The following is a 115,343-nucleotide window of genomic DNA, read 5'->3' as shown; positions in this document are numbered from 1 at the left end:
TGGCAGCATATTCCTGGGAAGAACGCAGCATTTGGTAGCCCAACTCAGGATGCCTTTCAACCACACGGCGTTCGTCAGGTGTTAAATCTGCTGTTTTTTTCAGCAGCTCCTGAGGTAGTGCTCCTTTGCCGATGTCATGCATATACCCGGTTTTTTGCAATCTTTCCACTGACTCTGATTCCAGCCCCAGGGCACTTCCCATGGCTTCGCACAATCGGGCCACCTGCCACGCATGGTTCTTTTCCTGCTGATGATTTTCGTAAAAAGTGTTGAGAACCATGTTGATGGTGTCGAGATGAACCTGTTGACTGACCATCAACTTGCGGCGGTACATTTTATCTTCCGCTTCCTTAAAAATGGCAGCAATGGATTCCGGCTCCTCTTCCTTGGTGGCCCACCCAACAGAGGCTGATATCTGTAGTTCCTTTAAGGGCACTTCGCTAATACGCTGCTGAATACGCATCGCCAGTTTTTCAGCATCTTCTTTGCGGGTATTCGGCAGAATGATCACAAACTCATCGCCACCGATACGGGCAATGAGTTCATCATTGCGGCAAGCCTGCTGCATCACCGCTGCCACCCGCTGAACCGCCTGGTCGCCCACCTGGTGGCCAAAAGCATCATTGATAAGTTTAAGGCCGTTCAGATCAAGTATCAGCAGTGACAGGGGCAGGTTGCGATGGGCGTCCAGCCGCTTTAACTCTGTTTCGAAGAAATGTCGGTTATAGACGCCGGTTAGCTGGTCATGGTAGCTTAAATGAAGTATTTTATCCTGTTTTTCTTTTTTCTCTGTGAAATCCCTGAAAACCACCACGACGCCTGTCACATGACCCCCTTCATCTTTAATGGGTGCCACACTGTCTTCAATGGGAATTGTGCGACCATCCCGGGCCACCAGCAAGGTATCCGGTGGCAGGGTATATGCTGCTTTTTTCTTCAGCACCTGTTCCACCGGGCTTTCATGAGCCGTTCCACTTTGTTCATCAATCATACGAAACACCTCATCAAAGGGTTTCCCATGCGCCACTGCCTGAGACCATCCCGTCATTCGCTCTGCCAAGTCATTCATAATAGTGATGTTGCCCTCTCCGTCGGTGGCAATCAATGCGTCTCCCATGGAGAATACAGTAGTTTTTAGAAGTTCCCGCTCATGGCGTAATGACTGCTGAAGTTGTCTGCTTTCAGCAAGCGCTTCCTTTAGTTCAAAGGTTCTTTCATCGACTTGCTTTTGGAGAATATGGTGGTGGTGCTTTTGAAAATCATCTGCTTCTTTTAAAGAATGTGTCATGCGGTTAAAGGTGTCTGTCAGTCTGCCGATTTCATCGAAAGAACTGATAGGCACTTCCACCTGCAGATCACCTTCTTCCACTTTCTGAACACCTTCCAAAAGGGTCATAACCGGCAGTACCACACTATTTCTGAAGAATCTTGGAAACAGTAACAATACCATTATCATTCCCAGCACCATAAACTGCATCACCAGGAACGCCGGTTCATTGAAGTTGTCCTGTTGCTGTAGCGCCAAATATCCAACTTTAATCCTTTGATTGCCATCTTCCAACTGATAAACCACATAGGCCTGCTCTGGCCGTCCTCCAGTATAGGCAAAGCCTTTGGAGTAGTTGCCCTGAAAAAAGCTGTCTTGGTAGAGATTGTTTAGCGACAGCGTCTCATCTCTTTGAAATAGGATGCGGGCCGTCTTATTTTGATCAAGAAGTGAGAAGGTTGTTTTGACGGGAAGCTGCACCTTTTCCTCCGGCTGAAAGACGACAAAGGCCAATGCCGAGCTTGTCTGAAAATGTTGAAGATCTGCATTTTCTTCCACCATTAGTATTTGTTCAATGACTTTCACTTCAGAAAGCCATTCTTCCTTCAGTTCATTTTCCACCCAACTCATGTGAATGAATCCAATGCTGGCAACAACAAAAATCACCATGGCCAATGTCCCCACACTAAGTTTTGTCATAAAGGTTGTCGGTTCTGGTGAATATGCCAGGTATGCTTGAAGAAACAGCACTTGGAACAAGATCAAACCAGCATTTCTGACAAGTAAAAAGTAATGGATGGGGATGATTTGATATAAGCTCATCCAATAGACCGCCGCCATCATGCTTAAAAAGAAGTATAAACATACCGTTCCCAAAAAACCTCTTAAGCCTTTTTCCACCCTGTCCGATGGAGAAAAAAGTGCTTGTTGAATTTTGCGGGGCAACTCCAAAATCCCATGGCGGTAGTGCTTTTTTGAATGAACCCTCCTCTGATCATCTTGATGAACCACTGCTTGTTTCAGCATTACTAATACAACGCCTGAATAACCCAAAATATTCATTCCAAGCAACAGCATCAAAAAAAGATGTTGATGAGAATAGCAGTAGGCAATGCCCCCTCCTATTCCCACTGTCACCAACAGGGCAAAGAATCTTTGAGTGTACTTAATTTCCCTTTTTTGTTGATGCGCCACCCCTGAAAAATGATACGTAAACATCACCAATGTGAAAGTACCCACCAGGTAGAAGATCAGCGTAAGCGCATCAAGGTAGTAAAAGAGTGGAAAAATCATATTTACATCAGCCAGCCATGTGAACAACGTTGCCAATGTGTTTGCAACAAAAAATAACGCCAACATTTTGCTGGTCACCGACTGTTTCCGCCGTTTCCACAAAACAGTCGTGATGACAAGACTCAACAATAGCTGACCAAAAGTAAGTATTGATTCCGGTCGAAAAACCAGCCACTCCAGCACCTTTTCTCCTCCTTGAGCTTTCAAGGTGTTTTACAGTTCCCATTATACTACCCGTTAACTCAAAAATGTAACTCTAATCCTATTTTTTGTTAAGTTTTTCATAAAAAACCCGCCTGATGACCACATATGCACGTCCCTTCAGGCGGGTCTTTCTATGAAATCTGGTAATGGAGCACTCCCTGCCGTTCTTCTTTGGTGACTATTCCTGTAGCAGCCAGGTGCTCCAGGTGAGACATGGCTTCTCCGGCGGCAAACCATTTCTGCGCATGGGGAAAGGCTTCCCAGTTGTCGTACCGCAGCTCCCAATGCATGCGAGCCGCCACTTCCCGTACCGTGGTGTGGCCTTCTTTCAGAATTCCCATGATTTCTGTCAACCGCAGCTGATGATGATGGGCCAGCTCTTGAATGCGCTGCCGGTGATCGGTCACGATTCCCCGGTGGGCGGAAAAAAGATGGTCGATGTCGAAGGCAGCCACTTTTTTCAGGTTTTTCAGATAGACATCCAGAATATCCCATTTAAAATCCCAGAAGGCAATGTTGGGGGTGATCCGGTCGAGGATGTGGTCGCCGCAGAAAAAGAGGCGGTGGGTTCGCTCGTAGAGCCCCAGCTGGCCGGGGGTGTGGCCGGGGATTTCGATGACTTCAAAGGCGTAGTCTCCCAGGGTGAGGGTATCGCCTTCTCGAAGGGTTTGAAAAGAAACGGGTTGGGGACTGCGGTATTTATACCCCGGGTGGTCCTGAAAGGTGACTTGATCCTGTTCCAGATCAAAGAGAACCCGGAAGCTTTCAAATCGCTGCCAGTAGCTGACCTGGCTCATTTCGTTCACGGCATCACCGTCCCACTGGCTGGCATGGACTTTCACCCCCTGCTGGCTGAGGGCCGCCGCCAGACCGCTGTGGTCGGAGTGAAGATGGGTGATGAAAAGATCGGTTTTTTCCAGTTCTGCGCCGGCCTCTGCCATTCCCTGAAGAAGGGTTTCAAGGCAGTCGGGCCGGTTGAAGCCGGTATCAATGAGGAGGTTTCGTTCTGGGGAGGTGATGAGGTAGCTGTGCACCGCTTTCAGGGGATTACCAGGAAGCTGAATTTCATTTTTGTAGATGTGGGGGTATACCTGCTGTAACATGGGAGTTCTTCCTCTCTGTGGTGATGGAAAAAAGTTGCGTTAATTTGATGCAGACCGGTTCCTCTGGCTGCAAGACAACAAAAGTCAGTGCTGAGCTTGTCAGAAAATGTTGAAGATCTGCATTTTCTTCCACTGTGAATGACTGCAATTTACAGGGCCCGCCAGCCTTCGGGGCGAAGGAGGCCCTGTTCTCCGGCTTCCTTTATTTCTGCCAGCAGCCGCTGTTGATCCTGGTTCAGCACCCCTGCCAGGTTCAGGTAATTGGAGGGGTGGTTGCTTCGAAAGGTGCAATCGGTCACTTGAAGGTGCTCCAGAAGCAGCCGGGTTTCTGCCAGTACTTTTTCCGGCGGCAGGAGCTGAAAGCTTCCCTGCTGAATCTGGCGGCGGAGGGGGGTGTTGTCTTCCACCAGCAGGGTGAGAAGCCCCAGGTATTCCGGGTTGATGGCACTGATCACCCGGGCACTTTCAAGGGCGTGTGCCTCCCAGTGGATGGTGCCTCCCAGCCCTGAAATGAGCATGCAGGAGAGGTGGATGCCTGCTTCACGCACCCGTACCCCGGCGGTGATCATTTCTTCTGACGTGACGCCTTTTCGTACCTGTTGCAGCACGGTGTCGCTGCCGCTTTCCACTCCCAGATACACCAGCTGCAGCCCGGCCTGGTGCAGGGATGTCAGTTCTTCAGGGGTTTTTTCCAGCATGTCACCGGGGCCGCCGTAAACGCTCACCCGCTCCAGGGAAGGAAACTCCCGGTAGAGGGTGGCGAGGATTTCCAGCAGCAGCGGGGTTTCCAACCCCAGCACGTTGCCGTCGGCAAGAAAGATGCGCCGGGCACCCGGGTCCATGGCTTTTCCCCAGGCGATGTGTTCCCACATGGCCTCCCGGCTTTTCACCCGGTAGGGTTTGCCTTTGTACATGTAGCAGAAGGTGCACTGGTTATGGGAACAGCCCAGTGTCAGCTGCAGAATTAGGCTGCGGGCTTCGCTGGGTGGTCGGTAGAGGGGGGCTTCGTAGGTCATGGGATGGCCTCGCTTTCCATTTTGTTTCTGGGGCAGGTGCTGATTGGCGGATGCCTGCCATTGGCGTTTCCGATTTATTCCATTGTAGCAGTTTATAGAGGGTGATGCCACTGCCTGAATACAACCGCCTTTGGCGGTACTACAGTGGATCGTTGATAGCTGGTAGTTGGTAGTTGATAGTTGATAGTTGATAGCTGATAAGGAACAGTGAATCAATAAATCAAAACCAAATCCCTTTTCAATATTATAGTTGCAGCTTCTTTACCTCCGTTGCTATCAACACCTTAAAAAACTCCCTCAGCACCTTACCCGGCGATGAGGGAGCGCAGCCTGACGTCTGTCAAGTCTGTTGTTCGATACAATGATACGCATGTTGATGAAACCCATAAAGGGCTGAAAACGGAAGACAGCGGTGTCTTCGGGTTTGAGCTTCTTTCGGATTTAAGCCTCTTTCAGCTTTGCCTGTTTCAGGGCTTCTTCAAGGGCGGGGACGATTTTGTTCACGTCGCCGATAATGCCCAGGTCGGCCACATCGAAAATGGGAGCGGAAGCGTTTTTGTTGATGGCCACGATGTAATCGGATTCTTCCATACCCGCCAGATGCTGGATGGCGCCGGAGATACCGCAGGCCACATAGAGGCCGGGTCGTACGGTTTTGCCTGTTTGGCCCACCTGGCGGTCACGCTCGATCCAGCCGGCATCCACCACGGCACGGGAGCCGGAAACGATGCCTTTCAGCTCTTTGGCCAGGCCGTCAAGAATCACAAAGTTTTCTTTGTTGGAAAGGCCGCGGCCGCCGGATACCAAAACGCTGGCGTCTTCGATGTTGATTTTTTCCTTGGTTTCCTTCACCACTTCGATGATTTCCACATTCATGTCTGCCGGTTCCAGATCAGCAGCACAGGTGATGATTTCTCCCTGACGGCTTTCATCCCGTTCCAGTTTGATCATGACGCCGGGGCGCACGGTGGACATTTGGGGTCGGAAGTCGGGGCAGATGATGGTGGCCATGATGTTGCCGCCGAAGGCGGGGCGGGTTTGCAGCAGGTTCTTGGTTTCTTCGTCGATGTCAAGGGAAGTGCAGTCGGCAGTGAGGCCGGTGTGCACCCGGGCAGATACCCGGGGAGCCAGATCGCGGCCCAGGGCAGTGGCACCAAAAAGAACGATTTCTGGCTTGCGTTCCTTCACCAGTCTTGAAAAGACTTTGGTGTAGGGTTCGGTGCTGTAGAGCTTCAGCATGGCATCTTCTGCCAGCAGCACTTCATCGGCTCCAAAGTAGATAAGCTCTTGCGCCAGGTCTTTCACCTGGTCACCCAAAAGCACAGCGGTGACGCTGACGCCCAGGGTTTCTGCCAATTCACGGCCTTTGCCCAGCAGTTCAAGGGATACTTTTTGAAGTACGCCTTCCCGCTGCTCTGCAAAGACCCATACACCTTTATATGCATTGATATCCATAGGGGAGTCCTCCTTAGAAATGAACGATTGAACTGAACGATTGAAACAAACGATTGAGCTGAACGATCTTTCTTCAAATGGATTTAGATGATGAACTTTTCTTTCAGTTTGTCTACGATGAGGTCTGCGGCTTCTTTTGGTGCCAGTTCGTAGACCTTGCCCGCTGATTTTACCCCTTTGGTGAAGGATTTTTTCACTTTGGTGGGGGAACCCTTCAGGCCGATGTGCTCCAGGTTCACATCAATGTCAGCCAGGGTCATGATTTCCACTTCTTTTTCCCGGTAGGCGTCGAAGATGCCGCCCACTTTCATGTAGCGGGGTTCGTTCATTTCCTGCAGGGTGGTGATGAGGCAGGGGCGCTTCACCTTGATGCGGTGATAGCCGTCTTCAAACATGCGTTTGAAGATGAAGTGCTGACCATCCACTTCCATGCCTTCCACGTAAGAAACCTGGGGAAGGTTCAAATGTTCAGCAATCTGGGGGCCCACCTGAGCGGTGTCGCCGTCGATGGCCTGCCGGCCGGTGATGATCAGGTCGTAGTCCATTTTTTTGATGGCACCCGCCAGAGTGGTGGAGGTGGCCCAGGTATCGGCACCACCGAAGGCTCTGTCGGTGAGAAGAATGGCCCGGTCAACGCCCATGGCCAGGGCTTCCCGAAGGGCAGCATCTGCCTGGGGGGGCCCCATGGAGATGACGGTGACGTGAGCGCCACGCTGGTCTTTCAGGCGCAGAGCAGCTTCCAGCCCGCTTTTGTCGTCGGGGTTAATAATGCTGGGAACGCCATCCCGGATCAGAGTGCCGGTTTTGGGGTCCAGCTTCACTTCATTGGTATCAGGAACCTGTTTAATGCAGACAATTATTTTCATGTCTTTCCCTCCCTATTTCAGCAGATGTGCTGCGATGACCATTTTTTGTACTTCTGAAGTGCCTTCGTAGATTTCGGTGATTTTGGCATCCCGCATCATGCGTTCCACCGGGTACTCACGGGTGTAACCATAACCGCCATGAAGCTGAACGGCCTTGGTGGTCACTTCCATGGCCACTTCGGCGGCGTAAAGCTTTGCCATGGCGGCTTCTTTGGAATAGGGCATTTTGTTCTGTTTGCAAAATGCAGCTTTGTACACCAGCAGCCGGGCGGCTTCCACCTTGGTGTTCATGTCTGCCAGCTGAAACTGGGTGTTCTGGAAGGCGGCAATGGGCTTGCCGAACTGTTTGCGCTCTTTCACATAGTGCACGGTTTCTGCCAGTGCACCGGCGGCGATGCCCAGGGCCTGAGAAGCGATGCCAATACGACCGCCGTCAAGGGTTTGCATGGCAATGCGAAAGCCTTTGCCTTCGGTGCCCAGCAGGTTGTCTTTGGGAATACGGCAGTTTTCAAAAATCAGTTCGCAGGTGGCAGAACCACGAATTCCCATTTTGGCCTCTTTCTTGCCGATGGTGAAGCCGGGGGTGTCTTTTTCCACAATAAAGGCGGAGATGCCTTTGTTGCCCTTGGTTTTGTCGGTCATGGCCATGACAACGTAGGTGTCGGCATAACCGGCATTGGTGATGAAGATTTTGGAACCGTTGAGCACGTATTCGTCGCCTTCAAGGTCAGCCGTGGTCTGCTGGGATGAAGCGTCGGTGCCTGCGTTGGCCTCTGTCAGGCCGAAGGCTCCCAGTTTCTCCCCTTTGGCCAGGGGTACCAGGTATTTTTCTTTTTGAGCGGGGGTGCCAAATTCATAGATGGGGGTGGCGCACAGTGAGGTGTGGGCCGAAACGATGACGCCGGTGGTGGCACACACTTTTGACAGTTCTTCCACTGCCATGGCATAGGCCAGCACATCGCCTCCCTCGCCGCCGTTTTCTTTGGGGAAGGGGATGCCCATGAAGCCGTAGCGAGCCAGCTTTTTCACTGTTTCAACGGGAAACTCCTCTGTTTCATCCACTTCTTCTGCCAGGGGCTTCACTTCGGTTTCAGCGAATTCCTGATACATGCGCTGAAGCATGATGTACTCCTTTGACAAGTTAAAATCCATGTTGACGCCTCCTTAGTCTTGTGTGGTGATGGTGATTTGCCACTTATGGTGATTTACCGCTTAAAGCGGGGAAATCTCTTTTTAGCCGTTTCCGCCAACTGGTCACGGAAATCGGGGTGGGCAATGGCGATGAGCGCCCGGGCCCGGTCTTCCAGGGTTTTGCCTTTCAGCTGGGCAATGCCGTATTCTGTCACCACATAATGCACGTCGTTGCGGGAGGTGGTGACGGCGGCCCCTTCATCAAGCAGGGGAACGATGCGGGACACTTTTCCTTTGGCTGCGGTGGCCGAGAAGGCGATGATGGACTTGCCTCCGGGAGACAGGGATGCTCCCCGCACAAAATCCACCTGGCCGCCGGTGCCGCTGAACTGACGGTAACCCATGGTTTCTGCCACCACCTGGCCCATCAGGTCCACCTGAATGGCAGAGTTGATGCAGACCATTTGGTTGTTTTTCGCCACGGTCATGGGGTGATTCACATAATCGGCGGGGTACAGCTGCACCGCCGGATTCTGATGCACATAGTCATACAGCCGCCGGGTACCCATGAGGAAATTGGCAATGGAGATGCCCTCATGAATCCCTTTTTTCCGATTGTTGATGTTGCCGTTGGCCAGCAGGTCCAGCACACCGTCGGAGAACATTTCGGTGTGGAGGCCCAGGTCGTTTTTATCTTTCAGAAAGGTGGCCACGGCATCTGGCAGGGCACCAATGCCCAGTTGCAGGGTGGCGCCGTCTTCAATGAGACTGGCACAGTGAGCCCCGATCTGATGTTCCACTTCTCCCACCTTTGGCAGGGGAATTTCAACCAGGGGGCGGGAATCTTCCACGATATAATCCATCTGACTCACGTGCACGAAGGTATCGCCATAGGTGACAGGCATCTGGTCGTTTACCTGGGCAATGAGAATCTTGGCGGTGTCGGTGATGCTGCGGGTGTAGTCTACCGAAACCCCCAGGCTGCAATAGCCGTGTTGATCGGGGGGAGAGACCTGAATCAGGGCCACATCCACCGGGAGGGTGCCGCTTTTAAAGAGTTGGGGGATTTCAAAGAAAAAGCTGGGGGTGTAGTCGGCCCGGCCATCGGCCACGGCGTCCCGGGCGGTACCGCCCAAAAACAGGCCGTTGTGCCGAAAATGCGGCTCCATCCCCGGTTCCATGTAACCACAGCCTCCCAGGGGAAACATGTGGATGGTTTCCACGTTTTCGTACTGCCGGAAATTCGCCACCATGGCTTCCACCAGGGTGAGGGGTTCGCCGGCGGCGTGGCCGATGGCCACCCGGCTGTTATTGGGAATGTGCTGTATCACTTCTGCGGCAGTGCCGCATTTTTGTCGGTAGGCTGCCTGCCAATTGCTTTGGGAATGCTCCTGCACACTCATTCTGCCTTCCTCCTGTTCAACATGTCTCTGGCCAGGGCCAGCAGGTCTTCTGAAAGACCTGTTTCCACCCGTATGTGTACCGCTTCTGGAAGGTGCTCCTGCAGCTCTTTCACCACGATGCGGTCGATGGTTTCCTGGGAATGGGGACAGCTGCAGCACTGTCCCCGTAATCGCAGGGTGATTTCTTTGGTGTTTTCGTCCCAGTGCACCAGTTCCACGTCGCCCCCATCTGCCTGGAGGCGGGGGCGCACCTGTTCATTTAAAATGGTTTCGATGGCTTGCCGGTCGGTCACGGTAGGCATCTTCTATGCCTCAATATCGAGAATGGCTTTGGCCAGTTTTTCTTTCATGCCCATATTGGACTGGCGGGCAATCATGATGCGCTGGGCCTGGGGAGAGCCTGCACCGTGCATGGATTCAGACCGGTAGCCCACAGCGGCGGTGCCCAGGGTCAGGTTTTCAATGAGGCGCAGCACTTTCAGCCGGTCGATGAGCGGCACATCGCCAACGCCTTTCAGGTATTTTTCCACGTAATGGCCCACTTCGGGGCTTCTCAGATCAGCCTCAGAGGGCATGGTGACGAACAGGCCGCCGGCGATGTCTTCTGCCAGCCGGGCAATTTCGTAGGGAAACCGGGTGACGTTCTGCTTGCACACGTTGGCCAGCAGCATGTCGATTTCATAGTTCCCCGCCTCGGTGGGATGCCCCTGGGAAGAACAGGCAATGCCACAGGCGTAAAGGGTTTCGTTGAGGTGGGTCATTTCAATGAGCTTGTCTTTTACGTGGGATGCCTTGGCGGCCCCATTGTACTGGGCTGCCAGGGAAGAAGCCCCGATGAGCACGTCTCCCACGCCCACTTTGCAACCGCCGTAGCTTTGGCGGTGATAGCCGGCAAAACGTTCCACCAACATACCGGAGAAGTCCACTTCGCCGCACATGAAGAGGCGGTCGGCGGGAACAAACACATCATCAAAAATGACCAGCACTTCGTGGCCGCCGAACTTGGGGTTGCCTCGATCGAGGGTGCCTTCTTCCAGCTTGCGGGTGTCGCAGGACTGGCGGCCGTAGATCATTTTGATGCCGGGGGCATCGGTGGGCACAGAGAAGGATACGGCGTAGTCTTCATCGCCTTCACGCATGGCAATGGTGGGCATTACCAGCACTTCATGGGAGTTGACCATGCCTGTCTGGTGGGCTTTTGCGCCCCGCACCACCACGCCGTCTTCCCGGCGTTCCACAATGCGGAGAAACAGGTCGGCGTCTTCCTGCTGGGAGGGAGAAAGGCCCCGGTTGCCCTTGGGGTCTGTCATGGCCCCATCCACTGTCAGGTCTTCCCGCTGCACGTATTTCAGGTACTCCACAAAATTCTGGTGGTAGTGGGTGCCGTGCTTGGCGTCCAGCTCGAAGGTGGTGCTGTATACCGCGTTGAAGGCATCCATCCCCACACAGCGCTGGAAACAGGCAGCCGTTTGCTGGCCGAGGAGGCGTTGCATTTTCACCTTGTTGATCAGGTCTTCTGCACTTTGGTGCAAGTGGGTGAACCGGTTAATTTTTTCACCAGTCAGGCTGGAGGTGGTTGTCATGAGGGCTGCATACTGGGGATCTTCTGCCAGCTTGTAGGTCATCATGACAGAGTTCATGGAAGGGCGAATGATGGGATCATCCACCGGGTTCTCCACCCGCTTGCCAAACAGATAAACCTCCAAGTTCAGTTTTCGCAGGCTTTCTTCATATTGCTTTGCTGTTTTCAATGCCATGGATAACGCTCCTTTCAGAATCATTCGATGGGATAATGGCCATCGAAGTGGGAAGTTGAAAAATAGATCTGAGTTGTTGTTGCATTTTTGGTTGATCTGCTGCCTTTATATATAAGCAGGAAGCGTGCCAACTCCATGGGTTTTTGAGATATTTTGATAAATTTTTAACATTTTTATGCCCAGTCATCCCTTGTTCCTTCATTTTGAATGGTTCTGGGCTGATCAGGAAACTGCTGACAGTTTCCCTGCGCCGTTTTGTTGCTTTTCGGATCAGCGGACGATGCCTCCGATTTAGATGAACCTCTGTTATCTGTATGCTGTATTGCATTTTTGCATTATGCTTTTCTTATTTTTGCAATTTCATTTAATAACATTGCATTTTCGCACTATTTCAACATCGTAATGGCTGTGGCTATGATCATTGCTATGGCTGTTTGAAGCCGCCATGCCTTTATGAGCTTTCCTCGCCGGTATCATGAAGTTTTCGGTAAAGGGTGGAAGGATTGATTTCCAACTGTTGAGCTGCTCTCTTCATGGAGCCTTCCTGACTGATCATCCGGCGGATATACCGCTGCTGAAACAGTTTGGTGGCTTCTTTCAGCGGCAGCTGATGATAGAGAGGTTCATCAGGCAAAGCGTCTTCTCCCTGGGTGGTCCCGGTGAGGATGAGCAGGTGTTCCGGGAGGTCCGATGGTCGAATGCGGTCTTCTTCCACCATCACCACCATCCGTTCCACCAGGTTCCGCAGTTCCCGCACATTGCCAGGCCAGGGATACCGCATCAGATATTCCAGTGCTTCTGGGGTGAAGTGGCGCTGGTACTGGTAGCGGCGGTTGAACTCCTCCAAAAACTGGTGGCACAGGGGGACAATGTCTTCTTTCCGTTCTCTGAGGGGAGGCAGGTATAAGGGCACCACATGAAGGCGGTAATAGAGGTCTTCCCGAAAGCGTCCCTGTTTCACCATTTCTCCCAGATCCTGATTGGTGGCGGTGATGATGCGCACATTCACCGGCACTGGCTTCTGGCCGCCCACCCGAAAGACGGTGCCGTCTTCCAACGCTTTCAGCAGTTTTACCTGAAGGTCCAGGGGCATTTCAGAGATTTCATCCAGCACCAGAGTGCCACCGTCGGCCAGTTCGAAAAGGCCCATTTTCCCCTTGGTGAGGGCTCCTGTAAAGGCGCCTTTTTCATAACCGAAAAGCTCCGATTCCATGAGGCTGCCAGGGATGGCACCGCAGTTCACTTCTATGAAACTTTTGGCTGCCCGCTTGCTTCGAGAGTGGATCAGCCGGGTCACACGGCCCTTGCCGCTGCCCGTTTCTCCCTGAATCAGCACGGTGGTGTCGGTTTCAGCCACCTTCAGAACGGTTTCCAGCACCCGCAACATCTGCCGGTCGCGGATGACAAACTCTGGAATATTGAGGATGCGGGTCTTCATGTGCTCCAGTTCAGAGCGGTACCGTTCGCTGAGGGCCCGGGTGTGCTGCAGCTCCTGCTGGAGCCGCACCAGCTCAGAGACATCCCTCACATTGGTGACCACGTACTGGATTACCCCGGCTTCTTCTTTTTCAAATACAGGGGTGCTGGTGACCAGCACTTCTTTGCCGTTATGCAGCACCTGGCGGATGGTGACCTGTTGCTTGAGGCGAATGGCCTCCAGTGAGCTGGATTGATCCACCACCCCCGCTGCCACCAGGTCACTCATGTTGCGCCCCATCACTGCGGTTGCCTGAATGCCGGCAATACGCTCATAGGCCCGGTTCACATAAAGGGTTTTTGCCTGCCCGTCGGTGAGATAGATGCCGTCGTAGGAGGAGTCCATCACCGCCTGCATCTGCTGGTTCAACTCCCGGTGTTTTGTCAGTTCAGCCACCAGGTTCTGATGTTCGCTGTTGGCGCTGGCTGGCTGCTGTTGCCGCTGGCTGTGCTGACGATGCGGCTGGCTCTTTTGGTCAGGTTGGTGCTGTTGATTGTGTTGATCTCGTTGATCCTTCATGGCTTTTCTCCTATCATTCTATCCTGCAAATCGCAAGCTCATGGATGGAACCCGTCGTGAAGAAGACCGCAGGCTCATTCCTGTCATGGAATAATCCGGCGGTCATTACCGGTCGATCACTCTTGCCGGGTGCTTCACATTGCCAAGTGATTACTATTGCCGTGTTTAATATTGATAGAAGCCTTCGCTGGTTTTTCTGCCCAGCCGGTTGCCCCGCACCATTTTGCGCAGCAGGGGATGGGGCCGGTATTTACTGTCGGCAAACTCTTCATAGAGCACTTCCATGATGGCCAGGCACACATCGTTGCCGATGAGATCTGCCAGGGCCAGGGGGCCGATGGGGTGGTTGGCTCCCAGTTTCATGGCTTCGTCGATGGCTTCTTTTGAAGCAACGCCCTCCGCCAGTATGCCCACCGCCTCATTAATCATGGGAATCAGAATTCGGTTCACTACAAAGCCCGGTGCTTCCTGAACGGCCACTGGGGTTTTTCCCACTGCTTTCACAATGGCTTCGGCAGCTTCAAACGTTTCCTTTGATGTGGCAATGCCTTCAATCAGCTCCACCAGCTTCATGACACCCACAGGATTGAAAAAATGAATGCCCATGAACCGGTCTGGCCGCTTGGTGGCTGCTGCCAGTTCTGTGATGCTGAGGGATGAGGTATTGGTGGCCAAAATGGTGCTTTCTCCACAAACAGCGTCCACTCCCTGAAGAATCTTCTTTTTAATATCCATTTGCTCAGTGGCGGCTTCAATCACCAGATCGCAGGCAGCCAGATCTTCTGTTTTCAGGGTGCAGGTGAGACGACCCATGGCGGCCTGCGCTTCCTCTTCTGGCAGTTTTCCCTTGGATGCCAGTTTTTGAAGGCTTTTTTCAATGCCCTGCCGCCCCCGCTCCAACAACGCTTCATTAATATCCTGCATCACTACGTACATTCCCTGCTGGGCAAAAAGCTGGGCAATGCCGCTGCCCATGGTTCCTGCGCCAATGACTCCGATGGTTTTCATTTTTTTCGCTCCTTTCGATTTTCCAAAAAGGCTTTCATGCGGTCACGGTGAGCCCCCAGGGCAAAACAGGCGCTGAAATAGTCGCTTTCCAGCTCCAAAGCTTCCCGGAGCCCCAGGTCATAGCCCTTCACAATGGCTTCCTTGGCGAGGGAAATGGCTTCGGGGCTGTTTTTAATGATACGCCGTGCCACTGCCATGGTTTCAGCCATCAGTTCATCGTGGGGAAATACCCGGTTCACCAGACCGCAGTTCAGCGCCTGATGAGCGGTGATCATTTCCCCTGTATAGATCAGTTCTTTTGTCCGGGACAAACCAAATGCCCTGGCAGCGAACTGGGTGCCGCCAAAACCGGTGATGATTCCCAGGGAGGCTTCAGGAAAACCCAGCTTTGCTTCTTCGGAAGCATATCGAAAGTCACAGGCAAGTGCCAGCTCAAGACCGCCCCCCAGTGTAAACCCATTGAGAGCAGCAATCACAGGCACTTCAAGTGTATGGATTTGAATGAACACCCGATGCCCCAAATTGGAGAAGTCTCTGGCCTCCTGAGGTGACAGGTCTTTCATTTCCCCAATATCCGCACCGGCCACAAAAGCCTTTCCTTCTCCCGTCAGCACAATCACCCGTACCTCCGGCGAGTTTTCCAGCTGTGTCATGGTGGCTTCGATTTCTTTGAGCACTTCTGAATTCAGTGCATTCAGCACCTTCGGCCGGTTCATTTTCACCACCGCCACCTGATCGGTGATTTCCACCAGCAGATTTTCTGTTGTCATGCCAACGCCCCTTTCAACAAACCTTCTCTGTTTCATTTGCTGTTACTTCTTCAATTACCACCTGTTTTCCAAATACCACTATTGTTCCAATTACCTTGTTGTGTTTCTGCCTGAGTGTTTCTTTTTTTATAGTGCTTCACCTTGCATTATTGCACGTTAGTCGCTATTATGCAACCGTCTTCCTCTCTCAAATTGCTAATTTGCAATCTTGTCGATGGATCGTGTTGTTCGCCGCGCCCAACAAATTGTCCTTATTCATCTATCTTCCCATGATTCATGCGATATCGTTAATTATTTGTCATTTAATCTCGAATTTAAGATTCTTGATAATTTTGCTTGCATTCGGCTTTAAAATTGCGTATACTTTGTATAACAAAATGAATCATCCCTTAATTCGTTTTGATTTCTACTATCAGAACGATATTCGCACCTCTGTTGGCACTGGAGGCAATCGATTCATTTTGAGATAAATGAAAGTCTCATTTGACAGTCCGGCATTTTAGTTCATTTCCAAAAAATGGAGGAAAACGTTATGAAAACAAGCTTAAGCGTTATGGAAATGGTGGAAAAATCAAAAATTGCACAAAAAGAATTATCCCGCTTTACACAAGAACAATTAGATGATATTGTTAAATTAATAGCAAAATCAGTGTATGATCATGCAGAATTATTGGCCCGCATGGCGGTGGATGAAACCCGAATGGGTGTTTATGAAGACAAGGTGGCCAAAAACCGGGGCAAGTCCAAAACCATCTGGCATTCGCTGAAAGACAAGAAGTCGGTGGGAATCATCGACCGAAACGAAGCCAAAGGGCTGATGATGGTGGCGAAGCCGGTGGGTGTTGTCGGGGCAGTGACCCCCACCACCAATCCCATTGTCACTCCCATGTGTAATGCCATGTTTGCACTGAAGGGCGGCAACAGCATCATCATTGCACCTCATCCCCGTTCACAGAAGTGCAGCGCCCACACCATTGATCTGATTTTGGAAGCCATTGAAAAAGCGGGGATTCCCTATCCGGAAGGTGCCATTCAGATCATCAGGGAGTCTTCCATTGATAAAACCAACGAGCTGATGAAGCTGGTGGATGTGGTGGTGGCCACCGGCGGTATGGGAGTGGTACAGGCAGCCTACAGCAGCGGTAAACCTGCCTATGGTGTTGGCGCCGGTAACGTTCAGGTGATCATTGACCGGGATGCGGATTTTGCCGATGCCACCGCCAAACTGCTGGCCGGCCGCAAATTCGACAACGGCATCATCTGCTCCGGCGAACAGAGCATCATCGCCCCCCGTGATCAGTACGATGCTGTCATACAGGCAGCAGTGGCCAATGGCGCTTACTATATTGATGACGAAGCCACTGTGGAGAAATTTCGTCAGACGATTTTCCAGGATGGCCACATGCACAAAGATGTGGTGGGCCAGTCACCTGCACGAGTGGCTGAAATGGCAGGTGTTACCATCCCCGAAGGCACTTCGGTGATTCTGCTGAAGGCCAAAGGGGTGAATCAGAACGACTTGCTCTGCAAAGAAAAAATGTGTCCGGTGATGGCAGTTTTCGCCTACGACACTTTTGAAGAAGCCGTTTCCATGGCCCAGGCCAACCTGGAGCTGGAAGGCAAGGGTCATACTGCCGCCATTCATTCCAATAACCAGGCCCATATTGAATATGCCGGGGTGAACCTGACGGTGAGCCGACTGGTGGTCAACGCCCCCTCTTCCACCACTGCCGGCGGGTCTTTCACCAATGGATTCGCTCCCACCACCACGCTGGGCTGCGGCACCTGGGGCAATAACATCATTTCAGAAAATCTGGATTACAAACACCTGATCAACGTTTCCCGCATTGGCCTCACCATCCCGGGAGCAGCTGCTCCCAGTGATGAAAGTATATGGGCGTAACCATTCAACCTTAAAGATCATGAAGGAGGATTAACCGTGGCCATTCTCAAAGTGCAACCGGCACTTCACCGGTTCAACAGTTTCAAGGAATTTGCAGCAACGTTCGAAATCGGCGAGCTGGATTGTATCTTTACCAATGAGTTTATTTACGAACCTTTTATGAAAGATGCAGATTTGAAGTCAGATTTTATCTTTCAGGAAAAATTCGGCACCGGAGAACCCTCCGATGAAATGATCAATGCCATCATGGCAAAGGTGAAGGAAAAAGAGTATAAGCGCATTATTGCCGTGGGCGGCGGTACCATCATTGATATTTCCAAACTGCTGGCCCTGCGGTATGTGAGCGACTGCAAAGACTTTTTCGAAAAAACCGTACCCATTGTGAAGGATAAGAAGCTGGTGATTCTGCCCACCACCTGCGGCACCGGCAGTGAAGTGACCAACATCAGCATTGCCGAAATCAAGTCGAAACGCACTAAAATGGGCTTGGCGGTGGATGAGCTGTACCCGGAAGACGCGGTGCTGATTCCTGAAATGATTCGCACCCTGCCCTTCCCCGTGTTCTGCACCAGCTCGGTGGATGCCCTGATTCATGCCATTGAATCTTTTGTGGCTCCCCGGTCCAACCCTTACACCGAACTGTTCAGCACCCGGGCCATCAAGCTGATTCTGCGGGGCTATAAAGCCATCGCTGAAAAAGGACCGGACCACCGCCATGAACTGGCAGAGGATTTTCTGGTGGCCAGCAACTATGCAGGCATTGCTTTTGGCAACACGGGTGTAGGCGCCGTTCACGCCATGTCTTACCCCCTGGGGGGCGTCTATCATGTGCCCCACGGCGAAGCCAACTATCAGCTTTTTGTGGAAGTGTTTAAAGCGTATCAGCAAAAAAATCCCCATGGATCCATCCAGCGGCTTAATGAGTTGCTGGGCCGGGTGCTGGGAGTTCCCGCTGATGAAGGAGTATATGATGTCCTTGATCAACTGCTCAGCCAGCTGATTCCGCTGAAACAACTGCGGGAATACGGCATGCAGGAACAGGAAGTTGAAGCCTTTGCCGACAGTGTCATCGCTGCCCAGCAGCGGCTGCTGGCCAACAACTATGTGGAACTGAGCCGGGATGAAATCAGGGACATTTACAAGGCCCGATTCTAATCGTATTTTTCTTTTTCCGCGCCATTGGCCCTGTGCCTGACGGCGCGGTTTTTTTCACAGAAAAATAACCGCCTTTGCAGGCGGTTAAGACTGTAATCAACTCACGATGAAGGTAAGGGAGTTGGTGAAGGGCAGCCTTGGAAATGCGGTGAAAAGCAGCCGCTGATGTCTTTTACGCTCTGAACTGCCTCATTTTTTCCTGCAAGTGCTGCGACAACTCTGCCAGCGAGTCACTTGCCTGGGCAATTTCCATCATGGAAGCCGACTGTTCTTCCACCGAAGCCGATACTTCTTCTGTTGAGGCGGAATTTTCTTCTGCAATGGCTGCCAGACTCTGAATCGTATCCAGAATTTCCTGCTTCATTTTTTCCAATTGTTCAGTCGATGCATTCAGTGCCTTCATCTGGTCATGGGAATCCTGGGAAGATTGGGCAATCTGATGAAAAGCCTTTTGGTTGCGGTCAATTTCTGACTGAAGCTGATGCAGCACTTCGAAGCTTTTTTCAATGGTTTGAACAGCTTCTTTTGAGTGTTGCTGCAGTTCTTCCACCACCTGGTCAATGGTTTTGGTGGAGGCGTTGGATTCTTCGGCCAGCTTTCGAATTTCATCTGCCACCACCGCAAAGCCTCTGCCGGCTTCTCCGGCCCGGGCGGCTTCAATGGCAGCATTAAGTGCCAACAGGTTTGTCTGGTCTGCAATGGCGGCGATCATGCCGCTGGCATCGCTGATGCGCCTGGAACTGCTATCTGTATTTTGAATTCCCTGGCGCACAGCTTCCATGGCCTGTACGGTTGTTTCATAGATGTGCGTCAGTTGTTCCATGTTTTTCAGGCTTTCAGCCACCACCCTGGTGGCCTGTTGGTTGGTTTGATTCATGGTTGCTGTCAGTTGTTGATTTTTTTCGATAATGCTTCCCATTGCCAGTGATTTCTGTGCCCCTTCTTCTGTTCTTTCTGCCTGATCCACGGCACCCTGGGCAATTCCTTCCACCGCTTTCGCCACTTCTTCTGTGGTACGGGTATTTTCCAGAGCTGTGTGCTGCAGGGCAGCAGAAGCATCGCTGACCTTCAGGGCTGCTCCAGATATATCTCCTATCATTTCTCTAACGGTGCCCACCATCTGGTTAAAGGAGCATGCCAGCTGTCCAATCTCATCTTTTGTGGTCGCATCACATTCGATGGTAAAATCTCCTTGCTCCACAGCGGCAATGGAAATTTTCATCCGGTTAACGGGCTTAAGAATGGCGCTGTTGAGAAAGAGAAACATGATGAGGGACAGCAGTACTGTCACACCGGCTGTCAGCAAATAGAGCATGCGTGTCATCCCGTTGCTCTGGGCCACAATGGCGCTTCTGTCCAGAATTGCCTTGATATAGCCACCCACATTCCCCTGATAATCCATATAGGGAATTAGCAGCACAGACTGGTTCTCATCTTCGGAAACCTGGCTGACCCATTCGCCGTTCATCACGTGTGTCATCATATCAAGAGACTCCTGCCAGCTGTCGGTTTCCATTGTTCCTGCCAAAAAAGAATTGTCTTCCTGACCTTCCTGCCATGAAACCGACTCATCGGTGAGTGTGTAGATGAAATAGTCACCGCCAAATTGCACTTTCAAATTTTCAAGGAATTGATTGCCAAAATTGCTGCCATATTCAACCGATCCCGTATGTTGTCCCTGATGGTTCATGGGCACCACCACGCGAAAGCCGTAGCCACCTCTGCCTTCTTCCAGCCCCTGCACAATGGTCTTTTTTTCATTGGCTTCATTGACGGTGAACCTGAAATCACGCAGGCTGTCGCCGAAGTTTTCCGGCATGTGAAGTCTTAGAAAAGCGGTTGAATCAGGCAGATGAAACTGTATTTGTGCCACTTCGTTCTGCAGTGTTTCATAAACCGGCATCAGTTGCTCAAGCAACGCCTCTCTGTCTCGTTGCGCAAACAGTTCCTGCACCTGAGCATTGTTGGCAATGGATATCACCGACATTCTGGCACTATCCAGCTGGGCCTGCATTTGGGCGTCCACCGCCTCTGTTAACAGATGGTGGTGCTCCCTTTCTTTCGCCTCAATAAGTCCGGCCACCGAACGGCTCACCAGCAGTGTCAACAGCAGCATCACTGCAATGACGCTGATTCCAATGCCACTCAAAAATTTTTTCCGTAATGACATTTTCCAGTCACTCCTCCCCAATATGATTGTCGGTCTTCCGTCAGCCACACACTGAATCCTCTGAATGCGCTACACATTCAACATCCAAACATCATTTCGTCTCTTTTTGTCATGATGCTTTGGTCAGTATAATGCATAATACCCTTTCATGATTATTCTCACTCATACCGTTCGTTTAATCGAACTAATGATATGAAACGACTGAGCTGCAAGTGTCAAGGCAATCGAAACACTCGACAAACCCAACAAACTCCACTAACGCGAAGCAGGGCAAGTGACTTGAAAAACGTTAAAGGCTTGAAAAACGTTTTGACTTGAAATATGTTAGTGATGCAAGGAAATGAGTTGGCGGATTGACATGATCCTTTGATGCGGTAAAATAGATGTTACACCCCCTTTACCAGGGTGTGAGATTGAAGACAAAGGGCTTTGGCCAGGCCAGCTGATTCCAATCTTGTGTGTTTTTAGTCGAAAGTCTCGAAAACAGCGCCTGAACTCACTGCGCTCAAACAGCAGTCACTGGCGGTTTTCTTTCCTTTTCGAAAAAACATTGACAAGATTTCCAAGGCTGTCCTTTACCAGATCCCTTGTCTTCATCTTATTCTTTCTACAGTCTGTCACCCCCTTTACCGGGGTGTATCACCATGCCACTTCTGCCGGCTTTTATGTTTGTGGTCTGGTTGCATCAACATTCAACGCTGCCGACGGCAGCTTAACCTGGGAGGTATTTTCATGCAGGTATCTTATTATTTTTGTGGCGGTTGTAATCCTCTATATGACAGAAATCAGCTGTATATGGCTCTCAGGGAACAGCTGGGCCCTCTTATGACTGAAAAAAAAGAAACCCCCGAAACGAAGGCTTCTTCACTGGTGGTATTGATTGATGGTTGCCACAGGCAGTGCCTGCGTCTCAGCGGTGAGTACCCGGAGGCCTTGCTGGTGTTTCAGGCCATCAAGAACGATTTCTCTGACCCTGCTGCAGCCATTGTGCGTCTGCTGGAACAGACAGGTGCCATCAAATAGCCTCATCAAGTGCCTTTTGAAGGGTTTCTTCCACTTCCCGGGCAAAGGCGGTGAGCGCCGGGTCTTGAAGGTTTTCCATCATCACCGTGGGGAGCACCATACCAACGGACGTTTCTTCTCCGTCGTCAAAAACCACTACCTTGCAGGGCAGAAAGTAGATCACCTGTAGATTGGCCTCCAGAGCGTTGCGGGCGTGTTCAGGATTGCAGACTTCCAGTATCACTGCTTCCCGCTGATAGTCAACGCCTTTTTCCTGAAGCTTTTCCGGCACATTCAATTGCCACAGGGTTCCAAAACCATTTTGCTGCAGGCTCTTTTTAACCGTTTCCACCGCCTCTGCCACGGGTAGCGCAGTTTTAACGGTATAGGTATACGTGAATGACATTGCTATTCCCCCTCTTCGTGTTTCTGTTCTCCAATTCTCTGCCGCTTGCTGTTCGCCATGTTTCCCTGCCGCCTGACTCGTCATTAGCGACCTGTGATCCCACCTGCCGCATCTTCGCGATCCTCGATTGCATCGATTGACTCAATTGAATGCCTCTATCGCCTATCGTGTATCATACCCCAAATTCTTTCTTGCTCTCATCAACAAGCACTATGCCGATTTCTGGTCAGTTTCTGCCCCGGCAGTTTTTTCTGCTTTGTTTGCAACGGCCGAAGTCTTCTCCATGGAAAGCACCTTCAGCGGGCAGTTAGCCACGCAGGTCTGACACTTGATGCAGTTGGCATCGCTGAACTGGCCGTTTTCGTCAAAGTTTTCATAGGGAGACAGTTGAAACGGACACACTTTTTCACATTTAGCACAGGATACACATTTGTCAATGCTGCAAATGGTGACTTTAGTGTCTGTTTTTTCGGCAATGCCGGTGATTTTTCCCAAGTGATAGACACCCTTTTGCATGGTACCCATGGGACAAAACTGGCACCACACCCGGGGATTCACTGCCAGGGCCACACTGCTGCCCACCACCATCACCACCAGGTAGGTGGCCACGAAAACAAAGCCCAGCCGGTCAAGAAAATCATAGCTGCCCCAGGCCTGCCCGGCCGCGAGAACCCGGCGGCCAAAATTGAACATGAAAAAAGCAAAAAATCCCAATATAAATGCTTTGGAACTGATCCAGCCGGGGAGTTTTTTGTTCTGGCTCAGGGGCATAAGCACCACGTCAAAAAGGCTGCCATGGGGGCACACATTGCCACACCAGTAGCGGCCGTTGAAAAAAGCAGTGACAGAGAGACCAGCCATGATGCCGATGACCAGCAGCCCCAGCTTTGGTTCCCACAGGCCGCCGATGGCCACCAGTACGGTGAAAATCCAGGCGTATTTACGCAGATGAGTGAAGGCCCGGTTGGTTTTCTGGTAGGTTGTTTTGTTTGTCTTGTTTGTTGCCTGAGTGGTTGATTGAGTGGTTGATTGATTGGATGATGCCTTGTCTTTCAAAACCTGATGCTGTACCATGGAAAAACCTCCTGTTGAGACAATGATTTCTGCGGATACCCCTCCCCCTATGGGGGTGGTGCTCACAGGCATTATCTTACAGGAGGTGTTGTGATCTGTCAAGTCTATTTTCAACTTTCGTCCCTTAGATAGTTTTTAATATATCTGGGACCCTACAGCCGAAGCCCTGTTTCGGGATGAAAGTAATGGGCCTGGTTCATATCCACCAACAGGTGCCGGCATTCTCCCGCTTTCACCGTCTGGCGATGGTTCAGACTGACCACCAACCGATGGTCGCCCACCGTCCCGTGAACCAGCATGTTTGCTCCCAAATACTCCACCACTTCCACCTGGAAGGGAAGCCGCTGGTCGCTGCTATGGGAAACGCCTGCTGGCTGAAGTGCCTCAGGGGTCGCGTCAGCGATGGCGTCTGTCAAGCGCATGTTTTCGGGCCGAATGCCCACCATCACCTGCTGCATCCCGCTTTCTGCCAGTCGGATAGCTGCGTTTCCTGTCACTGCCAGCTTTTCACCGATTTCACCGGCACAGATCACCTGCAGCGCATCCCCTTCCCGCTCCACCTGGCCTTTCATGAAATTCATGGGGGGTGATCCAATGAACCCGCCCACAAACACATTAGCCGGGGTTTCGTAAACTTCGGCAGGTGTGCCGATCTGCTGAATGCGCCCGTCTTTCATGATGACGATGCGGTCGGCCATGGTCATGGCTTCCACCTGGTCGTGGGTCACATACACAAAAATGGTCTGCAATCGCTGGTGCAGCTTGCTCAGTTCGGTGCGCATCTGCACCCGCAGCTTGGCATCCAGGTTGGAGAGGGGTTCGTCCATGAGAAACGCCTTGGGCTCCCGCACAATGGCCCGGCCCAGGGCCACCCGTTGCCGCTGGCCGCCGGAGAGTTCTTTGGGCTTTCGTTGCAGCAGGTCATCCAGGTCTAAGATCGCCGCCGCCTCTTTCACCCGCCGCTGGATCTCCTCCCGGGGCACTTTTTTCATTTTTAGTCCAAAAACCATGTTTTCATAGGCGCTCATATGGGGATACAGGGCGTAGTTCTGAAACACCATGGCGATATCCCGCTCTTTGGCAGGCCGGTGGGTCACCTCTTCGCCGTCGATATACAGGTCACCCTGGGTGATGGTTTCCAACCCGGCAATCATGCGCAGGGTGGTGGATTTTCCGCAGCCCGAGGGGCCCACCAGCACCAGAAACTCTTTCTCACCGATGGTAAGGGAAAAGTCTTCCACTGCTGATACCTGGTTGTCGTAGCTTTTGTTTACCTGCTTTAACTCAATGGTTGCCATTACGGGCCTCCTTTACTCCCTGATCTTGTCATTCTTGATCGATTCATTCTTAATTAATTCATTTTTGCTCCTGCAAGCCTTGGTCTTGATCATTCCTTCAGCATCTTTATCTTAGGGATCTTATTAACTTCTTGGTCTTGGAAATCCCCTCTCAAGAAAGCGTCTTTATGCCTGTACTGTTTTTTATCTCTGCATTCCTGAAGTATTAGCAAAACCCGTATACCAGCAATAACCTGTTGATATGTGACTGTTTTCTGTTGATAACCTGATTTTTCCTGTGTGTAAATCGTTAGTCTCTGTGGATAATTTGCTCTTCTCTGTGGGTTATTCGTGTTTATGTGTGGGTATCTTTCTTATCTTTTAAAGCAAATGATGTCTTGTTTGTGGATAAATAATGCCTTCCTTGTGGGTAAATCATCTATTTCTGTGGGTAAATGAGTTGTTCCTGTGGGTAAATTGCTTTTTTCTGTTGATATCATGGCTGCTTTTGTGGAAAACTTTCAAAACACGGTGGATGAAGCGCTATTGCCCCATAAATGACCCCTTGTGGCGGCTCTCATTGTGCGGTTCCCCTTGTGACGGCTCTTTCTCCGGTGGTGCGGCTGTTCGCTATTTTATCCCCGATTGCATAAAGCTGCTGATGAACTGCCGCTGAAAAAAGAAGAAAGCCAGCAGCAGGGGAAAGATCACCAACAGGGTGGCTGCCGACACCTGGGCCCACTGGGCACCGGTTTCAAAGGATTTGGCAAAAATGGACAGCCCCACGGTGAGGGGTCTGACAGCCACTTCTTTGGTCACGATGAGGGGCCAGAGGAAATTGCTCCAGTGGTGGCTTACCGACACCAGCCCAAAGGCGATGTACGTGGGTTTTGCCAGGGGCACATACATGTGCCAGATACGCTGCAGCAAGTTGCATCCGTCCAGCCGGGCGGCTTCTTCCAGTTCATAGGGAACACTCTTAAAGGTCTGGCGCATGAGAAAGATGCCAAAGGCGGTGGCAAAATAGGGAATCATGATCCCCAGCCGGGAATTCAACAGTGACATTTCCCGCAAAATACGGTAGTTGGGGAATATGAGGATGTCGGTGGGAATCATCAGCTGCACCAGCACCAGAATGAACAGCAGGTTTTTGCCTTTGAACTCCAGGCGGGCAAAGGCGTAGGCTGCCAGGGTGGCGGTGACCAGCTGTACGGCCAGAATGCCCAGCACGATGATGAGGGTATTGCGGTAATAAATGGGAAAAGGGGCGAGTTGCCAGGCTTCCGCGAAATTTTGCAGGGTGAGGGGACCTTCGACGCTGATGCGGGTGGCCAGGTGTTTAGGGCGAAAGGCGGTGGCTACCATCCACAGAAGGGGCACTGCCCACAGAAAGGCCACCAGTGTCATGATCAAATGGCTGATTTTTCGCATGTCTTCATGCCTCCTAACTGTAGTGGATTTTTCGGTCTGTGGTGAAAAACTGAATAGCCGCTATGGCGAGCATAATGGTGAGCATCACCACTGTCAGGGCCGATGCGTACCCCTGGTTCCAGTAATTGAAGGCAGTTTCATAAATGTAGTAGAGTAGCAGGTTGCTGGCATTGTTGGGGCCTCCCTGGGTCATGATCACCAGGTGGTCCACCAGCTTGAAGGCATTGGTGAGGGCAATGATGAAAACGAAAAGGTGGGTGGGCATGAGGAGGGGGAAGGTGATGTGGCGAAAGACTGAGATTCCCGGTGCACCGTCCATTTCTGCTGCTTCGTACAGTTCTCGGGGAATGTTCTGAAGCCCTGCCAGGTAAAAGATCATATAAAAACCGGATTCTTTCCACACTGTCATGGCAATCATGGCCCACATGACAGTACCCGGGCTGCCCAGCCAGTTGATGCGACCCACGCCTGCCAGCCCCAGCACCTGATTTAGTAGGCCATACTCAGGGGTGTAGAGAAACATCCAGATGTTGGCGATGGCGATCATAGGAATCACCGTGGGGTAAAACACAAAGGTGCGCAGCCAGCTGCGGCCCACCATGGCCTTATTCAGCGCCAGGGCCATCACCATTCCCAGGCCCATACTGGCGGGGATGGTGCCCGCGGCAAACCACAGATTATTTTTCAGGGTTTTGATAAAAATGGCGTCTTCCAGCAACCTCTGGTAGTTTCCTATTCCGTTGAAAACAGCTGACGGTGTACTCAGGTCAAGGCGAAAGAAACTGAGCCACACCGTGCTGATAATGGGATAGAAGGTAAAGAGGGAGAGGAAGATGAGGGAAGGCAACAGCAGCAACCAGGCATGCAGGTTCACCTGAAAGCTTTGGTGTCGTAGCAATTTGCGCATCTTGTGCCTCCTTTTTTTGATAATAAGTTCTCAGCCGAAATACCGGCTGCATGAAGCCGGCACTTCGACTGAGGGATTTTGCTGCCCTTCGTGTGATTCAGCTCACCCTTGGATGACTTTATCAGCGGGTGAATATCCAGGGAATCAGCAGGCCTGTTTGCAGGCCTGTTTGCGGACAGTTTGCAGCCTTGCCTGTGGATCAATTCACAACTCTGCTTTCAAGGTTGTTTACGCGCTTGCTTGCGGGCTTGTTACTGAAAGGGGGCCAGAATGGCTTCGGCTTCCTGCTGCGCCCGCTTCAACGCTTCTGCCGGTGATAACTGCCCCACAATGGCAGCCTGCAGGTTGTCATTGATGGCTTTGTATACTTCTCCATTGCTGTGAGTGGACAACTCTGCTGCGGCGTATTCCAGCTGGTCTCTTGCCACGGCAGCCTGGGGGAAATCGGCCACATAGGTTTTCATCAGCTCTGTTTCATAGGAGGAAGCCCGGGTGGCTACGTAACCGGTGTCGATGCTCCACTGGGCTGCCCGTTCCGGCTGGGTGACCCATTCGATGAACTGCCAAGCGGCTGCCTGCTTTTCGGGCGATACGTCTTTGAAGATGTAAAAGTTACCGCCGCCGGTGGGGCTTCCAAATTGCTGTTTGGCCGGCATGTAGGCCACTCCGAATTCGAAGTCGGCGTTGTTGCGCACGTTGGTCAGGTTGCCGGTGGTATGATACATCATGGCGCTTTTGCCTTCTGCAAAGGTGCCTGGCACGGTGGCCCAGTCAATGATGTCTTTGGGCATCACTTCGTATTTGTGGGCCAGGTCAATCCATAACTGGAGGGCTTCCACATTGCCGGGGGTGTCAAAGTAAACTTGTTTTCCATCGTCACTCATCAGGTTTTTACCATTCTGAAGGGCAAATCCCTGAAAGAGCCAGTAGGGGAATCCTGAAGTTGGAATTTCAAGGCCCCAGCGTTCCACCTCACCGGCAGCATTTTTCACGGTCAGTTTTTCAGCATATTCGATGAGCTCATCCCAGTTTTGTGGTGGACGCTCTGGATCGAGACCAGCTTCACGAAAGGCTTCTTTGTTGTAGTAAAGCACAATGGTGCTTCTTTGGAAGGGAATGCCCCAGGTGCTGCCCCCGGTTTGAGAGTTTTCCATGAACGCCGGGTAAAAATCGTTAAGGTAGGCATCGCCCCCATGCTGCTGGATCAGGTCATCCAACGGAATGATGGCATCCATGTCCAGCAGGGTGTAGAGTTCGGTGGAAAGAAGCACGGCCAGTTCAGGCGATTCTTTCCCCTGAATGGCAGTTTGGGCAGTGACCATGGTTTCGGCGTAGCTGCCGGTGAAAACGGGATTGACTTTAATGTCGGGGTGCTCTGTCATGAAGTCTGCTGCCATTTTTTCAATGACACTGGTGAGGGGGCCTCCCACAGCGATGGGATAATAGAAGGTGATTTCCACGGGGCTGTCGGCACCTCCGGTACTTTGACCGGCACTGGCACCACAGCCTGTGAGCAGGGTTAACAGCAATAAGAGTACGATCCAGTGCTTGATTTTCTTGATCATATGAATCCCCTTTCGTTCTGGTGTTCCCATGTTGGTGATGCGTGACTCATGGCATGTTGTTGATTCGCAACTCATCTTATATGGTTATGATGCTATTCCTGATACCAGCATTGAAACCCGCTGAGAGAAACTGCGTCGGCACCGGCATCAAAGGCCTGTTGAACTTCTTCCCGGCGCTGAATAAGGCCGCCGACGATTAAGGGCAGGGTGAGGGACTGCCGCAGCTCCCGGATCACCCGGGGAATCACTCCTGGCATTACCTCTACGGCATCGGGCTGGCTGTGGCGCAGGTTTTTGATGCCCGCCTGAAGGCCCCCGGTGTCGATGAGAAACAGCCGCTGCACTGTGATCAGCCCATGTTTTTTTGCCAGCTGTACCACCTGGCTGCGGGTGGTGATGATGCCGTTGGGTTTCAGCCGCTGGGCCACGTACTCCATGCCCTTGGCATCGGTGGCCAGCCCCTGAATAAAATCCGCATGGAGAAAGACCCGACGTCGTGCCTTGTGAATGGTGCCAATGGTATCTGCTAAACTCATGAGATCCCCGTTCATGACAAACAGGGTTTTTACCTGAGAATAGCCCAGTGCCTGGATAAGGCCCTGGTGATCGTGGATGGTGGCAATCACTTCCTGTTGGTGTGTCATCATGCCGGTTCTCCCTTCCTGCTTGCTGTACGATTCATTGACCCTGGAAGCGACACCGGTTCCGGCAGGGGCAGGTGTTCCATGGAAGCGTAGGTGTAGGTGGCTTCCACCTGTAACCGGTCATCCATGAACTCGGTGATGCCGCTGCTCAAAAACAGGGTGTCCATTTCCAGGGCCCGGCCCATGGGCATATCGGTATAGGGGGAATCTCCCACAAAAAGGCACTGGGCCGGCGGTGTCGTTAGTTTTTCTTTGACGGCCTGCTGCATCCATCGAAGCGGTTTTCCCATAAACACTGGTTCCTGAGAGATACAGGCTTCGTATAGCTTGCTGAGGGCCCCGCTGTCAAGAATGCGGCCCTGATCAACCGGGCAGTACACATCGGGATTCATCACCAACAGGCGCGCCCCCCGGTCAAGTTGCTGTAACCCTTTTGCCAGTTGACGGCAGTCCAGCTCCATGTACATGCCCAGTAATACATGAGTGTATTCCCGGCGGTTGCCCGCCGCTGCCACGTGGTCAATGGCCCAGCCTCGTCGGCTGATTTCTTTTGCCACCTCAGAGTGAATCACGCCCAACAGCCTCACCGGCTGTGATTGGGTTTGTTGTTGCCCTGGTTGTGGTTGATCTTGTTGATGTGACTGTGACCGGGCCTTTGATTGGGCCTGTTGTTGCTGTGGTGATGACAGTTGTGAACAGGCCTTAAAATGAAGATACTGGTGGAGAGCATCCACCGGTGTGACGATTTCGCTTTCTGCCGCTTGAATCCCCAGACGATTCAGCTTTGTCGCCAGCATTTTCCCTGTTTGCAGGGGGGTATTGGTGACAAAAATAATCTGTTTTTGACGGTGTCGCAGTCTTTTTAAAAAATGCTCCACTCCATTCAACACCCGATTTTGACGAAGTAGTGTGCCGTCAATATCAAAAAGATACGTGGCGTACTCTTTCACCTTCTTTCCTCCCTCACCGCAGGCTGTTCTGCCGGCGCCTGTTGTTTTCTGAAATGGTTTTTTCACGAATTTGCAAACGCGCCTTCCCTTACGATGCACCACCTGCTTAATGACACTAAAAAAGCAACCAGGGAGATGGTCGTTTGCACCACAACCACCGCTCTGCTCCAGCCTTCCCCTTCTGCCCTTGACGGAAACATCTCCACCAGGGTTTCTGCGGTCTGCTGCTGCAAATCATGGTCACTGCTGCATGACTCCTCTCACAGGTTACTCTGTTTTCTCCGACCCATGATGTTGAGTTTTTGATCGGTTGACTGATCGCTTTTATTGTACCAGCGGCGGGGAGCCGCTGCGTTAAGATCAGGTTAAAAGCCTGTCATCATTTTGTTAAGGCGATACAAGTGTTTGCCCAAATGCCATAACAACCCCTGCCGAAGCTTATGTTACCGGGCTTTGGCAGGGGTTGTCTTCAAATGTTGCTTATGGCTTTCTCTCTGGAACAATGATTATCTGATTCAAGACAACAGCTTTTCAATGTCTTTTCTCATTTTTGCCGGCGCGGTGGTGGGGGCGTAGCGCTTGACCACCTGGCCACTGGAATCAATGAGAAACTTGGCAAAGTTCCATTTAATGTCACTTCCCAGCAGGGATTTTTTCTCCTGCTTCAGGTATTTGAATATCGGATGGGCATTGTCACCATTCACATCAATTTTTTCAAACATGGTAAAGGTAACCCCGTAGTTTAATTGACAAAACTGTTGAATTTCATCGTTGCTGCCCGGGTCTTGGTTGGCGAACTGGTTGGTGGGAAAACCGAGAATTTCGAACCCTTTGTCCCGGTAGTCCTGATACATGGCTTCCAGCTCTTTGAACTGAGGTGTCAGCCCACATTTGCTGGCGGTGTTCACCACCACCACCACTTTTCCCTTATAATCTGCCATGTTCACTGTTTCACCGTCAATATTGGTTGCTGAAAATTCATAGAAACCCATTTTATTCCATCCTCTCTTTTGTCAGCCTGTTGGCTTTCAGTTTCATAAAATATGCAACAGATACTTTGGGGCTTTGGGGCTTTGGGGCTTTGGGGCTTTGGGGCTTTGGGGCTTTGGGGCTTTGGGTGGAGGTCTTGTGGAAGGGTCATTATCCCACGCAATTGCTTTTGATCAATTTAATTGTGTTCAATTTATATTCATAAATTATCACCTTTTCTTCAAAATGTCAACACTTATTCATTCCCTTGACACACTTTTCATTGTTTCAGCTGACACTGATTATCCTTATCTGGCCAGTGCCCTGCCCGCTTTTGTGATTCTTTTATCACTTTTTTCATGATTAAGAGACGCTCTGCCATGTTTCTCAATGACTTTGTTGCCTTGATTGATTTCCCCCTGAATAGCGTCTATAATATGAATATAGTTACCCATACTTTTAAAAATAGTGACAGGTTTTTTCCGTGCAAGCTATATAGTGGGGGAGGAATGTGACCATGGGATTACCCAAAAAGCTGACGCTGGCCCACCTGCCAACACCTATCGAAAAACTGGAACGGCTGTCTGCCACCCTGGGCAAAGAGCTGTATTTAAAGCGGGATGATTTCACCGGCATGGAACTGAGCGGCAACAAGGTGCGCAAGCTGGAGTTTGCCCTGCAAGAGGCTTTGGAGCAGGGGGCGAAGGTGCTCATCACCTGCGGCGGCCTTCAGTCAAACCACGCCCGGGCGACGGCGGTGGCTGCTCGCAAGCTGGGGCTGGACTGCCACCTGGTACTGCGGGGACGCCCCCAGGGGCCAGATCATGGCAACCTGCTGCTGGATCAGCTGCTGGGCTGTACGTTTACATTCATGGAACCGGAAGATTTTAACGATGGCCATCTGCAGGTGATGGCCACCCTGAAGGCGGCCTATGATGAAAAGGGAACTCCGGCATATCTGCTGCCCATGGGCGCTTCCAATGCCATTGGCACCTTCGGCTATGCCGCTGCTTATGAAGAAATACGACTGCAGGAAGACACACTTGAGGCACCCTTTGATACCATTGTCTGTGCCGTTGGTTCCGGCGGCACCCACGCCGGCCTGGTGCTGGGCAATATGCTGGGAGGCAGCCGTCACCGGGTGGTGGGGGTTCCCATCGCCGAAGACAGCCGGCTTTTTCGGCCCATCGTCACCCAACTGACAACGGAATGTCTGGACCGTGTAGCTCCGGGAACACCGCTGCCTTCAGAGAAAATCTCTTTTCTGGATGGTTACGGCGGCCGGGGTTATGCCCTGAACACGCCGGAGGAAATGACTTTTATTCGACGCATCGCCAGGGATGAAGGCGTTTTTCTTGACCCGGTGTACACGGGGAAAGCTTTTCGGGGACTGGTGACGGAGATTGAAGAGAACACCGGGTTCTTTGCTGATTCCCAGCGTATTCTTTTCGTCCACACCGGTGGGCTTTACGGCCTGTTCCCCAAATCACCAGAATTCCTTTTTTAGTGTGCCCTGCCGTCAATGATGCCCCCCATGCTGTCTTTCATACAATATAAAACGCCCCCCTGGCAGGCCTGAAATCTTGTGATTTCAAGTGACTGATCAGTGGGGCGTTGTCATGGGCATTGATAAAGTTTTGCTTCGGGTACTGCCTTAATCCTGGAGCACAATGGTGACGGTTTCTTCCCGGGTGTTGCGCAAATAGGTGACGGTGGTTTCATCACCCGGGCGATATTTGTAAAGCTCACGAATCAGCTCACCCATGGTTTCCACCGGTTGATCCCCCAGGGCAATGACCACATCTCCCGGGCGCAGATCAGCGGCTTCGGCAGCCGATTCAGGCACCACTTCCACAATATACACACCCTTATCAACGCTGAGAGGAACACCGGTGGCATCTTCCACATTTTCGGCATTGAAGCCTCTGATTCCCAGGTAGACCCGGCGGAACTCGCCCCGCTCGATAAACTGGTCGACAATGGGTTTGGACGTGTTGATGGGAATGGAAAAACCAAGGCCTTCCCCGGTTTGGATTTTGGCAGTGTTAATGCCTATCACCTGCCCCCGGGCGTTGAGGAGAGGGCCGCCGCTGTTGCCAGGATTAATGGAAGCATCGGTTTGTATAAGATTATCGATGACTTGGTTCTGACTTACGGCTATGCTGCGGTTCAGCCCGCTGATGACACCCTGGGTGAGGGTGCGTTCAAAGTTAAGCCCCAGAGGGTTGCCAATGGCCACCACTATTTCACCCACAATGAGGTCATCGCTGTTGCCCAGCTCGGCCGGTATCAGATCGACGCCGCCCTCTATTTTGATGACCGCCAGATCCATGGACTGTTCAAACCAGAGGACTTCTGCCGGAAGCTGGCTGCCGTCGTGGAGAAGCACCATGACTTCGTCTGCCTGGCCGTCCCGAATCACGTGGGAGTTGGTAAGAATGTACCCCCGTTCATCAACGATAACACCGGTACCCAACCCCTCGGAACGCTGGGGGCCGGAGAAAAACCCTTGCTGCATCTGCACTGTGGTGATCCCCACCACAGAGGGCATGGCCTTTTGGGCGACAGCGCTGTAAACCGTCAGGTCTTCATGGGGCTGAATTACCACTGACGAGCCCTGATTTCCACTCCCGGTGGCAATTCCCCGTGCCTGGAGAAGGGTTGGCAGCATGGCATAAAAGAGGGCAAAGCTGAGAACCGCCCCCGCCAGCACCGCCGCCAGCAACATGGTGAAGAGGGTGCGCCGGGGCAGCAGTCGGTGACCTTTGGGGATGGGGAGATGTGCCGCTTTGGATGTCAGCGATTCTGTTGAAGAGGCCATTGAAGAAGTTTCTGCAGCTGTTTCTGACACAGCCGTTGTGGCATTGAAGCCTCCAGATACAGCTATTTGAACCCCTGTTATCGGTGCAGCCTGATCATCCAGCTTGCGGGGTTCTCCCAGCAGGTCCACCTCAAAGGTGTCTTCCTGTTCTTCAATGGTTACATCTGATTCCTGCATCTCGTGCGCCACAGGATTTTCAGGATTATCGAATGATACGTCGTTTTGAGAAGGTATGCTGCCTTCTAAAACTTCCGGCTTTTCCTGATTGTCCTGATTTTCTTGATGGTCGGGATTGTCCTGATGATCATGGTATGACACAGGTTCATCAGGTTCATCCATTTCATCTGGTTCATCAGGTTCATCAGGTTCTCGCGCCTTCTTAATCTGTTCAGATTGTTCGGGCTGCTGGTGATTGGATTCCTGCAACGTCTGCAAAGTTTCTTCTTCTCTTTGCTGAACAAACGTTTCTTCCTCTTGCATTTCTTGTTCTGTTCGTTTTTCTTTGTCCATTTTTCAACACCTCTTCCATTATGTACCCGTGGCAAATCGGTACAAACAGCTGACATGCTCGCGGACAGACAAATTCAGTTCCAGATCCCTGCCAGGCACCATGCCGTTTTCTGCCAGTATGCCGGTGACAGTGGAAAGGGCCAAGGCGGGAAAGTTGTTTTCCCGGCTGAGATGCGCCAGCAACACAGATTTCACATTGTTGCGCACCATGTCCACCACAGCCATTCCTGCGGCTTCATTGGACAGATGCCCCAGGTCTGACATAATACGGCGCTTTAAGGGGTAGGGGTAATGCCCCACCTGAAGCATGTCCACATCGTGATTGGATTCCATGATCACCAAATCGGCATTTTCAACGGTTTTCATCAGGGTGGTGGGAATCTGCCCCAGATCAGTGGCGATGCATACCTTCACTTTGCCTGTTTCCATAACGAAGCCCACCGGTTCTGCCGCATCATGAGACAGGTGGTAGGGGATAATGCCCATACCGCCCACGGTAAAGGGTTTTTCTGAATCGAAAATGCGCTGATGCTCCGGCTTGATTTTTCCCAGTTTATGTGCCATGGCCTCCCAGGTGGCGGCGTTGGCATAAATGGGTAAGTCAAAGCGCCGGGATAAAATCCCGGCACCCTGGATATGGTCCTGATGTTCATGGCTGATGAGAATCCCCGTCAGCCGGGCGGGGTCAACGCTGACATCTGTCAGACGCTGCTGAATCTGTTTGCCGCTTAGGCCGGCATCAATGAGCAGGGCTTCTCCGTTGTTGCTGAAAAGGTGACAATTGCCGCTGCTGCCGCTGGCCAGGGTACAGAATAAAGTCTTCATGCTGATGCCTCCCGCGGTTAGTCTTCCACGGTGACCCGGTGCACATCTGCCCCCAGGTTTTGAATTTTTTCCTGAAACAGGTCGTAGCCCCTGTCGAGAAAGTGAATGTTTTCCACTTCGGTGATGCCTTCAGCCATGAGCCCGGCAATCACCAGTGAAGCGGCTGCCCGGAGATCGGTAGCGGTGACGGTGGCTCCCATGAGTTTATCCACGCCTTCAATGACTGCCACCCGGCCTTCCACTTTGATGTTGGCGCCCATTTTTTTCAGCTGATCCACATGTTTAAACCGGCCTTCAAAAATGGTTTCAGTGACGATCCCAATGCCCTTGGCCACCGAAAGAAGAGCGCTCATGGGCTGCTGTAAATCAGTGGGAAACCCGGGGTACACCAGGGTTTTTATGTTCACATTTTTCAGGGGTTTGGTGGCGTTCACCCGCACGCTCAGAGATTCGTCTTCTTCTGTGATTTCAACGCCCATTTCTTTCAGCTTGGCGGTGACCGACTCCAAATGTTTGGGAATGACTTTGTTCACCACCACATCACCACCGGTGGCGGCAGCGGCGATCATATAGGTGCCGGCTTCGATCTGGTCGGGAATCACGGTATGGTGACAGCCACCCAGTTTTTCCACGCCATTGATGCGAATGACATCGGTGCCTGCCCCACGAATTTCAGCGCCCATGCAGTTTAGAAAGTTGGCCACATCAACAATATGAGGTTCTTTGGCTGCGTTTTCAATCACGGTGCGGCCTTCTGCCAGCACTGCTGCCAACATCACGTTGATGGTGGCGCCCACGCTGACCATATCAAGGTATATTTCGGTGCCCACCAGCTTTTCCGCTTCAACGGAAATAATGCCGTGCTCAATGGAGACAGTGGCTCCCAGGGCTTCAAAGCCTTTGATGTGCTGATCGATGGGACGCACACCAATATTGCACCCGCCGGGATAGGCAACGCGTGCTTTTTTAAAGCGGCCCAGGGCAGCTCCCAGAAAATAATAGGATGCCCGCAGGTTTTTAGCCATGTCGTAATCAGCATAGCATTCGGTCATGGTGGTGGTGTCGATGTGAAGGGAATGGGATCCATTCACAGGGTTCAGGCCATTTTCTGTGACAGTGGCTCCCAAATCACGTAGAATTTGTGTCAGTATTTTGATATCGCTGATGCCTGGCAGATTATCGATCACACAGGGCGCACCCGCCAGTACCGTTGCCGGAATCAGTGCCACCGCTGAATTCTTGAATCCGCTGACATCCACCTGGCCTTTCAGTTTAACGCCGCCTTTAATAATCAGTTTTTCCATATGGTACCCGGCAGTTAAGCCGGAGATTCACCACCCTTATCCACTCATAGTCTGTTGCGGTTTTCCTGACAAAAAAACAAGCACCGATGTCTGAGAATGAAATGCCTGTGTGCTTGTCTGCCGAAAAAAACTTTCAAGAAGACTTTATGCTATTTGGGTGGTTTTGTCAAGTTTTTCGTTGTGGCATGGGTATTAGAAGGCTTCCTGATAAAAGGTGGTGCCATTTTTTAAGACGATTTTCCAGGCAGGCACTGCTGTTCCCGAGGCCACGCTTTCCCACTGGGTAAAGGGATCCCGGGTCAGTGCAAAGTAATAGCCTGCTTCCACACGACTGACTACCACAGGGCCTTCACCCCGGTGTACTCGGCCTATCTCATCCAGCTTGCGCAGCAATGCTTCAGGGGCGCTGATCATCACCCGGGGAGTGCCGGTTTGATCTGAAGCAGCCGGATCTTCCAACAGAAGGGCTTCCACTGCCACAACGCCCCGCTGGTTCATGTAGACATGCACATAGCTTTCCCCCACAAACCGTCCCTGATAGGTCTGTTCATAAACCAGTTTATGCAGCGGTTCTGCATCATATTCCGGCACCATGCCTAGGTAAATCTGGCTGAGGGTGAGCCCTCCTGTGGAGAAGTCGTAGTTCTCCAGCAGCGCCTGGCTGACAGTTTCCAGGGTTTCTTCCCTTAGATCAGGGGGGGGTGACAGGGGTTCTGCCGGCTGCCAGGCTAAAAGCTTGTCATTGGTGATGGTGACCTGTCCACTTGTACTCTGGTAGGTATGGGGGGCAATTTGTTCCCAGTCGTCTCCCAGCAGGCGGGTGATCATGCTGTTTTCAAAAAAGCGATAGGTGACGGTAATGGCACTCAGGGAGGGGGTCTGCCGGGGCAATGGGGTTTCCAGCACCACGTTTTCATCCTCAAGAAAAGCCAGTGTTTGCTGCAGGTAGGCTTCACTCACTCCGGCGGCTTGCTGCCGGGTGGGATCTGTCAACAAAGCTGCCCCCAGCAAGAGATTGGTGACCAGAAAGGCAGCGATCAGTATGGATTTGGCTTTGGTCCAGTCCACGATTACAACTCCCTTTCCGTAAGGGTAAAGGTATTGATGCGAACGCCTTCATGCGCATCGTAGTCATACACCCGGTTCTCGATGATCAACCGCCAGACGGGGACCATCAGCTGACGCCGGTGGGTGTCTTCCCTGTCCAGGTAGATGAGTTCAATGGATTCAATGGCCTGTAGAAGTTCATCGCCGCTGAAGCTGGATGTCTCTGGCAATGTCCCGGAATCATGGTCTGATGATGGTGCTGGCATTGCTTCTGAAGATGATTCAGCAGATGGTTGGTAAGATGGTTCCTGTGCATTTGGTTGCACTGTATCGGTTGGATTCAGGGATTCAGTGGAGTCTTTCTGTTCCAACGCCGGCTGCAGCCCTTCTCTTTCAGGTTCTGCTGCATTTTCGGGATCACGTGCTGTTTCGTCGCCGGGAGGAGTGGTGGTGTCAATGCCAGTGGCTGGCTCTGAGAATCCCCTGGCGGCGGCCATCTCTGCCAGCAATTGGTTGAAGTTTTCTTCCACCAGCCGGTGGGGAGATAAAATGCCGCTTTCAGGCAGTACTTCCGGCAGGCTCATGGGGCGGCGAATAAAGGTACGGTAGCTGCGCACACTGTTGCCATACACATCAATTTCCACTGGCTGCTGCTGCCGTGAAAGCGCCACCGGCAGTTCGCGCAGGCGGTAACTGAAGGTGAAGCGATAGCCTCTTTGGTTGTTGTGTTCCAGAAGCTTCACTTCCTGTAGTACCAGATCTGCATTCAGACCGCCATGGCGGGCCATGAAGAGAAGGGCGGTATCCAGCGCTTTGCCCACGCTGGTGCTTGACTGGTTTCCGGTTTCAGCCGTATACTCCAGCCGCCCCCGATTGGTGATGCGTACCTCCTGCTGCCCGTAACCGTACATGTAAATCCGGGTGCCTCCAGTTTCCTGAATGGTTTTCACAAAGTCAAAGTTTTCATTGAAAAATCGGCCGGCCCACAGGTTCATCTGTTGATCACTGCTGACATCCACTTCGCTTTCGGTGAAAAGACGGGGCAGGTTGTTCTGGTGGGTGAGGGGCAATAGCACCTCATTGCCCGCATAGGAAAACAGCGGGTAGTATTTCACGTAGCTGTTCACGGGAATGCTGTCCAGCAGTTCTCCCGGATCAGTGGCTGCAGTCATTTGCTGCTGGGTAATCCGAAATTCGTAGGTGGTTCCGACTTCATCCACCATGTACAGGGTTCCCAGATAGCGGCCGGGAATCAGCACCCGGGAAATCTGGCTGAGAACAGCCGTTACCTGGTTTTCCTGCTGATCATATAAGGTGGCAAGCAGGGCTGCCGGAAACCCTTCTGCAAAGTGAAGTTCAATACTGCGGCTGCCCTTTACCTGCTGATAATCTTCATACGAAACAACCTGGACGGTGGGCTCGGAAATAAAGTGATCTTTCAGGATCACTTGAAGTTCCTGCCAGAACCTGTCCAGGTCTTGGGGTTTGATGAGACTGTAGTGGCTGTTTTCCACGCCGCCGCCAAAGCCGGCAACAATGCTGACGGGCCGAATAATCCTGGCCCTTTCCTGTTCAAGGATTTCAGCTTCTTCCAAATAAGAAGCCTCCGAAGTGATAAGCTGCAGAGGCGAGTGGAACCAGACACGCTGGGTAAGCACCACGCTGGTGACGACAAGAAATGTCAGCAGCAGGCTTTTCAATTTTTCTTTATGCATCATGGGAGTCTCACTCCGTTGGCTGCGGAATCTCAGTGGTATTGGTCAACCGCCGAATCAGATCGGTGGCGGTGGTTTCCCTCACGTTACGGGTCAGTTCTTCCCGCACTTCTTCCAGGTCTTTCACGGTGATGCGACGTTCGATCACCAGTCGGTCTTCATCGGCTTCGACTTCCAGTGCACTGACGGGTGTTTCAGGCAATCCGTTCAGGTAAGTGGTGAGGAAAATGCGGTTCATGCCCTTTTTCAGCTGCAATTCTACCCACCCACGTTCAAGAGCTCCAATTTCAAAAATCATGGGCTCATAAAGGGCAGTGAAATTATCTTCATCTGTTAGACTGGCATTGTGAAACACTTCAACGGTGACGGTGCTTCCCTGGGGAGCACTGAATGAAAGCATGGCAACTTCCCGGCTGGTCACCCGGTCTTTTTGGGGCACCAACACTTCAAAACCCGCGGCAGCGGCTTCCTGTTCATCTGTATTTGCAAATACCGGGCCCACCTGTACACTCAGCATCAAGAGTACCAGCAAACCAGTTATGATCCATTTTTTCATGGGTTTCATCCTCCATCAGTCTCGCACATCTCCACAAGCATCCATCTATTGGCCGTCCGATAGATCGCTGCTGCTCATCATAGAATCATTTTGCTGAACGACTCATCGAAATAATCCACAATAATCCACCGAAAGTAATGACTCTTTTTATATCTTTTTCAGTATCAACAATTTCATTATAGCGGATCGATGTTACAAACAGATTACAGCCGCGTTAAAATAGCGTGACACCCCATGACATTGTAACGAAAGGGCTTTTGTCTGTTTTGGCCTATGTTACGCCCTTGTGCTGATGATGCCATGAATGACAGGGAAATTGATGATGATCCCGATGATCTTCACATTTTAAAGATTCTTGTAAGCGCCTTGCTGAAGATACTTATGAAGGCGCAAATACGCATGATGGCACTTGCTGAGAGGTGCTGCCCCTTTTAACAAAACTGTGGATAGAGGTATGAAGGTGCCTGTAAAGAGACTCTGTGAAGGCTTTCGTGATAGGCTAAAAGGTGTTTAGGATGGTTGAGCGACCGCTTCTTTTTCAGAAGTCTCTTCTCCGGAATACAGGGGCAGGCGCATTACCACCCGGGTGCCTTTGCCCTCTCTGCTGTAAAGATGAATGCTGCCGCCGTGGGCTTCCACAATCTGCCTGGCAATGGAAAGGCCCAGGCCAGTGCCTCCCATTTCCCGGGAACGGGCTTTATCAACGCGATAAAAGCGTTCAAAAACCCGGGGGAGATCTTGACTGGGAATTCCAATGCCATTGTCCTGAATGGTAAGGGAGATGGCGGCCTGTTCTTTTTCCAGGTAGAGGTGTAGGTTCCCTCCGTTGGGGGTGTATTTGATGGCATTGCTGAAAAGGTTCAAAATCACCTGTTCGATGGCATCCTGATCACCAAAGGTAGTTAGCGGCTGATCCGGCGGATCATAGGTTACCCGGTGCTGTTTTTGCTGAAGGGGCTGGTCCAGGTTGCGCAGCACTTTTTCCATGAGGGCCCGCAGATTCACAGGCTGGGGCTCCCATTTCATTTGTTGGTAATCAAGGTTGGAAAGCTGAAGCAATTCTCTGACAAGACGGGTCATCCGGTCGGCTTCGTCATTGATGACTTTTAGAAAACGCTGTTCCATGGCCGGATCGTCTATGCTGCCCTCCAGCATGGTTTCGGTGTAGCTTTTAATGGTGGTGAGCGGTGTTTTCAGCTCGTGGGACACATTGGCCACAAACTCCTTGCGCATTTTTTCCAGTTTTTCATGCTCCGTGATGTCCTGCAGCAACAGTACCATCCCTTCTGCTTCGCCGGCTTCACTGCGGTAAGGTGCATAACTGGCTCGCAACTTGGTGCCGTCGGGCATATCCAATACCTCCACCCCGCTGAAATCCCGGTGTTCTTCCTGCAGCACTTTCAGGGACAGGGGCTGATTAATGGGCTGGAACAGCTGATCGAAGGTTTTGTTTTCTGCTTCTTCCCGTGTAAGGGAAAGCATGGCCAGCGCCCGGGAATTAATGTGAATGAGCGTGCCTTCTATGGTGGTGGCGATAACACCATCGGCCATGTCAGTGAGGATGGTATCCAGCTTCTGCTTTTCGCTGGATACTTCCTGCAGCAGTGTTTTCAGCCGGGCGGTGAGGTAGTTGAACATGCTGGCCAACTGACCAATTTCATCGCTGGACTTCACTTCCACCACCTGGTCAAAATCACCCCGGGCCATTTTGGAGGCTTTCACTGTTACGTCTCGTATGGGACCGGTAATGCTGGAGGCTATCAAGTAGCCCAGCAGGATGGTAATGCCCAGGGCCACCAGCGTGGACCTGAGCATGATGAATTTGGACTGGTCGAGGGTTTGATAAATATCTCCCAGGTCTTTGCGAACGTAAACCACACCATTGATCCGATTGTCTTCATCGTAAAGGGGAAAAGCCATGTTTTTTGAGCTGATGCCCTGGGTGCCTGCCAGCACGTCTTTTTCCATATCATGGCCGTTGAGGGCTCCCAAAATCAGGTCTGGTTCCAGAATGTGGGTGGCGTTTTCATTGAGATAGGTCAGGTTGGTGCTGGCTGCGATGGTGAACCGGCTGCCTCTTTCAATCACATAGATTTCCATCCCCACCCGTTCATAAAGGTTCAGGTTCTCCTGGGTTTCCTGGGGTTGGTTTTGCCAGTCAATGCTTTGCAGGGTGGTGGCCACGCTGCTGGAAATGGAAACGATGTTGTTCCGTTCCACCCCCAGATGGTAGTTTTCAAACTGACGAATCATAAACAGGCCCACAATGACCATCGCCATGAAAATCAGCAGAAAATAGATGGTGATGATCTTAATGCGGATGCTTTTAAACATGCTGGGTCCTCCTGAAATAGTACCCCACACCCCGCTTGGTCATAATATACCGAGGGGTGCTGGGGTTGTCTTCCACTTTTTCCCGCAGTCGGCGTACAGTCACGTCCACTGTGCGAATATCTCCGTAGTATTCGTACCCCCAGACTTCCTTTAACAACTGTTCCCGGGTAAAGACCTGCTCTGGCTGCAGTGCCAGAAAGCGAAGGAGTTCAAACTCACGGATGGTCAGTTCAATGACCGTCTCTTCTTTCTTCACTTCATATTTGCCCAAATCAATGCTGAGGGGACCTGCCACCACTTTTTCCTGAGAATCTCCCTCCGCCGGTCCCACCCGCCGCAGGTTGGCCTTGATACGTGCCAGGAGTTCCCGCATGCCAAAGGGCTTGGTAATGTAATCATCGGCTCCCATTTCCAGCCCCAGCACCTTGTCCACTTCTTCTTCTTTGGCGGTAAGCATGAGTATGGGAAAGTTGTGATGCTCTCTCACTTTGCGGCACACCTGGAAACCATCCATTTTGGGGATCATGAGATCCAACAACATCAGGTCGGGCTGAAAGGTACGCACTTTCACCAAGGCGTCTTCTCCGTCACCGGCCACTTCTGTCTGATAGCCTTCTTTTTCAAGATTAAACTTAATGATATCGGCAATGTTCCGTTCATCTTCCACAATGAGGATGCGGGTTTTCATGACCGTCACCTTCCTTTTCTCCCTGGGGGTGATTTACCGCCGGTGCCTTGTTCTTATGAGCATCATACCAGAAATCAGCCATAAAAAAAAGTAGGCCGACCGCTTTCTCAACCTATCACCTTCAGATGGCTGCCCGACGCATTGTTTTCGCTGATGGCTCTTCCATCATCCTTTTGCACTGCCGTTTCACCACTTCCCCAGTGTCTGCTCCCGGCGTTTCCTGGGAATACAAAAAACCTCGGCTATGGCAGAATGACAGGGAATAGGGAACAGGGAATAAGAAGCTGGAAAATAGTGCAAAGACTTAACCCACAGCTATTCTGCGCATGCTGTTTCCTATGCCAAAAAACCCGGCTATGGCCGGGGTTTTTGGTGTTTGGTTATTTTATCGATGGGTGTCATGCTTTGCATGTGCCATTCTTCGATTGATGGGTATTACCTGGACTGGCTGATCTGATTTAGTAGTTTACAAATCCCAGGGGATTCACAGGAGTGCCGTTTTTACGCACTTCAAAGTGAAGATGCGGGCCAGTGCTGCGGCCGGTGGTGCCGATGGTGCCAATAAGCTGGTCTTTATGAACCCGCGTGCCTGCTGAAACTGACATGCTGTTCAGATGGGCGTAATAGGTCTGATAGCCATTTTCATGGTCAATGATCACCAGCTGTCCATAGGCGCCTCTGGTTCCGGCAAAAGAAACTTTCCCAGCGTCGGCGGCTTTGACAGCTGTTCCCCGGGAATTGGCAATGTCTATTCCGGTATGCCGTGAACCGCCCCGCATGCCAAAGGGAGAGGTGAGACGTCCCCGGGTGGGGTTCATGAACGTGCCGGTAGCCATGGTGGCTGGCCGTGGCAGGGTTCCCACTGCCACCACCCGTGTGGTGGGCTCAGAAATCCGGTTTTCTTCCAAAATTTCCCGTTCAGCTTCACGGCCATTTTCCCTGACAAGATAGGCTTTAATTTCATGAAAGCCTTCTTCACCCTGGGTGGTAATGCGCCGGTCTCCCTGATAAAGACTGTCTGACTCCACTTCTTCGGTTTCAAAGGGAATGGCTTCTGCCAGCTCTGCGTACTCGCGGGTACGCACCGTCAGATAAGGCGTCGGCACGATGAGATTCAGTTCCTGACCGATGCTCAGTCGTTCTGATACCAGCCCCGGGTTGGCGGCTTCGATTTCTTCCACTGTCATCTCATTTTGGTTGGCAATCAGCCAGGTGCTTTCCCCCGGCTGCACTTCATGCACTTTAATCTCATTGGTGCCTGTTTGAAGGTATTGCAGTGCTTCCTCCATGTCCCAGATATCTGATAAATCGGCTGCCAGTTCTGTCAGTTCAATGCTTTCAGAGAATCCGGTTTCCAGGTACTCCACTTCAGGGTCCAGGTAGGGTTCCATAACCTGACCCAGCAGATTTTCAGCCAACTGACGGCTGGGGAGGATCACCAGCGGTTCTCCGTCAACGGTGAGGGCCGTGGCCTTCACCTTGATCCCCAGTTGATTTTTCAGTGCGGTAATCAGCGCTGTCTGCGAGGTGAGTTCCTCGTCGGTTGCTTTCACTTCCAGCCATTCCCGGGTGTCGGGTATGTATGCTTCCATGCCATACAACTGGCGCATTTCACGTTGCAGGGTTTTCACTGCTTCGTCGAAGGCTTCTTCAGCCTCCCGAACAATCCCCAGAGATTTTCCATCCAAAGTCAGTTCGTAGGCAATCAGGCTTTCCTGGTAACTGTTGTAATAGCTGTTTCCGGCAACAAAGGCGATGGCTGCCACAGCGATTCCCGCCAGGGCCAGTTTCACCTGTTTTTTTCGGAAAAGCATGACGGCCATTGCCACCCACGGGTTCTCTTCTTTTACCTGAGCGGCTGTTTGATGTTCGCCTGAATCAATTGATTCGATTGATTCGATTGATTCAGCAGATGCTGCAAGGGTTTCAGGGAGGGCTGTTGCGCCTCCATTTTCTGGTATCTCAAGAGTTTTCGAAGTCTCCAGCGTTGCTGTTCCCAGCATGATTCTCTGAAGGCTTGATGTCATTTTTGATGACAGCTGCTGAAAAGCAGGCTTGACTTGGGATTTCATGTCTGCTGCCTTTTTCAGGGTGCCGGCTTTCGCCTTTTTCAGTGTGATGGCCGCGAGTTCTTTCAGCCCCACCAGATACAGTATAGCTTTTTCCTGTATGGGAACGGTGGTCGCTTTCATCACGGGTTTTCTTTTTTTCCGAAGCTCCTGCAAACGTGCCGCCCCATCTGCCTCAAGCCTTTGTTGAGCCGGTGTCTGGCGCACATTGTTCTGTACAGTTTCCTGTACGCTTTCTTGTATGGTTTCTTGTATGGTTTCTTGTGCAGATTCCTGCAGCATTTCCTGTGAAGCTTCTTGTATGGTATTCCGCAGGACTTCCTGTGCCTCGGTTTCCTGCACATGTTCCTGTACGGCTTTCATTTCTTGATTTGATGAGTCTTGAATCCAGTCATGCTTTTGTTTCTTTCCTGGACGATGACGCTTGGACATGCCGCTATCCCCTCCCGGTTGATACAAATGTCCTGTGCTTCTTTGCCCGGTTGTTTTCACTGGTGATGTGCCCGGTGTCTTGCACCGGTGAAACACGTAATGCAGCCATGTCATTCGTGAAATGGCTGCCACACGAAATCATTATATCCTACCAAAGTCCCGGCAACAATACAGAACATGTGTTTCTTTGCTTGTGTCGTTGTTGTTGCAATGCTTTCAGCTTTAAGCAACCTTCATAAGCCTTCTTTTTTGATGGAAGGATTTCTCCTCCCCTGCCCTGTGATATAATAAAGGAAAGCTGTCTCTATGATTAGATGCGCCGCGAAAACCCCTCATGTGACCATGAGCAGGTTTGAACCTGAAATGATGTTTGTTTAGGAGTGATACTTATGCCTTTTCGACTGGAAAAAACACCGGTGGACCTTCATGATACTCCGGTGGAAAATCTCTTTCTTGATTTGTATATGCCTCCGGCCCCGGGTGACTTTGTCAAAGTATATCTGCTGGGATACCGCTACGCCCTGGAAGCCTCTGAAGGGAAACGCTTCACCTCCCGCACCATCGCCACCAATCTGAACCTTCCCCTGCAGCAGGTGCTGAAGGCCTGGCAGTACTGGGAAGACAAAGGCCTGGTGCGCCTGACTCACCCTGCGGGATCATCGGTGGGCTTTCCCGGAAAACCCCCGACGGAATCACCAAATGATGATGCCGGCGGTGTGCCCGGTGCTCTCCCCAGTGACGGTTCCGGCAGTGCGCCGGAAGATGCCCCGCTGCCGGAGTCTTCTGTGGAGTTTCTTTCCCTGAAAACCCTTCACCTGAAGCATACCCCCCAGGTAACATCGTCAGCCGTTGAATCCGAGACGCCCCCGCCCCACACCACCACTCCGGCTGAATTACTGGAAGCCAATGAACGGGAAAGTTTTCGCCAGTTCTTTGCTGCCATCAACCGGCTGATGCAGCGCCCCCTGGTTCCCAATGAAGAAATGCAGGTGCTTGACTGGCTTCACCATTTCAAAGTGGAAAAGACGGTGGTGCTCATGGCTTTTGAATATGCCGTGCGTCAGAAAGAAGTGCGCAGTGTGCCCTATGTGGCCGGCATTGTGCGCAACTGGGCCGATGAAGGTTTTCTCACCGGAGAGCAGGTGCAGGCTTTTCTTGATCGCATGCAGCTGCGCTACCGGCAATACGACCAGGTATTTAAAGCCCTGGGCTTTCATGGCCGTCTTCCCTCCGATGCAGAAAGCCGCCTGATGGACCAGTGGCTGGACGCCTTCGGCTTTTCCATGGACATGATTATAAAAGCCTGTGGATTCTCCGCCGGCACCGCCAAACCAAGTATTAAGTATATTCATGGCATTCTGGACCGCTGGCAGAAAGAAGGGCTGACAACCCCTGAAGCTGTGGACCGCCACGAAGCCGACCGCCGACAGCAGGCCACTGAAAAAGCAGGCGCAAAAGACGCCGGACGCCGCGTCACAAGCCCTCCCGTTAAAAAAACCGGCTTTCATCTGCCTGAGAGTCGGGGAAAAGACTACTCCAACGATGAGCTGGAAAAAATACTGTTGGGCCGTAAACGCAGACCCCGCAAGGAGGATGATCAATGAGACGGTCCGCCGTGGTACAGGAAATCATGAAGGACTATGAAAAAAAGCGGCGAATGGCTCAGCGGCGCCGGGAAGAAAAGGTGCAGGCCATTTATGAAGTGGTGCCGGAGCTGGAAGCCCTGGAATCTCAAATGACCCGCCAGGGACTGGCCATCAGCCGCGCCCTGCTGTCTGATCCCCAAAACCAGCAAAGGCTGATACATCAGCTGGAGCAGGAGATGAACCGCCTCCAGGAACGGCGCAGTGCTCTCATGGACGCCCATCATCTCACAGAAGCCGACTTTCAGCCCCACTGGTCATGCCCTCACTGCCAGGACCGGGGGATTTTGAAATCAGGAAAGCATTGCAGCTGCTTCAAGCAACAGCTGATTAACCAGGCCTATCAGATGAGTAATCTGGCGGGTATTCTGGCGAAGGAAAACTTCAAAACCTTCTGCATTGATTTATTTTCAGAAAAAGAAATCCCGGAGGAAGGGCTTTCTCCCCGGGATAATATGCTGCAGGTATTGCAGGAATGTGAAGGCTTTGTCTTTAACTTTGATGAACCCAATGAAAAAAACCTGCTTTTTTACGGCCCCACGGGACTGGGAAAAACCTTTATGGCCAACTGCATTGCCAAAGCCCTGCTGGACCGGGAAAAAGTGGTGATTTACCAGACGGCCATCAAGCTGATTCATCTTCTGGAAAACCACCAGTTTGGCCGGGAAGGCACCCCTCAGGATTCCCAGGTGCTCACCCGTCTTTTTGACTGTGACCTGCTGATCATCGACGATCTGGGCACCGAGCTCACCAACACCTTCACCAACGGCCAGCTTTTTCAGATTATCAACACCCGCCATCTGGAAGGAAAGAAAACCCTGATTTCCACCAACCTGCCCCCGGGAGAACTGATGGTGCGTTACGACGACCGCATCTGCTCCCGCCTTTTTGCTTATTACAGCTTTGTGAAGTTTTTCGGCAAAGATATTCGGTGGGAGGGCCGGGGTTCGGTTTAAAACCTAAATCATGGCTTCCCGCACAATGGTCTGACTTCTTTTGGGCCCCACAGAAATCAGCTTGACAGGAACCCCAGTGAAATCTTCAATGGTTTTCACATAGATCTTGGCTTCTGCCGGCAGATCTTCAAAGGCAGTGTTGCCCGTGATGTCGGTTTGCCAGCCTTTCAGGGTCTGGTAAACCGGTTGGCAGCGGTCAAGATCTGCCAGACTGGCAGGAAAATGAGTGATCACCTGGCCGTCCAGTTCATAGCCGGTGCAGAATTTGATTTCATCGAACTGATCCAACACATCCAGCAGCATGAGGGCAATCCCTGTCATGCCGTTGATGCGGGCCGTGTAGCGGAGCATGATGCCGTCCAGCCAGCCGCAGCGGCGGGGGCGTCCTGTGGTGGTGCCGAACTCATTGCCTTTGATGCGAATGGCGTCACCGGTGGCGTTGTCTTCCTCTGTGGGAAAGGGACCTTTCCCCACTCGGGTGGTGTAGGCTTTGACGATGCCCACCACCTCATCGATTTGATTGGGACCGATGCCGGCACCGGTACAGAAACCGCCTGTGGTGGGATGGGAGGATGTGACATAAGGATAAGTGCCCAGGTCAATGTCCAGCAGTGCTCCCTGTGCCCCCTCCAGCAGCACTTTTTTCCCTGAGTCCAGTGCTTCATGAAGCAACCGGTTGGTGTCGGTAATGTAAGGTGCCAGCTTTTCCCCATAGGCCCGGTAGGTTTCAAAAATAGCCTGGGGGTCGAAGCCTTCTGTCTCATAGATTTTTTCCAGAATGGCATTTTTGCGGGCCACCTGTTTGGCAATGAACTTCTGAAGCCGTTCCGGTCGAAGCAGCTCCCCCACCTGAATGCCAGTGCGTTCAATTTTATCCATGTAGCAGGGCCCGATTCCCCGCTTGGTGGTGCCGATGGACTCTTCACCCCGGGCTTCTTCCTGCAGTTCGTCAATGCGCTTATGATAAGGGAAGATCAGATGAGCCCGTTCGTCAATGAACAGGCGGTTGATGGTGACTCCCTGAGATTCCAGTTTTTCGATTTCTTTCAAAAACCCTTCCGGGTCAAAAACGACACCGTTGGCAATGAGGTTCAGGGTGCCGTCATAGAGCACACCAGAGGGCATCAGATGAAAGGTGTATTTGGTATCTTCCACCACCACCGTGTGACCGGCGTTATTGCCTCCCTGGGCACGAACGATGACTTCGGCCTGGCTTGCCAGGTAATCAATTACTTTTCCTTTTCCCTCGTCGCCCCACTGGGCTCCTACGATGGCTGTTGTCGACATGATTCCCACTCCTTTCAATGCATTCTCATCCTATCACAGACAGGCAAAATGGGTCAATATGAATGTGAATGTTTTTTTTAAAAATCAATTTGTTGTTCTGCCGCCACTGATTATTATAGTTGTTTTCATATGGTATTATTCATTTTTTTATCCCGTTGACTGCTGTTTCAATCATTTCATCCTCCAATGTCATTTCCAACGAACTGACTGCGCCCGCATTGATGCTTAACGGGAATCTCCCCCTTCGCACCCTTGAGAACCTGATGGGGCTGGGTGGAAGCCATCTCTGCCCTTTGTTTCACATGAACAGACAAACACCCTTCAAATGAATTCCAACTGTTGTCAGCACAACAATCAGATACCATTTAAAGGGTGTTGGCACCGACTTTCACAAATGTCTTCAGGCACTCACGTTTGATCAGCTTGCTCCGGTCTATCGAAACCTGACGGCGGTTCCATACACAAGGATCTCTGCTGCTCCCTGCATCACAGCCGCAGAGGTGTACCGTACATTGATAACGCCGTCGGCTCCCATGGCCTGGGCTTCTTCAACCATTCTTTTGGTGGCTTTCGCCCGTGCCTCATTCATCATTTCTGAATAGGCCGTCAGCTCTCCGCCCACCAGCCCTTTCAGGCCGCTCATGATGTCTTTGCCCACATGTTTGGCCTGAATCACAGAGCCCTTCACCATTCCCAGGGTTTCCAGTTCTTTTCCAGTGATAAAATCAGTATTGACGATAATCATCATCTTCCTCCTCTTTCAGTTCTTTCAGCCGTTCCACCAGTACCCGCAGGGCCATTCCCATGAAAAGCAGAATGAACAGCAGCCCCACCACTTTGAAAACAGTGACAGGGAAAGTTCCCTGGGGAATCATTAAAATACCAAATCCATAAAACCCCAGCCAGATGAGAATAACACCAATGATCAACAACGGTATCAGATATTTCATCAACCCTCACCACCTCTTTTCACGGTGCGCCTATACCCGCACGTCGCATTCACTGCCTTTATGCCGTATGTTTGCCTGCAGCGGGGCATCGGTTTTTATGTGCAGCTGTTTCCTTAATGCTGCCTTTGATGCTGCCCTCTGTACGGCCTATATCTTACTGCATGTCTTACCGTCTATCTTAACGTAAAAATCAGCAAATTGTTTCTGTCTTTTTTAAAGTGGTCCGCTGACTGATTGCTGGTGTGGACGGGCTTACAAATGCTTATCTGAACCGCTTCTGATCAGTTTTCACTTTGTTTTTCTTTATTTGCTTTTCTTTACTTGTTTTCTTTACTTTTTTTCTTTTACTGAAGAAGGGCTGTGACGATGGTCTTGTTATGAAAGGCCAGATTGTCGCTGCGCAGATTGGCAAATTCTCCCAGTGTCAGGGCTCCCATCACCGTCGCTTCTGTTTTGACAATCTTCAGTTCTTCCTCAAAGTCATGGTTTAAGTACAGCACCCTGGAAATGCAGTCGATGACAAGCATGGCAACGGCTGTTTCAGCCTGCTGACCAGTGACAGCTTCAAAACTGATCGCAGCGTTTTTTCTGGCTGCTGCCGCCCCCTGCAGCAAAGACTCCCGGTCGCCTCTGAGCACGTGGATAATGGCATTCACCGGCACTTCTCCCACGCAGATCAGGTCTTTCTCTGAGTTGGTTGCAATGGGATCACGCACAATCATTTCCAGATTCATGTTCATGATTCCCAGCGGGTAGTTTTTGGCCAGGTGAAAAAAATCATATTCCTGAAAGCTGTTACCAGAAAGACTCTCCACCATTTCCTGATAGACTTCAAACGCTGGCTGCCAGTCAATGGAAATGACTCGGTTGCCCTCAGCGGCGGTGACTTTATGGGGTTCTGATATGGGCTGCCACCCATGGGCAACACCCACACCGCTTTTTTGACGGACAAGGGCCAGCACTGCGGCATTTTCTTTCAACCCTTCTGATGTAAAGATGCAGGGTTTTTGAATGAACTGGAGAGATCCTGCACCACCCCCGATGTAGTTGGGCATGGCACCCAGAGACTGAAACAGACTGTCCCGCAGTGCTTCGATACACCCGCTGAGCCCGTCGGCAAAAATAAACATGGTCTGATCACGCAAGTCTTCTTTTTCGTAAGTTTTTTCTATGATTTGCCTGATGACGGCGGAATCGTTTTTCAGATCGTCAATGGAAAGGGTTTTCAGCGGACAGGTAAAGCCGGCGGCAAGGGTTCCCTTTGATGTTTTTTCAGCCTCATAAATAATTTCCGGGAAAACGCCTCCCCACAGAGGTTTGGTGCATTTTGTCAGCAAGGGGTCTATTGTTTGGGGGGTGAATTCATTGGCGTCACAAGCAAAAATCATAATTCCTGTGATGCTCTCCTCCTGACATAGTACCTTCAACAGGCTTTTCAGGCCTTCAACGGAACCCTCCCTGTCAAACATTATTTTCATCTGTACCGCCTCCTTTCATCATTGAATCTTCTCCTGTGAATCTTAGCCGCTGCTGATTTGTCATCGGAGCTGTCATGTCGAAACCGTCATTCAAGAAGGTTCTTTCAGAGGTGTTGTCATTTTCATCACCAGATGATGCGCTTCAATGACGGCTGAAAAATGAATCTCAACCGTTTCCAGCGCATTTCCCAGAACCAGGTTCAAGTACTCAAGGCAGTCAGGGTCTATCTGGGCGGCCTCTCCTTCTCCCAGGGAAAGCCGCAGCAGGCAATGAAAAATATGATGGCTGGGCTGAGTGGTCTCCAGAAGAATTGGCTGGTTCCGCAGGGTTTGGGGCAACAGGTCCAGGATCATCTTCATTCCTCCGGCCATCAGCCTGCCGTCGGTACTGATTGGTACTGGTCTGTTTTCCACTTTCCCGGTTTTTGTTTCTGCCGGCAGCCTGCCGGTTGTCACTTTTTCTAGTGAAACTGACCTGCTCAGCTCAGTTCTTAACCACGTCTCCAGTTCGTCAGCTGTTTGTTGATCTGCCTGGAGTAAAATGATTTTTTTCAAAGTCTGGAAAAGCACGGGCTGTTGCTCCAGCATGGTCCTGATTCCGGCACTTTCGGTGTGTTGATGACGGTGTGCATATTCAAGCATCTTTTCTGACAAGGCACCCACCAGTTGTACTTGTTTTTGGGCTGTTGCCACCCGTCCTGTCATGGTGGCCAGCATGTTGCGGTATACTTTGTTCCGGTTCTCCAGGTCATGTTTCAGTTGCTCGTGCTCTTTTTTCATACGGTAATAGGTCACTGCCTGTTGAATAATGACTTTAAACTCTTCTTCCATTTTCCACGGTTTCGTGATGAATTTAAAGATATCCACCGTATTGATGGTGGCCAGAATCTGCTGAATCTGGGTGTATCCTGAAAGCACAATCTTAACGGTGTCAGGCGATACTTTGGTCACCTCCTGCAACAGTTTCAGCCCCGTCATTTCTGGCATGCGCATATCGGTGACTATGACGCTGATGGTTTTTTCTGCAAGAATGACCAGCGCTTCTTTCCCGCTGGAGGCAAAGTAGCAGGTATAGGGTTCGTCCATCATTCCCCGTTTAAGGGAACTGAGCACATTGATTTCATCGTCTACAAAAAGAACGGCTTCTCGTTGGTCCATGGGTTAAGCCTCCTCTTCAAGGGAAATGCTTTCCAGGCTTTTTTCAAAATGCGCTTGATTCACGCCCAGGTAATCAAATACGCGGTCGTCATACCCGTCATATTGCGGAAATCCCAGCAGTTGATGGGAATATCGGTTGACCAGATGAACGGCTGCTGTCACTTCTGTGTTGATCACCCGGTGATCAAAGGGGGCATGATGATACAGGGCGGCTTCCACCACCGGGAAAGGGAAGTTCCACCAGCTGAGGAGATACCCGCCAGCTTCCATGTGTGTGTTGCCATAGGCCTGCCGCTCACATTCTTCCAGGGCCTGTTTTTGCTCATCAGCTCGCAGTAACAGGGTTGCGTAATCTTCTCCAAAATGCCCCAGCAAGAACATCACGCCGATGTTGTGAAGGAGCGCTGCCGGTATGTTGTTTTCAGGCATTTTGTGATTTAGATGATGTTGGTAGAGATGATGATAGAGCCGATGGGAAAGGGCCGCCTGCTTCCAAAGACGATGCATGAGTGAGCGTGCCTGATGCCTTCCCTGGAAGAATCCGATAATGGCGGTGGACATCACCAGATGACGGGTATGTTTCAGGCCGATATAGGTTACTGCCTTGTGCAGGGAGCCTGTTCGTGCTCCGTAATAGGCAGAATTGGCCAGTCGAAGCACTTTGCTGGCAATGGCAGAGTCTTTTTCAATATGGGAGGCAATCTTGGAAAGGTCGCTCTCATGATCCATGGCCTGTATGATTTCCCAGTAGGCATCTTCGATGGTGGGCAGAAAAGAGGCATTGTTGATGATTTCCAGCAGATGGGAACTGCTGAGAAGGTCATAGGTTTCAAAAATCTGGCGCAGGGTTTCCAGCAGTTCTTCATTTTTCCAGGGTTTGAAAAGATACACTTTCACCGTATTGTCTTCCAGTGCCTTCAGCACCACATTCTCTTCAGAATACCCGCTGAGCATGATTCGAATCACGTGGGGATACTGCTCTTTGACGATGTTGAGGAACTCATACCCGTCCATGACAGGCATGCGCATATCGCTCATTACCAGATTGATGGTTTCTTTCTCCAGTATCTCCAGCCCCTGCTGTGCATTGAGGGCTGACAAAACCCGATAGTCAGTATCCATTAGCAGCCGTTCCAGAGAACGAACTACTTGCCTTTCATCATCGACCAAAAGAATGGTTCTGTTCATTCCGTTCCCCCGCTTTCCTGATGATCATGGATGGGCAGCAGGATATCGAAGATGGCACCCCTTCCCGTTTCGCTGTGGGCTGCTAACATGCCCCCGTGCTTATTGACAATGATATCGTAAGAAATGCTGAGCCCCAGCCCGGTGCCATCGCCCACTTTTTTACTGGTGAAGAAGGGGTCGAAAATGCGACTCAGGTACTCTTTGGGAATTCCCGGCCCGTTGTCGCTGATGATGATATTAGCTTTATCTTCCGTGCGGCCCAGCCCGATGGTAATCCGTCCCCGCTCCGGCTTTTCCTGACTCCTGATGGCCTGAACGGCATTGTTCAGAATATTTACCAGTACCTGCCCGATTTGTCCCTGATTGCAAAACACCTCGATGTCATCCTGTTCCCGAAAGATCACATCGGCCACGTATTTGGATTCATTTTGAAGCATCATCATGCTTTGGTGTATTAAGTCGTTCAGGTTAACCCATCCCTTTTCGTCGTGGTCACCGCTGCGGGCAAAATTACGCATGGTTTTGACAATGGTCGCTACTCGCTCCACACCCTCCTGGGTGTCTGCCATGAGGCCTTCCAGATCTTCCATAATGATGCCCAGTTTCTGTGTTTCGTAACCGTTGGCCAGTTGAACGGCCAAAGCTTCCGATGGGATGTGTTCACTTTTCTCAAGTGCTTCCTGTACTTCCCGGCACTGGTGGATGTAGCGTGTCATCTTGTGGAGATAATTGTTCAAGGTTTCCAGGTTACTGCTCACATAACCGATGGGATTGTTGATTTCATGGGCCACCCCTGCCGCCAGCTGGCCAATGGCTGCCATTTTTTCAGAGTGAACCAGCGCAGCCTGTGCCATTTGAAGCTCCATGTTGACCCGTCGAAGCTCGTTGTTGTGTTCCTTAATTCCATTGATCAACTGCTTTCTTTGCCGGTGATCCTGAATGCTCTTAATGGCGTGGTTGAGCCGGGAAGTGAGTTCCACCTTGTTGAAAGGTTTCTTCACATAGTCATTGGCTCCCAGCTCGTAGCAGGTCTGAAAAACATCGTCATCATCCAGTGCAGTGAGCATAATGATCTGCAGGTCATCGCTGCTGAGTTTCTCCCGGAGGCTTTTCAGCAGATCCAGGCCGCTGATCTCCGGCATGGTGATATCAAGAAGCAGCACATCGATTTCTTTCTCATTGACCAGCTTCTCCACATGCCTCGGACGCTGGCATTGGTAAATGTCATAATGGGGATAGGTTTGATGCAGGATGCTTGTGACAAAATGAAGATTTAAAGCCGCATCATCCACCACCAATATTCTCATGTTCATCACCCCTCTCCCTGAAACTCTTTCATGACAGTCTTTTCAGTTTCTGTTCATTGTTATTTTCAGCATCCACATCTTGTGCAGTTTCTGCATCTTTTTCAGGTGATGTCTTTGTCTTCAGACCCTTTCCATCTATTTTATTTTCTGCTGAGTGCTTTGTTCCATTTTCATAGGCCTGCTTCAACGGTTGGCTTTTCCCTGCACTTTCTTCATCGCTGTCTATGCAAAACAGGGATTCGTTCATTCATGGTTCATACCCATCTACTATTCTGATGATGCCCGCTAAGTGTGATCCTTTGAACCATCATCATCTTTGAACCATCATCATTGATGAAACGTTTTTGACTCGTTCTCGTCATGTTGATTGAATGCCCTTTTTTCCAGTTTTCTAACACTTTTTACATGCCCCTGGCTTTTTTCCTGTCGGCAAAGTCTGTTTCACATTTTGTTTGAGATGTCTGCTCGTCATTTTCATTTGGAATGATGTGCGTTATTTCTGTTCGTGATATGATTACATTGAAATCATCCGTCTGATAATCTGAATACGAGTTCAATGCCATTAATCTGAGTACGAGTTCAATGCCATTAAAAGGAGTTGACTCTTTTGATCAACATAGAACAGGTGAATGCTGAACAAATGAGAACCTTTCAAAAATCCCTTACCCGGTTTATGATGTACTACCGTTTTGGGCTGGAAGAAGTGAACACCAAAATTAATATTCTGAAACAGGAATTTGAGTATGTGCATGACTATAATCCCATTGAACATGTCAAGTCCCGGCTGAAAACCCCCGAAAGCATCATCAACAAGCTGCAGCGCAAGAATTACCCCTGGTCGGTGGAATCCATTCGTGAAAACATTCGTGACATTGCCGGTATTCGCATCACCTGCTCTTTTGTTCCTGACATCTATCGGGTGGCCGGCATGCTGATGCAGCAGCAGGATATCACGGTGGTGGATTACAAAGACTATATTGAAGAACCCAAACCCAACGGATACCAAAGTTTACATATGATTCTTCAGGTCCCGGTCTTTATGTCAGACCGCATGGAGAAAGTTTTTGTGGAGGTGCAAATTCGAACCATTGCCATGGATTTTTGGGCCAGCCTGGAACACAAAATCTACTATAAGTATGAGCGGGAAGTTCCCCAGCAGCTGAAGGATGACTTAAAAGAAGCTGCTGATACAGTGGCTCAGCTGGACAGGAAAATGGAGCAGATTCATCAGGAAATGCTTCGGCTGAAGGCTTCAGATGATGAACTGCAGCTTCATCAAGAAGCCGCTTCTGATTGTGAAGCGTCGGAAAATGACAATGTTGGAAAGAATGGTTCTGGAGAATCCGGTCATGAAGAAGCGTGTGCCGGAAAAACCTGTCAGGGAAAGGAAGCTGGTGGCAGCATCAACACCGATGCCACTGGCCTTCCCGTGGCACCAGCAAGCACCGCCTCGAATTCTCCGCTCTCCGCCAACAGCTTCACATTGCCGGCAGAGCTCTTCAGCCTGCTTTTCAGCGCTTCTGATCAATCATCATAAAGAACAAAACTGCCTACCACAGTTTTTCGGTGAACAGGTGACAGGGAATTGTGAGTAAAAAGCTTAAAACCATTACGAAAACGTTATCCACTACTTTTTTGCGCATGCTATATTCCACACCAAAACAAACCCGGCGGGTGATTTCCGCCGGGTTTTGTGATGTCTGCCTTTTGTTGGTGGTGTTATGCGTTGTTTTCCAAAAATTGGTTCAGTTCATTGACAAGTCCATCAACATTAATGCCGTGCACCTGACCGGCATCATGAATGCTCTCCATGGTTGCCCCTGGGCATCCCAGGCAATGCAGGCCATGTTTCATAAAAATGGGGGCCACACCCGGATCCAATTTCAGGACTTCCATAATGGTCATTTCATGTGTCACTTTCGCCATGTTATCCCTCCTTCAGGCAGTGTTCCTGCCTGTGTAATCCATACTAAACCAGTCAACATTATTGTAGCACAGAACCCGCCTTCTGACAACAGGTTGCCGCTTCTTAGCCGTCATATCTGGAAAGATCGGCAAACTTCTGGTATTCTCCCATCCAAATCATTTCAATGGAACCGGTTTCGCCGTGACGGTGCTTGGCCAGAATCACTTCGGCAATGTTCTGCTTTTCACTTTCTTCATCGTAGTAGGCATCCCGGTATAAGAACATGACCACATCGGCATCCTGCTCGATGGCACCGGACTCTCTGAGGTCTGAGAGAATGGGTCGGTGATCAGAGCGCAGCTCGGGTGCACGCGACAGCTGTGAAAGTGCAATCACCGGGCAGTCCAGTTCTTTGGCCATGATTTTCAAATTACGTGAAATACTGGAGATTTCCTGCTGCCGGTTTTCGCTGCGGGTTTCTCCCTGCATCAGCTGCAGGTAGTCAATCAGCACCAGGTCAAGGCCCTTTTCCATTTTCAGCCGCCGGGATTTTGACCGCATTTCTGTGACTGAGATGCCTGCTGAATCATCGAAATGGATCTTTGCCTGGGAGAGGGGCACCATGGCCTGGGCGATGCGCTGCCATTCGTCTTCGTTGAGACGGCCACTCTGAATTTTTCCCAGATCCACCATGGATTCAGCCGCCAGTATACGCAGAATCAGCTGTTCCTTTGACATCTCCAGGCTGAAAATGGCGACAGAGGCGTCACCCTTCATGGCTGCGTTTTGCGCCAGGTTCAGGGCAAAAGCAGATTTTCCCATGGCGGGACGGGCTGCCACCAGAATCAGATCTGACGGATGAAAGCCGTTGAGCTTATGATCAAGGTCGTTGAAGCCGGTGGTAAGACCGGTGATGGCTTCTTTGTTTTCGTACCGCCGCTCAATTTCGTCGAAGGTGGTGCCCAGCAGGTCTTTAATGTGGGTGAATCCCTGGCGGTATCGGCTTTGTGTGATATCATAAATATTTTTCTGCGCCTGCTCAATGAGTTCCTGCACTTCCACCTCGGGCCGGTACCCCAGCTGCATGATATCCCGGGAAGAATGGATGAGCCGGCGCACCACTGCCTTCTCTTCCACCAGCTTGGCATAGTGTTCCACATGCACCGTCACCGGTACATTGGAGGTGAGGCTGGACAGGTAGGGGATTCCGCCCACCGCCTCCATGGTTTCACGGGCTCTCAGAGCCTCTGTGAGGGTGAGAAGGTCCACCGGCTCTTCCTTGCCAAAAAGACCAACCATGGCTTCGAAAATCTCCCGGTGGGCTTCTTTATAAAAGTCTTCGGGTTTCAGAATTTCCAGCGCCACATAGACGGCATCCCGGTCCATGAGCATGGCTCCCAGCACCGACTGTTCAGCTTCGACACTGTGAGGCGGTACCTGTGCAAAGTTGGCGAAAGCTTCCATGGCTCGACTCCTTCTTCTTGATCCGTCAACTGATCTTTCAGGTGATTAGTTTTCCGCCTGCACCTTTACCTTCAGCGTCCCGTTGACTCCCGGATACACCTTGACATCCACCAGGGTTTCTCCCAGTTCTTTGATGGAGTCGTTTAATACAATTTTTCGTTTGTCCAGAGCGATATGATGCTGCTTTTCCAGATTTTCGGCGATTTCTTTGTTGGTGATGGAGCCAAAGAGCCGGCCGCCCTCCCCTGACTTGGCCATGAGGGTGACGGTGACCTTCGAAAGCCGCTCTTTCAGTTTTTCAGCTTCGGCCAGTTCATCGGCCTTGCGTTTGGCTTCTGCCTGCTTTTGCTGTTTCACATTATTCAGGTTGCCGGTACTGGCCTCCACCGCCAACCCTTTGGGCAAGAGAAAATTACGGGCATAACCGTCGCTGGCATTCACCACATCGCCAGTCTTTCCCAGACCTTTGACATCTTTTTGCAGAATCACTTTCATGATGTTTCCTCCTTTTCCTCATTCAATGCCTCTGAGATGGCCTGAATCAGTTGTTCTTTAGCTTCTTCAACGGTGATATTTTCCAACTGGGCTCCGGCCACGGTCATGTGGCCGCCGCCCCCCAGTTTTTCCAAAATGACCTGCACGTTGATATCTCCCAGCGACCGACCGCTGATAAACACCTGCCCCTCGGTATTGATGCCCAGTACAAAAGAAGCTTTGGCGCCCCTGATGGCAAGCATTGAGTCGGCGGCCTGGGCGGCCACCAGTTGGGCGTGATTGGAATGATCGTCGCTGATGGCAATGGCGATTTGGTCCATCATCATTTCAGCTTTTTTAATGACCTCTGCCCGGGAAACAATGGACTCCAGATCATCCTGAAACATCTGCCGCACCATGGTGGTGTCAGCACCGGCCCGGCGCAAATATGAAGCCGCCTCGAAGGTGCGAACGCCTGTTTTAAAGGTAAAATTCTTGGTATCCAGGGCAATGCCGGCCATCATGGCTTCTGCCTCCAGGGTTTCCAGGGTCATTTTGTCGTCCATGTAATAGAGAATCTCCGTCACCATTTCGCAGGTGGAGGAGGCGTAGGTTTCGTGGTAGGTGAGCAGGGTGTTTTCAATAAAGTCGGTACTGCGGCGATGATGGTCGATGACCACCACCCGGTCGTTGTTTTCCAGCAGTTCAGGACACTCTGTGTAGGCTGGTCGGTGGGTGTCCACCACCACCACCAGTGTGCGGGCTTTTCCCTTGATCCGCAGTGCCTCAACACAGGTAATGATGGCCTTCTGGTAGACTTCTTTTTCCATCATCATGTCATAGAGCACTTCGATGGAAGGGTTACTGCCGCTCATCACCACATAGGCGTCTTTTTTCCGGTTACGGGCTGCCCGGTAAATTCCAAGCGCAGCGCCCAGGGCATCCAGATCTGGTTGCTTGTGGCCCATCACCAGCACCTGGTCTGCCTGCTCCATCAACTGACGCAGGCCGTAGGCGATGACCCGTGCCTTCACTTTGGTGCGTTTTTCCACAGCCCGGGTTTTCCCGCCGTAAAACTTGATATCATCTTGCCTTTTCACGGCTGTCTGGTCCCCGCCGCGGCCCAGACACAAATCTTTGGCCGTGTTGGCATAGGCCAGGGTTTCCTGAAAGTCCTTTCCCATGGAACCCACACCAATGCTCAGGGTGGCAGGGATATGGTTGCCTGCCTGAATTTCCCGAATGCTGTCCAAAATGTCAAACCGCTTGGCTTCCAGCTGTGCCAGCTGGTGATATTCGAAGATGACAATATACTTATCCTGTTCATATTTGCGAATAACACCTTTTACCTGCCCTGTCCAGCGATGAAGCTGCTGGTCAATTTCGGCAATCACCTTCGACCGGTTGGCTTCATCGGTGCTTTTGATGGCTTCATCGTAGTTGTCCACCTGTACCAGTGCCAGTACCAGTTTTTCACTGTTGTATTTTCGTTTCAAATTTTCATAAGGGGTGGTTTCAAACCAGTAAAGAATCATCAGGTGCTCAGCTGTTGCAGATTTGTCGCGTTTTACCACATTCGCCACCACTTTGAAGCTTCTGTTTCCCACCTTCACCTGAAGCAGCTCTTCGTTTTCTTTTTCCAAAAGTTCCTTCAGATGAAAATCTGGCAGCAAATCATCCAGCTTTTTTTCCAACAGTTCTGTCTGATGGTTTTCTTCCAGTATGTCGGCAAATTTACGGTTGTACCAGGTGATGGTGCCGTCAATGTCCAGCATGGTTAAGGGAATGGGCATGGAAAGAATGGATTCCCTGGTGGCTGTATCCACATCTGCCGACAACCGCTCGATGTAACGCGTCCATTCCTGACGCTTGATGTTGCTCACCCGCAGGTTATACACCAGCAGGTATATCAGCAGAAAAACCCCCACCACGGCAATGGCCTGGTTATACCAGGCAAGAATACCAATGAGCAGGGTAATGATGATCATGTAGATACGGGTATCGGGAACAAAGAACTGTAACAGGCTGCTTTTTTTCATAAAGCCGCTCCTTTAAATGGACTGCTTATGAGGGGACACTGTCTTAAAGCTGACTTTCACTGGTTCATCCTGTGTATGTCTGCTTGTCTGTGGCTTCTTGTCTAGGGCTTCTTGTCTAGGGCTTCTTGTCTGTGGCTGCCTCTGTTGAAAGCCTCTTAATGATCGTTTCTACATCTACTCCAAATTTCCTTATTTGCTGACGGTGAGTTTTCGAAAGTCTGCCAGCACATCCACCAGCCCCAGCAGTGAAATCAGGGTAATCATGGGGCTGAGGATCACCAGGATCACCAGAATCAGCAGCCGCACCCATTTGGGCACCCGGGTGCCTTTGATCCAGTAACTGATGAGGGAAATGCCCTGCATAAAAAAAATCATGACTGCTATCAGAGTGACATTGGCCAACAGGCTCACATGGTTGATCCCGTGAATGAACTGCGAACCCCAGGACAAAGCCATTAGGAGAAAAACTCCGGAGACCACATGCCCCGGAAGCCGGAACCTGCTGAACTCAGGCAGCGGTTCTTCAGAAGGGGTAAACCGGCGGAGAACCGCCATGGTGAGGTAATAGTTCACAAAAGCCCCAAAGAGAGACTGGATGAGAATGAGGCCCGGAAACACCAGCAGCAGATAGTGAACAGCTTCTTCCAGCGCCACCACCTCTAGGTTCATTTGCTGCAGCGCGGCTGCCTGCTGTTCCATGATACCGGTGATCATCTGACTGATTTCCAGGGTCAGCTGGATACCGCTGGCCATGGCAATGAGCTGCATCATCGTAAAAACAGCGGCGGCAGAACCAACCGCACCGATGAAAATCACTTCGTGGGGCTCTTTTCGGTGACGAATCCACCAGCCCATGGCCAGGGCCATTGGGCCAAAGATCACCAGGGCAAACAGACTGTAAATCACCCCTGTCAGAAGTCCGATGATCAGGGTTACCATCACCAGCGCAAAAAAAGCGTAACGACTTCCCCTGCGCACAGCCAGTACCATGAAGGGCATGGGAATCAGCGCCAGGAGAATGGATAGCAGCGGAATATAGAAGGTGCTCACCACAAAAATAGAGGTGAGGGTGGCAATCATGGCTGTCTCTGTGAGGGCTTTTCGGTTTTGATGAAACTCCATGCCTGGCAACTCCTTTGCTTCTGTGTTTCTTGCTGGCTTTCGCCTGTTGACTGGTGCCCTTTGACTGAATCACATGCCACGTGTATCATCAATGCTCCCGGTTGACGGGTTCGTTGATTGATGTGATTGATGTGATTGATGTGATTGATACTTTTGATATGATTCATATGTTTGCATCTTCAAGTGTTCTGTTGAGAAGTGATCATTTCCATTTTGGTAATGATTTCGCCGATATTATACACCATCACCATCAGCTGAATAATTTCTTCGGCTCCCAACTGACGGGAAATCGTCTCGCTTTTCACCCGCCGTTTCAGGCTGGCGATATCTTCCATCAGTTCTTTCAGGGTTTCCCCCCGCTGGCGGCTGCCTTCCCTTAACAGGGTTTCTTCCCGCTTCAGCTTATCATAAAGAGCCAGCAGTTCCGGTTCAACCGGTTTAATGGTATGGGGTGAAAGGCCGTTTTCAAGAAGCCCATAGAGGTTTTTCAGGTGCTGGTACATATCGGTGGTGATGCGTAATACAAGGTTGATTTCTTTGCAGAGTACCTGGCCGTAAACGTTGAGCTTCTCTTCTTTTTCCTGCATTTCTGCCAGTTTTTTGGAAGCATTCAGTTCTTCCAAAATATCGTCAATCTGGGCGTCCACTTCTGGCAGGGGTACCTGTTCCTGCTTAAGAAGTATGCCCAGCATCCGGTTTTGGCAGGTAAGTATTCGGGTCATGTCTTTGCGCATTTCAGACATGGCTCGACGGTCGTATTTGGGGGGTAAAATAAAATAGTTCACCATGAGGGCAATGCCGATCCCCAGAAACGTATCTGTCAGACGACTGATTGCATACGGGAGAATATCATTTTGTGTGTTCATAAAAATACTGATGAAGACCACACAACTGATGGTAATGCCTTCTGGTATTTTTAACTGATTCATGAAGATAATCAGTACCACCACACCCACGCCTGCCAGCAAAAAATTGCCAGGCAAGAGCAGCGCCATAATGAGTCCAAATAAGGTGCCGACAACCGTTCCCAAAATGCGGTTTCCGCCCACCTTCCATGAATCTGAAACCGTGGGCTGCATGCCAATGAGGGCGGCAATCGATACAAAAATAACGCTCTCAAGCTGTAGAATTTGAACCATCATGAGACTCAACGCCACAGCAATACCGGTTTTGACGGTTCTTAAACCGATTTTCATAGCTTTTTACGTCCTTCCATGGCTTTCAGTAACGTTACTTCATCCACGTACTCCAGGTCGCCCCCTACAGGAATTCCGTACCCGATACGGGAGACGGTGATGCCTGCGGGTTTAAAAATCCGGGCCAGGTACATGGCGGTGGCTTCCCCTTCAATGGTGGGGTTGGTGGCAAGTATGATTTCTTCCACCGGTTCCTCGGCCACACGGGCCAGCAGTTCTTTGATTTTGATGTCTTCCGGACCGATGCCCTCCAATGGTGAAATGGCTCCATGGAGCACATGATACAACCCGTGATACTCCCGGGTTTTTTCCAGCGCAGCCACATCCCGTGGGTCTTCCACCACGCAAATGATGCTGTGATCCCGCCGGGTATCCCTGCAAATCGTGCATTGCTCATGGTCGGTGAAATTGCAGCACACCTGGCAGTAGCGAATGTTTTTTTTCGCTTCAATAATCGCCCTGGCCAGTTGTGTCACTTCTCGGCCTTCCATACTGATCACATGAAATGCCAGCCGCTGCGCCGTCTTTCTGCCGATTCCCGGCAGTTTGCTGAAGGCTTCAATCAGGCTGGCGATGGGGGTTGTGAATTCGTGCATGCCTTATCTCCTCACGGAATGGTGCGGTTTCTGTGCCCTCAATGGCACTGAACCGGTTCGAAATGACGGGGTTCACGCCGCCGTCTAAAAACCCGGCAGATTCATGCCGCCGGTGAGTTTCCCCATTTCCCGGGAGACGGTTTCGTCAGCAATGCGCATGGCTTCGTTCACAACTGCCATGATGAGATCCTGCAGCATTTCCACATCATCAGGATCAACCGCTTCGGGCTTAATCTGAATGTCGATGATCTCTTTTTTACCATTGACTTTGACGGTGATGACGCCGCCGCCGGCACTGGCTTCAAATTCTTGCTGTTCCAGCTGTTCCTGCATTTCTGCCATTTGTTTCTGCATTTTTTGTGCCTGTTTCATCATGTTGTTCATATTCGGCATGCCTCCCATGCCGGGAAATCCTTTTTTGCCCACTTTGGTTTCCTCCCTGTCGTGATTTTCATTATCGTTGACGACTATTGTTGTTTTTCACCTGAAAAACGCTGGCGTAAGCCCTCAAAAGAGTGGCTGTTGTGTTATTATACCACAATTTTTCCGGTGATGCAGTGGCAGTACGGTGGTCCTTCAGCAGTGATGCAGGGGTGGTGCGGCGCTCAACGCATTGATGCATGCCGGCATGCTGCCGGGGCTCACATTAGGTCCGGGTCATCCTGGTCATCTTCCACCACTTCCACCAGTTCTTCAGGAACCACCTGTTTCAGCTTTTCAATCACCTGATCTGAAGATGAATGCTGTGGCTCAGCTTCTTTTACTTCCAGCTTCAATCGAAGACGCCGACCGGTTTTTTGCTGAATAAGAGTGGCCAAATAATCCTTAATGTCTTCCCTTCCCAAACGTTCACACAAAATGGTCTGTTCCGGCAAAAATGTCAGTGTTAACTCACAGCCGGAAAGCTGTGTCAATTGAGCTTCTCTTACCATGGCCTGAATGGAAACTTTTTTATCGGTTCTCATCTGATCAAGCACATGAGGCCACATCTGTCTGATCATGTCGAAGGTCAATGGTGCTGCCTCACCGGTGCCGCAACTGGCTGGCGGTTCTCCGTCACCCGTCTCTTCAAATGCTGCGACTGTTTCCCTGACAACTGTTACTTCATTTACTGTGTTGCTGACAGCTGCTGTGTTGGTCGCAGTTGCTTCCGTCACAGGTTTCATTGATGCCTGCTGTTTTTCCGGATTTCTGCCTTCTGCAGGCATTGCTTCTTCTGACGTTGTTCCTGCGGGTGTTTCCACCTGAAGCTCTTGATCTTCCGGAGAATCTGGCTTCTGTTTTTCTGAATTTCTTTGCTCATGACCTGCTTCATCAACGGCCTTCCCGTTTAATCCTGGAGCTGCCTCTGATGAGACGCCTGCTGTCGATGGGTGGTTTGGCTGAGAATACGGTGCTGACGGCGCTGTGCCTGACGTTTTTCGCTGTTTCAGCCGGTTCAGAAAATCTTCAATGCGACCAATCCGTTGATCCAGTTGAGTGATGTTTTTTTGATCCATCGCTTGGGTTGTCTCCTGAAGGTCTCTTGGCTGTCGAGGTGTCTTTCCATTCTCTGAAACTACCCTGGAGGTTTGTGCCAGTGCTCCCGTCTTCATTTGATGACAGAGGGTGATCAGGCTGTTTTCCAACATCAGTTGGGGCTGAGCACTTCTTTTCATGATATATTCTGTTTCAGCCAACTGGCGGATGATAACCGTCAAGTCGCCTGTCTGATAAGAACGGCTTTGCTCCAAATACTGTTCCCGGGTTGCCTCCGGCAGGGTTTCCCAGCCTTCCACCGTGGCATTCAGTGAGGCCATCAGGAGCCACCGGTAGTGCTTCATGGCGTCTGTCACCAGCTGTTGCAGATCTTTGCCTTCCAAATAGAGGGATTGAACCAGCCGGAGTGCTTCCAGTGCTTTTCCCTGACTGACATGTGCTGCCAGCTGAAACAGGAGGTTCTCGTTGATGCTTCCCAGCACTTCCACCACTTGATGATAATGCAGTTCTCCCGGGTGGTAGGCCAGACACTGGTCAAGAATGCTCAGGGAGTCTCGAAGAGCACCCTCTCCGTTCAGTGCAATGGTGGTGACAGCGGCTTCCTCATAATCCACTCCCAGCGAGCGGCAGATGGTGAGCAGCCGCTGCCTGATCTCTTCAAGACTCAAGGGCTTGAAGGTGAACCGCAGGCATCTTGAAAGCACGGTGGCCGGAATTTTATGAAGTTCGGTGGTGGCCAGAATAAACACTACGTAGTCGGGTGGTTCTTCCAGGGTTTTAAGCAGGGCATTGAAAGCGCCGGTGCTGAGCATGTGGACTTCGTCGATGATGTACACTTTATATCGACTTTTCACGGGCGGATATTTCACATTTTCCCTGATTTCTCGAATATGATCTACTCCGTTATTGGAAGCAGCATCAATTTCCAGCACATCCATCATCTGCTCTGACAAAATGCTCCGACAAACCTCACACACATTGCAGGGATCCCCATTTGTCGGGTTAAGGCAGTTAATGGCGCGGGCAAAGATTTTGGCGGTGGAAGTCTTGCCTGTTCCTCTGATTCCTGAAAATAGATAGGCATGGGAGATGCTGTCGGTGGTTATTTGATTTTTCAGGGTTCGAATCACCTGTCGCTGACCAATGACTTCCTCAAAAACTTCTGGCCGCCATTTTCGGTATAGGGCTTTATAGGCCATAAAGTGCCTCCTTTGTTAACGACCTGCCATTCAACAACTTGATGGTTTGACGATTTACGATGCTACTTTCTGCCAGTCTGCCATTTTCTGGTTTTCTGCTTCTATGCTTTTATACTTTTCAGGTTTTCAGGTTTTGACATGGTGATGTTCTGCGATTTTTCTTTGTCGGCGAACTTTGAAGGTGATGAGCAGGTGTTCACACCGGGGGTGCTCCTTGCATCTGGTTGCTTACGGTGTCTGTTTCCATCTTGACCACCGAGATCCAGGGGAACTGTTCCAGTAGTTGTGACTGGCGCAGTCCCTCTGCCAGCATTCCCTGGGGAGAAGCTGCCACCCAGGGGGTGATGAGCAGGGTCATCAGCCAAATAAGGATGACACCCCTCGCCAGACCTGCCAAAAGACCCGTGAGACGATTGAAGGCACTGAGAACCGGCAGTTGAAACAGCCCGTGCAGCAACAATCCCAACAGATACACCCCGTGTTTCACCACCAGAAAAACCAGTACAAAGGCAATGAGCGACACCACCATTTGGGTGATGGCTGTTGCTGTCTGATGCAAAAACCAGGCTTCTGTTTGCTGAACCAAGCCTTCAACGGCTTCCATATCTGTCATGGCATCTGTTTGTTGAAGCCAATCCCGGGCCATCCCTGGAATGGGCAACGTCAGCCATTTTTCAGCCATGGTCTCTTCGGCCAGATGGGTTGCCCGTGTGAAATCACTGCGTTTCTCCAGAAAATCGTACACCCACCGAAACAGCGGGTTGTAAAGACTTGCTGTCGCCTGGAAGTAAGCTGCCACCTGTTCGCTGTATTTCAACGCCGCCAACCATCCGGCCAAATAGCTGACCAAACTTGTGAGGGTGAGTACCAGCCCTCGCTGATAGCCTCTGATCAGGTTAAATCCCATCAAGGCAAGCATGACGCCGTCCACCCAGTTAAATGCCATTCTTTTCGCCTCCCCGCCCGGTGATCGTGATGGGTGGTCCATTAGTCACCGGTTTGCAGCTGATAAAAATGAATCTGACCCCGGCGCAACACGGCAACCCGCTGTCCGGGAAGTAAAAACAATTCTTCCACGTCATCCTGATAAGACTTTTCATCCAGAAGCTCTCCGTCATGGTTCAGCACTGCCAGACGCCGTTGCTGTCCCATTAACAAAAAGCGGTCATTCACTTTTAATTCATGGATGGCGGCGGATTCTTCAAAAAAGGTGACTTTTTCGGCCTCCCAGTCAATGAATGTGATGATGGTTTCTGGCGGATCAGCCTCACTGTTTCCATTGACAGTTTCATTGGCAATGTCTCCCATGATCTCAGCTCTGTGAGCCAGCGCCCAATGGCCTGTTTTATCTCTGGCAGTCAGGTAAAAGGGTTCCACCGGTGTCTGCCACCGCTCTTCCATGGTAAGGGTATACCGGTGCAGGGATTCTGTGGTGAGTACCACCACATCTCCCTCTTCAGTGATCAGATGGTCTGCCACCACTTTTCCCTGCAGGTTTTGTGAAGACTGCAGCACCCCATGTAAATCGTACATTAAGAGAGCTGTTTCAAAGGTGTTTCCTGCACGTCGCAATACGCTGATGAGCACCCGTTCATGCCTTCCAGAAATGCTGGCATGAAGCACCACTCCCTCGGTCAGCAGCATGTTGCCCATCACTCTGCCATCGGAATCAAGTACCGAAAATGGCAGAAGTCGGTTTTCTTCCGGATGCTGCAATAACAAAAATCCGGCATCACAGGCAAAAATACTGTCAGCGTTCCGGTTGGCGGCCTGCTGGTAAAGCATGTGTCCTTGCTCGTTGATTCGCAGCAGGTAACGGGGCGAAGCCTCCATCAGAAAGAGGTGATTTTCATTGTTTCCGGTGACAGGTACCAGGGTTTCGGTGCCAAAGGCCCAGTCTTGGTCCTGTTGTGGGTGAAAATACCTGACTTCTGCATGGCGCACCAGGTACAGCCCTTCACCCCCCGGGTGTACCGCCAGGTTACCGCTGTAAGGAATTGCAACCTCCCGCACAGGCTTTAACAACAAAGCCGGCGATAACCAGGTGCGCTGAATCCAGCGAATTGCCCAGGGGCTGATCATCAAAAGGATCATAAAAATGAGTAAAAGGCCGGATAGGCCTCGGCGTTTTCGCACCTACATCCCTCCTGTTTCTTTGGAAACAGTGGTGGTTGAAATGCCTTCTGACACCGGACAAAGAACTGTCAACCCTTCTGGAATTATCCTTATGGCTGCTTCAATCCCTGGCCAGGTTTCGCCGTCACGGTTCAGCAGGCTTGGTTTTTCTGCTTTAAATGACATGGAAGTTATTTTTTCTATGGTTACTTCCCGAAAAGAAACGTGTGTTCCCTTATACACAGTGGGAAACAGCAGCAATAATTTCCAGCGGGGCATTTCTCTGACCACACATAGCTCCATTATACCGTCTCTGGGATTTGCAGCCGGGTTAATCTGCATGCCGCCACCGTAATGACTGCCGTTACAGATTGCCATGAGCAGAATGGTTTCTTTTCGATGAATGATTTCCCCTGCTGGTGTTGTCAGGGTGTATGACACCCGGGGTGGTTGAAAGGATAAGATGGTTTTCACCAGCGCTGCCGGATATAAAACCCATCCTGGCAGCAGGTGCTTCCAACGGTTCGCCTGTGTAGCAATAGCAGCATCCAGCCCAAAGCTGTAAATGTTGACAAAATGATCGCCCGATGCCCATCCCAAGTCAATCTTGCGGGGAGCTCCCTGAAAGGCGGTTTTCAGAGCTGTTGCTTCATCCTGAATGCCCACGAACCGCGCGGCATCGTTTCCTGTGCCTGCCGGAAACAGAGCCAGTGGCAGGGTTAAGTCCCGCAGCCCTTTCACCGCTTCATTGATGGTGCCGTCGCCACCCACCACCAGCAGCCGGTCATAACCTCCCAAGGGGAATGCCTCGGTGATGCTCGTGGCATCACCGCTTTTTTCTGTCTCGAAATACCGGAACTCAATCCCAGATTCCCTTAATGCCTGCGTGATGCGGGCGGCCATGGCACCGCCCCTTCCGCGTCCAGAAGAAGGGTTCACCAGCACTGCCCAGGGCTTCATCCCTTGTTCCTCTTTAATTGCTGTTCCCGGGCCATTTGGAGGGCATCCATTTCTTCCACCGACAAATGCTGTTCAGAGTGACCATGGTCAATGGCCTTTGCGTAGGTAGTTGATTCATACCGGCCATGAAGTCCGGTTAAAACCACTCCATTCAAATGATCATCCAAAAGAGCAATGGAATAACTGAGACGACTACCCACGTCTTCAAAGGCGTTAAATCGCTTAACTCCCACGTACTGCACACTTTTTCGCTGGTTTTCTTCGATCATTTTCATGGTAACACGGTTTTCTTCTGCCAGTTCCTGATGGGCTTGTACCAATACCACATGTTGTTTCAATAACTCTTCCAGATTTTCTCCAGCGGCACCTTTCATCAGTTGCTTGAACTTCTTTTTAAATGAAAGCAAATTAATCCAAAGAACCAAAACCATCAGCAGCAGCAGGCCTGCAACGCTGAGGCTGATGGTGATGAATAATCCTGTTTGTTGTTCCAGTAAGGCAAACCAATTCGTCATGAAAACGCTCCTTCTATGAAACCCTTGTTTTCAGGGATTCTCAGCAAAATCGGGAACCTGATCAGGTTCAAGGTGTCTTTTCGATTATAGGTGCACCCTGCCACAGGCAGCTTGCAAGGTTGAAGGCTAATTGCGCTGGCCATGGCAGTGGCTTCTCATACTGACAAGTTATCCGCAGCTGCCATTGATCAAATCCCTTATGTTTATCTTGTTCTGTCTGTATTTTTTCAGTGACATTACAGGTGTAGTTGCGCTCAAAGCTTGTGTGTATTTTGTTTTATCTATCGTCATTCAGTGCCACCGCAGGTACTCTTGTGCTCAAACACTTTTCATTTTAAGCGTCCCGTGAGTGGCCTCCACCTTAAGAAAACTGTTTCATCACCTGGGAGACGGCTGTCAGTGCCGCCTCGATGTCATCGGCTGTGGTGTGCCAGCCCGGACTGAACCGCAGAGTGCCCTCAGGAAATGTGCCAATGGTTTGATGTGCCAGTGGCGCACAATGTAACCCGGATCTGGCGGAGATACCATACAAACTGTCCAGGGTATAGTTAAACTGATTCACATCAAGATTTCCCGGACGAAAGGAAACCACGCTTCCCCGCTCTCTATTTTTTGATGAACCATAAAGAGTGATCCCCTTAATCACCGACAATCCTTCCATGAGTCGATTGACCTGTTCTGTTTCATAACGCTGAATTTCTGCCACTCCAGTTTTCAGCAAATAGTCGACGCCGGCCTTCAGTCCTGCCAGGCCATGCATATTTTGTGTGCCGCTTTCGTAGCGATCAGGCGCAACCTCAGGCTGGAGAAGGTCTTCAGACCTGCTTCCCGTACCGCCCTGTTTCAGCGTTTTTATTTTAAGATCTTTGCCAACGTACAAAAAGCCGGTTCCCTGAGGCCCTAAAAGAGCCTTATGGCCAGGGGCTGCCAGAAAGTCTGCCTTCATGGCTTCTACGCTTAGTGGCATACTGCCGCAGGATTGGGAAGCGTCCACTAAAAAAAGAAGGGTATGCTCCTTTGCCATTTTCCCCATTGCTTCAATTGGCAGAAGGGTGCCCGTCACATTGGAACAGTGTGTCGCTATAATCATGCGGGTATTGGGCCTAATGGCTTTTTTGAGGTCCTCCACTTTCACATCGCCGGTTTCATCACCCCAGACAATGGTGTGGGAGATACCTGCTGCTTCAAGCGTCTTAAGAGGGCGAAGCACCGAATTGTGCTCCATGGAGGTGGTGACGACGTGATCACCCGGGTTTAACACGCCATGAATGACCAGGTTCAAAGCTTCCGTCGCATTCAGGGTGAATACAATTTGAAGGGGATCCGGGCAATGAATCAATTCGCTGATAGAACAACGGGTTTCGTAAAGCAAACGACTGGACGCCAGCCCGCCCTGATGGGCAGACCGTCCTGCATTGCCGCCAATTTGCTCCAGCTGATTCACGACAGCCTGAATCACTTCGGGCGGTTTTGGAAAGCTGGTGGCTGCATTATCTAAATAAATCATGGGTGAGTTGTCTCCATTCATTATGTTTCACGTGAAACATTACTGGTTGAAGTCGGTTTGATCAGGTGCTGACACTCTGATGGCATTCTGTTTATGAATTGAGCATGTCCAGAATGCGTTGCAAATCTTGCTGATTGTAGTATTCAATTTCAATTTTGCCTTTTTTGGCGCCATTGGTAATTTTCACTTTGGTATTGAAATAATCCTGAAGCCTGGTTTCCACCGCCACCAGCTCCGGGTCTCTTTTTTTAACCGATGCTTTTTTCTTTTGCTTGGTGCGTTCCTGTCGAACCATTTCTTCGACTTGCCTTACATTGAGTTTACTGTCGATAATTCGCAACGCCAGTTTCAACTGCAACGCGTCATCTTCAATTCCAAGCAGTGCCCGACCCTGGCTTCCGCTGAGACGTCCTTCTTTCACCAGCACCATCACTTCCGGCGACAGTTGCAGTAATCGAATGGTGTTGGCCACATAAGAACGGCTTTTACCCAGGGCATCACCCAGTTCTTCATGGTTAAGCCGATATTCTTCCATCAGATACTGATACGCTGTGGCTTCTTCAATCACTGACAAATTTTCTCTTTGAAGGTTTTCAATGAGTGCCACTTCGTAAAGTTGCCGGTCTGTATACTCCTTAACAATACAGGGGATCTTTTCCATTTCCACCTGCTGGGCCGCTCGCCAGCGACGTTCACCAACAATGATCATGTATCCCTTTTGTTTTTTTGCCACCAGAATTGGCTGAATCATCCCATGCTGTCGGAGAGAAGCTGCCAGTTCTGATAAAGCTTCTGGCTGAAACACTTTTCGCGGCTGATTTTCATTGGGGTACACCTGTTCAATGGGGATCATGCGCACTTGGTCCTGGTCATTTCCTGCAGCTTCCTGTTCCACATCCTGCCAATGGGGTATCAATGCCTCCAGCCCTTTTCCAAGTCCTTTTTTCTTGCCTGCTCCTGTCATCACCAGTCACCTTCTTCCAATTCAATGAATTCCTCAGCCAGTTCCCGGTAAGCCTCAGCCCCTTTGGAACGAGCGTCGTAATAAATGATGGGTTCACCATGACTCGGTGCTTCTGCCAGGCGTATATTTCGGGGAACAATGGTGCGGTACACCTTCCCCCGGAACACCCGTTTCACCTGCTCCACCACTTGGATGGAGAGATTGGTGCGCCCATCAAACATCATCAGCACCACTCCCTGAATGGTAAGTGCCGGGTTAAGGTTGTTTTTCACCATCTGGTAGGTGTTCATTAGATGGCTGACCCCTTCCAATGCGTAATATTCGCATTGAATGGGAATAAGAATGCGGTCAACCGCTGCCAACGAATTGATGGTGAGTAAGCCCAGTGATGGCGGACAGTCCACAAAGATGTAGTCATATTTCTCTTTGATGGTTTCAAGGGCCTTGCGCAACACTCTTTCCCGCTGCTTTTGCGCAGTCAGTTCAATCTCGGCCCCTGCCAGATCAACGCTGGCAGGGATTACATCCAGGTTTTCATACCCTGATGGAATAATCACTTTTTCGATATCAATTTCATTTACCAAAGCATCATAAATGGTGGTGGTCAATTGGGACTTGTCGATACCAAAGCCACTGGTGGCGTTCCCCTGGGGATCAATGTCCAACACGCAGACTTTTTTACCCTGTGCTGCAAGACATGCGCTGAGATTGACCGCCATGGTGGTTTTCCCCACGCCGCCTTTTTGGTTAAATACCGCGATGGATACGCCCATGCTGTGTTCCTCCTTGTATTGCTTCTCAAAGTTGTTCCAGCATTTCCCAGTGGTGGGTTGCGTTGAGCGACGAGTGAGACGTCTGCTTTTTCCATTCTATCATGTTTTATAGGCAGAAGAAAGCTCCTGAGCTTCTTTTTATATGAAAGCCGCCTATTTGTTTCACGTGAAACAAATAGGCGGCTCATTTGTAAATACTGGATCTCAACCGTTTTAGATGTGTTATGGTGCTGCAGTCTGTGATTTGATTTGAAGCAGGCTTTCTTTATAAAGGCTTCTTGGAAGGGATCCCCGGCCGCCGGGGATATTTGAAAGAAGTCGCTCCTGTTTTCTGAAAAACAATGAGGGTATGCTTTAGGTCGGTATACGGAATGTCCACCGTTCGAATTTCTGCCACCACCACGTTGAACTCCTTCATGGCTTTTTCTGCATCATCCAGTTCTTCCCGCCATCGGGGTCCCTTTTGACAGCAAAACCGCCCGCCAACTTTCAGTAAAGGAATCACGTATTCCAGCAATACCGGTAGGGCTGCCACCGCTCTCGAAACTGCCAGTCGGTACTGTTCCCGATGCTGCGTATTACGCCCTGCCTGTTCAGCCCGGGCATGATAGAGCTTTACCTGTGCCAACCCCAGGCGTTTGATCACTGTTTCCAAAAAAGTAACTCGTTTCGCCAGTGAATCCATCAGTACATAGTGCTGCTGGGGAAACATAATTTGAAGGGGTATTCCGGGAAATCCGGCACCGGTGCCCATGTCAAGCACCTGGGTTGCCTCAAAAAAACCAGGGGCCTTGGCACAGGAAATAGAATCGAGAAAGTGGTGGGTAATAATCTTTTCAGGTTCAGTGATGGCTGTTAGATTCATTTTCTCGTTCCATTCCATGAGCAGTTCATAGTAATGATTAAACTGCTGGATCTGTTCTTCAGTCGCATCAAAATTAAGTTCTCTGATGCCTTCGGCCAGCATCTTGATCAGATCAGGTGTCATGGTTTGGCTCATTGCACGTCTTCCCCTTTCTCTTTCATGCGACGTTGTTGCTCCAGGTACACCAGCAGCACTGAGATATCTGCAGGTGAAACACCCGAAATGCGGGAAGCCTGTCCCAGTGAAAGGGGCCTCAGTTGGGAGAGTTTTTGCCGGGCTTCCAGGCGCAGGCCTGCTATAAGATGATAATCCAGCTCGGGTGGCAGCAGCCGGTGTTCCATTTTTCTGAACTGCTCCACGCTTTTCAGCTGTTTATCAATGTATCCCTGATATTTGATCTTCACTTCACACTGGGTAATCACCGCTCTGGAAAGGTGAGCGTTATGCTGAGGATCCACCGAAGCCAGATCATCATAGTCGATTTCTGGTCTTTTCAGGGCATCCAGAAGGGATAATCCGATTTTTACTGTGGATGAACCCTTTTTCTCCAGCAACGGATTCATGCTTTCCGGCGGGAGAATGGTTTTTTGGAGCCGGTTCATTTCATTAGTCACCGCTTCACTTTTGGCTTTCATGGCATCATAGCGTTCCTGTGAGGCAAGGCCCAGATGATAACTTTTTTCAGTAAGACGGGCATCGGCATTATCCTGGCGCAACACCAGCCGATACTCTGCTCTTGACGTCATCATTCGGTAAGGCTCATTGGTGCCTTTGGTGACAAGATCGTCAATCAACACGCCAATATATGCTTCTGAGCGATCCAAAATGAAGGGGGCTTTTCCTTTCAGTTTCAGCACAGCATTGATCCCCGCCATCAGTCCCTGGGCAGCCGCTTCTTCATAACCGGAGGATCCGTTGAACTGACCGGCACAAAACAGATTTTTCCATGCTTTCATTTCCAGTGAAAGGGTTAACTGGGTGGGGTCAATGCAGTCATACTCAATGGCATAACCAGGCCGCATGATTCTCACCTGTTCCAATCCGATCATGGTGCGGTACATGGCCAGCTGCACTTCTTCAGGCATACTGGTGGACATGCCCTGCACATACATTTCGGTGGTGCGACGGCCTTCAGGCTCCAGAAAAAATTGATGGGTGGGTTTATCACTGAATTTCACCACTTTATCTTCAATCGAAGGACAATAACGCACCCCGGTGCTTTTAATCTCGCCGCTGTACATGGCTGACCGGTGAAGATTTGCTTCAATAACCGCTTTTGTTTCAGGGGTGGTACGGCTCAACCAGCAGGGGAGTTGCTGAATTTCCAGGTGTTCATTGGCAAAAGAAAAAGGAACAATCTTCTGGTCGCCGTCCTGCCGTTCCATTTTAGAAAAGTCAACAGTGCGGGCATCTACCCGGGCTGGTGTTCCGGTTTTAAACCTGCGTAGTTCAATGCCCATGGCTCTTAGTTTTTCTGAAAGAAACTGGGCGGGAAAAAGACCGCTGGGCCCTGATTCGTAATGAGTTTCACCCATGAACACTTTACTCTTTAAATATACACCTGTGGCTAAAATGACAGCTTGACTGCGGTAAATGGCTCCGGTGCGGGTTACCACTCCCGCCACCTTTCCTTTTTGAAGATGGCCATGTTCTTTTATTGACTGGTTTTCCGTCTGCCCATTGTCATCAGTTATCGTCACCAAATCCACCACTTCTGCCTGAAGCAGGTCCAGGTTCTCCTGGTTTTCCAGTACCTGTTTCATTGCCTGCTGATACTCCCATTTATCTGCCTGGGCACGCAGGGAATGAACCGCGGGCCCCTTGGCTGTATTCAGCATTTTGCTTTGAACAAAAGTTTTGTCTATGGTGAGGCCCATCTCGCCTCCCAAGGCATCCACTTCTCTCACCAGATGCCCTTTTCCTGTTCCCCCGATGGAAGGATTACACGCCAGTAATGCAACGGCATCAAGGGAAATGGTAATGAGAAGTGTGCTCTTTCCCATTCGTGATGCTGCCAGTGCCGCTTCACATCCGGCATGCCCGGCACCCACCACCACCAAATCATATTGACCTGCTTCATAGTGCATGTGCTTGACTCCTTTACCTGCTGATTTTAACATTTGTTATATATTGGTTCATATCTTATTCGCAAATTCATTATCCTGAACAACTTCTCTGATGCGTTGCCCTTATCTTCTTTCAAACACCTATTTACCGATGCAGAAATGGGAAAAAATGAAATCCACCAGATCTTCCCGAACCGTTTCACCAATGATTTCACCAAGGCTGTCCATGGCAGTTTGATAGTCCACTTGGAGAAAATCAAGGGGCAGCTGATTTTCCAGTGCCTGCAAACCGTCCTGAAGGGCTTTTCGCGCAACTTCCAGTGCCTGTTGATGCCGCAGGTTGGTTACCATTTCTTTTTCCTGTTCCCTGGTTTCTCCCTGAAAAACCAGGGCCATGAGGGCCTCCTCCAACGCTTCCATTCCCGCTTCTTCCAGAAGTGAAATGCGCAACAGCTGGTTTCGATCCACCCAGTCGGGCAGCTCTGTTTCAGAAAACAGGGAGGGAAGATCTGTTTTGTTCACAAGAATCAGTGTTTTCTTGTTTTTGATCATGGAGATAATTTCCTGGTCTTCCCGGCTCAGGTGCGTGGAGGCATCCAACATCATGATCACCAGATCTGCCTTTTCGAAAAGGAGACGGGTGCGTTCCACTCCCAGCTGCTCCACCAGGTCTTCTGTCTCTCTAATTCCTGCGGTATCCATGAGAACCATGGGAATCCCCTTCAGATTAAGCTGTTCTTCAATGGCATCACGGGTGGTGCCGGGAATATCGGTGACAATGGCGCGGCTTTCACGAAGCAGGGCATTGAGCAATGATGACTTTCCCACATTGGGTTTTCCCACAATGATAGTCTTGATCCCTTCTCTTAGGATTTTACCGGTTCTGGCAGAAGCGATCAACCCATCGATTTCTTTGATGAGTTCCCTGCTGGCCTTCATCAGACTATCATAAGTGGCCACCTCCACATCTTCCTCCTCGGAAAAATCGATGGAGACCTCCATTTCTGCCAGCAGCGCCAGCATACGCCCCCGCAGGAAGCGCACTTTTCTGGATAAGAATCCTTCCAGCTGGTCCATGGCAGCCTGATGACTGCGTTCTGTTCGGGCACTGATTAAGTCCATCACTGCCTCCGCCTGGCTCAGATCCAGACGCCCATTGAGGAAAGCCCGCTTGGTAAACTCACCCGGTACCGCGCCACGAATTCCCTGGGAAAGAAGCAGTGCCATGATACGTCTTACCGACTGAGTGCCGCCGTGGCACTGGATTTCAACCACATCTTCCCGTGTGTAGGTGTGGGGCGCTTTCATGTAGACCATCAGTACTTCGTCCACGACTTCGCTGTTTTCAGGGTTTCGAATCTGCCCATACAGCATACGCCGCGGCGGCAGGGATTCCACAGGTCTGCCATAGGCATCATAAAACAGTCTGCGCACTTTTTCGAGGGCTTCACCGCCACTGACGCGAACAATACCAATGCCTGCTTCTCCCGTTGCCGTTGCAATGGCAGCAATGGTTTCCTCCTGCACCATCATGTATCCTCCTTCTTCTTCAGGGTTCTCAAGTAGAAAAAAACCCAGCCTTCACTGGGTTTTCAAGTCTTTCTTATCAGAGTGTTCACATTTACTTTTTCAGGGCAATGGCCACTTTGCGGTAGGGTTCTTCCCCTTCGCTGTAAGTTTGCACCCTTGGGTCTGACTGAAGCGCTGCATGAATGATACGGCGCTCGTAAGGGTTCATTGGTTCCAGCACCATGGTTTTACGGGTCATTTTGACTGTTTTAGCCATTTTATTGGCCAGTCGAATCAGTGTTTGCTCCCGTTTTTCCCGGTAATTCTCAGTATCCAGCATCACTTTAACATATTTATCCCGATGTTTGTTGGCCACCAGGCTGGTGATGTACTGAACTGCATCCAGCGTCTGGCCTCTTTTACCAATCACCATTCCCATATTGGGCCCGGAAAGATCAATACGCATTTGATCGTCATCATAATCGATGTGTATATCCACTTCAAGTTCCATGGCCTGAAACAGATCCTGAAGAAACAGCCGGGTTTCATCTTCAGTTTGATCCATCAAGGAAAGCTGCACTTTGGCATCTTTGCTGCCGATGAGTCCCAACAGTCCTCTGTAGGGCGCTTCCAGAATCTTTACTTCCACATTTTCCCGCGCACATCCCAGTTCTTTGAGCCCGTTGGCAATGGCCTCTTCAACGGTTTTTCCGGTCGCTTCCACCGTCGTCATTTGGCTTCACTCCCTTTATGCGGTAATAAGGATGCCGGCCTGTGAATGGCCAGCTGTTGAACTGTTTGGAACAAGTTGCTCACAACCCAGTACAGGGTTAACCCGGCTGGAAAACTGCGGCCCCACCAGAAAATCATGAGGGGAAAGAAGTAAAGCATCATTTTTTGCATGCTTTCCTGTTGTCCGCCAGCTCCTTTGGCCGATGACATGGTTTTGCTGGACAAGTAAGTGGTGGCCCCTGCCAGTACGGGTAAAATCCACGGGTCCGGTGCTGATAAACTGGGCATCCACAAAAATCCTGCTTCCACAATTTCCTGAGCGATTCCGTAATTTTCAGGTTGTCTCAGAACAGTGAAAAGACCGATAATGATCGGGAACTGAATCAGTAATGGCAGGCATCCCCCAAAGGGATTCACGTTATGTTCCTTGTAAAGCTCCATCACTTTTTCATTCATTTTTTCTTTATCGTTCTGATATTTCTTTTGAATTTCTTTGATTTTCGGTTGGATTTCCTGCATGTTCTTCATGGACTTGGTTTGCTTAATGGTCAACGGAATCATGATCATTTTGACCAGTATCGTAAAAATGATAATGGCGATTCCGTAGTTACCAACAATGCCATAAACCATTAAGAGGAGTCTCCCAAGTGGTTCTGCTATAAATGACACATTCAAAACCTCCAACATTCATATTCAAACCGATTATTGGCATCGGTTTTTTGTCGTTCCCGGTATCAGAAAAGACTCAAGCTTTTTTTACTGTTAATCCCGCCGGCCAGTTCCTGCTGCCTGCGGTTTCCCTGTTTAATGGTTGTTTTGACGACTGTGCCTCTTCGAGCACTTCACACTTCAATAAAAGACGCTCTTGATGAAGTTTTTTACCATCCACGCATTTCGAATGATTTCTTTCTCTCTCAGTCATTCTGTTTTCGCGGTATGCTTAAGCTGTTAATTTTTTCAAAAGGTTAAGATCCTAATGATGAAAATGGTTTTGATGTATACGCTCTTTTAACCTGCTAAAGTTCATTTTCAGTGTGTCGGTTTTCCTTCTCAGGAACATGGTCAACACCACCAGCGTGAAAAGGATGGCACTTGGCAATTCGACGGATCATAAGCCCGGTTCCTTTCCAAAAGCCAAATCTTTCATAAGCGGTTAAACTGTAGGCTGAACAAGTGGGGTGAAACCGGCAGGTTTGACCTTTTAGCGGTGAAATCCAGCGCTGATAAGCCTTGATAAGATAAATCATTCCTTTTGTTCCCATAGTTCCTGCTTCTTTCTGCTCTTAATTCCTAAATCGTCATTCATTTCATTCGTTTATTCATTGTCTGATTCATGATGCTCTTTCCTGTAAGAAATACTGATCATTCAACGGTTCTGATGCTGCCGTTTTAATGATTATTCACCTTGGTTTCATCCATTATTTGATCCATGCTTCCTTTTGAGTCCTCACATGCACCTTTGTCCTTAACCGTCTTCTTCTGAATCGTTGTCAATTGCCGGGCTTTTGTGAATCCCCGCGGTTCTTTGATTGACTGTTGTGAAGCCTTTTCTGGTGAAAGTTTTTTCGCAGCAGGTGTGCCACGGCACTTTTCAGTGTGTGGTAATCTGCTTCACCGCAGCCGGCCCGGGCAATCCATACCAGATCATAGCCCGGAGGCAGCTTCTCTTCCAGCTCCCGAAGGCTCTCTTTGATTCTTCGTTTCACCAGATTGCGCACCACACTCTTACCCACTTTTTTTGAAACAGTGATGCCTACCCGTGTTTCATCCGTTTGATTTTTTAAATAATGTAACACCAGGTTGCGGTTTGCAGTGGATTTGCCCAGCTGGTACACCCGTCTGAACTCTCGGTTCTTTTTCAACGCCTGGGTGCGATTCAACGGCATCCCTCCCCCGCAGCTTGCCTTTCAGACTGAAAAAGGCCACATAATGCGGCCTTATGCTGTCAGTTGCTTTCTTCCTTTGAGTCTTCTTCTTCGCAGGACATTCTGACCCGCTTTTGTACTCATACGCTTTCGAAAGCCGTGTTCTCTGCTTCGCTGGCGTTTTTTAGGCTGATAAGTTCTTTTCATGGTTCCAACACCTCCTCATGATACAGCAATCATGCAGTTCGTTTCTTGTCAGTGCCGTCAAACGGCTTTACGGAAAGAATCAGACAATAATACACATAGATTATAACGACTTTACCTGTTGCTGTCAAGAAAAGGCTTGCAGCGGCTCTGTGGAAAAAATTATTTATTTTATCCACTTGTGGATATTTAAATCTTTTCTGTGAAAAAAAGCAAGAATAAACTGCTGTCATTTAGTATTTTCAACCTCTACAGTTCATTGCGAAATTATCCATTTTATTCATACTTATCCACAGGATGTGGATAAGTATGTGTGTAACTTTTTTCATTTCTCTATAACAAGCCACTTTCCATTATTTTTTTAAAAAAATGAATTGTGGATAACTGGTGATTTGCTATTCCCTTCAACTCTTTATATAATAAAACAGAGTCTAACGGCCAACTGAAAACAAGCAGCCCGGCAGGCATTGAAAAGTTCTCCACATGCTCCCGGTTTTTTCCACAGATTGTTCACAGCTTTACCAACAATCTTTTTTTGTCTCTTAAGCACGGACTTCCTGCGATGAATCACTTATCCATCAAAGATGTTCCTTTGCTTTCAGTTGACTTCATATTGCTTGTTTGAAAAAAACAGAATGGATTCTGATTAGGCCGGAACCAACAGGAGGTTTTTCACCATGAGTCAAGATCGTTACCTGCAGCAAGTATGGACCGAAGCACTTTCATTAATTGAGCCGGAAATGAATGATACCAGTTTTAATACCTGGATCGGTGTCATTGAACCCCTAAGGGTTGTACCCGGCGAAAACAGGATTGTACTTGAAGTACCTTCTTCTTTTATCAAGAACATTCTCAGTGAACGGTACCATATTCTTATTAAAAACACCATTCAGCGGGTAACCTCCCGAGCGTATGAAATTTCTTTCCAATCGCCTGAAGACGTGCCGGAAGAAATGGTTGTATCTCCCCCTGCAGTTGCTGAACGCCATGATGTATCATCACTTCCACTTCAAACCAGTATTGGAAACCTAAACCCAAAGTATGTTTTTGAAACCTTCGTGGTGGGCAACAGCAATCGTTTTGCCCATGCAGCTTCTCTGGCGGTGGCTGAAGCACCGGCAAAAGCCTATAATCCCCTCTTTATTTATGGAGGTGTGGGTCTTGGAAAAACCCATCTGATGCATGCCATCGGTCATTACATACTACAGCATAATCCGGCAATGAAAGTTTTTTACGCTTCTTCTGAAAGTTTTACCAATGAACTGATTAATTCCATCCGTGACGACCGAAACATTGAGTTTCGCAATAAGTACCGAAATGTGGATGTTCTTCTCATTGACGATATTCAGTTTATTGCCAACAAAGAACGTACTCAGGAAGAATTCTTTCATACCTTCAACGCACTTCATCAATACAATAAGCAAATCATTATCTCCAGTGACCGGCCCCCAAAAGAAATTCCCACTCTCGAGGAACGCCTGCGCAGCCGTTTTGAATGGGGCCTAATCGGTGATATTCAACCGCCGGATTATGAAACCCGCATTGCCATTCTTCGTAAAAAGGCTGAAATGGAACAAATACGGGTTCCTGATGACGTTCTCCTTTATATAGCCAAAAGAATTCAGTCAAACATCAGAGAGTTGGAGGGCGCTTTGAACCGCATCGTGGTACAGTGTTCCCTTAATAATAATGAAATCACCCTTGAAGCTGCCGGCGATACCATTAATGATATTTTTTCCACTAAATCCAGGCAAGTGACTGTTTCTTTCATTAAAGAATACGTGTCCGGTCAGTATAACATTAAGCTGGAAGAGATTGATTCAGCAAAAAGAACGCGTTCCATTGCGTTTCCAAGGCAAATAGCCATGTACCTCACCCGGGAACTCACAGATTTATCCCTTCCTAAAATAGGCAGTGAGTTTGGAAACCGTGATCACACCACTGTGATGCACGCCCATGAAAAAATCGTGACAGAAATGCGCAGCGATGATTCCCTTAAGCATCGCATTGAAAAAATGATGGAAGAAATACGCGGCAATGATTAACAATGTCATCCACATCCCCATGTGAATCAGTTGTGGACGAGTTGTGGATAAAGGGAAAAACCCCTCTTTTTCTTTTTTGCTGTGGATTCTGTGGACAAAAATGCCCCTTCATTCACACCTTTAGCCACATTTTTTTCGTTCAAATTTCAACGGTTACATCGGTTTTTAACAAATCCACAGCCCCTACGACTATGACGACTGTCTTTTTTGCTTTTACTGTCTTATTATTTCTCTCATTCACAAAAGGAGGTTATCCACCGTGCGTTTCACCATCCAACAAAAAGAACTCCTCAAAAGTCTCTCTATTGTTCAAAAGGGGGTTTCCAGTAAAACCACCCTCCCTGTTTTGAAAGGGATTTACGTCGAAGCCTTTGACCAGTATTTAAAGCTGGTGGCCACAGACCTGGACATAGGCATTGAGCATTTTAACCTGGCAGAAATAGAAGAAGAAGGGGCTTTTGTTGTCGATGCACGGCTGTTTCTCAACATCGTGCGTAAAATGCCCGACCGGCCCATTCACTTTCAAATGGCTGAACACCGTCAGCTGCTCATTACCTGTGATCATATTTCATACACCCTTCACCTGCTGGAAGTGGAAGAATTTCCAGAACTGCCCATCATTAATGCTGATACTTCTTTTCAACTTCCTCAGGACCTTTTCAAGAGCATGATTCAACAAACCCTTTTTTGTGCCTCTGTGGATGAGTCGAAGCCCTCTTTACTGGGCCTGCGGTGCGAAATGAAAGAAGGGCGACTTGAAATGGTGGGAGTTGACGGTTTTAGACTGGCCCTGCGTCGATGCCGTGTCAATACAACTCAGGAAACAAGTTTTACGGTTCCTGTGAAGACCATGAGTGAACTGGTGCAGATACTGGAAGACAATGAAAAACCACTTCAGGTGTCACTGACCGATAAGCAGGTGGTCTTTTCCATGGAGAAAACCACTCTTAACTCCCGGAGAATTGATAAGCCCTTTGTTCAGTTTAGAGATATACTTCCGAAACAGCACGATACTGTTATTAGAATTCCTAAAAACACCCTTTTTGCAAGTGTTGACAGAGCCAGTCTGATGGTAAAGGAAGGGAAGAGCAGCTTGATCAAATGGGTGATTCGCGACAGCACCCTTTCCCTCACAGCCCGCACAGATCTGGGGCAGGTACATGAAGAAATGCCTGTGTCACAACAGGGTAATAACAAAGAGATTGCTTTCAATGCCCGTTATTTTTTGGAAGCATTGCGGGCCATTGATGAAGAAGAAATTGATATTAAACTGAATCAGATGAACACACCAGGCATCATTGAACCCATTGAGGGTGACGACTGGCTTTATCTGGTATTGCCGGTGCGAATGAACGCATCTGAAGACTTTTAGCGTTGAGAAGAAGGGTGACAATTACTGAAAGAGATGGTCAAAAAATGTAAGAGAGGGTCAAATACTGAATAAGATGAACTTGCAGTGATACAGAAGAACAGAAATAGAATCAGAATCAGTGAAGAAGAAACACTGGAAAAGAAAAAGTGATATGGCAATGTAAAGGGGGATTTATGTCATGATTCAGTTTACACTGGAAGGCGACTACATAAAACTGGACCAGCTGCTGAAAGCGGTCAGCATTGCCGATAGCGGAGGCCAGGCCAAACACCTCATTGTAACAGGAATGGTAAAGGTGAATGGAACAGTGGCCACTGAGAGGGGTAAAAAAATAAGACAGGGTGATCAGGTGATTTGTGAACGTGAGATGATAGAAGTTGTGTGAGATAACAGTATAAAACAGCTCTTGATGAACCAGTTATTCATGAACCGGTTTTTTACCCATGAGAAAGAAGTGAAGTCACCATGATGGTGGAATCAGTCATGCTTTCCCAGTTTCGCAATTATGAATCGCTGCAACTGGCATTTCACCCCGGCATCAATTTAATTCTTGGAGAAAATGCACAGGGCAAAACCAATTTATTGGAGGCCCTTTATCTTTGTGCTGCCCTGCGTTCATTCAGAACAAGACGAGACAGTGAGTTCATCAGATTTGGCGCTTCCCAGGGCTACCTGAAAATGAACCTGGTCACCACCCAGGGAGACGATAAAAACCACCATCAAATGGAAATGATGTTTCGGCCTGACCAGAAAAAAAGAGTCAAAAGAAATGGTATTTCTCAACAGCGAATCAGTGATGTGATGGGCACCTTCAAGGCAGTGCTTTTTTCACCTGAAGACTTAAAAATAGTGAAAGACAGTCCTTCAGAAAGACGCCAGTTCATGGACAGTGAGATGGTGCAGGTGTCTCCCCGTTACTATCACACCCTGCTTCAATATCAGAAAATCATGAAACAACGCAACCAGTTATTAAAAAACAACAACCCAAAAGAAGAAGAAATATCCATATGGGATAACCAGCTGAGCGAGTTTGGTGCTCGGTTAATGAAGCAAAGGCACCAGTTTTTAATGGAAATTGAGAAATGGGCAAAAGAAATACACCATTCCCTCACAGGAAAAAAAGAAGAACTGGCGATTCACTATCAACCGGGACTTCTTCTGCCGCCAGAATGGCCAGAAAAGACTCCTGAAGAACTGACAGAGATCATGGAAAAGCTTTTGGAAAAAAACCGGCGGGCAGATCTGTACCGGCAAACCACGGGAAAAGGACCCCACCGGGATGACCTGGCCTTCACCATTAACCGAATGGATGTGCGCCAGTACGGGTCCCAGGGCCAAAAAAGAACAGTGGTGCTTTCATTGAAACTTGCCGTGATGGAATGGATGAAAGAGATGACAGGCGAATACCCGGTATTGCTGCTGGACGATGTTACCAGCGAGTTGGATGAGGGAAGGCAGCGGGATCTATTGGAGTATCTGAAACCGGTGCAGACCATCATCACGGCTACCCATACCCTGCCGGGAATGGAAGATCCTCACCGGGGGCGCTTGTATTTTGTGGAGAAGGGAATGGTAAAGCTTTCCAAAGAAGTCTAAAAAGGATATAATAAAGAGTGGTGGATTTTAATCCAGAGAAAAAATTTTCTTTCCAGAAGAAATGAAGGAGGGGTTGTCATCCGTGTACTTGCATATAGGAGAAGGCTTGCTGGTCAAAAAATCAGAAGTCATCGCTATTTTGGATGCCCGTCAAATAATGGATGCCGAAAACAGCCAGGTTTTTTTTGACACCTTTTCTGGTGACCATTCCCTTCATGAAAATAATATCAAGTCTTTTGTAATGGTGGATGCCCCAAAGGGACAAACGAAAAGCAACCGGAGGCGGCTTCAAAAAAAAGAACAAAAGAGAGATCATCAAAAAAGCAAACCCCTGATTTTAGTATCGGCCATTGCCAGCACCACCCTGCAAAAACGCTTTCACAGCAAAAATGAAGAAATGATGGATATAGAATTGAGGGAAACCCATGGAAAACAGACAAAACAATTATAATGCGGAACAGATTCAGGTACTTGAAGGGTTGGAACCTGTTCGAAAAAGGCCGGGCATGTACATTGGCAGCACCAGCGCCCGGGGTCTTCACCACCTGGTGTATGAAGTGGTGGATAACAGCATCGACGAAGCCCTGGCCGGTTATTGCACAGAGGTCACCGTTACCATTGATGCTGACAATCAGGTAACAGTCACTGATAACGGACGAGGAATTCCCATCGAAGTGCATTCTCAGACGGGAAAATCCACCCTGGAAACAGTGCTCACCATTCTTCATGCCGGAGGTAAATTTGGAGGAGACGGCTATAAAGTTTCCGGCGGACTCCATGGCGTGGGGGTTTCAGTGGTGAACGCCCTGTCTGAAAAACTGGAAGTGGAAGTGAGAAGGGACGGCTACCGTTACATTCAAAGCTACTCCAAAGGGCTGCCCCTGTGTGAAGTCTGCCGTATGGAAGAAACAGAAGAAACAGGTACCAGCATGACCTTTCAGCCAGATCCCACTATTTTTGAAGAAGTCATTTTCAAGTATGAATCCCTGGAAAACCGCCTGCGGGAACTGGCATTCCTCAACAAGGGCATCCGCATTGTGCTGGAAGACAAGCGGGAAGAGCAGGAGCGTAAAAGCATTTTCCACTACAGCGGCGGGATCAGGGAATTTGTGCGTCATATCAATAAAAACCGGGAAGCCCTCCACGAAACCATCCTCTATTTCGAAAAGGAAAAAGAGGAGTCAGTGGTGGAAATTGCCATGCAATACACCGATTCCTATACCGAAAATATTTTCAGCTTTGCCAATAATATCAATACCCAGGAGGGCGGCACCCACATGAGTGGGTTTAAGGGTGCCATGACCCGGTGCATCAATGACTATGGCCGAAAGAATGGTTATTTGAAAGAAAAAGACACCAATCTGCTGGGGGAAGATATAAGGGAAGGCCTCACCGCCATTATTTCGGTGAAACTTCGAAACCCCCAATATGAAGGTCAAACCAAAACCAAGCTGGGGAACAGTGAAATAAAAGGCATTGTGGAGAGCCTCACCGGTGAATTTCTGGATGGGTTTTTGGAAGAAAATCCGGCGGAAGCCCGCATTATCATGGATAAATGTCTCCGGGCCCAACGAGCCCGTGAAGCCGCCAAAAAAGCCCGGGAGCTGACCCGGCGAAAAGGCGTGCTGGAAAACACCGCCCTGCCGGGAAAACTGGCAGACTGTGCCGAACGGGACGCTTCCCTGTGCGAAATTTACATCGTGGAAGGGGATTCCGCCGGCGGCAGTGCCAAGCAGGGAAGAGACCGGGCCACCCAGGCCATTCTTCCCCTCCGGGGAAAAATTCTCAACGTGGAAAAAGCCCGTTTGGACCGTATGCTGAATTTCTCTGAAATTAGAGCCATGATCACCGCCTTTGGAGCGGGAATCGGGGATGAGTTTGATGAAAGCAAGCTGCGTTATCATAAAATCGTCATCATGACTGACGCCGATGTGGATGGCGCTCATATACGCACCCTATTGCTCACCTTCTTTTTCAGGCATATGAAACCACTGGTGGAGTCCGGCTATATCTACATTGCCCAGCCGCCCCTTTACAAACTCACCAAGGGAAAAGAAATCAGATATGCCTATTCCGATGAACAGATGAAAAGAGAAATGCAAGAGATGAGCCCTGAAAAGGAAGGGCTGGTGGGTATTCAGCGCTACAAAGGGCTGGGAGAAATGAATCCCGACCAGCTGTGGGATACCACCATGGATCCCAAAACCCGAACGCTTTTGAGGGTTACCATCGACGAAGCCGCCGTGGCAGACGAAATTTTCACCACCCTCATGGGTGAAAAAGTGGAACCCCGCCGGGAGTTCATTGAAAATAACGCCCGGTATGTGACCAATCTCGATATCTGATAAGGGGGAGAAAAAAAGTGGATCAGGAATTGCAAAAAATCATCCCCATCGGTATCGAGGATGAAATGAAAAAATCATACATCGATTACGCTATGAGCGTCATCGTTGGCCGTGCCCTCCCAGATGTAAGGGATGGGTTCAAACCTGTTCACCGTCGCATCCTGTATGCCATGAACGATCTGGGGATGGGGCCGGATAAGCCCTACCGAAAATCTGCCAGAATTGTCGGGGACGTTCTGGGTAAGTACCATCCCCATGGCGACAGCGCGGTTTATCTAGCCATGGTGCGGATGGCGCAGGATTTTTCCATTCGGGCACTTTTGGTAGACGGCCACGGCAACTTCGGCTCTGTTGACGGCGACAGCCCGGCAGCCATGCGTTACACCGAAGCAAGGCTGTCAAAAATAGCGGTGGAAATGCTTCGGGATATCGGTAAAGAAACCGTTGATTTTATGCCCAACTTTGATGAAACCCTCCAGGAACCGGTGGTGCTTCCCAGCCGTTTTCCCAACCTGCTGGTGAATGGATCCAGCGGCATTGCCGTGGGCATGGCCACCAACATTCCTCCCCATAACCTGGGAGAAGTGATAGATGGAGCCGTTATGATGCTGGAAGAACCAGATATTTCGCTGGAAAAACTGATGACCACCATTCCCGCCCCTGATTTTCCCACTGGGGGCACTATTTTGGGGCGCAGCGGCATTCTGGCTGCCTATCGCACCGGCCGGGGCCGGGTAAGGGTACGCGCCAAAGCAGAAATTGAACAGCTGAAAAACGGAAAAGCACAGATCATCGTCACCGAACTGCCCTATCAGGTGAACAAGGCCCGCCTCATCGAAAAAATAGCCCACTTGGTGCGGGATAAAAAAATGGATGGCATCACCGATCTGAGAGATGAATCTGACCGGGACGGCATGCGCATTGTCATTGAACTTCGCCGTGATGTCAGCCCCAATGTGGTACTGAACCGGCTTTACAAGCATTCCCAGATGGAAGAAAGTTTTGGGGTCATCATGCTGGCACTGGTGGACGGCCAGCCCAAAGTACTAAATCTGAAAGAAATGCTCCATTACTACCTGGAGCATCAGAAAGAAATCATTGTGCGCCGCACCCGTTATGATTTGGCCAAGGCAGAAGAAAAGGCCCATATTCTGGAAGGTCTTCGAAAGGCTCTGGATCACCTGGACAAGGTAATCGCCCTTATTCGCAGCAGTCGCACCGGGGCAGAAGCCAAAGAAGGCCTCATCACCCAGTTTGATTTCTCAGAGCGTCAGGCTCAGGCCATTCTGGAAATGCGCCTGCAGCGCCTCACCGGTCTTGAGCGGGACAAAATCATTGCCGACTACGAAGAAACCATGAAAGTGATTCAGCAGCTGCGGGCCATTCTGGCCAGTGAACAGCTGGTGAGAGACATTATTCGTGATGAACTTGTGGAAATCAAGGAAAAATACGGCGATCCCCGCCGCACTCTCATCGAAGAAAATATCGAAGAGCTGAACATGGAAGACTTCATCGAAGAAGAAGATGTGGTCATCACCATGACTCATTTCGGCTACTGCAAGCGGGTGCCCGTCAGCGAATATAAAAGCCAAAAACGGGGCGGAAAGGGAATCAGTGCCCTCAGTACCCGGGAAGAAGACTTTGTGGAACGCATTCTTATCACCTCCAGCCACGATTCTCTCCTCTTTTTCACCAACAGAGGGCGGGTGTACAAGCTGAATGTGTATGAAATTCCTGAAGGCAAACGGCAGGCCAAAGGCAGTGCCATTGTGAACCTGATTCAGCTGGAACCAGAAGAAAAGATCACCGCCACCATTCCTGTGAGCAAACAGTGTGATCTTAAATACCTTCTCATGGCCACTGAAAAAGGCGTCATAAAAAAAACCCAGCTCTGCCAGTTTCTCAATACCCGCAAAAGAGGCCTCATTGCCCTCACACTGCGGGAGGGTGACCAGCTTATTAGCGTGCGTCATGCCGATCCGGGACATCATGTGATGCTCACCACTGCCCGGGGCATTGGTATTCGTTTTGAAACCGACAGGCTTCGGGAGACGGGCCGCAGCTCTATGGGTGTCAAAGGCATCACCCTGGCAAAAGATGACCGGGTGGTAACCATGGAAGTCTTTGATCCCCAGCAACCGGAAGACCTGCTGGTGGTGAGTGAAAAAGGCTTTGGAAAACGTACCAGCGTTAATCAATACCGTGTCCAGTCAAGAGGCGGCAAAGGGCTCTATACCTACAATTATACCGCAGATACCGGTGAGCTCATCGGTGCCCGCATCACCAACGATGACGATGAACTGCTGCTCATCAATCAGGATGGCAGTATCATCCGCCTGGCCGTGGCCACCATCTCCCGAGTTGGCCGCCGCACCCGGGGCGTGCGCTTGATGCGTACCGGCGAACAGCACCACATCATCTCCATGGCACTGCTGCCCCGACGGGAAGAAGAACCGGAGAATGCCCTGGAAGAAGAGTTGGAGGCAGAGGTGGAAATGGAAGGTGCCCAGGGAATTGATATGGAAACAGCAGAGGAAGTAGCGGTATCAGAAGGTTTGGAAGAAGGGTCAGAAGAAGAGTCAGACGAAGAAAACGAAAAGTAAACGAAAAGTAAACGAAAAGTAAACGGGAACGAAAACAAACGAAGATAATAAATCAACAGGCACCTTTTGCCGCATCCATTGATGGAAGCCGGCAGGGGTGCTTTTTTTGATAAGAAAAACTGATGGGGCTTCAAAGTGGGCTAAAAAACCTCTCAAATCTGGTCAATCCAGGTCCCTTATGCTATGATTGAAGGCATAGAATGAGGATACCGTAAGCATTAGGAAGGGTCGCCATTTCGCTGGAGAGATATCTATCAGAAGGAAACGCCTGGTGAGAAACGAATAATATCCGTGGAAATACAGCAGCAGACAGAAGTGAGTAGCGTCCCTCTGTTCTGACAATAACATACAAAAGAGGGCAAGTGGGAGACGAAAAAAGTCCACCTGTCACAAAGGAGGCGGCTTATGAAAGTGGCGTCAGCATGGAATACATGGATGGAAACATTTGAAGATGCGTTGCTAACAGGAGAAACGGTTTCAGTGGAAAAAACGCTGGGAGACATGCCGGTGAATGAAATATCCCCAGAGCCGGCAAAACTGTTTCGCGGCCTGCAGGAACAGCCCCGTTCAAGAGAACGGTGGCGGGCCGTGCGCAACTGGTATGAACGGCAATCCGGCAATCGAAAGATCCACTGTGCCTGTGCCTGTCAGTTCTTTATCTGCCGGCTTTCCAATGAACAAAAAGACTGGCGGGAAATGCAACACTTTTGTGTGGAACAGAACATCTGGGTTGAAGCCCACTATGCAGCCCTTCAACCCATGAAAATGAAACACGAGCAAGGTCAGGAAGCAGGATACTGGACTTTTTTCTGCAACAACGCCAACAAGTTGGAAAGCAGCCAACCGATCATTACACTTTTGGACAAGCATGCGCTGGTGGAAGAAGTTCGTGCCCTGGCAAAAAAGGCGGCTTCCTGGCAGAAAGAAATGCAGCGCTACTGGATAGAAGGCATTTTTCACGAGTTTGACGGCAATTTGGAAGAGGCCTTCCAAGCTCATGTGGCCGGGTATCGGTTTCATGGCGATCTGACGAAACTATTAAAATGGGCCAACACCTTTGACCGGCTGGAATGGTGGAGACACTTCTGGCTGACAGAAGAAAAAAATATATCCGGCAGTGATCGAAAGAATTTCAGGTGTATTTACCAGGTGTTGGAACTGGCCAGTTTACAGGATCAAGAGTTAGGTTACAAAATGGTGGAAACAGTGGTGAAATATCCAATTTCACCTTCGTGGAGCAGTTTAAAAGACATGGCGGCAGAGTTGGAAGGGAAAAAACTGGACCAGGAAGCACTTTCACTGATGGAAAAACTCTACCGTCTCTTTCCCCGAGACCAGGCGGCTGGTGATGTGTATGCAGATACGCTGCTGCGCATGGGGCGGGCAAAAGAAGCCTTCCATGTGAGGGAAAAAGTGTTGCAATACGCGGTACCAGCACCTCTAAGAAGGGCAATGGAATACCTGCGGATGTTGGCCACTGCCATGGCAACGGGAGATATTTCTCTGTGTGCGCGTTTGCGGGAGTATTTACAGGAAGAAGGCCGGATCAACCGGCATATGGAGGATAAAGGGGATCATCTGACGGCCTATTTGCTGAAACTGGTGAATCTGTGGGAAAAAGTGGATAAAGAAGAAAGTGAAGAAAAAAAAGCCATGATGAAGACGCTGGCAATGCTGGCACGAGCTCCAGAAGATCCCCAGGATTCCAAGCGGGTGGAAAATCCAGATCGACGAATTGTGGACATTCTCAGCGAAGAAGCGCATCAACCCTTACTGATTTTTCCTGAAACCCTTCAGTTGATGTGCAGCAACTCATTTGAAAAGCATAAACATTTATTGGAACAGTATGTCTGCCGCAGTGAAGCTCCTGGCAGCATCATGAGGTATTTTTTTGTGCTGGCCCAAAAAATAAGCCCCAAAATGGCAGAAAGTCTGAAAGAACTGGAGGCAAACGATGGTGCCTTTATTGCGACGGAGATATGGGACCGGGTTAAAGAGGGAACCATAAGCAAAACCCGCAGCGTCTGTCTTCAATGGGTTCAGAAGATCAATACATCTGACAGAAAAAGGGGAATAAGCCTGTTGATAGCCTTATATGGACCCACAAGTCTGAGAGAGGGGATTGCCTCGTCACCAGGGTTGTCAACCGACGAAAAAGATGCCCTGGGGCTGGCAATGGAGCAGTTGAACAGGGAAAAAGCAGAAAAAGACAGTGCCGACGAGTACAAAAGCAGTTTCCGACAGGGACTGATATATATCCGCATGGGCCGATGGAAAGAAGCCCGGGAAGCCTTTCATTTTCTGGTGGAGGCGCCGGAAAAAGTGGATGATCAAAATAAGTCCACCATCCTTGTCCAGCTGTGTGAAGCGTACATGATGGCAGAAAAAGGAAAGCCGTTTCTTCTGAAAACAGGAGAACTGTTGGGATACCAGGCGGCGGCTGTTCGTTGGATGGTGATGGGAAATTACCCGGAGAAGCTCACTGACCGGGTACATCAACTGTTGCAGGAGCATGACCCGGAAGCAGCGGTGTTCATGGATGCCATGAAAGCAGTCCGTGATCAGCGGGGAACGGAGGCCACCCAGATGATGGAGTCCATTCGTTCCCGCCAAGAACTCTATCTTAAAGGCTGCACAGAACTGCATACAGCCATGAAAGATTCATCAAACAGAAACAATGGAATCCCAGTCAAAAAACAGGAGAACAGATTGGTAAAATCGGATGATATTCCTTTGAAAACAACAGAAGTACCAACTTATGACCTTAATCTAATGATGACATATCCTGATGAAATGGATCTGAATCTTTCCCTTGAGGAAATCCTGGCAACACTCCCCTTTATAAAACAGACTTTGGAAAGCCAGGGGAACAAAGAGACTCCCTTTACAGAAAGAGAGTGGGAATCTCGCCAGGAACGGGTGAAAATGGAGCGAAATCCCATGAATCCCGCCGGAGATCAGCAAAAAGCACGCTTCTTTCTGGCGGCGGCAGCCCGGGTCCAGGAAGAAGGCCTGGAAGATGAGCTGGAAGATTATTTGACAGAATATGCTCAGGCCATGGTTCAGGTATTGGGTAACATGAAAGATAATCTCCGCAGGATTGCCGTTTGCAGCGAGTGGCTGGTGTTGCTGCTCTGGCGGCAGCAAAAGGGAGAACCCGTGCAGCGAATGATCGAAGAAGGAATTCAACAGCTGCTGGAGTCTTTCCGATGGCTGCAGACACCCCAGGACCTGTTAACCATGCTGCCCTATCTGGGAAAGACCCTTGCCCTGTTGCAAAAACATAGTCAGAGCCACAAGTTTTTTGGCCTTAGTGAGAAAAACCGCAGCTATGGGGGGAGTCTGCTTGCCACATTACAAGAGGTGGTGCATCAGGCTGCAGCCTACCAGCGGGAAACCTCTGTAAAAGAAAGAAAGGAAAAACTGGCGGAACTGATGGGAACACTGAACACCCCCATACTCACCCGAGAACTGCAACAAAAAGTGGAAGCTCATTACAAAAATCCCCTCAATGGGGCCCTGAACCAGTGGAAAAATCTGATCAAGCAAGAGCAGGATCTGCAGGAACAAAAGACTGATTTTCAACTGAAACTGTTAAACCTGGAGAATATAGTGGCACAGGGAACATCCCTGGAATTTCTTGTGACAAGCCTTGGAAATGAGCCAGCAGAACAGATCAGGTTAAGAATGGTAGTGACTGCTGATACCATGGACCCCATTTCATGGGAACAGGAATGGCCCCGGTTGGATCCTGGTGAAACCCTGACCATGACAATGCCCCTTTCCGATGCCCAGCCTGGGACCGCCACATTGATGGGAATCAGCCAGGTGGGAAGCCAGATGGCCCACACCTTGCTGGAAACAGAAATTACCATCACTCCGCCGGCACATGAACCAACGGAAAAACTGAGTGACCGGTATCCTCTGGCGGCCATCAAGAAAGACGACATCTTTTTTGGCCGGGACCAGGAGATGAACATCATCCGGAATGGGCTGGCATCCACCGGCAGCAATGTGACCTTTTTGGTATATGGGCTGCGGCGCATTGGAAAAAGCTCACTGTTACACTACGTGTATCGAAATGCACCAAAACCCTACATCCCCGTTTTTTGCGACGTACAGCAACTGACCAGTGTTGAGAACACGGCAGAACTGGTGTATGACCTGTTTGTGATGGACACCGTTCGAACATTGAAACAAAAAGGTATTTCCATGGACATGCCAGATGAAGCTTTTTTTGAAGACAATCCCGTGAGACGGCTGGGGCAGTTTTTCAGGCAGCTGGAAGAGCATCTGGGGGAACACAAACTGCTACTGCTTCTGGACGAGTTTGAAGCTGTTATCGACGGTGTGCAGGAAAAGCGGTTTTCAAACCACCTGTTTCCCCTGCTTCGCAGCCAGATGCAGCATTCTGATAAAATCAGACTAATGATTGCCGGCGGCGGCTATCTGGTGGACCGCATGACAGACGATGCCCTGAAGATTTCTGATACCGCCCAGTTGCTTAAAGTGGGTTTTATGGACCGAAAAGGAACCCACAGCATGATTCAGGTGCCTTATGAAGGAGAGTTGACATATTTGACAGAAACCCTTGACAGGGTATTTCTCATGACCAGCGGCCACCCCTACTACACCTCCATTCTCTGCAAGGCCATGGTGGACCGGATGAACCGGGAAAACCGGCGGGTGGTGTACCCATCAGATGTGGACGATGCAGTGGCAAATACCCTGCAGATGAACGAAAAGCAAAATTATTTCGACCATCTCTGGGAAACCGTCACAGACCCGGCAGAACGGGTGGTGCTGGCCATGACAGCAGAGGCATCTCCCAAAAATGTATCTTGGGTGACAAAACAGACCCTGTTAGATCAGGTGGCAGCCATGAAAAATCGACCCGGGTTACAACAGCTGATATATCGATCAAAACTGGAAGAAGTGGTGGACAGCCTGCAAAGGCTGGGTGTGTTAACAGAATCTCCAGATAATGCGGAAGCGTTTCGGGTGGCAGTGGATCTGTGGCGATTATTTTTACAGCGCAAATGGACCGTGGCAAAAGTGCTTGATGCAGAAGGCTGGCCGGCAAAGGGCGAAGCCAAGGATGAGACAAAGGAGTGACAAAAGTCAATGGGAAAAGGACTATGTTACAAACGATACCCGGTGCGGGAAGCAGAGGACTTTGTGGGCAGGGAGGATCTGATCTGGAAAATTCAGGACAGTGTTTTTGGCACCTACTCCAACAGCATGGCCCTCATTGGAGAAGACGGCACGGGAAAAAGTTCTCTCATGCAGTACCTGGCATTGTGGGAAACCCGTGAAAAATTGCTGGATACAGGGATTCAAAACCTGGTTGTACCCATGAATCACGGAGGCGCCCGGGATTTCCGTGAATTTCTGCTCTTGTTTCATGAAGCCATTTACGAAGCCATCAGAACCTGCCCCATTATGAGTGATGAAGTGAAAACTTACAGTCGTCACATATACGATGAGTTGGCGGAAGATCGGGAACGACGCCTGGCAAGCCAGCTGAAAGACATCTTGCAGCGACTGTATGAGGAAGAAGTGGTGACAGTGATCATGCTGGACGATATTGACCAGCTGACACGCCGGCTGGGAAAAGGAACCGGGGACCAGCAGCGCAGAGAACTGGCAGAGCGCAGCTTTGCTTTTCTCCGTTCCCTGGTGGGAAACACCACCATGGATGTGCGATACCTGACAACCAGCCGAAAAGCCATTGAATCCGTCTCCCGGGAATGTGCAGAATCAGGTTTTTCCGGTGTTTTCATGAGCGAAAGTCTGTCACTGTTCACCAGTGAAGAAGGCAAAACGTACATGGAACGCTGCGGGTTGACACTGAAAGAGAAAGATCAGGAATGGCTGATGCGAGTATCCGGCGGCATTCCAGGGCTGTTGCGGTCAGCCTGCCGCAGCTGGGAAGAACAGGCTCCCACCGATGAAGGTCAGGAAGCGGTGGAGGCCTTCCATCATAAGGTGGCCAAAGACGCCCATGGCATTCTTCGCACCCACTGGGAATCTTCCGACGAAGAAGAAAAAGAGCTGTTCAGAAAACTGGCCGGCGGAGAACTGAAAATCAGCAGGCGGTCCCCTGTGCCAGAGGCGATGGAACCCGCTTTCCGCTTAGCGTTGGAACGAAAACTGCTGCAGGAGGACGGTACCTTTACATCAGAAGTGTTTCGGTGGTTTGTGGAAAAAGAGACACCGTTGCTGGAAAGACAGGAAGGTCACGGGAACCGAACCAGCGAATGGAAGGAAGCCATGGAGCTCTATCGGAAATCAGCCCAGATGCAGCAGGAATCGGCAGAAAAAGTGGAACAGGCCTATCAATTGCTGCTGGAACAGACGCAGATGCTGCTGAACCGGTTTGCCAGTACCGTGGCGGGGGACGAACTCATTCGAAAAACAAACGCCCGGGAGACCCTTACCGACGAAGAAAAGGAAACCTACAACCGGCACGTGGTGAACCTGTTTCGCCAGTACGTGCACATTAATGCGGCAGATCTGGCCATGCCGCCCACTCTTAAAAATCGTGTCAGCCGTGATCTGTGGGAAGGGCTGAATGAATCAGTGCGCCAATCACTGCTGGAAGCGGAGATGCTGCGAACCATTTACACAGAGACAGATAACGATCAGTCTCCTGTCGGAGTGCTGTACGGTACGCTGGCAGAGACCGTGATGAACCAGATCGCTTTTCAGGGGCTGCGTCGCCTGCCCATGATGCAGCGATCAGGCAAAACCCTAGAAAGAGAAGGAAAAGAAAAGCCAGTGGCTCAATGGGAAAGCATCTATCTGGGCAATTTGAAGTATATTTTGGGAATTTGTACCGAAGAAGTGTATAAAAGCGGCGACCGACGGTTGATGAACCAGCTGAAAGCCATTCGAAACAATGACTTCGACGCCCGGCTGGATACAGTGCGCACCATTCGCAACCGATGCAGCCACGAGAAGAAAACGGCGGAAGACCGGGTGAGCCGGGAAGATCTTGACATCATGCGAGATGCATTACTGGGCAATTACGGAGAAGACACCGGACTATTGGCAGATTTAATTCATTTGGGAGAGCTCCGTGCCAGTTAAATGCCTTTTAACCAGCTGTTATCATCACCAAAATAGTCCAATGATGAGACTAACCGTCCAAAACAAAGACAAATCGACGCACTCATATAGTGTTAACAGGCGGAATCTGTTATAATAGACAGACAACACACAATGACGCCTTTTATTCGCAATGAAGGAGGGAGTACAGTGGCACTGAAGATCCAAAAATCCTTTAATGAAGAGGAACAGCTTTGGGTGCTTGTACTGGAGGGGGAAGTGGACCTGCATACTGCCGGCATTCTGAAAAAAGCAGTGAATGAAATGTTGGACGAGAAAAAAGAGTCGATCCGCATCATGGGAGACCAATTGGAATACATTGACAGCACCGGATTAAGCGTTTTCATCGGAACCCTGAAGCAGCTGCAGAAGGAAAATTTGAATATTCTTGTCAGAAATGTGAAGCCCAGCATAAAAAAATTATTAAATATCACGGGATTGGATAAAATACTAGTAGTGGAAAATTAGTTTCCAAATCCAATGAGAAGGTGATCCCTATCGTGAGACCAGTGATGAAGGAGCTCAGCAAAATGAATCAGGAAATCAACCGGGAAATGATCGAGTTGTCCATTCCCCATCGTTCAGAGTATGTGAGTATGATCCGGTTGACAGTCACAGCCATTGCCAGCAGCATGGGCTTCGATATTGAAGACATCGAAGACATCAAGGTGGCTTTGTCCGAGGCCTGCTCCAATGCCATTATGCATGGGGGCTGCGGTGCTGAGGAAAATTTTGTTGTCCAGTTTGTTCGTGAACAGGAACGTCTGACCATCTCTGTTTCTGATTTCGGCAAGGGCTACAGTGTTCAAACTCTCCAGGCTCCCAAGCTGGAAGAACTGAATGAAGGAGGGCTGGGAATCTTTATCATCAGATCGTTGATGGATGACGTGAAAATTAAAACCGGCAGCAGCCAAGGCACATCCATCACCATGATTAAGAATCTAAGGGAGGAAGCCTGATGACGACACCATCCACCGCCAATCACTCTCCGTCAGACCCGGGCCGCCATCTTTCCCTTGACACACTGAATGATAAAGAACTGTTCCTGGTCTACCGGGAAAACCGGGATGTGAAAATCCGAAATGAACTGGTAAGGCGCTACCTGTTTATCGCCGAAATACTCTCCAGAAAGTATATCAACAAAGGCATCGATTACGAAGACATCTACCAGGTGGCTTCCCTCGGCCTGATCTATGCCATCGAGCGCTTTGATGTTGACCGGGGCTATGAGTTTTCCAGTTTTGCCACTCCCACCATCATCGGTGAAATCAAAAAGTACTTTCGTGACAAAGGCTGGTCCATCCGGGTACCCCGGCGCATTCAAGAACTGTCGAAAAAAATCAATACCACCAAAAGTATTCTACAACAACAGTTACAGCGAACCCCCAAAATAAAAGATATCGCCGAGTACCTGAATTGCTCTGAGGAAGAAATCATCGAAGCCATGGAAGCCAACCAGGTATACACCCCCAAGTCTCTTGACCTCACCTACGACAACGAAGGGGAAGACAAAGACATTCAGTTCATGGATCTCATCGGTGAAACCGACAAAATGTTTGACTTCATTGAAAACCGGGATTTCATTCTGCAGGCCATGGAAAAATTGAATCAGGTGGAGCGCAAGGTGCTGAAAGACCGCTTCTTCGAAAACCAGACCCAGATGCAGGTGGCCATGTCTCTGAATGTATCACAGATGACGGTTTCCCGAATGGAAAAGAAAATCATCGAAAAATTCAAGAAAGAATTTAAACGGACCATGCAATAAAGGCACCCGGCAGAAAATGCCCGGTGCCTTTTCTTCAGTCATCACCGGTCATCTTCAGGCATTAATAGATAGCAGCGCTTCAAATCCGGGAGAAATCCGGGAGGATTGAAAGAAAACATTTACGGGAAAAGAACGTCTTGTTTAGCAACACCATTTCATCAACAGTTCATGTTGATGTGATAAAGTGTAAATGATGATGAGAACAAGCGAAATGAATCAATGAAATCGAAAACAGGGGTGACGTTGATCAGAACGATTAGATCAAGGGAGCTCAGTGAGAAATCACTCAGAAAAAGGTGTTCATCCAGTCATTTCAGCGGATGATCAGAGAAGGGAGTTTTTCAAATGAACCGCATTCGAAAAATACTGGGAGGGGTGGCGGCCCTGGTGGTGGTGGTGCTGCTTTTCACCAGCCAGCTGGTCCATTTCATCACCGAATACCAGTGGTTTGCCGATTTGGGATACACCGGCGTGTTTCTCACCCGGCTGCGTACTCAGATGACGTTGGGGATCCCTGTGTTTATTGTGGCAGGCATTCTCTTTTATGCATATTTTCGGGTACTCAAGAAAAGGTACGAGAAACAGACCGGTGCCACCCAAGTAACCCTGTCAGACAAGCAAATCAACCGATGGCTGCTGCTGCCGGCGGTGGTGCTGGGCCTTTATACAGCCATGAACACCGTGGGACGTTTCTGGTGGCAGATTCTGGAGTTTCGCCATCAGGTTCCCTTTGGCGTGGAAGACCCGGTTTTTGGAAAAGACATCGCCTATTATTTCTTCACCTGGCCCCTCTTGATGCAAGGACTGGACACACTGATTTCATTGATTTTCACCGTGGTGGTGGTTACTTTCTTTTTCTATTTGTTCATGCTGGCTGCCCGCCGGCCCACCCTGATTCAGGTGGAAGAAGGGACCAATCCCTGGAAAGACACGATGAAACGGTTTTTGGCTTTTGCCACCCGCCAGATGGTAACCCTGGGTGTGATTTTTTTTGCCATCCTCACCCTTCGGTATCTACTCAGTATTTACCAGCTCCTCTACTCTCCACAGGGGGCCATTTATGGCGCCGGCTATACTGATATGGCCGTGGGTCTGCCCCTGTACCGCATCAAAGCCCTGGTGAGTTTTGCCGGCGGCGTATTGCTGCTGGTGGGATTTTATGGCCGCAAATACAAGCTGATGGTGGCAGGCCCGGTGCTGCTGGTGCTGGTGACAGTGGTGGGAGGCATTGCCTCTGCCGGAGTGGAGCGTTTTGTGGTGGAACCCAATGTGCTGGCCCGGGAGACGCCCTATATTAATCAAAACATCGCATACACCCGCATGGCCTATGGATTAGACAATGTGCGGGAAGAAAAATTTGACATTGACTATAACCTCACCCGGGAAGACCTGGAAGCCAACCCGGAAACAGTGAAAAACATCCGTATCAATGACTACCGGCCAGCCCTCCTCAGCTACAACCAGCTGCAGGCCATTCGCCCCTATTACCAGTTCACAGACGTGGACATTGACCGCTACCACATTGACGGCGAATACCGACAGGTGTTTACTGCCGCCAGGGAACTGAACATGGAACGCATCAGCGAATCCGCCAAAACCTGGCTGAACATGCATCTGAAATACACCCATGGTTATGGCGCAGTGGTGTCACCGGTGAATGCCATCACCCCTCAGGGGCAGCCAGAGCTGTTTATTCGCAACATTCCCCCCGTAAGCACCACTGATCTGGAGATCACCCGGCCGGAGATCTATTTTGGAGAACTTACCAATCATTACATTGTGGTGAACACCGGCGAAATGGAGTTTGACTACCCCATGGGGGAAGACAATGCAGAAACCATGTATGAAGGAACCGCCGGTATTCCCTTGAATGGCTTCAACCGTCTGCTTTACGCCCTGCGGGAACGGAGTGCCCGGCTGTTTGTTTCCGGCAGTATTTCCGGCGAGAGCCGCATCATTTTTGACAGAAACATTGAAGAACGGGTGAGAAAAATTGCCCCCTTCCTGTTGTATGATGAAGACCCTTATCTGGTGATCCATGAGGGACGGTTAGTCTGGATCATCGACGCCTTTACCATTCATGACAAGTATCCCTACGCCACCCCCTACCTGAACCAGGATTACAACAGCCGCCTGCGGGGAGACTACAATTACATGCGTAATTCGGTGAAGGTCATGGTGGATGCCTATGAAGGCGACGTCAACTTCTATATTGCCGATGTGCAAGATCCGGTGATTCAAACCTATGCCAATATTTTTCCCGGCCTGTTCCAGCCTCTGGAAGCCCTGCCGGAAGGCTTACACAAACACATTCGTTATCCTCAGGAGCTCTTTGATCTGCAAACCATCGTTTATGAGCGTTACCACATGGCCAACCCCTCTGTGTTCTATCTGGACGAAGACCTGTGGAACATTGCCCAGGAGCGCTATGCCGGTCAGTCTCAAAATGTGGAGTCTCAGTACATGATTTTCAAAATGCCGGGAGAAAACAGGGAGGAGTTCGTGCTATCCGTTCCCTACACCCCCAACCGGCTGAACAACATGATTGCCCTTCTCATGGCCCGAAACGACGGGGAGCATTATGGTGAACTGGTGCTTTACCAGCTGCCCAAAGACCAAAACATTTACGGACCCATGCAGATAGAGGCCCGTATTGATCAGAATGAAGTTATCTCACAGAGCCTCACCCTGTGGGGAGAAGGTGGCTCTCAGGTGATTCGGGGGAACCTGTTGGTGATTCCCATGAACAACTCCTTCCTCTACATTGAGCCCCTGTACATCCAGGCTTCCAATTCCGACAGCCCGCCAGAGGTGAAGCAGGTCATCGCTGCCTTTGGAGACGACATTGTCATGGAAAGCACTCTTGAAGAAGCCCTGACCCGCCTCTTTGGGGCCGGGACACCCACCATTCCAGAAAGTGGCACGGGAACGCCTTCATCACCAGATGATCAGCCCTCGGCACCGGAAGAAACCCCTGCTGCCCCAGGCGCACCTGGCGACACGCCATCACCGGAAATAACGTTGCCGGCTGATTTGTCAGAAGCTTCTACAGAAATCCTAATTCAAGCTGCCAACAGCACCTTCGAAAACGCCCAGCAGGCCTCCCAGGAGGGAGATTGGGCCGCCTATGGGGAAGCCCTGGCACGATTGGAACAAATTTTAAATGCCCTGGAAGCACAATCACAAGAATAGAAACTTCATGTACCGACCAGCACCAACCTAACCCAATTCTTCGACGATTTTCATTAAAAATCATTAATAGATATCCAGAAAATGGGTATACAGTGAGAATAACCAACGAATAATGAAAATCGAAGGAGGAACCCTTATGAAAAGTCATCTGATTCACCATTTGGTGAAAAGTGAAGATTTGAACCATCACGGCACTCTTTTTGCCGGCAGAATGGCAGAATGGTTTGTGGAAGCATCTTTTGTGGCGGCAGCCAGCCAGTACGGAAAACCAGAAGGCATTGTGTGCCTTAAAGTTCACGGCTTCCGTTTTTTCAAACCGGTGCGTAATGGCAGTATTATTCTCATTGACAGCAAAGTGGTGCTCACCGGTCGTACCAGCATCACCGTCTACGCCAGTGTGGTGGATGAAAAAACCAACGATCTTCTGGTGGATGGGTTCATCACCTTTGTCAGCGTTGATGAAGCGGGAAACAAAGTGCCCCACGGATTGACCACGCCAGAAGTGGTTGACGCAAAAGAAGCTGAAATTGTGGCGCAGGCAAAAGAACTGAAATAGCCAAAACAGTCGAAACAGCCAAATCAACTGAAACAGCCGAAACAGCAAAATCGTGGAACCATCGGCAGGGATGGACCTGCAGAAAAACGAAAGTCGTACAAACGGAAGCCGAACAGGTTGTCAAGTGAAGATAGCTGTGATACAATAACTTGATCAAAGGTACGGCTGAGCATGCTGGTGAATTGAGAAGACAAAAGCAAATGAAGAGCAATGAAAAAAACATATGAAAAAGTGAAGAAGAACCCAGTAGACTGTGAGAAACCTTCAGAGAGCCGTCGGTGGTGGAAGACGGTGGTGCATTCAGTCGAATCCAGTTCGGAACTGTTGCGTGAACAGCCGTAGAAGACACTTGTGTCAATCGATGGCCGCCAAGCGCCGCCGGCCCAGACAGCCGTTATCCCGTCTGTTGAGTGGATTGTTTCATGTGAAACAGTCAATCAGGGTGGCAACGCGGAGTATGAACCTTCGTCCCTTTCACCGGGGATGAAGGTTTTTTTGTACGATAAAAAAAGAAAAAAAGAGAAGAAATGCCGGAGGCAAAAAAGAAAAGAATGAAGTTAGAATGAAAAGAGAAGACAAAAAAGAAAAAGAGCTAAATAAAGATGAGGAGGAATTGAGATGTTGGATCTGAAACGCATTCGCAATGAACTGGAAACCATTAAAGCAGCCATGGAACGTCGGGGAGAAGCAGAGGTGGATCTGGATGCCGTAGTGGCGCTGGATGAAAAACGGCGCAGCCTGCTTCAGGAAGTGGAGCAGATGAAAAGTGAACAAAATGCAGTTTCCCGGGAAATTCCCCGCCTGAAAAAAGAGGGGGAAGACACCACCGAAATCATGGCAAAAATGAAAGACCTTTCTGCCCGTATCAAAGAGCTAGACGGCGACGTGGCCCAGGTGGACAGCGACCTTTATGAGATGATGCTGCGTATTCCCAATGTGCCCCATCCCGATGTTCCTCAGGGAGAGACAGATGACGACAATGTGGAAGTGCGCCGCTGGGGAACGCCTCTCACCTTTGAATATGAAGCCAAAGCCCATTGGGACTTGGGAACAGAGCTTGATCTCTTAGATTTTGAGCGGGCAGCCAAAGTCACCGGAGCCCGTTTTGTGCTCTATAAAGGGCTGGGAGCCAGACTGGAACGGGCTCTCATCAACTTCATGCTGGACCTTCACACCGAACGTCACGGCTACCAGGAGCTGATGCCTCCCTTTATGGTGAATCGCCAGAGCATGACCGGCACCGGCCAGCTGCCCAAATTTGAAGAGGACACCTTCCGGGTGCCTCAAAAAGACTATTTTCTGGTGCCCACGGCAGAAGTGCCGGTGACCAACATCCACCGGGACGAAATCATTCCCGAAGAATCCCTGCCCCTCTGCTACGCCGCCTATACCCCCTGTTTCCGTTCAGAAGCCGGGTCTGCCGGTCGTGACACCCGGGGGCTCATTCGCCAGCATCAGTTCAACAAGGTGGAAATGGTGAAATTCACCACCCCTGAAACCTCTTATGCAGAGCTGGAAAGTCTCACCGCCAATGCGGAGGAAGTGTTGAAACAGCTGGGAATTCCTTATCGGGTGGTGAAAATCTCCACGGGTGACCTGGGCTTCACCGCTGCCTTTAAGTACGATGTGGAAGTGTGGATGCCCAGCTACAATCGGTATGTGGAGATCTCCTCCTGCAGTAACTTTGAAGACTTTCAGGCGCGGCGGGCCAACATTCGCTATCGCCCCAAAGAAGGTGGAAAGGTCACATTTCTTCATACCCTCAATGGTTCTGGCCTGGCAGTGGGCCGCACCCTGGCGGCGATTCTGGAAAACTTCCAGCAGCCTGATGGCAGTGTGGTGATTCCAGAAGTGCTTCGGGGGTACATGGGCGGCGTTGAGCGAATAGCCGTGAAATAGCTGGTCAATCACGCAATCACGGACACATACAATCACGCAGTAAAGGCAACCAGGCATGACACATCATAACGGACAAAAAAGCAGTGACACCGCTTAGAACAGGCGGCAGTCACTGCTTTTTTTGAATCAATCTGACAGGAATGGTGAAAAGACAGGCACCGGATACTATCCCTTTGGTTGACGGCGTTTGTGCTTAACCCGAATGGGGGGCACCTGCTCGCCCACCAGTTTGAATAGCGCCTCAGGGGTTCCCTGCTGCAAATCGCCATGGGGCAGAATAAAGGCCCGGGCTTTGGTCAAATACAAGTAAGACACCTGCTCCAGGTGAAATACCCGGTATACCTGATGCCACTGAAAGGTGGTAATTTCTGTTTCGCTGGTCACCTTCACATCTTTTTGCCCAAGGGTCACCGTATAGGCTACCCGGGGCATTTCCAGGTGGTGAAGGCGAATTTGACGGTTCAGAGATACCCGGTAAAAGATCAGGTACGCCAGAGGAAGCAAAAGGCCGGCGCCGCAGTACGCATAGAAAAAAAGACGGCTGCCGGTACTCAAATGAACCACACCCAGAATGATGAGAAAAACAGGAAAGAAAAGCAGCATCAATCCCCGGTGGTTCATCTGAAAAGCGTTAAAATGGCTAAAATCACGGAAAATCTGGGCATTCACAGTGGTACGTACCACAATGGGCTTTTCCATCGAAAATCCTCCTGTCACATATCCAAAATCAGCCAGCCATGACCAGCGACAAAGTTAAAAGCAGCTTCAGGCATTGCTTGCTGATTTGTAAAATCCATGAGCAAAGTGCTGAGAAGACTTGGAACAAAGGTCATGACGCTTTCACTATACCACAGGGACAACAGGGAGAAAAGAGGTTAAAACGTTTTAGTAAAAGAAGCGTTGAATAGATTAATCATTCATGCAATTCAGTCAAAACCACTGCTGCTATTCTTGCCGAAAGAACAGCGAATACGCAAACATAAAAGCTTAAAAGGATAGAGCGCTTGAAAATACTGGATTCATAGAAGCAAAAGAGAAATAAGTGATCACGAAAAATTCCCACTCTTTAAACATTATTTTGCTTTTCTGAGAAAAAGTGATTGACAGGCGGAAAAAGGCATATTAAAATAAGGCCAGAACGTTAAGAAAACGTTTTAGTAAACGTGAAGCGGTGAAACGAATGGTCAAACGAGTCACCATCAAAGACATTGCAGCAAACATGGGCGTTTCTTCAGGAACCGTACACCGTGCCTTAAACGGCAAGCCGGGCGTAGGGGATGAACTGCGGGAGCGAATACTGGAGACAGCTCGGGAGTTTGGCTATCGCCCCAACTATGTGGCGTCTTCTCTTAAGCGGAAAACCCTGCGAATTGTGGCGGCTTTTCCCGGCTCCACAGAGCAGAACCGGTATTACTACACCTATGTCTGGCAGGGGTTTCGGGACTGTATGGAGGAGCTTCAGGATTATAACCTGCAGGTCATCGAAATACCCTATTACAACACGATGAATGTGCAGGGACATGAACTGACAGCGGTGCTGGAAAGGTATGACCATGAAATTGACGGGCTGATCACCGTGGGCCATGCCCACGATGAACGGGGCGAACAGGCCATACGCCAGTTCATCCAAGAGGGAATTCCAGTCATGCTTACCTGTGACGATCTGTATGACAGCGGTCGATTGGGCTGTGTCCAGGCCAACTATCAGGTGACAGGCCGCATGGTGGCTGAGCTGTTAAGCTCACAGCTTCCAGAAAATAGCAGTGTGCTCATAGGGGCCGGGGATGTGATGGTTCCTTCCCATTATGGCATTATTCAAGGGTTTGATGCATACATGGAGGAAAACGATATCAACCTGAAAACCATCAAAGTTCATGGCTACAAAGACGAAGAAGAGATTTCCCTGCGGATGCGGGAATACCTCAACAGCGATCCAAGCATCCGGGCCATTTACAGTGTCAATGCCCGGGGAAGTGTGATGATTGGTAATCTGGTGCAGGAGATGGGACTGCAAGGTAAGTTGCGGGCCATTGGCAGTGACTTGTTTGATGAAAATGCAGCCAATATGAAAGAGGGCATTCTCGACAACATCATCTACAAAAACCCTTATCAACAGGCCTACCTGGCAACCAGGCGTCTGCTGGATTATCTGATCAAGGGTGAAAAACCCATTGAAGATGTCAAATATGTGCAAAGTGTGGTTCTTTTTAGAAGCAACCTGTCCATGTACCTGTAATCCATTCATGCACCTGTAAGCAGAACAGTGTTCCTGACAAACAGTATCATTGCATTTTTCGGTTATGGGTTGCCAGCGTCAGCTGCTGGTTCCCCCTGACAGCTCCAATAGAAGCAGCCGCATAGAGACACATCAACACAGATAGGTTTCTGGTAACAAGTGACTTAAGAAGTGCAGCTCAAAAGGTGTCATCATTTGTCTGTAACCCGCTTGCCCTTTCCAGGGTACTCGGTTGTCAACAGAGATGGTTCGCCGGCTGGCAGCGTAAATGGCTTCAGCAGCGAAACAGAAGCAAGTCTCCGAAGCATCAGGAAAACGTGTTCCACGCGTGTTCAGGATGCCAGAGAACAATGACAGGCATCAAAACGAAGAAAAGCAGTTTCAGGAAAATCCTGAGCCACTGCAAAAAAGGGGAGGTAACAAAATGAAAAAGAAGGCAGCATTATTGTTGGCAGGTATGATGAGTATTTCACTTTTGGCAGGATGTGGCTCCAATTCATCCGCGCCGGCTCCGGCACCCGCTGAATCCGGCAACGGCAGCGCAGCCGCACCGGCAGACAAGCCCAGCTATTCCCTCAAGTACGCTGAACTGAATCCTGATGGTCATATCATGGACGAAGCGGGAGACAAGTTTGCTGAACTGGTCAGCGAAAAATCCGGCGGCCGGATCACCATCGAAGTGTATCCTGCAGGTCAGCTGGGAGACGAAAAAACCGCTTATCAAACCCTGCAAATGGGTGGCGGCGCCATTGATATCGCCCGTGGCAATACCAACAGCCTGACAGACTTTGGTGTTCAAAAATTGAATCTGTTTGGACTTCCTTTCATTTTCCGTGACAGAGATCATCTGTGGAGCGTGCTGCACAGTGATATCGGTGATGATTTTCTAAGAGAAGCTCAGGAAGTGGGCACTGGCATGGTGGGCCTGTTTTACCTGGATGAAGGTTCCAGAAACTTCTTCACTGTTCCAGGCAAAGAAATTGACTCCATCGAAGATTTCAGAGGCATGAAACTGCGTGTACCCACCACTGACCTGATGAGTGAAACTGTTGCAGCCATGGGCATCCAGTCAACACCCATTTCCTTCTCAGAACTGTATTCCGCCCTGCAGTCAGGAACCGTTGATGGTGCCGAGCAGCCTCATTCCGGCTACTACTCCAACAAGTTCTTTGAAGTGGCTCCCAACTACATTCTTTCCGGCCACACCTACAGCCCCTCCATCGTGCTCATGAGCGAACAGGTATGGGATACGCTGGATGCTGAAGACCAGGCCATTCTGATGGAAGCTGCCAAGGAAACAGAAATCTGGAACCGTGAAAGCATTGAAGTGCTTGACAACCAACTGCTGGAAGATATCAAGGCAGCAGGAGCCAATGTGATCGAAGTACCGGATAAAACCCCTTACATGGAAGCAACTCAAAGTGTTGTGGAAAAATACATTGAAGGACTGGAAGATGAATACCAGGCCATCATCAATAAGTAAAGACAATTCAGAAGATCATTCATTTGCTGCATTGAATCAGTAAACCAGTGAACCAGTGAACAACCAACCATTGGAAGAACCTGCAGCATCTCCTCAAGGGGCAGCGACTTCGCTGCCCCTTTTGATCAACAGGGAGGTACCAACGTGATGACAAAGTTTTTTGATATGATTTACCTATTCTTCATGACATTTTGCAAGCTCTGTTTCATCGGCATGGTGGCCATCACATCCTACGTGGTTTTTGGCCGGTATGTGCTGCGCAGCAGCCCCACCTGGGGAGAGCCGGTGGTACTCATGTGCATGGTGTATATGTCACTCATCAGCGCAGCCCTGGCCATTCGAAAAGATACCCACATACGCATGACCATCATTGATTTCCTGCTGCCTGAAAAGGTGGTCAATGTGATGAAAGCAGCAGCTCAAATCTGTATATTTGCCTTCTCCATTTTCATGATCGTGTACGGCTGGCGCTTTTCCATGCTGGCGGGGCGCAATCTCATGACAGGCGTTGGCATTCGGTCCATGTGGCTTTATCTGTCGGTTCCCATGGCGGGGGCGGCCATGTGCCTCATGGAAATTGAACGGCTGCTGAACTTCATTCAGCGACACCGCAACAAAGATTTTCCAGGAAGCCCAGCGGATCACAACGATCATCCACAGCAATCAGCTGTCATTCAGGGAAAGGAGGAAACAGCCTGATGGATCAGAGCACCATTGCAGTTCTCATACTTGTCGGCACTTTTTTTGTGATGATTATCAGTCGTTTCCCCATTGCTTTTGCCATTGGAATTTCCAGCATTCTCACCACCCTTTACCTGGGGCTGCCCCTCATGCAGGTGGCTCAGCTTATGGTGAAAGGCGTGAATGTGTTCAGTCTTATGGCAGTCCCCTTCTTTATAATTGCCGGCGAGCTCATGGGAGCCGGCGGCATTTCCAAGCGGCTCATTGCCCTTTCCGATGCCCTGGTGGGGTGGATTCGCGGCGGGTTGGCCATGGTGAACATTGTGGCTTCCATGTTTTTCGGCGGCATCTCCGGTTCATCCACCGCCGATACGGCATCGCTGGGAACCATTCTCATTCCGATGATGAAAGACCAGGGCTACGACGAAGAATTTGCCACCAATATCACCATGACCAGTTCGGTGCAGGGACTGCTAATTCCCCCCAGCCATAACATGGTGATGTACGCCATGGTGGCAGGTACTGTTTCTGTGGGGCGCCTGTTTCTGGCGGGCCTGATTCCCGGCATCGTGCTGGGCATTGCCCTCATGATCTACAGCTACATTCTGGCAGTGAAACGCAACTACCCCAAAGGGGATCCCTTCCACCTCATCAATGTGCTAAAAACCCTGGTGGATTCCATTTGGGGATTGCTCACCGTGGTCATCGTGGTGCTGGGGGTTGTTTCCGGCATTTTCACCGCCACCGAATCGGCGGCCATTGCTGTTGTATGGGCCATGCTGGTGAGTTTCCTCATATACCGGGAATTAAGCCTGAAAGAAATGTGGAAGGTGATGGAGCGCTCTTTGGGAACTCTGGCCATTGTGCTGATCCTCATTTCCACCTCCACGGTTTTCGGGTGGCTGCTCACGTATCTGCGCATGCCCCAAATGGTTTCCAACGCCATCTTTGGCATCACAGAAAACAAATACCTGATTATGCTGATGCTGAATGTACTCATGCTGGTTCTGGGAACCATCATGGACATGTCTGCCATTATACTGGTGGCCACACCCATTTTGCTGCCCATCGCCACCAGTATCGGCATTGACCCGGTGCACTTCGGCGCCATTATGATTCTGAACCTGGGCATCGGCCTCATCACACCGCCGGTGGGAGGCACCCTTTTTGTGGGCAGTGCCGTCTCTGGCGTACCCATCGAGCGGTTGGTGAAAACCCTCCTTCCCTTCCTGGGAGTCATGGTGGCAGTGTTGTTGCTCATCACCTTTGTTCCGGGGCTGGTAATGTGGCTGCCCAACCTGATGATGCCTGTGCTGGGCAGTTAGCTCTGTCGGGTGTGGATCAACACATAAAAAATGGCTGCAAGACATAGCGGTCAAAAAAAGCTATCATAAAAAGCGACAGCAAGAAGAAAGATTGAAAGAGATAACTGAAAAAATGATCGGAAGAATGATCGAATAAATTGACTGGAAGAACCAACACGACAATTGAGTGAGCGCTGCAACCGGCCGGAAGACAGCAATGCTGGCTTCCGGCTGTCATCAATCAATGCGGGAACAGTGGCACGTTAAGCCACTGCCACAGACAGGAAAAGAGGTTATTTCATGGAAACCACAGCCAATCACAGCATTTTTCATATTCCCCTTGAAAATGAAGGCTGGCTGGACGCTTATCTGCTGGCGGAAGGCACAGCCCGGCAAGCCGTGGTGATCTGTCCCGGCGGCGGGTACCAGATGATTTCAGACCGGGAAGGCAAGCCGGTGGCCGAAGCCTTCAATCAGGCGGGTTTTCATGCCTTTGTGCTCCATTACAAGGTGACACCCGCCCCCTTGGGGTGGCAGCCGCTGCATCAGCTGTCCCAGGCCGTGGCAGAAGCCCGGCGTCAAGTGGCGCTGGTGCAACGCATGCCTGTTTCAGAGGTGCGGGTGGCAGTCTGCGGCTTTTCTGCCGGCGGCCATCTGGCCGGGAGTCTGGGAACCTTGTGGCACCGGGAAGCGTTTTTTTCACCGGCCACCAGCCTCGAACTTCACCGGCCGGACGCCCTGGTGCTGTGCTACCCGGTGATCTCTGCCCGGGAGTGCGCTCATGCCGCCAGCTTTCGACAGCTGGCAGGGCCAGACCCCAAACTGCGGCAGCTGTTTTCCCTGGAAGAGCGGGTGACAGAGCACACTCCGCCCACCTTTCTGTGGCATACCCTGACAGATGAACTGGTGCCTGCAAAAAACAGCCTGCTTTTTCTGGAAGCTCTGCTGGCGGCGCAAGTGCCGGCAGAACTGCATCTTTATCCCCGGGGCGTGCACGGTCTTTCCCTGGCTACCCCGGCGGTGGCGCAGCCGGAGAATAACCGGTGGGCTGACCCCCACGTTGCCACCTGGTTTGCCCTGGCGGTGGAGTGGCTGGCAGAAACCCTGTAAAAGGGTAAACGCTGATCATCAAGATAAGATGGCTGAAAAAGATGGTTGTATCGGGTGATTTCCTGATAAAAGCATTGATAATAGCACTGATAAAGGAGCCTGACAATGAAAATCGTATCCTTTGAAACCTGGTGGGTGAAACGGGAAAAATGTCTTTTTGATGAAAAAAGGCGGGGCGGTGCCGCCATGGATTGGGATGTGGTGGTGCTAAAGCTCACTGCCGACGATGGCACCGAAGGCCTGGCCACCTGTCTGGCCGCCCGCAGCGGCGGCGTCACAGAAAACTACCTTCACGACAATATTGCGCCGGTGGTCATGGGCCGCGACCCCCATGACCGGGAAAAAATCTGGCACGAGCTCTGGAACATCGACCGCCACCTCACCTTTTTCCCTGTGTACCTGCCAGGGCCGGTGGATGTGGCCCTTTGGGACATGTGCGCCAAGAAAGCGGGGCTGCCCCTCTACAAATATCTGGGCGCTTACCGCACCCAGCTGCCTGTTTACGCCAGCGGTCTTTTTCATGAAACTCTGGAGGACTACGTGGCAGAGGCTCTTTATTACAAGAGCAAAGGCATTAACGCTTACAAGGCACACCCTCCCGGCCCCTGGACCCTCGACATGGAGATTCACCAGGCCATTCGCAAGGCGGTGGGAGACGACATGGTGCTCATGAGCGACCCTGTGGCAGAATACACCCTTGATCAGGCCATTGCCGTGGGGCGGCAGCTGGAAAAGCTGAACTACCGGTGGCTGGAAGAGCCCTTCCGTGATTTTGAGCTCTACAAGTACCAGGAGCTGTGCCGCACACTGGATATTCCCATCGCCGCCACAGAAACCACCCGGGGTTGTCACTGGGGAGTGGCCCAGACCATCGCCCAGCGGGCGGCAGATATTGTGCGGGCCGATGTGAGCTGGAAAAACGGCATCACCGGCACCCTGAAAATTGCCCATATGGCAGAAGGCTTTGGATTGAACTGCGAAATTCACACCACCACCATGAATTACATGGACCTGGTGAACCTGCATGTGAGCTGTGCCATTCGTAACTGCGAATACTATGAATACTTTGTGCCGGAAGAATCTTTCCAGTTTCCCATGAAGGGCAGCCTTCCCATCGATGAGCAGGGCATGATCACTGTTCCCGAAGGTCCCGGCGTGGGAGTCGAACTGGACTGGGAGCTCATTGAGCGGCAGTGCCACTCGTACCGGGTGGTAAAGCTGTAAGGCAAAAACCCCACTGAAAAGAGGCCAACCTATGAGTCAGCAAAAAAAACAACAGCCATCCCAACAGCAGTCTCAGCAGCAACCCCTGCAACAACCTCAATTTCCAAACCCCCATACCATCAAAGACCTTTACTTATACCGGGCAGTTTCCCAGATCAGCCGCCCCATTGCCGATGCCACCCACACCATCAGTGAAATTGCCTTTTATGTGGTGGAGGTGGTGACCAACAGCGGCATCACCGGTCAGGGATACCTGCTTTCCTTCCATTACTCTCCCCGGGCCATTGAAGGCGCCCTTCATGACATGAAGAAGCTGGTACTTGAAAAAGGCTACGCCATTAACGAAACCCTGAAGTTGAAAGCAGATTTTGAACGGGAAGCAGAGTATTTCGGCAATGTGGGGCTTCAGCGGTGGGCCCAGGCCACGGTGAATGTGGCCATGTGGGACGCCTGGGGAAAAACCCTGGGGCAGCCCATTCACAAACTGCTGGGATCCAATGGTAAAAAAATCCCCGTCTATGGCAGTGGCGGCTGGCTCAGCTACAGCGACGAAGAGCTGCTGGAAGAAGTGCTGGGCTACAAAGCCCGTGGCTTCACCGCGGTGAAAATCAAGGTGGGCAGCCCTGAACTGGAACGGGATCTTCACCGCATTGCCAAGGTGCGGGAAGCCCTGGGCCCCACGGTGAAGATCATGATGGATGCCAACCAGGGCATGTCGGTGCCCAACGCCATCACCCTCTCCAATGCCGCCCGGGAAATGGGCATTCAGTGGTTTGAAGAGCCGGTGGTGAACACCGATTTCGCCGGTTACGAAATGATACGCAGCAAAACCGGCATCAGCCTGGCCATGGGAGAACGGGAATATGACGTTGTTGCCCTGCGGGAGCTGATTCGCCGCAATGCCCTTGACTTGTGGCAGCCCGATATCATTCGCATTGGCGGCGTGGAGGCCTGGCGTCTCAGTGCCGCCCTGGCAGAGGCCCATCATATTCCCTGCCTGCCTCATTACTACAAAGACTACGATGTGCCGCTGCTGGCCACCATCGGTCATCCCTATGGTGCCGAAAGCTTCGACTGGATCGACGGTATCATCGACAACCCCATGGTCATTGAAAATGGCTACGCCCATCAGCGGGAAGGTGCCGGCTGGGGCTTCCATTTTATGGAAGAACACTTGCAGCGTCTTTAAACAGCAATCGAACAGAACAGAAACGTAGGATCAGGAGGCGACAACATGTTTGAACTGACAGGACGAACAGGTATTGTCACCGGCGCATCCAGCGGCATCGGCTATGCCATTGCCAAAGTGCTGGCAGAAGCCGGTGCCAACGTCTATGCCATCAGCCGCAGCGGCAGTGTGAAAATTGAAGGGGCTGAAGCGCTTCCCGGAGTGGTTCACCTGGCGGGGGATGTCTGCGATTACCCCCGTATGGCTGAACTGGTGAAGACCATTGGTGAAACCGACGGCATCGATTTTCTGGTGAACAACGCAGGCATTACCGTGAAAGGCCGGGCAGAAAGCTTTGCCGATGATGATTTTGAAAAAATTCACCAGGTGAATGTGAACAGCGTGTTCAAGCTCAGCTGCCTTTGCTACCCCTACCTGAAGGCTTCTTCCCATGTGGGGCGTATTGTGAACATCACCAGCATGGCAGCCCACCTGGGCTTCTCAGAAGTGGTGCCCTACTGCTCCAGCAAAGGAGCGGTGCTGGCTATGACCCGGGGACTGGCAGTGGAATGGGCGGCCGACAATGTCACCGTCAACTCCATTGCACCGGGATGGTATCCCAGTGAAATGAACAAGCAGGTGATGACCGATGAGCGGCAGGCGAAGATTCTCAGCCGCATGCCCCTCCACCGCTATGGCGACACCCGTGATTTGGGGGCCATGGCCCAGTTTCTCATCAGCGACGGCGCAGCCTACATCACCGGCCAGGATTTTGCCGTTGACGGCGGGGCCCTGGCTTACGGCTATTAGGTAAAGCTGCTTTCAGGGTTGGGCGCTGTTGCGAGTGTCAGAAAGAATCCATTTTCAAGGGCGAGATTCAGGTTTGTGTATGTTCGAGAAAAGCCTGCTTACGGAGAGGGGTTCAGACCCTTCGTCTTCACCCTCCCCCTTTCCAGGGATTGTGCTTCAATAAATCATTAATCATTAACTCAACTTTCCCACCCAAGGGAAAGCAAAAAAACCTTGAAAATCGCTAATAAACATTCGTGAAAAACATATAGAGAACCCCCTGTAAGTGGTATAATAGAAGTATCCAAGTCCCACTAATACCAAC

General features: G+C 50.3%; 98 protein-coding genes and 1 other annotated feature (1 of these 99 running past the window's edge). Of the genes, 30 read left to right on the top strand and 68 right to left on the bottom strand.

Annotation, left to right across the window (positions count from 1 at the left end):
• The 13 genes from AAIG11_RS06700 to AAIG11_RS06640 form a co-directional block, all read right to left on the bottom strand.
• On the bottom strand, nt 1–2,743 hold the 5' portion of the coding sequence (locus AAIG11_RS06700) for an HD domain-containing phosphohydrolase (RefSeq protein WP_343185465.1). Its footprint begins 263 nt before the window's first position; only the first 2,743 of its 3,006 coding nucleotides appear in the window; its start codon is at nt 2,741–2,743; its stop codon lies beyond the left edge, outside the window.
• A gap of 152 nt (nt 2,744–2,895) precedes the next feature.
• Nucleotides 2,896–3,867 (bottom strand): MBL fold metallo-hydrolase, encoded by a 972-nt coding sequence (locus tag AAIG11_RS06695; protein ID WP_343185464.1) that lies wholly within the window; start codon nt 3,865–3,867, stop codon nt 2,896–2,898.
• Between the two features lie 149 nt (nt 3,868–4,016).
• Nucleotides 4,017–5,099, bottom strand: coding sequence for a radical SAM protein (locus AAIG11_RS06690; protein WP_343185463.1), 1,083 nt, complete (start codon nt 5,097–5,099; stop codon nt 4,017–4,019).
• Nucleotides 5,100–5,324: 225 nt separating this feature from the next.
• Nucleotides 5,325–6,338, bottom strand: coding sequence for an electron transfer flavoprotein subunit alpha/FixB family protein (locus tag AAIG11_RS06685; RefSeq protein WP_343185462.1), 1,014 nt, complete (start codon nt 6,336–6,338; stop codon nt 5,325–5,327).
• Between the two features lie 83 nt (nt 6,339–6,421).
• Complete coding sequence (locus AAIG11_RS06680; protein ID WP_343185461.1) at nt 6,422–7,204, bottom strand: electron transfer flavoprotein subunit beta/FixA family protein; 783 nt, start codon at nt 7,202–7,204, stop codon at nt 6,422–6,424.
• Nucleotides 7,205–7,216: 12 nt separating this feature from the next.
• Nucleotides 7,217–8,356: an acyl-CoA dehydrogenase gene (locus AAIG11_RS06675; RefSeq protein WP_343185460.1), complete on the bottom strand. Its 1,140-nt coding sequence runs from the start codon at nt 8,354–8,356 to the stop codon at nt 7,217–7,219.
• 53 nt (nt 8,357–8,409) lie between these two features.
• Nucleotides 8,410–9,738: an acetyl-CoA hydrolase/transferase family protein gene (locus tag AAIG11_RS06670; protein WP_343185459.1), complete on the bottom strand. Its 1,329-nt coding sequence runs from the start codon at nt 9,736–9,738 to the stop codon at nt 8,410–8,412.
• A complete protein-coding gene (locus tag AAIG11_RS06665; RefSeq protein ID WP_343185458.1) occupies nt 9,735–10,040 on the bottom strand; it encodes a NifU family protein in 306 nt (101 codons plus the stop codon). The genes AAIG11_RS06670 and AAIG11_RS06665 overlap by 4 nt, the downstream gene beginning before the upstream one ends.
• Nucleotides 10,041–10,043: 3 nt before the next feature.
• Nucleotides 10,044–11,495, bottom strand: coding sequence for a 4-hydroxyphenylacetate 3-hydroxylase family protein (locus AAIG11_RS06660; RefSeq protein WP_343185457.1), 1,452 nt, complete (start codon nt 11,493–11,495; stop codon nt 10,044–10,046).
• The gene (locus AAIG11_RS06655; RefSeq protein ID WP_343185456.1) at nt 11,467–11,823 is read right to left on the bottom strand and encodes a hypothetical protein; all 357 of its coding nucleotides are present in this window, start codon (nt 11,821–11,823) and stop codon (nt 11,467–11,469) included. Before AAIG11_RS06655 ends, AAIG11_RS06660 begins: the two co-directional genes overlap by 29 nt.
• Nucleotides 11,824–11,946: 123 nt before the next feature.
• The gene (locus AAIG11_RS06650; protein WP_343185455.1) at nt 11,947–13,491 is read right to left on the bottom strand and encodes a sigma-54 interaction domain-containing protein; all 1,545 of its coding nucleotides are present in this window, start codon (nt 13,489–13,491) and stop codon (nt 11,947–11,949) included.
• A gap of 165 nt (nt 13,492–13,656) precedes the next feature.
• Nucleotides 13,657–14,499, bottom strand: coding sequence for a 3-hydroxybutyryl-CoA dehydrogenase (locus tag AAIG11_RS06645; RefSeq protein ID WP_343185454.1), 843 nt, complete (start codon nt 14,497–14,499; stop codon nt 13,657–13,659).
• Nucleotides 14,496–15,305 (bottom strand): enoyl-CoA hydratase/isomerase family protein, encoded by an 810-nt coding sequence (locus AAIG11_RS06640; protein ID WP_343185453.1) that lies wholly within the window; start codon nt 15,303–15,305, stop codon nt 14,496–14,498. Before AAIG11_RS06640 ends, AAIG11_RS06645 begins: the two co-directional genes overlap by 4 nt.
• A 496-nt stretch (nt 15,306–15,801) precedes the next feature.
• Between AAIG11_RS06640 and AAIG11_RS06635 the strand changes: the two genes are divergently transcribed.
• Together AAIG11_RS06635 and AAIG11_RS06630 are read left to right on the top strand one after the other, a co-directional pair.
• On the top strand, nt 15,802–17,172 hold the full coding sequence (locus AAIG11_RS06635) for an aldehyde dehydrogenase family protein (protein WP_343185452.1): 1,371 nt from the start codon (nt 15,802–15,804) through the stop codon (nt 17,170–17,172).
• A gap of 36 nt (nt 17,173–17,208) precedes the next feature.
• Nucleotides 17,209–18,327: a 4-hydroxybutyrate dehydrogenase gene (locus AAIG11_RS06630; RefSeq protein ID WP_343185451.1), complete on the top strand. Its 1,119-nt coding sequence runs from the start codon at nt 17,209–17,211 to the stop codon at nt 18,325–18,327.
• Nucleotides 18,328–18,499: 172 nt separating this feature from the next.
• Here AAIG11_RS06630 and AAIG11_RS06625 read toward each other — a convergent pair whose 3' ends face one another.
• Entirely contained in the window at nt 18,500–20,497 is a 1,998-nt protein-coding gene (locus tag AAIG11_RS06625; RefSeq protein ID WP_343185450.1) for a methyl-accepting chemotaxis protein, read from the bottom strand.
• Nucleotides 20,498–21,229: 732 nt separating this feature from the next.
• On the opposite strand from AAIG11_RS06625, the gene AAIG11_RS06620 reads away from it, so the two are divergent.
• Nucleotides 21,230–21,520, top strand: a complete 291-nt coding sequence (locus tag AAIG11_RS06620; protein WP_343185449.1) for a hypothetical protein — start codon at nt 21,230–21,232, stop codon at nt 21,518–21,520.
• Here the strand turns inward: AAIG11_RS06620 and AAIG11_RS06615 are convergent.
• From AAIG11_RS06615 to AAIG11_RS06570, 10 genes are all read right to left on the bottom strand, one after another.
• Nucleotides 21,513–21,905, bottom strand: a complete 393-nt coding sequence (locus AAIG11_RS06615) for a DUF302 domain-containing protein (RefSeq protein ID WP_343185448.1) — start codon at nt 21,903–21,905, stop codon at nt 21,513–21,515. The two genes, AAIG11_RS06620 and AAIG11_RS06615, sit on opposite strands and share 8 nt — an antisense overlap.
• A 210-nt stretch (nt 21,906–22,115) precedes the next feature.
• Nucleotides 22,116–22,979, bottom strand: coding sequence for a 4Fe-4S binding protein (locus AAIG11_RS06610; protein WP_343185447.1), 864 nt, complete (start codon nt 22,977–22,979; stop codon nt 22,116–22,118).
• 152 nt (nt 22,980–23,131) lie between these two features.
• Nucleotides 23,132–24,277 (bottom strand): ABC transporter ATP-binding protein, encoded by a 1,146-nt coding sequence (locus AAIG11_RS06605; protein WP_343185446.1) that lies wholly within the window; start codon nt 24,275–24,277, stop codon nt 23,132–23,134.
• A gap of 609 nt (nt 24,278–24,886) precedes the next feature.
• Nucleotides 24,887–25,687 (bottom strand): carbohydrate ABC transporter permease, encoded by an 801-nt coding sequence (locus AAIG11_RS06600; protein ID WP_343185445.1) that lies wholly within the window; start codon nt 25,685–25,687, stop codon nt 24,887–24,889.
• 13 nt (nt 25,688–25,700) lie between these two features.
• Nucleotides 25,701–26,594 (bottom strand): carbohydrate ABC transporter permease, encoded by an 894-nt coding sequence (locus tag AAIG11_RS06595; RefSeq protein ID WP_343185444.1) that lies wholly within the window; start codon nt 26,592–26,594, stop codon nt 25,701–25,703.
• Nucleotides 26,595–26,845: 251 nt separating this feature from the next.
• Complete coding sequence (locus AAIG11_RS06590; RefSeq protein WP_343185443.1) at nt 26,846–28,159, bottom strand: ABC transporter substrate-binding protein; 1,314 nt, start codon at nt 28,157–28,159, stop codon at nt 26,846–26,848.
• A gap of 92 nt (nt 28,160–28,251) precedes the next feature.
• Nucleotides 28,252–28,806 (bottom strand): glycerol-3-phosphate responsive antiterminator, encoded by a 555-nt coding sequence (locus AAIG11_RS06585; RefSeq protein ID WP_343185442.1) that lies wholly within the window; start codon nt 28,804–28,806, stop codon nt 28,252–28,254.
• Nucleotides 28,803–29,819 carry an HAD-IIA family hydrolase gene (locus tag AAIG11_RS06580; protein WP_343185441.1) on the bottom strand — a complete coding sequence of 339 codons (1,017 nt, stop codon included), beginning with the start codon at nt 29,817–29,819 and terminating at the stop codon, nt 28,803–28,805. Before AAIG11_RS06580 ends, AAIG11_RS06585 begins: the two co-directional genes overlap by 4 nt.
• 449 nt (nt 29,820–30,268) lie before the next feature.
• Nucleotides 30,269–30,745 (bottom strand): glutathione peroxidase, encoded by a 477-nt coding sequence (locus tag AAIG11_RS06575; RefSeq protein ID WP_343185440.1) that lies wholly within the window; start codon nt 30,743–30,745, stop codon nt 30,269–30,271.
• A gap of 285 nt (nt 30,746–31,030) precedes the next feature.
• Nucleotides 31,031–31,177 carry a hypothetical protein gene (locus AAIG11_RS06570; RefSeq protein WP_343185439.1) on the bottom strand — a complete coding sequence of 49 codons (147 nt, stop codon included), beginning with the start codon at nt 31,175–31,177 and terminating at the stop codon, nt 31,031–31,033.
• Between the two features lie 62 nt (nt 31,178–31,239).
• Between AAIG11_RS06570 and AAIG11_RS06565 the strand changes: the two genes are divergently transcribed.
• Nucleotides 31,240–32,229 (top strand): D-cysteine desulfhydrase family protein, encoded by a 990-nt coding sequence (locus AAIG11_RS06565; RefSeq protein ID WP_343185438.1) that lies wholly within the window; start codon nt 31,240–31,242, stop codon nt 32,227–32,229.
• A 147-nt stretch (nt 32,230–32,376) separates the two neighbouring features.
• Here the strand turns inward: AAIG11_RS06565 and htrA are convergent, their stop codons facing one another.
• The 9 genes from htrA to AAIG11_RS06520 all read right to left on the bottom strand — a co-directional run bounded on the left by htrA (nt 32,377) and on the right by AAIG11_RS06520 (nt 45,023).
• Nucleotides 32,377–34,053: a serine protease HtrA gene (gene htrA, locus AAIG11_RS06560; protein WP_343185437.1), complete on the bottom strand. Its 1,677-nt coding sequence runs from the start codon at nt 34,051–34,053 to the stop codon at nt 32,377–32,379.
• An 18-nt stretch (nt 34,054–34,071) separates the two neighbouring features.
• Entirely contained in the window at nt 34,072–34,878 is an 807-nt protein-coding gene (locus AAIG11_RS06555) for an MBL fold metallo-hydrolase (RefSeq protein WP_343185436.1), read from the bottom strand.
• Between the two features lie 17 nt (nt 34,879–34,895).
• The gene (locus tag AAIG11_RS06550) at nt 34,896–36,182 is read right to left on the bottom strand and encodes a UDP-N-acetylglucosamine 1-carboxyvinyltransferase (protein ID WP_343185435.1); all 1,287 of its coding nucleotides are present in this window, start codon (nt 36,180–36,182) and stop codon (nt 34,896–34,898) included.
• A 192-nt stretch (nt 36,183–36,374) separates the two neighbouring features.
• Entirely contained in the window at nt 36,375–37,250 is an 876-nt protein-coding gene (yycI, locus tag AAIG11_RS06545; RefSeq protein ID WP_343185434.1) for a two-component system regulatory protein YycI, read from the bottom strand.
• 2 nt (nt 37,251–37,252) lie between these two features.
• Entirely contained in the window at nt 37,253–38,947 is a 1,695-nt protein-coding gene (yycH, locus tag AAIG11_RS06540) for a two-component system activity regulator YycH (protein ID WP_343185433.1), read from the bottom strand.
• Nucleotides 38,948–38,954: 7 nt separating this feature from the next.
• Nucleotides 38,955–39,500 carry a hypothetical protein gene (locus AAIG11_RS06535; RefSeq protein ID WP_343185432.1) on the bottom strand — a complete coding sequence of 182 codons (546 nt, stop codon included), beginning with the start codon at nt 39,498–39,500 and terminating at the stop codon, nt 38,955–38,957.
• Nucleotides 39,501–40,010: 510 nt separating this feature from the next.
• Nucleotides 40,011–41,834, bottom strand: a complete 1,824-nt coding sequence (locus tag AAIG11_RS06530; protein WP_343185431.1) for a sensor histidine kinase — start codon at nt 41,832–41,834, stop codon at nt 40,011–40,013.
• Nucleotides 41,827–42,522, bottom strand: coding sequence for a response regulator (locus tag AAIG11_RS06525; protein ID WP_343185430.1), 696 nt, complete (start codon nt 42,520–42,522; stop codon nt 41,827–41,829). The genes AAIG11_RS06530 and AAIG11_RS06525 overlap by 8 nt, the downstream gene beginning before the upstream one ends.
• Before the next feature lie 458 nt (nt 42,523–42,980).
• Nucleotides 42,981–45,023 (bottom strand): peptidoglycan DD-metalloendopeptidase family protein, encoded by a 2,043-nt coding sequence (locus tag AAIG11_RS06520; protein WP_343185429.1) that lies wholly within the window; start codon nt 45,021–45,023, stop codon nt 42,981–42,983.
• Between the two features lie 389 nt (nt 45,024–45,412).
• Between AAIG11_RS06520 and AAIG11_RS06515 the strand changes: the two genes are divergently transcribed.
• Both AAIG11_RS06515 and AAIG11_RS06510 read left to right on the top strand, forming a co-directional pair.
• A complete protein-coding gene (locus tag AAIG11_RS06515; protein ID WP_343185428.1) occupies nt 45,413–46,627 on the top strand; it encodes a DnaD domain-containing protein in 1,215 nt (404 codons plus the stop codon).
• Nucleotides 46,624–47,622 (top strand): ATP-binding protein, encoded by a 999-nt coding sequence (locus tag AAIG11_RS06510; RefSeq protein WP_343185427.1) that lies wholly within the window; start codon nt 46,624–46,626, stop codon nt 47,620–47,622. Before AAIG11_RS06515 ends, AAIG11_RS06510 begins: the two co-directional genes overlap by 4 nt.
• 3 nt (nt 47,623–47,625) lie before the next feature.
• Here AAIG11_RS06510 and AAIG11_RS06505 read toward each other — a convergent pair whose 3' ends face one another.
• From AAIG11_RS06505 to AAIG11_RS06470, 8 genes are all read right to left on the bottom strand, one after another.
• Complete coding sequence (locus tag AAIG11_RS06505; protein WP_343185426.1) at nt 47,626–48,909, bottom strand: adenylosuccinate synthase; 1,284 nt, start codon at nt 48,907–48,909, stop codon at nt 47,626–47,628.
• A 433-nt stretch (nt 48,910–49,342) separates the two neighbouring features.
• On the bottom strand, nt 49,343–49,654 hold the full coding sequence (locus AAIG11_RS06500) for a YbjQ family protein (RefSeq protein ID WP_343185425.1): 312 nt from the start codon (nt 49,652–49,654) through the stop codon (nt 49,343–49,345).
• Complete coding sequence (locus AAIG11_RS06495; RefSeq protein ID WP_343185424.1) at nt 49,635–49,859, bottom strand: hypothetical protein; 225 nt, start codon at nt 49,857–49,859, stop codon at nt 49,635–49,637. Before AAIG11_RS06495 ends, AAIG11_RS06500 begins: the two co-directional genes overlap by 20 nt.
• A 344-nt stretch (nt 49,860–50,203) precedes the next feature.
• Complete coding sequence (locus AAIG11_RS06490) at nt 50,204–51,337, bottom strand: FIST signal transduction protein (RefSeq protein WP_343185423.1); 1,134 nt, start codon at nt 51,335–51,337, stop codon at nt 50,204–50,206.
• 90 nt (nt 51,338–51,427) lie between these two features.
• Complete coding sequence (locus AAIG11_RS06485; protein WP_343185422.1) at nt 51,428–52,495, bottom strand: response regulator; 1,068 nt, start codon at nt 52,493–52,495, stop codon at nt 51,428–51,430.
• Nucleotides 52,496–52,498: 3 nt separating this feature from the next.
• Nucleotides 52,499–53,683, bottom strand: a complete 1,185-nt coding sequence (locus AAIG11_RS06480) for an HDOD domain-containing protein (RefSeq protein ID WP_343185421.1) — start codon at nt 53,681–53,683, stop codon at nt 52,499–52,501.
• Nucleotides 53,680–54,996 carry a response regulator gene (locus AAIG11_RS06475; protein ID WP_343185420.1) on the bottom strand — a complete coding sequence of 439 codons (1,317 nt, stop codon included), beginning with the start codon at nt 54,994–54,996 and terminating at the stop codon, nt 53,680–53,682. Before AAIG11_RS06475 ends, AAIG11_RS06480 begins: the two co-directional genes overlap by 4 nt.
• A 22-nt stretch (nt 54,997–55,018) precedes the next feature.
• Complete coding sequence (locus AAIG11_RS06470) at nt 55,019–55,177, bottom strand: hypothetical protein (RefSeq protein WP_343185419.1); 159 nt, start codon at nt 55,175–55,177, stop codon at nt 55,019–55,021.
• Nucleotides 55,178–55,597: 420 nt separating this feature from the next.
• Between AAIG11_RS06470 and AAIG11_RS06465 the strand changes: the two genes are divergently transcribed.
• A complete protein-coding gene (locus AAIG11_RS06465; RefSeq protein ID WP_343185418.1) occupies nt 55,598–56,527 on the top strand; it encodes a GTP pyrophosphokinase in 930 nt (309 codons plus the stop codon).
• Nucleotides 56,528–56,709: 182 nt separating this feature from the next.
• On the opposite strand, the gene AAIG11_RS06460 is transcribed toward AAIG11_RS06465, so the two are convergent.
• The 26 genes from AAIG11_RS06460 to rpmH all read right to left on the bottom strand — a co-directional run bounded on the left by AAIG11_RS06460 (nt 56,710) and on the right by rpmH (nt 80,543).
• Entirely contained in the window at nt 56,710–56,916 is a 207-nt protein-coding gene (locus AAIG11_RS06460; RefSeq protein ID WP_343185417.1) for a DUF1858 domain-containing protein, read from the bottom strand.
• A 103-nt stretch (nt 56,917–57,019) separates the two neighbouring features.
• Nucleotides 57,020–58,360: a replicative DNA helicase gene (gene dnaB / locus AAIG11_RS06455; protein WP_343185416.1), complete on the bottom strand. Its 1,341-nt coding sequence runs from the start codon at nt 58,358–58,360 to the stop codon at nt 57,020–57,022.
• Between the two features lie 45 nt (nt 58,361–58,405).
• The gene (gene rplI / locus AAIG11_RS06450) at nt 58,406–58,855 is read right to left on the bottom strand and encodes a 50S ribosomal protein L9 (protein WP_343185415.1); all 450 of its coding nucleotides are present in this window, start codon (nt 58,853–58,855) and stop codon (nt 58,406–58,408) included.
• Entirely contained in the window at nt 58,852–60,873 is a 2,022-nt protein-coding gene (locus AAIG11_RS06445) for a DHH family phosphoesterase (protein WP_343185414.1), read from the bottom strand. The genes rplI and AAIG11_RS06445 overlap by 4 nt, the downstream gene beginning before the upstream one ends.
• A gap of 189 nt (nt 60,874–61,062) precedes the next feature.
• Nucleotides 61,063–61,995: a YybS family protein gene (locus AAIG11_RS06440; RefSeq protein WP_343185413.1), complete on the bottom strand. Its 933-nt coding sequence runs from the start codon at nt 61,993–61,995 to the stop codon at nt 61,063–61,065.
• Nucleotides 61,996–62,174: 179 nt separating this feature from the next.
• Complete coding sequence (locus tag AAIG11_RS06435) at nt 62,175–63,191, bottom strand: FUSC family protein (protein WP_343185412.1); 1,017 nt, start codon at nt 63,189–63,191, stop codon at nt 62,175–62,177.
• Nucleotides 63,188–63,787, bottom strand: coding sequence for a recombination mediator RecR (gene recR, locus AAIG11_RS06430; protein ID WP_343185411.1), 600 nt, complete (start codon nt 63,785–63,787; stop codon nt 63,188–63,190). The genes AAIG11_RS06435 and recR overlap by 4 nt, the downstream gene beginning before the upstream one ends.
• Before the next feature lie 84 nt (nt 63,788–63,871).
• Complete coding sequence (locus AAIG11_RS06425) at nt 63,872–64,213, bottom strand: YbaB/EbfC family nucleoid-associated protein (RefSeq protein WP_283409491.1); 342 nt, start codon at nt 64,211–64,213, stop codon at nt 63,872–63,874.
• A gap of 28 nt (nt 64,214–64,241) precedes the next feature.
• Entirely contained in the window at nt 64,242–64,409 is a 168-nt protein-coding gene (locus tag AAIG11_RS06420; protein ID WP_343185410.1) for a hypothetical protein, read from the bottom strand.
• A 19-nt stretch (nt 64,410–64,428) separates the two neighbouring features.
• Nucleotides 64,429–66,465, bottom strand: coding sequence for a DNA polymerase III subunit gamma/tau (dnaX, locus tag AAIG11_RS06415; RefSeq protein WP_343185409.1), 2,037 nt, complete (start codon nt 66,463–66,465; stop codon nt 64,429–64,431).
• Nucleotides 66,466–66,661: 196 nt separating this feature from the next.
• Nucleotides 66,662–67,411: a CvpA family protein gene (locus tag AAIG11_RS06410; protein ID WP_343185408.1), complete on the bottom strand. Its 750-nt coding sequence runs from the start codon at nt 67,409–67,411 to the stop codon at nt 66,662–66,664.
• 41 nt (nt 67,412–67,452) lie between these two features.
• Nucleotides 67,453–68,601, bottom strand: a complete 1,149-nt coding sequence (locus AAIG11_RS06405; RefSeq protein ID WP_343185407.1) for a hypothetical protein — start codon at nt 68,599–68,601, stop codon at nt 67,453–67,455.
• Nucleotides 68,602–69,540, bottom strand: a complete 939-nt coding sequence (locus AAIG11_RS06400) for a diacylglycerol/lipid kinase family protein (protein WP_343185406.1) — start codon at nt 69,538–69,540, stop codon at nt 68,602–68,604.
• Nucleotides 69,537–70,055, bottom strand: a complete 519-nt coding sequence (locus AAIG11_RS06395; RefSeq protein WP_343185405.1) for a DUF4446 family protein — start codon at nt 70,053–70,055, stop codon at nt 69,537–69,539. The genes AAIG11_RS06400 and AAIG11_RS06395 overlap by 4 nt, the downstream gene beginning before the upstream one ends.
• A gap of 361 nt (nt 70,056–70,416) precedes the next feature.
• Entirely contained in the window at nt 70,417–71,562 is a 1,146-nt protein-coding gene (locus AAIG11_RS06390) for an aminotransferase class V-fold PLP-dependent enzyme (RefSeq protein ID WP_343185404.1), read from the bottom strand.
• A 91-nt stretch (nt 71,563–71,653) separates the two neighbouring features.
• Nucleotides 71,654–72,526: a ParB/RepB/Spo0J family partition protein gene (locus AAIG11_RS06385; RefSeq protein ID WP_343185556.1), complete on the bottom strand. Its 873-nt coding sequence runs from the start codon at nt 72,524–72,526 to the stop codon at nt 71,654–71,656.
• Nucleotides 72,526–73,299, bottom strand: a complete 774-nt coding sequence (locus tag AAIG11_RS06380; protein ID WP_283409404.1) for a ParA family protein — start codon at nt 73,297–73,299, stop codon at nt 72,526–72,528. The genes AAIG11_RS06385 and AAIG11_RS06380 overlap by 1 nt, the downstream gene beginning before the upstream one ends.
• Nucleotides 73,300–73,564: 265 nt before the next feature.
• Nucleotides 73,565–74,299 carry a 16S rRNA (guanine(527)-N(7))-methyltransferase RsmG gene (gene rsmG, locus AAIG11_RS06375; protein WP_343185403.1) on the bottom strand — a complete coding sequence of 245 codons (735 nt, stop codon included), beginning with the start codon at nt 74,297–74,299 and terminating at the stop codon, nt 73,565–73,567.
• Nucleotides 74,296–76,251, bottom strand: coding sequence for a tRNA uridine-5-carboxymethylaminomethyl(34) synthesis enzyme MnmG (gene mnmG / locus AAIG11_RS06370; RefSeq protein ID WP_343185402.1), 1,956 nt, complete (start codon nt 76,249–76,251; stop codon nt 74,296–74,298). Before mnmG ends, rsmG begins: the two co-directional genes overlap by 4 nt.
• 120 nt (nt 76,252–76,371) lie before the next feature.
• The gene (gene mnmE / locus AAIG11_RS06365) at nt 76,372–77,760 is read right to left on the bottom strand and encodes a tRNA uridine-5-carboxymethylaminomethyl(34) synthesis GTPase MnmE (protein WP_343185401.1); all 1,389 of its coding nucleotides are present in this window, start codon (nt 77,758–77,760) and stop codon (nt 76,372–76,374) included.
• A 91-nt stretch (nt 77,761–77,851) separates the two neighbouring features.
• The gene (gene jag, locus AAIG11_RS06360) at nt 77,852–78,472 is read right to left on the bottom strand and encodes an RNA-binding cell elongation regulator Jag/EloR (RefSeq protein ID WP_343185400.1); all 621 of its coding nucleotides are present in this window, start codon (nt 78,470–78,472) and stop codon (nt 77,852–77,854) included.
• On the bottom strand, nt 78,469–79,101 hold the full coding sequence (locus AAIG11_RS06355; protein ID WP_283409400.1) for a YidC/Oxa1 family membrane protein insertase: 633 nt from the start codon (nt 79,099–79,101) through the stop codon (nt 78,469–78,471). The genes jag and AAIG11_RS06355 overlap by 4 nt, the downstream gene beginning before the upstream one ends.
• Nucleotides 79,102–79,216: 115 nt before the next feature.
• The gene (locus tag AAIG11_RS06350) at nt 79,217–79,360 is read right to left on the bottom strand and encodes a hypothetical protein (protein ID WP_343185399.1); all 144 of its coding nucleotides are present in this window, start codon (nt 79,358–79,360) and stop codon (nt 79,217–79,219) included.
• 127 nt (nt 79,361–79,487) lie between these two features.
• Nucleotides 79,488–79,718 carry a membrane protein insertion efficiency factor YidD gene (yidD, locus tag AAIG11_RS06345; RefSeq protein WP_343185555.1) on the bottom strand — a complete coding sequence of 77 codons (231 nt, stop codon included), beginning with the start codon at nt 79,716–79,718 and terminating at the stop codon, nt 79,488–79,490.
• A 243-nt stretch (nt 79,719–79,961) separates the two neighbouring features.
• Complete coding sequence (gene rnpA, locus AAIG11_RS06340) at nt 79,962–80,351, bottom strand: ribonuclease P protein component (RefSeq protein WP_343185398.1); 390 nt, start codon at nt 80,349–80,351, stop codon at nt 79,962–79,964.
• Nucleotides 80,352–80,408: 57 nt separating this feature from the next.
• Nucleotides 80,409–80,543 (bottom strand): 50S ribosomal protein L34, encoded by a 135-nt coding sequence (rpmH, locus tag AAIG11_RS06335; RefSeq protein WP_283409397.1) that lies wholly within the window; start codon nt 80,541–80,543, stop codon nt 80,409–80,411.
• Nucleotides 80,544–81,217: 674 nt separating this feature from the next.
• Between rpmH and dnaA the strand changes: the two genes are divergently transcribed.
• From dnaA to serS, 15 genes are all read left to right on the top strand, one after another.
• Nucleotides 81,218–82,585, top strand: a complete 1,368-nt coding sequence (gene dnaA / locus AAIG11_RS06330) for a chromosomal replication initiator protein DnaA (protein WP_343185397.1) — start codon at nt 81,218–81,220, stop codon at nt 82,583–82,585.
• A 259-nt stretch (nt 82,586–82,844) separates the two neighbouring features.
• Nucleotides 82,845–83,957 carry a DNA polymerase III subunit beta gene (dnaN, locus tag AAIG11_RS06325; RefSeq protein ID WP_343185396.1) on the top strand — a complete coding sequence of 371 codons (1,113 nt, stop codon included), beginning with the start codon at nt 82,845–82,847 and terminating at the stop codon, nt 83,955–83,957.
• Nucleotides 83,958–84,135: 178 nt separating this feature from the next.
• Nucleotides 84,136–84,342, top strand: coding sequence for an RNA-binding S4 domain-containing protein (locus AAIG11_RS06320; protein ID WP_343185395.1), 207 nt, complete (start codon nt 84,136–84,138; stop codon nt 84,340–84,342).
• Between the two features lie 80 nt (nt 84,343–84,422).
• Nucleotides 84,423–85,553 (top strand): DNA replication/repair protein RecF, encoded by a 1,131-nt coding sequence (recF, locus tag AAIG11_RS06315; RefSeq protein ID WP_343185394.1) that lies wholly within the window; start codon nt 84,423–84,425, stop codon nt 85,551–85,553.
• Nucleotides 85,554–85,635: 82 nt separating this feature from the next.
• The gene (locus tag AAIG11_RS06310; protein ID WP_343185393.1) at nt 85,636–86,004 is read left to right on the top strand and encodes a hypothetical protein; all 369 of its coding nucleotides are present in this window, start codon (nt 85,636–85,638) and stop codon (nt 86,002–86,004) included.
• Nucleotides 85,979–87,898 (top strand): DNA topoisomerase (ATP-hydrolyzing) subunit B, encoded by a 1,920-nt coding sequence (gene gyrB, locus AAIG11_RS06305; protein ID WP_343185392.1) that lies wholly within the window; start codon nt 85,979–85,981, stop codon nt 87,896–87,898. Before AAIG11_RS06310 ends, gyrB begins: the two co-directional genes overlap by 26 nt.
• A 17-nt stretch (nt 87,899–87,915) precedes the next feature.
• Entirely contained in the window at nt 87,916–90,501 is a 2,586-nt protein-coding gene (gyrA, locus tag AAIG11_RS06300) for a DNA gyrase subunit A (RefSeq protein ID WP_343185391.1), read from the top strand.
• A gap of 405 nt (nt 90,502–90,906) precedes the next feature.
• Nucleotides 90,907–95,616, top strand: a complete 4,710-nt coding sequence (locus AAIG11_RS06295; protein WP_343185390.1) for an ATP-binding protein — start codon at nt 90,907–90,909, stop codon at nt 95,614–95,616.
• 9 nt (nt 95,617–95,625) lie between these two features.
• Entirely contained in the window at nt 95,626–97,593 is a 1,968-nt protein-coding gene (locus AAIG11_RS06290) for an ATP-binding protein (RefSeq protein ID WP_343185389.1), read from the top strand.
• A 168-nt stretch (nt 97,594–97,761) separates the two neighbouring features.
• Nucleotides 97,762–98,079, top strand: a complete 318-nt coding sequence (locus AAIG11_RS06285) for an STAS domain-containing protein (RefSeq protein ID WP_343185388.1) — start codon at nt 97,762–97,764, stop codon at nt 98,077–98,079.
• Nucleotides 98,080–98,141: 62 nt separating this feature from the next.
• On the top strand, nt 98,142–98,570 hold the full coding sequence (locus tag AAIG11_RS06280) for an ATP-binding protein (RefSeq protein ID WP_343185387.1): 429 nt from the start codon (nt 98,142–98,144) through the stop codon (nt 98,568–98,570).
• A complete protein-coding gene (locus AAIG11_RS06275) occupies nt 98,570–99,376 on the top strand; it encodes a SigB/SigF/SigG family RNA polymerase sigma factor (protein ID WP_343185386.1) in 807 nt (268 codons plus the stop codon). Before AAIG11_RS06280 ends, AAIG11_RS06275 begins: the two co-directional genes overlap by 1 nt.
• 345 nt (nt 99,377–99,721) lie before the next feature.
• Nucleotides 99,722–102,568 (top strand): UPF0182 family membrane protein, encoded by a 2,847-nt coding sequence (locus AAIG11_RS06270; protein WP_343185385.1) that lies wholly within the window; start codon nt 99,722–99,724, stop codon nt 102,566–102,568.
• A gap of 136 nt (nt 102,569–102,704) precedes the next feature.
• A complete protein-coding gene (locus tag AAIG11_RS06265) occupies nt 102,705–103,124 on the top strand; it encodes an acyl-CoA thioesterase (protein WP_343185384.1) in 420 nt (139 codons plus the stop codon).
• A gap of 225 nt (nt 103,125–103,349) precedes the next feature.
• Nucleotides 103,350–103,600, top strand: a binding site (T-box leader).
• 142 nt (nt 103,601–103,742) lie between these two features.
• Nucleotides 103,743–105,023, top strand: coding sequence for a serine--tRNA ligase (gene serS / locus AAIG11_RS06260; RefSeq protein WP_343185383.1), 1,281 nt, complete (start codon nt 103,743–103,745; stop codon nt 105,021–105,023).
• A gap of 165 nt (nt 105,024–105,188) precedes the next feature.
• Here serS and AAIG11_RS06255 read toward each other — a convergent pair whose 3' ends face one another.
• The gene (locus AAIG11_RS06255) at nt 105,189–105,722 is read right to left on the bottom strand and encodes a YcxB family protein (protein ID WP_343185382.1); all 534 of its coding nucleotides are present in this window, start codon (nt 105,720–105,722) and stop codon (nt 105,189–105,191) included.
• 481 nt (nt 105,723–106,203) lie between these two features.
• Here AAIG11_RS06255 and AAIG11_RS06250 point away from each other — a divergent pair, with 481 nt between their 5' ends.
• The 8 genes from AAIG11_RS06250 (at nt 106,204) to AAIG11_RS06215 (ending at nt 115,039) form a co-directional block, all read left to right on the top strand.
• Nucleotides 106,204–107,259 carry a substrate-binding domain-containing protein gene (locus AAIG11_RS06250; RefSeq protein ID WP_343185381.1) on the top strand — a complete coding sequence of 352 codons (1,056 nt, stop codon included), beginning with the start codon at nt 106,204–106,206 and terminating at the stop codon, nt 107,257–107,259.
• A gap of 424 nt (nt 107,260–107,683) precedes the next feature.
• A complete protein-coding gene (locus AAIG11_RS06245) occupies nt 107,684–108,742 on the top strand; it encodes a TRAP transporter substrate-binding protein DctP (RefSeq protein ID WP_343185380.1) in 1,059 nt (352 codons plus the stop codon).
• A gap of 147 nt (nt 108,743–108,889) precedes the next feature.
• Entirely contained in the window at nt 108,890–109,441 is a 552-nt protein-coding gene (locus AAIG11_RS06240) for a TRAP transporter small permease (protein WP_343185554.1), read from the top strand.
• Entirely contained in the window at nt 109,441–110,748 is a 1,308-nt protein-coding gene (locus tag AAIG11_RS06235) for a TRAP transporter large permease (RefSeq protein WP_343185379.1), read from the top strand. The genes AAIG11_RS06240 and AAIG11_RS06235 overlap by 1 nt, the downstream gene beginning before the upstream one ends.
• A 279-nt stretch (nt 110,749–111,027) precedes the next feature.
• Nucleotides 111,028–111,837 carry an alpha/beta hydrolase gene (locus AAIG11_RS06230; RefSeq protein ID WP_343185378.1) on the top strand — a complete coding sequence of 270 codons (810 nt, stop codon included), beginning with the start codon at nt 111,028–111,030 and terminating at the stop codon, nt 111,835–111,837.
• Between the two features lie 105 nt (nt 111,838–111,942).
• Complete coding sequence (locus AAIG11_RS06225) at nt 111,943–113,061, top strand: enolase C-terminal domain-like protein (protein ID WP_343185377.1); 1,119 nt, start codon at nt 111,943–111,945, stop codon at nt 113,059–113,061.
• Between the two features lie 31 nt (nt 113,062–113,092).
• Nucleotides 113,093–114,250, top strand: a complete 1,158-nt coding sequence (locus tag AAIG11_RS06220; RefSeq protein WP_343185376.1) for a mandelate racemase/muconate lactonizing enzyme family protein — start codon at nt 113,093–113,095, stop codon at nt 114,248–114,250.
• A gap of 45 nt (nt 114,251–114,295) precedes the next feature.
• Nucleotides 114,296–115,039, top strand: a complete 744-nt coding sequence (locus AAIG11_RS06215; RefSeq protein WP_343185375.1) for an SDR family NAD(P)-dependent oxidoreductase — start codon at nt 114,296–114,298, stop codon at nt 115,037–115,039.
• Nucleotides 115,040–115,343: the final 304 nt, after the last annotated feature.

The sequence above is a fragment of the Anoxynatronum sibiricum genome (assembly GCF_039414295.1).
Classification (GTDB): Bacteria; Bacillota; Clostridia; order Peptostreptococcales; family Tindalliaceae; genus Anoxynatronum; species Anoxynatronum sibiricum.
This window is presented reverse-complemented; position numbering and strand designations above follow the sequence as displayed.

Bases quoted from the DNA above. Each gene is read 5' to 3' on its own strand.
- AAIG11_RS06695 (WP_343185464.1), bottom strand. From the start codon at position 3,867: ATGTTACAGCAGGTATACCCCCACATCTACAAAAATGAAATTCAGCTT.
- AAIG11_RS06685 (WP_343185462.1), bottom strand. From the start codon at position 6,338: ATGGATATCAATGCATATAAAGGTGTATGGGTCTTTGCAGAGCAGCGG.
- AAIG11_RS06680 (WP_343185461.1), bottom strand. From the start codon at position 7,204: ATGAAAATAATTGTCTGCATTAAACAGGTTCCTGATACCAATGAAGTG.
- AAIG11_RS06675 (WP_343185460.1), bottom strand. From the start codon at position 8,356: ATGGATTTTAACTTGTCAAAGGAGTACATCATGCTTCAGCGCATGTAT.
- AAIG11_RS06670 (WP_343185459.1), bottom strand. From the start codon at position 9,738: ATGAGTGTGCAGGAGCATTCCCAAAGCAATTGGCAGGCAGCCTACCGA.
- AAIG11_RS06665 (WP_343185458.1), bottom strand. From the start codon at position 10,040: ATGCCTACCGTGACCGACCGGCAAGCCATCGAAACCATTTTAAATGAA.
- AAIG11_RS06660 (WP_343185457.1), bottom strand. From the start codon at position 11,495: ATGGCATTGAAAACAGCAAAGCAATATGAAGAAAGCCTGCGAAAACTG.
- AAIG11_RS06655 (WP_343185456.1), bottom strand. From the start codon at position 11,823: ATGCAATACAGCATACAGATAACAGAGGTTCATCTAAATCGGAGGCAT.
- AAIG11_RS06650 (WP_343185455.1), bottom strand. From the start codon at position 13,491: ATGAAGGATCAACGAGATCAACACAATCAACAGCACCAACCTGACCAA.
- AAIG11_RS06645 (WP_343185454.1), bottom strand. From the start codon at position 14,499: ATGAAAACCATCGGAGTCATTGGCGCAGGAACCATGGGCAGCGGCATT.
- AAIG11_RS06640 (WP_343185453.1), bottom strand. From the start codon at position 15,305: ATGAAACAGAGAAGGTTTGTTGAAAGGGGCGTTGGCATGACAACAGAA.
- AAIG11_RS06635 (WP_343185452.1), top strand. From the start codon at position 15,802: ATGAAAACAAGCTTAAGCGTTATGGAAATGGTGGAAAAATCAAAAATT.
- AAIG11_RS06625 (WP_343185450.1), bottom strand. From the start codon at position 20,497: ATGTCATTACGGAAAAAATTTTTGAGTGGCATTGGAATCAGCGTCATT.
- AAIG11_RS06620 (WP_343185449.1), top strand. From the start codon at position 21,230: ATGCAGGTATCTTATTATTTTTGTGGCGGTTGTAATCCTCTATATGAC.
- AAIG11_RS06615 (WP_343185448.1), bottom strand. From the start codon at position 21,905: ATGTCATTCACGTATACCTATACCGTTAAAACTGCGCTACCCGTGGCA.
- AAIG11_RS06610 (WP_343185447.1), bottom strand. From the start codon at position 22,979: ATGGTACAGCATCAGGTTTTGAAAGACAAGGCATCATCCAATCAATCA.
- AAIG11_RS06605 (WP_343185446.1), bottom strand. From the start codon at position 24,277: ATGGCAACCATTGAGTTAAAGCAGGTAAACAAAAGCTACGACAACCAG.
- AAIG11_RS06600 (WP_343185445.1), bottom strand. From the start codon at position 25,687: ATGCGAAAAATCAGCCATTTGATCATGACACTGGTGGCCTTTCTGTGG.
- AAIG11_RS06595 (WP_343185444.1), bottom strand. From the start codon at position 26,594: ATGCGCAAATTGCTACGACACCAAAGCTTTCAGGTGAACCTGCATGCC.
- AAIG11_RS06590 (WP_343185443.1), bottom strand. From the start codon at position 28,159: ATGATCAAGAAAATCAAGCACTGGATCGTACTCTTATTGCTGTTAACC.
- AAIG11_RS06585 (WP_343185442.1), bottom strand. From the start codon at position 28,806: ATGATGACACACCAACAGGAAGTGATTGCCACCATCCACGATCACCAG.
- AAIG11_RS06575 (WP_343185440.1), bottom strand. From the start codon at position 30,745: ATGGGTTTCTATGAATTTTCAGCAACCAATATTGACGGTGAAACAGTG.
- AAIG11_RS06570 (WP_343185439.1), bottom strand. From the start codon at position 31,177: ATGGGTAACTATATTCATATTATAGACGCTATTCAGGGGGAAATCAAT.
- AAIG11_RS06565 (WP_343185438.1), top strand. From the start codon at position 31,240: ATGGGATTACCCAAAAAGCTGACGCTGGCCCACCTGCCAACACCTATC.
- htrA (WP_343185437.1), bottom strand. From the start codon at position 34,053: ATGGACAAAGAAAAACGAACAGAACAAGAAATGCAAGAGGAAGAAACG.
- AAIG11_RS06555 (WP_343185436.1), bottom strand. From the start codon at position 34,878: ATGAAGACTTTATTCTGTACCCTGGCCAGCGGCAGCAGCGGCAATTGT.
- AAIG11_RS06550 (WP_343185435.1), bottom strand. From the start codon at position 36,182: ATGGAAAAACTGATTATTAAAGGCGGCGTTAAACTGAAAGGCCAGGTG.
- yycH (WP_343185433.1), bottom strand. From the start codon at position 38,947: ATGATGCATAAAGAAAAATTGAAAAGCCTGCTGCTGACATTTCTTGTC.
- AAIG11_RS06535 (WP_343185432.1), bottom strand. From the start codon at position 39,500: ATGAAAAAATGGATCATAACTGGTTTGCTGGTACTCTTGATGCTGAGT.
- AAIG11_RS06530 (WP_343185431.1), bottom strand. From the start codon at position 41,834: ATGTTTAAAAGCATCCGCATTAAGATCATCACCATCTATTTTCTGCTG.
- AAIG11_RS06525 (WP_343185430.1), bottom strand. From the start codon at position 42,522: ATGAAAACCCGCATCCTCATTGTGGAAGATGAACGGAACATTGCCGAT.
- AAIG11_RS06520 (WP_343185429.1), bottom strand. From the start codon at position 45,023: ATGTCCAAGCGTCATCGTCCAGGAAAGAAACAAAAGCATGACTGGATT.
- AAIG11_RS06515 (WP_343185428.1), top strand. From the start codon at position 45,413: ATGCCTTTTCGACTGGAAAAAACACCGGTGGACCTTCATGATACTCCG.
- AAIG11_RS06510 (WP_343185427.1), top strand. From the start codon at position 46,624: ATGAGACGGTCCGCCGTGGTACAGGAAATCATGAAGGACTATGAAAAA.
- AAIG11_RS06505 (WP_343185426.1), bottom strand. From the start codon at position 48,909: ATGTCGACAACAGCCATCGTAGGAGCCCAGTGGGGCGACGAGGGAAAA.
- AAIG11_RS06500 (WP_343185425.1), bottom strand. From the start codon at position 49,654: ATGATTATCGTCAATACTGATTTTATCACTGGAAAAGAACTGGAAACC.
- AAIG11_RS06495 (WP_343185424.1), bottom strand. From the start codon at position 49,859: ATGAAATATCTGATACCGTTGTTGATCATTGGTGTTATTCTCATCTGG.
- AAIG11_RS06490 (WP_343185423.1), bottom strand. From the start codon at position 51,337: ATGAAAATAATGTTTGACAGGGAGGGTTCCGTTGAAGGCCTGAAAAGC.
- AAIG11_RS06485 (WP_343185422.1), bottom strand. From the start codon at position 52,495: ATGGACCAACGAGAAGCCGTTCTTTTTGTAGACGATGAAATCAATGTG.
- AAIG11_RS06480 (WP_343185421.1), bottom strand. From the start codon at position 53,683: ATGAACAGAACCATTCTTTTGGTCGATGATGAAAGGCAAGTAGTTCGT.
- AAIG11_RS06475 (WP_343185420.1), bottom strand. From the start codon at position 54,996: ATGAACATGAGAATATTGGTGGTGGATGATGCGGCTTTAAATCTTCAT.
- AAIG11_RS06460 (WP_343185417.1), bottom strand. From the start codon at position 56,916: ATGGCGAAAGTGACACATGAAATGACCATTATGGAAGTCCTGAAATTG.
- dnaB (WP_343185416.1), bottom strand. From the start codon at position 58,360: ATGGAAGCTTTCGCCAACTTTGCACAGGTACCGCCTCACAGTGTCGAA.
- rplI (WP_343185415.1), bottom strand. From the start codon at position 58,855: ATGAAAGTGATTCTGCAAAAAGATGTCAAAGGTCTGGGAAAGACTGGC.
- AAIG11_RS06445 (WP_343185414.1), bottom strand. From the start codon at position 60,873: ATGAAAAAAAGCAGCCTGTTACAGTTCTTTGTTCCCGATACCCGTATC.
- AAIG11_RS06440 (WP_343185413.1), bottom strand. From the start codon at position 61,995: ATGGAGTTTCATCAAAACCGAAAAGCCCTCACAGAGACAGCCATGATT.
- AAIG11_RS06435 (WP_343185412.1), bottom strand. From the start codon at position 63,191: ATGAAAATCGGTTTAAGAACCGTCAAAACCGGTATTGCTGTGGCGTTG.
- recR (WP_343185411.1), bottom strand. From the start codon at position 63,787: ATGCACGAATTCACAACCCCCATCGCCAGCCTGATTGAAGCCTTCAGC.
- AAIG11_RS06420 (WP_343185410.1), bottom strand. From the start codon at position 64,409: ATGCATCAATGCGTTGAGCGCCGCACCACCCCTGCATCACTGCTGAAG.
- dnaX (WP_343185409.1), bottom strand. From the start codon at position 66,465: ATGGCCTATAAAGCCCTATACCGAAAATGGCGGCCAGAAGTTTTTGAG.
- AAIG11_RS06410 (WP_343185408.1), bottom strand. From the start codon at position 67,411: ATGGCATTTAACTGGGTGGACGGCGTCATGCTTGCCTTGATGGGATTT.
- AAIG11_RS06400 (WP_343185406.1), bottom strand. From the start codon at position 69,540: ATGAAGCCCTGGGCAGTGCTGGTGAACCCTTCTTCTGGACGCGGAAGG.
- AAIG11_RS06395 (WP_343185405.1), bottom strand. From the start codon at position 70,055: ATGACGAATTGGTTTGCCTTACTGGAACAACAAACAGGATTATTCATC.
- AAIG11_RS06390 (WP_343185404.1), bottom strand. From the start codon at position 71,562: ATGATTTATTTAGATAATGCAGCCACCAGCTTTCCAAAACCGCCCGAA.
- AAIG11_RS06385 (WP_343185556.1), bottom strand. From the start codon at position 72,526: ATGACAGGAGCAGGCAAGAAAAAAGGACTTGGAAAAGGGCTGGAGGCA.
- AAIG11_RS06380 (WP_283409404.1), bottom strand. From the start codon at position 73,299: ATGGGCGTATCCATCGCGGTATTTAACCAAAAAGGCGGCGTGGGGAAA.
- rsmG (WP_343185403.1), bottom strand. From the start codon at position 74,299: ATGAGCCAAACCATGACACCTGATCTGATCAAGATGCTGGCCGAAGGC.
- mnmG (WP_343185402.1), bottom strand. From the start codon at position 76,251: ATGCACTATGAAGCAGGTCAATATGATTTGGTGGTGGTGGGTGCCGGG.
- mnmE (WP_343185401.1), bottom strand. From the start codon at position 77,760: ATGGTGCAGGAGGAAACCATTGCTGCCATTGCAACGGCAACGGGAGAA.
- jag (WP_343185400.1), bottom strand. From the start codon at position 78,472: ATGACGACGGTGGAAGCGACCGGAAAAACCGTTGAAGAGGCCATTGCC.
- AAIG11_RS06355 (WP_283409400.1), bottom strand. From the start codon at position 79,101: ATGGTTTATGGCATTGTTGGTAACTACGGAATCGCCATTATCATTTTT.
- yidD (WP_343185555.1), bottom strand. From the start codon at position 79,718: ATGATTTATCTTATCAAGGCTTATCAGCGCTGGATTTCACCGCTAAAA.
- rpmH (WP_283409397.1), bottom strand. From the start codon at position 80,543: ATGAAAAGAACTTATCAGCCTAAAAAACGCCAGCGAAGCAGAGAACAC.
- dnaA (WP_343185397.1), top strand. From the start codon at position 81,218: ATGAGTCAAGATCGTTACCTGCAGCAAGTATGGACCGAAGCACTTTCA.
- AAIG11_RS06320 (WP_343185395.1), top strand. From the start codon at position 84,136: ATGATTCAGTTTACACTGGAAGGCGACTACATAAAACTGGACCAGCTG.
- recF (WP_343185394.1), top strand. From the start codon at position 84,423: ATGATGGTGGAATCAGTCATGCTTTCCCAGTTTCGCAATTATGAATCG.
- gyrB (WP_343185392.1), top strand. From the start codon at position 85,979: ATGGAAAACAGACAAAACAATTATAATGCGGAACAGATTCAGGTACTT.
- AAIG11_RS06295 (WP_343185390.1), top strand. From the start codon at position 90,907: ATGAAAGTGGCGTCAGCATGGAATACATGGATGGAAACATTTGAAGAT.
- AAIG11_RS06290 (WP_343185389.1), top strand. From the start codon at position 95,626: ATGGGAAAAGGACTATGTTACAAACGATACCCGGTGCGGGAAGCAGAG.
- AAIG11_RS06280 (WP_343185387.1), top strand. From the start codon at position 98,142: ATGAATCAGGAAATCAACCGGGAAATGATCGAGTTGTCCATTCCCCAT.
- AAIG11_RS06275 (WP_343185386.1), top strand. From the start codon at position 98,570: ATGACGACACCATCCACCGCCAATCACTCTCCGTCAGACCCGGGCCGC.
- AAIG11_RS06270 (WP_343185385.1), top strand. From the start codon at position 99,722: ATGAACCGCATTCGAAAAATACTGGGAGGGGTGGCGGCCCTGGTGGTG.
- AAIG11_RS06265 (WP_343185384.1), top strand. From the start codon at position 102,705: ATGAAAAGTCATCTGATTCACCATTTGGTGAAAAGTGAAGATTTGAAC.
- serS (WP_343185383.1), top strand. From the start codon at position 103,743: ATGTTGGATCTGAAACGCATTCGCAATGAACTGGAAACCATTAAAGCA.
- AAIG11_RS06255 (WP_343185382.1), bottom strand. From the start codon at position 105,722: ATGGAAAAGCCCATTGTGGTACGTACCACTGTGAATGCCCAGATTTTC.
- AAIG11_RS06250 (WP_343185381.1), top strand. From the start codon at position 106,204: ATGGTCAAACGAGTCACCATCAAAGACATTGCAGCAAACATGGGCGTT.
- AAIG11_RS06245 (WP_343185380.1), top strand. From the start codon at position 107,684: ATGAAAAAGAAGGCAGCATTATTGTTGGCAGGTATGATGAGTATTTCA.
- AAIG11_RS06240 (WP_343185554.1), top strand. From the start codon at position 108,890: ATGACAAAGTTTTTTGATATGATTTACCTATTCTTCATGACATTTTGC.
- AAIG11_RS06235 (WP_343185379.1), top strand. From the start codon at position 109,441: ATGGATCAGAGCACCATTGCAGTTCTCATACTTGTCGGCACTTTTTTT.
- AAIG11_RS06230 (WP_343185378.1), top strand. From the start codon at position 111,028: ATGGAAACCACAGCCAATCACAGCATTTTTCATATTCCCCTTGAAAAT.
- AAIG11_RS06225 (WP_343185377.1), top strand. From the start codon at position 111,943: ATGAAAATCGTATCCTTTGAAACCTGGTGGGTGAAACGGGAAAAATGT.
- AAIG11_RS06220 (WP_343185376.1), top strand. From the start codon at position 113,093: ATGAGTCAGCAAAAAAAACAACAGCCATCCCAACAGCAGTCTCAGCAG.
- AAIG11_RS06215 (WP_343185375.1), top strand. From the start codon at position 114,296: ATGTTTGAACTGACAGGACGAACAGGTATTGTCACCGGCGCATCCAGC.